Genomic DNA, 111,483 nt, shown 5'->3' on the forward strand with positions numbered 1-111,483 from the left:
CGGGGAAAGCATCGGCAGCGTCACGTGCCAGAAGGCGCGCCAGGCGCTGGCGCCATGGACGCGGGCGACCACCGCCAGCCGGGTTCCGCTCGCCAGCAGGCTGCGGGAGACGGCAAAGTACACCACCGGGAAAATATTAAAGGTCATCACCAGCACGATCCCGCTGCGGCTGAACAGCAGATCGTTCAATTGCCAGCCGGTCAGCTGCTGCAGATAGCCCTGGCTTTGCAGGGCCAGCATCCAGGAGAGCGCCGAGATATAGGGCGGCGTCAGAAAGGGGATCAAAAACAGGAGATCCCACAGCCGGGGCAGCGGCAGCGAAAACATACCGCGCAGGATGCCGAGCGGCAGGCCAATCATTACGCTGACCAGCGCCACGCCGGCGGCGATCCACAGCGTACCGCCGAGCATCGCTGGCAACTGGGGATCGGCCAGCAGCGCCGAGACGCCGCCAAAGGCGTCCCCGAGCGAACCGGCGCTAAAATGGGGAAAAATCGCCTGCAGCAGAATAAACACTAACGGTAACGCGACCAGCATCACCAGGGCGCCGAGGGTCGCGCCGGAAAGGAATGTTTGTTTCACAACCGGTTCCTGAAGCTGAGGGGTCCCCCGGCGGCCAGCGCCGGAGGAACAGGAGCAATTACTGCGCGTATAGCTGACTGAAGCGGGCGAGCACGGCGCCCCGTTCGCTGCTGCCTTCGCTGGTGGTGGGCAGCACCTTCAGCGCGTCCAGTAACGGACGTTTGGCCGCCACGTCGCGGCGGGCGGGCATCAGCCAGGCATCGGCAACCCTCGCCTGACCTTCCGGCGACAGAACATAATCGATAAAGGCTTTGGCATCGTCGGCATGCTGGCTGGTTTTGAGGATCATCATCGGGCGCGGGGCAATCACCGTTCCGCTGGCCGGGAAGATCACCTTCAGAGACTCGCCCTGCTGAATATTGCCGTAGGAGACATAATCCACCGCGCCAAACACCGCCGCTTTCGCCCCCTGCATCACCGGCGTCACCGCCTGGGCGTTGGGTCCGCTGACCACCATGCCGTTCTTTTTCAGATCGTCAAACAGTTGCCAGGCCTGGTCGCCCATGCTGTTTTGCAGCCCGATCAGCAAATCCAGCGACGCGCCGGAGAGCGCCGGGTCGGGGGTTGTCACCTTGTCTTTAAACGCCGGCTGGGTGAGATCCCGCCACTCTTTCGGTTCCGGGGTACCGCTTTTACTGTTCCAGACAATGCCCAGGGCGGAGACACCCTGGGCGATATAGTCCGCCGATTTCAGGTTCGCCGGTACCTGGTCGGCATTGGCGCTCGCAAAAGGCAGCAACCAGCCCCGCTGGTGCAGATCTTCGGCGGTATCCCACGAGGCGGAGATCAGCACGTCCGCCTGCGGGTTGGCCTGCTCGGCCTCCAGTCGGGCCATCACTTTGCCGGTGGTGGCCTGGAAAACCGTCACCTTCACCCCGGTCTGTTGTTCAAAACCGCTGGCCAGGCTTTTCGCCAGCGAGCCGGGTCCGGCGGTGTAAACGGTCAGCGCATGGGCGCTGGAGAGCATCATGGCGGAAAGAGCCATCGCGAGTACCACTCCTTTCTTAACGGTCATAACGGTGTTCATGCAACTTCCCCTGAGGTTGGCGTAACGGCGCGGACAGCGGCCACGCGGCCCGCGGATAAATAGACAATCTGATCGGCTAACAGCTCGGCTTCACGTCGGTCATGGGTGACATACACGGCGGTGATGCCGAGCTGTCGCAACAGGCGGCTCATTTCGCCGCACAGCGATTCGCGCAGTTCGCTGTCCAGGTTGGAGAGCGGTTCATCAAACAGCAGCACCCGCGGCGCAGCGACGATCGCCCGCGCCAGCGCCACCCGCTGCTGCTGACCGCCAGAAAGACCAGAGGGTTTACGTTCGGCGAAACCGTTGAGGCCTACCCGCGCCAGCGCCTCGCTGACCCGGCGCTCGCGTTCGCTACGGGAGACGCCGCGCATGCGCAGAGGAAAGGCGACGTTCTGCGCCACGCTCATATGCGGCCAGAGGGCGTAATCCTGAAAAACCATGCCGATATCGCGCTGCTCCGGGGGCAATCCCCATCCTGCGCGGGCGACCAGCCTGTCGCCAAAGCGGATTTCGCCGCTGGCCGGTACACTCAGCCCGGCCAGCAGACGCAGCAAAGTGCTTTTGCCGCAGCCGGACGGCCCCAGTAGCGCCACGATGCGGCCGGGTTCGATATGCAACGAGAAACGGTCAAGAACGGGAGTCTCTGCGAAGGCAAAAGAGACCTCCTGCAGGGTGATAGGGGTCAGCGTGCGCATCATCGCCCTCCCTTTCGGGACAGCGAGAACTGCCCGGCGGCCGACATCCGACGGGGCACGCTCACCTGGGATAACATCAGGGGAGCCAACATATTGTGATCCTCTTTGGGACTTAGTGCTGGCGACTATAGTCAGACGAGATGACATATTGATTACATTTTCATTGCGGCTTAACGTGTTACCTGCCAACCGACCCATTATTCAAGGAACGCCTATGAGCCGCTTTCGCCACGTTGAACTGCAGTACGCCAGCCGCCTGCTCAACCACGGCCCGACCATTTTGATCACCAGCTACGATGCCCCGTCTGACCGGCGCAACGTCATGGCCGCCGCCTGGTCAATGCCGGTGGAATTCGCCCCGCCGCGGGTGGCTATCGTGGTGGATAAAAGTACCTGGACGCGGGAGATCATCGAGCGCAACGGCACCTTCGGCATTGTGGTCCCCGGCGTCGCCGCCGCCAGCTGGACCTACGCCGTCGGCAGCGTCAGCGGCCGCGATGAGGACAAATTCAATGCCTGGGGGATCCCGGTAGTGACCGGCCCGGAGCTGGGGCTGCCGCTGATCGAGGAGAAGTGCCTGGCGTGGATGGAGTGCCGACTGCTGCCGGCGACGGCGGCCCAGACCCAGTACGATACCCTGTTCGGGGAGGTGGTGTCTGCCGCCGCCGATGAGCGCGCGTTCGTCACCGGACGCTGGCAGTTCGACGACGATAAGCTTAATACCCTGCATCATCTTGGCACCGGTAATTTTGTCGCCAGCGGTCGTCATGTGAGGGCAAACTCCCTCGACGAATAAGCGTGACTTGCCGCAGGCGGCAGGTTTTCCCCTGCCCGGCCTGCGGCCCCCCTTTCAACCCGGTGGGCGGCGGCGATCGGCGCTGGGGGTCAGGCCAAACACTTTTTTATACAGGGTGGTAAAGTGGTTGCTGTTGGCGAAGCCGCACAGATAAGCCACTTCGGTAATGGTCATCTCCGTTTCGCGTAATTTGACCCGCGCGGAGACCAGCCGCAGTCGTTTCAGATAATTATCCGGCGTTAAGCCGGTGGCCTCTTTAATATGGCGAAACGCCGTGCGGGTGGTGAGATGAAATTGCTCCGCCAGCTGCTGCCAGTTATGTTCTTCGAAACAGTGCTCCTGCAGCCAGGTGAGTAATTTATGGAGTTTATAGCGGGTGCTGCTATATTCTGCTTCCGACTCGGCTGTGAGAATGGTGGTCACCAGCTGGAAAAAGAGAGACTCCCGTAGCGGGGTATTATCCGCCGCCCTCAGCGCCGGGGAAAATATCTTTTCCACCAGTTCCCGACAATAGCTGCGGGTCTCCGGCGCCAGCCAGCCATAGCAGGCGGCGCGCTGCGCCGATAATTGCTGCAGCAATCCCTCCATCTGCTGTAAATAGCGAAAGGCCACCGCCGGATTAATTAAGACATTAATCAGCTTCAGCGTCCCCAGCTCATCATAATAGTGGACATCGCCCGGCTGGACGTAAAATACATCGCCCTGCTGGATATACAGCGGGCGGCCATTAATAACGTGTAATCCATGCCCCTCCTCGACGATCACCAGCTCGGCAAACTCGTGGCCATGTTCCTGGCTATTATCTTCCGGGTCGCTGGCGTACATGCCGAGCTTATCCTGGGGATGGGTGAAATAATACTCAACGGTCAGTGTCATCATTACAGCAAATCCTGAACAGCCTGGTGCGCAGGGGCACGATAATCTATTCCGGCCTTCGCCACGCGCCCGATGTGCGGATTTGTGATCGCCAGCGCCCCCACCTCATTATTCCTGCCATTTTCACTGACGGTTTGGCATTGCCAGAGTGGTGGCGCCGCCAGACGACGGCCTATGCTGCGCCTAACCTAATAGAGAGGACGCAGTATGTCACAGGCAATTCAATACAATTCCAGTGTGGCGATGACCCGCCATCCGCATTTATTACAGCGTGCGGCCGCCCTGACGCCCGCGCTGCATCGTCAGCGCCAGGCGCCACAGGCCATCGTCAGGGCTGAACCCGATCCCGAGGCGCTGAGCGGCTGGCGGGGGCATGCCGTCTGCACCCCGGAGCAGTTTTATCAGCAACCGCTCAGCGTCGGCGACAGCATCATTATTGACTTTGGCAGCCATTTTGTTGGCTACCTGCAGTTCAGCTGCCGCAGCGTCGGCAGCCCGCCGGATGCCCCGGCCCATCTGCACTTCACCTTCGGCGAAACGCTGAGCGAAGTCTGCGAGCCGTTCAGCGAGTACCAGGGGTGGCTGAGCAGCAGCTGGTTGCAGCAACAGGATCTGTGGCTCGACGTCCTGCCCGCCCGGGTTGACCTGCCGCGTCGCTACTGCCTGCGCTACCTGAAGGTGGAGATCAAAGCGCTGTCGCGCAAATTTCGTCTGCAGTTCGATGAGATAGCCCTGGAAACCGTTACCTCAGCCGGCAGTCTGCAGCCGGCGGTCATCGCCGATCCGCAACTGAAAGCCATTGATGACGTCGCGGTTCGCACCCTGCAAAACTGCATGCAGGAGGTGTTTGAGGATGGGCCGAAACGCGACCGTCGGCTGTGGCTGGGCGACCTGCGCCTGCAGGCGCTGGTCAATGACGTGACCTTCGGCCACCACGATCTGGTCCGCCGCTGCCTGTACCTGTTTGCCGGCCATACCCGGGAAGACGGCATGGTCTCCGCCAATGTCTTTGTCCAGCCTGACGTGCGCGCCGATGACACCTTTCTCTTTGATTATTCATTATTTTTTGTCGACGTACTCTATCACTACCTGCAAAGCACTGGCGACATGGAAACCGCCCGTGAACTGTGGCCCACGGCGCGACGGCAAATCGAGCTGGCGCTGACCCGTTGCGATACCCGCGGCCTGGTGCGCGACAGCGATGACTGGTGGGTGTTTATCGACTGGCAGGCGGATCTGAATAAACAGGCGGCGGCGCAGGGGGTGCTTATCTACTGCCTGCAGCGCGCCATCTGGCTGGCGCAGCGTATTGAGCCACAGCGGGTGCCCGACGACACCGCCACACTGGCGCAGCTGAAAGAGGCCGCTCAGCAGCACCTGTGGGACAGCGAGCGGCAGGTGTTTATCAGCGGCGCCGCGCGCCAGGTCTCATGGGCATCGCAGATCTGGCTGGTGCTGGCGGAGGTTGGCACCGCCGGGCAGCGGCAAGCGCTGATGCGCCGCCTGCAGCAACAGCCGCCCGCCATTGCCATGAATACCCCGTACCTGCGCCATCATCACATTGTCGCCCTGCTGCAGTGCGGCCTGCGCGAGGAGGCGGTAGCGGAGATCAAGGCCTACTGGGGGGCGATGGTTGACTACGGCGCCGACACCTTCTGGGAAATTTTCGACCCACAGCATCCTGACTTTTCCCCGTATGGCAGTAAGCTCATCAACAGTTACTGCCATGCGTGGAGCTGTACCCCGGCCTGGTTTATTCGCCAGTACGGACTTTAACAACAACGATAAGCGAGTGATTTATGGCAGAAACAACGTTTACCCTGTGGCGGCAGCGCCTTGGCTATGGCATTGCCGATCTCTCCTGCAACCTTGTGTGGCAGATGATCTCTCTGTATCTGATGTTCTTTTACACCGACGTGATGGGCCTCCCGGCCTATTACGTCGGGCTGATGTTCCTGGTCACCCGGCTGGTGGATGGCGTGGCCGACGTGCTGATGGGGCTGGTGATCGACAATACCGCCACCCGCTGGGGGCGCTGCCGTCCGTGGCTGCTGATGGGCGCCCTGCCTTTTGGTCTGCTGTGTATTCTGGCCTTCTATGTGCCGGATTTCGGCACCACTGGCAAACTGCTATACGCCTTTATCACCTATCTGTGTCTGTCGTTCCTCTACACCCTGGTGAACATTCCGTTCTGCGCCATGCTGCCGTTTTTAACCAGTGATTCCGCAGAGCGCACCACGCTGTCGGCGGTACGTATTCTGCTGGGATCTCTCGGGGCCACCATCGTCGCCGTGGCCACCCTGCCGCTGGTCGGCATGCTGGGCAAAGGCGACCAGCAGCAGGGGTTCCTCTATACCGCAGTGATTTTTGGCGTACTGGCGGCCTTTTTCCTGCTGGTGAGCTTTCGCAACGTCGAAGAAAAGATCACCCTCACCGGGGAGCGCATGACCCTAAAACGCGCCTGGATTAGCCTGCGCGCCAATCGTCCGTGGTGGATCTTCGCCAGCAATATCTTTCTGATGTGGGGTGCCTTTTTCTTTCAGACCGGAGCGCTGGTGTACTTCTTCCACTATTACGTCGGGAATACCGAGCTGACGGCGGTTATCGCCGGGATCTCCACCTTCGTTCCCCTGCTCGGCACCCTCACCGTCCCGCTGCTGGCCCGGCGCATGAAAAAACGTCATGTCTATCTGGTCGCCAGCGCGATCAATCTGCTCGGGATGGGGATGATGATGCTCTCTGGCACCTACGCGCTGGGGCTGATCGTCGGGGCGGTGATCCTCTCCCTTGGCGCCGGTCAGCGCACGGCTATCTATTTCTCGATGCAGGCCGACCCGGTGGATTACGGCGTGTGGAAAACCGGCATTAATACCGCTGGGATCCTGACCTCGATAAACGGCTTTCTCGGCAAGGTGGCGATGGCCGGCGCTGGGGCTATCACCGGGGCACTGCTCTCCTCCGGCGGCTATATCGCCAACCAGGCGCAAAGCGACAGCGCCCTGTTGGCCATCAAGGCCTGCTATCTGTACATTCCGGCGCTGTTGATCCTCGCCTCGATGCTGTGGATGGGCCGCTTCTACCGCCTCGACGATCACTATGAGCAGATCCGTGCCGACCTCGATGCCGGACGCGGCGCCTCGCCAGCCCCGACCCCGACCACCGGAGAATCCCCCGCCATGTAAGGCGCCCCGCTGATTTAACCTCTGGATAAATTAAGGACTTTTATGCGTATCTCTGTGATTAGCGCAGCGGTTTGCTGCGCCCTTTTTCCACTCACCAGCGCCGCCGGGTTGAGCGTCGAACAACGGCTGGCGCAACTTGAAGCGCGCCTCAATCTCGCCGAACAGCAGGCCAGCGAAGCCAGCCGCCGCGCGCAGCGGGCAGAACAGCAAACTGCCGCCGCCGAACAGCGCGCGGCGGCGGCGGAGCAGCAGGTGCAGGCGCTCAGCCAACAGACCACCGCTCGCGAACAAAAACAGCAGGCCACCAATCAGCAACTGAGCGAGCAGCTGGCGAAGCGCGCCCCGGACGACGGCTTTACCTTTAACGCCTACGCCCGTTCCGGAATGTTAGTCAACAGCCACGGCAAAGGCGCCCGCGGCGGGCCAGGCATCTCCCCGGCCAGTTCGCTCAACGGCGATGCCCACGTCGGTCGTCTCGGCAACGAAAAAGATAATTACGCTGAGCTGAGCTTTGGCAAAAAGCTTACCTTCAACGATGGCTCATGGGCGCGCTTTAAGACCATGCTCGCCGACGGGGCCACCAACCCGGATCCGTGGGTTCAGGACAACGACAGCCACCATCTGAACATTCGTCAGCTGTACGTCGAGATGGGCGACTTCGCCGAGTTCACCGGACCGTTAAAACGCGCCTCGATTTGGGCCGGCAAGCGCTTCGATCGGGATAACTTCGATATCCACTTTACCGATAGCGACATTATGTTCCTCGGCGGTACCGGCGGCGGGATCAACGATGTCGACTGGGGAGGCGGCCTGCGCGGCGATTATTCGGTGTATGCACGTAACTTCGGCGACCTTGGCAGCGATAATTACGCGGATAATGACATCCAGAATCTGCTGTTCACCGCCAACCATTTTTACGGCAACTGGCAGTTGATGACCACGGCGATGACCGCCCAGGGTAACGATGACCTGAAAGATAATACCTCGACCACCGGGAGCTATGCCCTGCGCAGCGACAACACCGCCAAAAACGGCTACTACGCGATGCTGGCCCTGCACGACAAACAGCAGTTCTACGGCCTGGCGCCGGGGATGTCGGAAAGCGCGCTGCAATACGGCGTCGGGCTGGGCGCCGAAGCGCGTCAGCCGGGGAGCGATGGCGATCTGACCGAGAACGCCGCCTCCCTGCGCTTTGCCTCGTACGGGATCCTGCCGCTGGGGAAAAACTGGCAGCTGGCGCCGTCGGTGATAGCCCAGCACAGCGAAGACCGCTATCGCGACGGCGACCGCTACGACTGGGCGACGTTTAACCTGCGGGTATCGCAAGGGATCTCCGCTCACTTCGCCCTGCTGTATGAGGCCTCGTGGCAGTATATGGATCTCAATCCGAACGGGCGCAGCTATCGCTATAATGACAACGTTTATCAGTATCAGGCGGTGCGCGGTGATTTCTACAAGCTGACCTTCGCCCCCACCTTTAAAGTGGGCGATGTGCTGGATATCAAAGCGCGGCCGGAGATACGTTTCTTTGTCACGTGGATGAACTGGGATAAAGACCTGGATCGTTATGCGATCAACGATGATTTCGGCAGTAAAGGCTTTACCGCAGGCGGGACATGGAACTTCGGCGTGCAGACGGAGATTTGGTTCTGACCGATCGTCACTGGCGGACATCATGCCCGCCAGTGGCAACTACATGCTATAACCCGGCTTCTTAATCAACTGCGCCATCTGCGGGGCGATCTCACTGTCCCACACCGCCTGCCACGCGTCCGGCTCAACCTGAGTCAGCGCGACGCTGACGGCGCTCTCTTTGCTGTTCAGATGGCGGATCAGCACCTCAGTGATGTCGGCGGCTAGCGCGGTTTTTTGTTCGTCAGTCAGTTCACGGGGAAAGCATTTAATATCAACATGCGGCATAGCAAAGACTCCTTGTGGTCAGAACCATAACGCTACCACAGAATGGCCGTTCTGGTTGGCATCTCGTGCGTTAAATCAGCTTGTTACGGCGTAGCGCCGCAGCCAGCTCCGGTCGCTGACAGACCGCCCGGGCGATGGCGGCGAATTTTGGCGCGTGGTCGTCAAACCACGCCTGTCGCGGCCCCCAGCTGTACATCGCCGCGATATAGCAATCCAGCAACGTTACCGACGCGCCCAGCGCCCACGGCCCGGCGGCCAGCTGTTGCTCAAACCAGAGATAGAGATTTTTCCGGTACTGGCGACAATTCTCCACCAGTTGCTCCGCGGCGGCGGGCGCCCAGCGTTCCGGGTAATCGGCATAAGTAAAGGTAGGATAGACGTTGGCCACCAGCCAGACCAGCAGACGCTGGAACTGCTGACGCTGCGGTGTCCCTGGCGCGGGGGCCAGATCGGGACGCTGGTCGAGGATCATCAGCGCGATGGCGGCGGTTTCGGTCATGATGCTCCCGTCGGCCAGCTGCAGGGTAGGCACCTGGCACAGCGGGTTAATCTGCCGCAGACGCTCGCGCGCCGGACCGGGCTGGTCAAAGCCCTCCACGTCAACCACCTCGTAGGGAATATCGGCCAGGGAGAGCATCAGCTCGCTAATCGTCGAGCCCCACCCCGGCACGCCATAAACGGTTATCATGGTCTGCCTCCAGGGTAAAGCCTAAGTGTAGGCAGAAATTCGCCGCTCACCCACCCGGCACACCACGCCCTGAAAAGGCAGGCCTACGCCGATTCTCGTGCCACCAGCTGAAAGCCGATATCTATAATCACCCCGCTGTCTTCCCCGCCTTCGATGCGGTCAGCCAGCAGCGTAGCGGCCCGTTCACCGATGGCATGACGGTCGACGCTGACGGTAGTGATGGCCGGACGATTGCTGGCAGCGAAATCCAGATCGCCAAAACCGATCACCGCCAAATCCTGCGGTACGCGTAGCCCCCGGCTTTCGGCTTCCATAATCGCCCCCTGGGCGAGGGTGTCTGAGCTGCAGATGATCACATCAAACTCGCCGGCGGCGAGCAGCTCCGCCAGACCGCGCCGCCCCAGCGCCAGCGACGCCGGGAGCGGCGCTTCAACCTGAGGCGCATCGTCCAGCCCTTTTTTAGCCAGTCGGGCACAGAGCCCCTGCTTACGCAACATCGCGCGCGCATCACCCGCCCACAGCAGGCCTGGTCGCTGGTAGCCTTTCTCCAGCACGTACTCGCCAATGGTTTCGCCCACTTTTTCATGGGAAAAACCGACCAGCATATCCAGCGGCGTCGGGGTGAGATCCCAGATTTCCACCACCGGCGTGGCGGCGTTAAGAATCGTTTTCTTTAACAGCGGTGCATGCTGGATGCCGGTTAACACCACGCCATCAGGGCGCCGCGAAAGCAAGGTGGAGACCAGCTCGGCTTCGGTCTGCCGATCATAGCCCGCCACGCACAGCAGCATATGGTAGCCGCGCGCCGCCAGGGTATCGCTCAGCGCCTGGATGGTATCGACAAACATATTGTTATTGATTTGCGGTACCACGACCGCCACCAGTTTGCTGCGCCTGGAGGCGAGGCCGCCGGCCAGCGCATTGGGGATATAGCCCGTCGCCTGCACCGCCTGCATCACTTTCTCTACCGTTTTTGGCCTGACCAGCTGGGGTGTATTCAGCGCCCGACTGACCGTCATCGGCGACAACCCGGCGCTGCGAGCCACATCCTCCAGCGTCGGCGCCCGCGTCGGTTTTTTGCTTTTCACGGCTAAGCCCCTGTGTTAAGTCGTTTCCTGTGGGCATTATTGATGATGCCCCACGCAATTGCCAGCGCCCGCCGCTTCTCCCCTAACAGAATCAACGACCTGCAACACAAAATGTTATCGCTATCATTATAACTTGTCACTTTTCACAAACTGTTTTGGATTGTGACCTGCACGGCAAATTTTTCGCCTTTATAACGGCCAATTGTGATCGTTTGTACAAATTAAAAGCACTACCGTAGCGTCAAAAGCATTTCACCATTACAAATGATAGCGCAATCATTTTATTATCGAAAAGGACACCACTATGACCTCAAGCGCCAATTCCGAGTCCGTAACCTACGCCAAAACCACCGGCGTCAAAACCGCCGCTGAAACCGGTGACCGCATTGACCACGTCAGGCTGTCGCTGGCTTTTCTGCCGCTGGCCACTCCCGTCAGCGATGCCAAAGTGCTGACCGGTCGCCAAAAACCGCTGACCGAAGTGGCGATTATCATCGCGGAAATTCACTCCCGGGATGGATTCACCGGCGTCGGCTTTAGTTATTCGAAACGTGCGGGCGGCCAGGGCATTTACGCTCACGCCAAAGAGATAGCCGATAATCTGCTTGGCGAAGATCCAAACGACATCGACAAGATCTACACCAAACTGTTGTGGGCCGGGGCTTCCGTCGGCCGTAGCGGCATGGCGGTACAAGCTATCTCCCCTATCGATATTGCCCTGTGGGATATGAAAGCCAAACGCGCCGGTCTACCGCTGGCCAAACTGCTGGGTTCACATCGTGATTCCGTGCAGTGCTACAACACTTCCGGCGGCTTCCTGCATACCCCCCTGGATCAGGTGTTGAAAAACGTGGCTATCTCCCGTGAAAACGGCATCGGCGGGATTAAACTGAAAGTCGGTCAGCCTAATACTGCCGAGGATATCCGTCGTCTGACGGCGGTGCGCGAAGTGCTGGGTGATGACTTCCCGCTGATGGTGGATGCCAACCAGCAGTGGGATCGCGAAACCGCCATCCGCATGGGGCGCAAAATGGAGCCGTTCAATCTGATCTGGATTGAGGAGCCACTGGATGCCTATGACGTCGAAGGCCACGCGCATCTGGCCGCCGCGCTGGATACGCCGATTGCCACCGGCGAGATGCTGACCAGCTTCCGCGAACATGAGCAGTTGATCCTCGGCAACGCCAGCGACTTCGTGCAACCGGACGCCCCGCGCGTCGGTGGGATCTCCCCGTTCCTGAAAATAATGGATCTGGCCGCGAAGCACGGTCGCAAGCTGGCCCCGCACTTTGCCATGGAGGTGCACCTGCATCTCGCCGCCGCCTACCCGCTGGAACCGTGGCTGGAGCACTTCGAGTGGCTGAATCCGCTGTTTAACGAGCAGTTAGAACTGCGCGATGGGCGGATGTGGGTTTCCGAACGCCATGGTCTGGGCTTCACCCTCAGCGAGCAGGCCCGCCGCTGGACCCAGCAAAGCTGCGAGTTTGGAACTCGCCCGTAATGACTTTTCCCGGATGACGGCGTCCACGCCTTATCCGGGCTACCGGTCCACAGACCACTGAGAACCCGTAGCCCCGGTAAGCGCAGCGCCACCGGGGATAAACCTCTGACCCGCTGTACTCGCAATACACGAAATCCGTCAGCAAGCATCAAAGCGGCATGAAAGATGACGTGTCTTCACAACCCTGCAAAGGAGTTGAATAACATGCAACAGCAAATAAAACGCAGCAACGTGCGTTACGGTATATTGGTTTTTTTATTTCTCGCGACCGTATTTAATTACGCTGACCGGGCCACCCTGTCCGTTGTCGCGCCGATGATGAGTAAAGAGTTAGGTTTTGACCCTGAAGCAATGGGCCTGGCCTTTTCGGTGTTTGGTATTTCCTACGTCATTATGCAAATCCCCGGTGGCTGGCTGCTGGATAAATATGGTTCGCGGTTGGTCTACGGCTGCGCGCTGATTGGCTGGTCGGTCGTCACTATGTTTCAGGGCACTATTTATTTGTTTGCCAGTCCGCTGGTGGTGCTGGTGATCCTGCGTCTGATGATGGGGGCCATTGAAGCGCCCGCTTTTCCGGCCAACAGTCGCCTGAGCGTCCAGTGGTTCCCCAATAAAGAGCGTGGATTTGTCACCTCGGTCTATCAGGCCGCGCAGTATATTTCGCTGGGCATTATTACGCCGCTGATGACCATCATTCTGCATAATTTAAGCTGGCACTATGTCTTTTATTATATTGGCGCTATCGGGGTGGTGCTGGGAATATTCTGGCTGGTAAAAGTGAAGGATCCTTCACATCACCCTAAAATTAACCCGCAGGAGCTCGATTATATTCGTGAAGGCGGCGGCGTACCGGAATTAGGTAGCCAAAAAACAAAGCAAAAATTAACTCTCGCACAGATTAAAAGCGTCTGCGTCAATCGCATGATGATCGGGGTTTATATCGGCCAGTTCTGCGTCACATCGATTACCTGGTTCTTCCTCACCTGGTTTCCGACTTACCTCTACCAGGCTAAAGGCATGTCAATCCTCAAGGTCGGCTTTGTCGCCAGTATCCCGGCCATTGCCGGATTTATCGGCGGCCTGCTGGGCGGCGTGTTTTCGGACTGGCTGCTGAAACGCGGTTACAGTCTGACCACCGCCCGTAAGCTCCCGGTGATCTGCGGCATGCTGCTCTCCTGCGTCATTGTCGTCGCCAACTACACCTCCTCAGAAGTGGTGGTGATCGCCGCCATGAGTCTGGCGTTCTTTGCCAAAGGTTTCGGGAACCTCGGCTGGTGCGTGCTGAGCGACACCTCGCCGAAAGAGATGCTCGGTATTGCCGGTGGCGTGTTCAATATGTGCGGCAACCTGGCGAGCATCATTACCCCTCTGGTCATCGGGGTGATCCTCGCCAACACCCACTCGTTTGATTACGCCATCCTCTACGTCGGTTCCATGGGCGTGCTGGGCCTGTTCTCCTATCTGTTTATCGTTGGGCCGCTGGATCGCTTGACGCTCACTCCGCGCACCGTTTGATTGAAGACCCTGGCGAGCATTCGCCTCCGCTGTTTCGTGTCGTACTCCGGCGAAACAGCGGTTTTTTAGTAGGTAATCCCCGGCGGGTTGACCACCGACTGCGCCACCGCCTCGCCCTGCTCTCCCCAGCGCGCCAGCACCTGCTGATATTCACCGCGGGCAATCGCCCCGTCGAGGGCTGCCTGCAGGGCAAAGACCAGGCCGTTGCCTTTTTTGGTGGTCGTCGCCACCCACGCCTTTTTCGGCCCCAGGCCCACCACTCGGGTCTGTCCGTTGAGGGCGGCCTTATAGGCTGCCACCGACTGCGGGCCGAAAAAGATATCCGCTCGCCCGGACTGGATATAGAGATTGCCGGAGGCATCATCGGTCAGGTAGACCGGCTGGGCCAGCGGCCGCCCGGCTGCCCGGTTGTCGTCGTTCCAGCCCAGCAGGATCCGTTCCTGATTGGTGCCGGACCCGACGATCACTTTGCGCCCGGCGAGGTCAGCTGGTCCGTTTACCGCGGCGATGTCGCTGGTGGATTTCACCGAGAAGGCCAGGGAGTCCACCCGGTAAGTCGCAAAATCGAACTTCTCTTTGCGCTTCTCGGTCACCGCGATATTGATCAGCGCCACGTCGTAGCGGCCGGAGGCGATGCCCAGCGGCCAGTCCTCCCACGCGGTGGGCACCAGCCTGAGTTTCAGGCCAAGACTTCCGGCCAGCAGGCGGGCAACATCCGGGTCGCTGCCGATCCGCGTGCGGTTGTCGCTGGCCAGCAGCGCCAGCGGCGGCGAATTGAGCGCCGAGATCGCCACCGTTAGCGTCCCCGGCTCGACGAAGCGATAGCCCGGCGGGATTTTCGCTATCGCCTGCGGGTCGCGGGTGACCGGCAATGGCTGCTCATTGGCGCGCAGATCCAGCGCCGCCTGAGCGTCAATGGCGAGGGCGCTGAGCACAAGGGTCACTATCGCTCTGTTCATGACGGCAGCACCCTGGATAAAAACTGCCGGGTACGCGGATGCTGCGGATGGTTGAGCACCTCGTCGCTGCTGCCCTGCTCGACGATCCTGCCGTCGACCATAAACACCACCTGGTCGGCCACCTCGCGGGCAAAGCCTACCTCGTGGGTCACCACCACCAGGGTGGTACCGGAGCGCGCCAGCTTTTTGATGACATCCAGCACCTCGCCCACCAGCTCGGGATCCAGCGCCGAGGTGGGCTCATCAAACAGGATCACCCGCGGGTCCAGCGCCAGCGCCCGGGCAATCGCGATACGCTGCTGCTGGCCGCCGGAGAGATGCCGCGACCAGGCGTCGGCTTTATTGCGCAGTCCGACGACGTCCAGCAGCTCCCAGGCGCGGGCAATGGCCTCTTTGCGCGTGACCTGCTTGTGGGCGATCGGCGCTTCTATCAGGTTCTCCAGCACCGTCAGGTGCGGAAACAGGTTAAAGTTCTGGAACACGTAGCCGACATTGATCCGCTGGCGAAGAATTTCCTTTTCTTTCATCTCATACAGCTTGTCGCCTTTGCGGCGATAACCAATATAGTCGCCATCAATCTGAATAAATCCCTCATCGACACGTTCGAGGTGATTGATGGTGCGCAGCAGCGTGGACTTACCCGAGCCGGAAGGGCCGAGGATCACCGTCACCGTGCCCGGGGGGATCTCCAGCGACACATCGTCCAGCGCCTTGTGGCGGCCATAGTATTTGCTGACCCCAGTGATAGAGATATGGCCATTATGAGAGCTGGGCATGAACGGCCTCCTGGGGCTGTGGTTGACGTGCGGGTTGATTCAGACGGCTGCTGCGGGCGCTGTTTACCGCCGAGCGGCGCTCGCTGCGCGCCAGGGCGCGTTCCACCAGATACTGAATGGCGGAGAGGACGCTGGTGATCGCCAGATACCAGGCGGCGCCAACCATCAACAGCGGGATCACCTCCTGGGTACGGTTGTAGATCATCTGGATGGTGTAGAACAGTTCCGGCATCGCCAGGACGTACACCATCGCCGTTCCCTTGGCCAGACTGATGATCTCATTGAAGCCGGAGGGCAGGATGGTGCGCAGCGCCTGCGGCAAAATAATGCGCAGCGTACGTCGCCAGGCGGGAAGTCCCAGCGCGGCGGCGGCTTCATACTGCCCATGGTCGACCCCCAAAAAGCCGCCGCGAATGATCTCCGCGGTATAGGCGCTCTGCACCAGCGTCAGGCCCACCACCGCCGTGGAGAATTGCCCCAGCACGTTAATGGTCTGATAGCTGGCCCAGGTGACGCCGGTAAACGGGATCCCCAGCGACAGGGTGTCGTAGAGATAGGAAAAGTTGTACAGAATAATCAGCACCACAATCAGCGGCAGCGAGCGAAACAGCCAGATATAGCCCCAGGCGAGGCTGCTGAGCAGCCACGATGAGGACAAGCGGGCCAGCGCCAGCAGGCCGCCGAAGATCACGCTCAGCACCGTGCCGAGCAGGGTCAGCAGCAGGGTTTGTCCCAGCCCCTCGAGGATCACCGGGTCGAAGAACCAGCGGGCGAAGACGCCCCACTCCCAGCGCGGGTTAAAGGCCACCGACTGGATCACCACCGCCAGCACCAGCAGGGCGACCAGCGCCCCGACCACCCGCAGCGGATAGCGCGCCGGCACCACTTTTATTGTTTCAGATGAATGCATCATGCCTCCTCAGGCGCTGTGGCTGAAGGCGCTCACCGCCAGCGCTTTAGTGAACCGCAGTCGGCCGTCATAGGGCGGCTGGCTGTACTCTTCCGGGTCTCGCGTGAGGTCAAACTGCGCCTCATACCCCTGGCTGAGATAGAGCTTTACCGCCTCTGGTTGACGGAAGCCGGTGGTCAGGTAGATATGGCTGTATCCGGCCAGCACCGCCCGCCGCTCCAGCTCCTGGACCACCTTCGCCGCCAGCCCCTGCTGGCGCAGACGGCGGTGCGTCCAGATACGTTTGATCTCCGCGGTGTGGCGATCTTTCGGTTTATAAGCGCCGGTGGCGATAATTTCGCCCTCACGCTCAAGGACGATAAACAGCCCCTGCGGCGGCAAATACCACTCAGTCAACTCCACTTCCGCATCGCGGGAAAAATAGTCGCCGTAGCGGGCGGCATATTCGGCAAACAGCCCGCTAATAATCGGCTGCAGCTCCGGTGCGTCCGGAGAAATATCGCGGAATGCTTCGCTCATCGCGCCTCCTGTCAGTCGCCCAGTCCGGGTGGGTTGATTTCTGATTGCGGAATACTCTCCACCCCTTCGCCCCAGCGGTTAAGCACTTTGGCGTAATCGCCGCTGGCGATAGCGCCGTTCAGCGCCGCCTGGACGGCATTCACCAGCCCGCTGTCTTTTTTCAGCGTCACCGCGATATGCGCCGCTTTCGGCCAGCCGCCGTCGACGCTGCCCACCAGTTTGGTTTTGCCGGTCAGCGCCGCCTTCCATGCGCCAATCACGTTAGGGCCGAAAAAGGCGTCGGCTCGCCCGGTCTGCAGGGCCAGCGTCTGAGCGGCGTCATCCTTGGTGTAGACCGGGGTAAACGGCTTCAGCCCCTTCTTGACGTTCTCCGCGTTCCACGCCAGCAGGATCGCCTCCTGGTTAGTACCGGAGCCGACGATAATCTTCAGCCCGGCGATGTCTTCCGCCTTGTCAATTTTGCTCAGTGGACTGGTGCTTTTGACGTAGAAGCCCAGCGAATCTTTGCGGTAGGTGGCGAAATCGAACTTCTCTTTGCGCTCTTTGGTAACGGTAATATTGCTGATCGCGGCATCATATTTGCCGGAGGTGACCCCCAGCGGCCAGTCTTCCCATGAAGTGGGAACCACGTTCACTTCCAGTCCGAGGCTCTCCGCCACCAGTCGGGCGATATCCGTCTCGCTGCCGAGCAGGGTTTTGTTGTCATCGGCGAAGACCGTCAGCGGTGGTGAGTTCAGGGCTGCCACCGCGACGGTGAATTTCCCCGGCACCGCCAGATGCAGATCTTTCGGCAACAGCGCAATGGCCTGTGGATTTTTCGCGGTGTGAATCGGCGTTTTGTTGGCCTCCAGGCTCACCCCGGTGCCATTGATCTTGACGTCCTGTGCCCACGACGAGGCGCTAAATGCCAACGCGACGGCCAGCAAGAGTGTTGTTTTCTGCATAGCGTGATTCTCTTTTATTATTTTTGGAATTGATTAGCAGGTAGCGCCAGACCCAGACTTTCCCGCAGGGTGGTGCCCGGATAGTCGCGACGGAACAGGCCGCGCGCCTGTAACAGCGGAACCACCTCATCCACAAAGCGCGGGAAGGTTTCCGGCGTGCCGCCCTGAATAATGAAGCCGTCCGCCGCGTGCTGTTCGAACCACAATTGCAGGCCATCGGCGACATCGCTGGCGGTGCCGGTAAAGCGCGGACGCGGGCTCGCTGCCTCCAGGGCCACCTGGCGCAGGGTTAATCCCCGCTCGCGCGCATGACGTTTAATCTCGTCGGTGGTACTGCGGAAGCTGTTTTGTCCGAGGTCGCCAATATCCGGGAACGGCTCATCAAGCGGATACTGCGAAAAATCATGATGTTCGAAATACCGCCCCAGATAATTCAGCGCATCCTCGATGGAGACCAGCGCCGCGGTAGTCTGGTACTGACGTTCCGCATCCTCAGCGTCATCCCCGACGATGACGCTGACGCCCTGGAAGATATGCAGTTGGTCCGGGGTGCGCTGATATGCGCTGAGTTGGCTTTTGACATCCTGATAAAATGCCTGCGCCTCGGCCAGCGATTCCTGATGGGTAAAAATGGCATCGGCGTGGCGTGCGGCTAATTTCTTGCCGTCGTCCGACGCGCCGGCCTGGAAAATAATCGGCCGTCCCTGTGGCGTACGGGCAATGTTCAGCGGGCCGGCAACTTTAAAGAAATCGCCGTGGTGATCGAGCGTATGCAGTTTATTTTTGTCAAAGAACTGGCCGCTCTCTTTATTGCGCACGAAGGCGTCCTCTTCCCACGAATCCCATAATCCTTTCACCACCTGCAGATATTCATCGGCAATGCGATAGCGCAGCGCATGATCCGGATGCTGGGCCCGGGAGAAGTTTTTCGCCGACCCTTCCAGTGGCGAAGTGACCACGTTCCACCCCGCCCGTCCCTGGCTTAAATGGTCGAGGCTGGCGAACTGACGGGCGGTAGTAAACGGCTCGCTGTACGACGTCGATAAGGTCCCCACCAGTCCCAGATGCCGGGTGACCGCGGCCAGCGCGGAAAGTACCGTTAAGGGTTCGAAGCGATTTAAAAAATGGGGAATCGATTTTTCATTGATATATAACCCGTCGGCGACAAAAATAAAATCCAGCTTCCCCTCTTCCGCTTTTAACGCCGTCTGCGTGACAAAGTTAAAATTAATACTGGCGTCCGCCTGCGCCGCCGGATGACGCCAGGCGGACATATTTCCCGATGCGCCATGTAATATCGTTCCCAGACGCAATTGTCGATTTTCAGACATAGTTCCCCCTTCCCCTGTCATCCATTAAATATGTTGTAATGCCTGTTCCGCCAGCTGGGCGAAATAGTGCGCTGCGGGCGCAATAAGCCGTTCGTCCGGATTAAATGCCGGATGGTGCAGACCATATTCGCTGGCGCTGCCGATGCTGACGAACGCCCCGGGAATATGCTGAAGATAGACCGCAAAATCTTCGCCACCGAGATGCAGATCGGCGTGATGGGTGCGGTACCCGGCCTGGGCCGCCACGTCGCTGGCGAAGTCGGCCCAGCGGGCGTCATTGACCAGCGCCGTCGGGCCGGCATACCAGAAGACGTCAATCTGTGCGCCAAAGGCGCTGGCGAAACCGGCCGCGATCTCGCTGACCCGGGCCTTGACCCGCTGCTGCACTTCACTGCTGTGAGTGCGCAGCGTCCCTTCCAGCTCGACGCTCTCCGGCAGCACGTTCCAGGTATTGCCTCCCTGGATCCGCGTCACGCTGAGCACCACCGAGTCGAGGGTGTTCACTTCCCGGCTGGCCACGCTCTGCAGCACCGTCACCAGCTGGCTGGCCAGCAGGATCGCATCCTTTCCTTCATGTGGGCGGGCGGCATGCGCCCCCTTCCCGGTCACTTTGAAGACGAAGCGATCGACGTTGGCGTAGAACGCGCCGCCGCGGGTGGCAAATTCGCCCACCGGCAGGCCGGGCTCATTGTGCATGCCAAAGATCGCCGACACGTCCTCCAGCGCCCCGGCACGGATCAGGGTTTTCGCCCCGCCAAAATTTTCCTCCGCCGGCTGAAACAGGATCCGCACCCGCCCCGGGAGTTCCGCTTCCCGCTCCTTCAGCAGCAGCGCCGCCCCCAGCATCACGCTGGTGTGAATATCATGGCCGCAGGCATGCATCACCCCGGGGTTCTGCGAGCGATAGGACAGACTGGTCGCCTCCTCGATGGGCAACGCGTCGATGTCCGCCCGCAGGGCAACCACCTTGTCGCCGCTGCCGACTTCGGTGACCAGCCCGGTTTTCAGATCGTAGGGCAGCAGAGTCAGCCCGCCGCTCTGCAGCCAGTCGCGGATCCGCGCGGTGGTGGCCACCTCCTGCAGGGAGAGCTCCGGGTTCTGGTGCAGCTCGCGCCGCCAGCTAATCAGTTGTTGTTCAAAGGACATTCAGCACCTCCTTGCCGTAGTGAGCCTGCGCCAGCAGGCGCAGGGAGTGCAGGCGCGCTGGCCCGTCGCTAATAGGGGTATCAATGATTAATTCATCCAGCTGATCTTCCGCCTGCAGCGCGTCAAGCCGGGCTTTAACCTGTTCGGGGGTGCCCGAAATCAGCGAAGATTCACGGCGGGCAATGCGCGTCGGCCGGCTGCCGGCCTGGCGGGCAAAGGCGACGGCCTGAGCCTCACTGCCGACGGTCACCCGCTGGCCGTTCTCCAGCTCGACGCCCCACACCTCGACCTGCTGCGCCAGCGCGGCGGCGGTGGCCGGATCGTCAGCCACCACCACCTGCACGGCGACAATCGCCTCACGCGGGCTGAGCTCGCGCCAGCGGTTGATCACCGTGCGGCGCAGGGCGCTGTCACCATTGAGATGAGCGGCAAACACAAAGTTCCAGTCAAGACGAGCCGCCAGTTCCGCACTCTCCAGGCTGGCGCCGAGCAGGAAACCCTCGGCCCGACGCGGCGGGATCGGCGTGGCGCGCAGGCTCTCCTCTCCACCGGGCTCAGTCAGCGACAGCCAGTTATCCAGTTGCGCCAGCTGATCGGCAAAGGTTCCTTTCTCCTCCTGATGCAGGCCCTGCTGCAGGGCGCGGGTGGAGAGCGGCAGCCCGCCAGGCGCTTTGCCGACGCCGAGATCGATGCGACCCGGCGCGAGGGCGGCCAGCAGGTTAAAGTTTTCCGCGACCTTATAGGGGCTATAGTGCTGGAGCATGACGCCGCCGGACCCGAGGCGAATGCGCCGGGTGTGGCCCAGCAGCCAGGCGATAACCAGCTCCGGCGAGGGGCTCGCCAGCTGATCGGTATTGTGGTGTTCGGCGACCCAGAAGCGGTGATAGCCCCAGGCTTCGGCGTGTTGCGCCAGCGTTAATGTACGCGCCAGCGCCTGCGCGGCGGTTTCCCCGGCGGCAAGCGGACTTTTATCCAGGATACTGATTCGATAAGACATTTCGCAGGCTCATATGAAAGTACGTGCCTGCATTATTAAAATCTCAGCTAACTATTGAGAAACAATTAATTCACATGTGTACTGCTGAAAATTAGATATGCCCGCCTGACCGCTGCGCTTCCAGCTCGCGGAGCAGCGCCTCAGCCTGCCGCGGACTGCGCACCCGGACGAAGCGAATATGACGATATTGCGGATCCTGCATATCGGCCAGATAGCGTCGGCGATTCTGCCGCCAGGTTTTCAGCGTCCAGAGGATAATGGATTCCCGGCTGCAGAACGAACGGCGAAAGCTCTCGCGGTTGCCCGTGCCCGGCCACAGCTCCTGATGCCGCCACGCGCGGCTCGCCGCCCGCCACACCGCCTGGCGCAGCGTGCGCCAGAGGCTATAATCGACCCAGATCACCAAATCCACCTCGCGCCATTTGACGCTGCGGCTGCGATTGTAATTGCCATCCAGCACCCAGCCCGGCGTGGCTGTGGCGGCGGCAATGGCGGCGAAAAACGCCTCATCTGGTGTGCCCTGCCAGTTCGGCCGCCAGTACAGGCGATCGAGCTCGATCCAGGATAGTCCCAGCCGGTGCGCCAGGCGCCGGGCCAGAGTGGATTTGCCTGAGCCGCTGGTGCCGACCACGTTGATGTTCATCTCTGTTTCTCCCTGGTAGCCAAACGAATACTTATTTCAATGTTAAATGGCGTATATAGTAGTGATGTTTATCAATGATAAAAGGTGTTTTCAGGATGAACCCCTATGAAGCCCGCTACAGACAACTGTTAGCCAACGGAGCCAGCGCCTGGGCGGGTGATGGTTTTGCCAGGGCAAAGATACAACAGGAAAAAACATTTCATTGGCTGGATTCCCATGGCTATTTACCGGCTCCCGGCGCGCCGGTACTTGAACTGGGATGTGGCAATGGTGCCATGGCCGCCCAGTATCTGGCGGAAAGAGGCTATGCCGTGTGGGGTGTTGATGTCTCCGAAACGGCGATCCGCTGGGCGGAAGACCGTTTTCAGCAAGCGGGTCTGGACGCCACATTTTTCGTCGGTAACGTCTGTCATCTTTCTCAATGTGAGGATGCCCAGTTTGCCTTAATCATTGAAGGCAGCTGTCTACATTGTCTGCTGGAAGATGAGCGTCGCCGTTTTTTCGCCGAGGCGAGAAGATTGCTGAAACCCGCAGGCCGGCTGGTGATCGGCTCGATGTGCGGGCTTCCTCGTTATGCTGAAGACCTCGCCACTTACGATCCTGTCAAGCATCATCTCCTGAAAGAGGGGCAGCCCTGGCGTACGCTTAAACCCCTCCCGTCTTTACTGAATGAGATACAGCAGGCGCAGTTTAGCGTCCTTGCCACCGATGTTAAGCACAATGCCTGGTGGGATCATGCCACCATCGTTTGTTCGGCAAACGGGCCCTCGGCTGATCCTCAGGAGAGTTAATTTCAGGCTGACCGCGCCACCTGTCATGCAACGCCAGTGAAGATGGCGCTGCCGCCAACAAAGCAGTCTTTATCCAGCGTCAGGCTGGCGATTTTATGCACCGGGCCACGCATACGGACCTGAAAATCCGCGTCGAAGGTGATGTGCAACTGACCACCAGGCATGTTGACATCCACCCGATCGTCCACCTTCCCTAACCGACGCATCGCGCTGGCAGCCGCACAGCTGCTGCTCCCGGAGGCCATCGTAAACCCGGCGCCCCGCTCCCAGATACCAATCTTCAGCGTATGGCGATCGATAACTTCCACGAACTGGACATTGGTGCGTTTGGGGAACAAGGAATGGTTTTCGATTTGCGGCCCTAAACGATGAACCTGCGCCAGGTCGAGCTTATCGACGAGGACAACGCAGTGGGGATTGCCCATCGAGACCAGCACGACGGACAGGGTTTCATCCGCCAGCGGCAAAGGATAATTCACCGCCTCAGGCTGATTCACTAAGGCGGGCAGCGCCGCCGGATTGAAATTCGCCCGCCCCATGTCGACGCTAATCTGATGAACATCGCCATGGACAGTGCAATAGACGTCACCGCCCGCCGTATGTACCAGAAAGGCCTCATGGCCGACGCGACCGATATCAAAAAGATAACGCGCATAGATCCGTAGCCCGTTACCGCTTTTCTCCGCCTCGGAGCCGTCCGGATTGATAATACGCAGTGTGGGATTAATTTGGTCGCCGCTGTCGATCAGCAGGCCATCCGATCCCACGCCATAGTGGCGATGGCACAGAATTTGAATATGCTCGTTGCTCAACTGATCGGCAACGTCGCGATGGCACACCAGGTAATCATTACCCAGCCCGTGATATTTATGAAAGTGTAAGGGTGTCATTGTGTGGGTTCGCCTGGCGCCGCAGTTTTTTGGACATCTTACATTACATTCACCGTCTGGATGAATTAAACCCTACGCTGTTAACCGTCGTGGTCATTCTGCTCCACTGCGTCCGGCCAACAGGCTGGCGCCTCCCCTCCGTCGGGCTTACACTCTGCGTACCTGTGAGCGGTATTCATCAATCCGGAAAGATTATGCTAAAAGAGAACGTAAACGATCTGCTCTCCTTTATGGTGGTGGCGCGTGAGCGCAGCTTTACCCGCGCGGCGGCCCAGCTTGGGGTGTCGCAGTCGGCGCTCAGCCATGCCATGCGCCATCTCGAAGCGCGTCTCGATGTGCGGCTGCTGACCCGCACCACCCGCAGCGTGGTACCGACCGAGGCGGGCGAGCGACTGATTCAGCGCCTCGGTCCGCATCTGGAGGAGATGGAGCGGGCGCTGACCGCGCTGCGCGATACACGCGAACGCCCGGCGGGCAACCTGCGCATCACCGCCGGGGAGCATGCCACCAGCACCGTACTCTGGCCGGCGCTAAAGCCATTTATGCTGCAATATCCGGATATTAACATCGAAATCACTGTTGATAATGGCCTCACGGATATCGTGGACGGCCGGTTTGACGCCGGGGTGCGACTCGGCGAACAGGTGGCGAAAGAGATGATTGCCGTGCGCATTGCTCCGGATATGCGGATGGTGGTGGTGGGTTCGCCAGCCTATCTGCAGCAGGCCGGTACGCCGCAGACACCCTGGGATCTTGCGCAGCATCGCTGCATCAATCTGCGGCTGCCGACACGGGGTGGGCTTTACGCCTGGGAGTTTGCCCGAGATGGCCGGGAGATTCAGGTGCGGGTGGAGGGGCAAGTGATCCTCAACAGCCTGCCGCAGCGCATCGACGCGGCGGAGGCGGGCCTGGGTCTGGCCTACGTTCCGGACGACTGCGTAGCGGAGGCCTTAGCCAGTGGCCGGCTGGTGCAAGTGCTGGCGGACTGGACCCCCACCTTCCCCGGCTACCATCTCTACTACCCCAGTCGACGCCAGCATACCAGCGCTTTCACTCTGTTGCTGGAAACTCTGCGACATTGATCTCATTGATAAATCTGTCAAATGCTATCGGTAAATGTTTTAGGTGCGTAACTATTACGTTACGTGTAGGATTCAGCGCCATGTCTGAGCTTATCTCCTACGTCAGAATGATGAGAAAGCCAGCATAATGTGCCAGCCGTCATCCACTCCGGCTGCAAACATGGGCATTGACAGGAAACTGATACATCAATGAATACGAAACACGACACTGCAGCGGAGCACCATGCTGCGAAACGCCACTGGCTCAACTCACATGAAGCGGGTTATCACAAAGCGATGGGCAACCGTCAGGTACAGATGATCGCCATCGGCGGCGCTATCGGTACCGGTTTGTTCCTCGGCGCCGGGGCACGTTTACAAATGGCAGGGCCAGCGCTCGCACTGGTCTATCTGGTCTGCGGCATCTTCTCCTTCTTTATTCTTCGCGCCCTCGGCGAACTGGTTCTCCACCGCCCCTCGAGCGGCAGCTTCGTCTCCTATGCCAGGGAATTCCTCGGTGAAAAGGCCGCTTACGTGGCCGGCTGGATGTACTTCGTTAACTGGGCCATGACCGGGATCGTCGATATCACCGCCGTGGCGCTGTATATGCACTACTGGGGCGCGTTTGGCGATGTGCCACAGTGGGTCTTCGCCCTTGGCGCGCTGGCAATCGTCGGTACCATGAACATGATCGGCGTAAAATGGTTCGCCGAGATGGAATTCTGGTTCGCGCTGGTCAAAGTGCTGGCGATCGTTGCGTTCCTTGTGGTCGGCACCATTTTTCTCGGATCCGGTAAGCCGCTGGACGGTAATACCACCGGCTTCCACCTGATCACTGATAACGGCGGCTTCTTCCCTCACGGCCTTCTGCCGGCGCTGGTGCTGGTGCAGGGCGTGGTCTTTGCCTTCGCCTCCATTGAACTGGTGGGCACCGCGGCCGGCGAGTGTAAAGATCCGGAGTCGATGGTACCTAAGGCCATTAACAGCGTGATCTGGCGTATCGGCCTGTTCTACGTCGGTTCAGTGGTGCTGCTGGTGCTGCTCCTGCCGTGGACCGCCTACCAGGCAGGACAGAGCCCGTTCGTCACCTTCTTCTCCAAACTGGGCGTGCCTTATATCGGCAGCGTGATGAACATCGTGGTGTTAACCGCCGCCCTCTCCAGCCTCAACTCCGGCCTCTACAGCACCGGACGTATCCTGCGTTCCATGTCGATGGGGGGCTCCGCGCCGAAGTTTATGTCGAAAATGAGCCGTCACCACGTCCCTTACGCCGGGATCCTGGCGACGCTGGCGGTGTATGTGGTGGGGGTGTTCCTCAACTATCTGGTGCCGTCGCAGGTGTTTGAGATCGTGCTGAACGTCGCGTCGCTGGGGATCATTGCTTCGTGGGGCTTTATCGTGGTGTGTCAGATGCGTCTGCGCAAAGCGATCAAGGAAGGAAAAGCGGCGAAGGTGAGCTTCAGAATGCCGGGGGCGCCATTCACCTCCTGGCTGACGCTGCTGTTCCTGTTCAGCGTGCTGGTGCTGATGGCCTTCGATTATCCGAACGGCACTTACACCATTGGCTCAATTCCATTACTGGCGGTGCTGCTGGTAGCTGGCTGGTTTGGCGTGCGTAAACGCGTGCATGCGATCCACAGTACGGCGCCGACGCTCAGGAAGTAACTGGCAGGACTCCCGGTTTGTCCGTCGCGGGCAAACCGGGAGGTCAGGATTTAGTTATCCTCAACCAGCTGCGACACGTCGCTGCTGTTAATTTCCCGCTTATTACCAGACTCATCGATATAGCTGGTCATCCCCGTTTCTTTATCCAGCTGCGGCTTGCCGTGGGTGACGATCGTCTGACCGCTTTTGGTGGTCATAACGTAGTTGGACGAACAGCCTGCCAGCAGCGCCAGCATCGCACCGGCGCAAATCACCATAAATGGCTTTTTCATTTTATCTCCACTGATTACCACTGCCCGCGCGAGGCGGGAAAGGGTTAAGTGTATAACCATCTGGTTTATCAGGCCAATACGCGTTTGTAACAGAGGGTGAGGTGCCGGACGGCATACGGGGCGCGTCGTCGCGCCCGGGCAGCTGGCTTACAGCGCGATACGGATCACATCATCCGGCGCAGTGGCCTCTTTCTCACGGCTGGAAGCCTGTTTCACGCTGACGTACAGCGTTTTGCCGTCATCAGAGAGTGCCAGGCTGTTGGGGTGAGTCGGCGTTTTAAAGGTCTTCACGATCTTGTAGCGCTTGCCGTCGATGACGCTGACTTCCCCGGCCTTACGGTGCGTCACATAGGCTTCATTACGCGTCGGGTTAAACAGCACCGCCAGCGATTCCGGCGCGGCGATTTTCTCCAGCACCTTACCGTCGCGGGTATCAACCACCAGCACTTCCGGCTGCTTGCTGTCGGTGATAAAGGCGCGGTGACCGGCGGTATCAAGGCTCAGGTTTAAGTAGAAGTGCGCTTTGCCATCGTCCTGCAATTTTTTGCGCGACACAATGGTGTTGCTCTCGCTGTCGATGGTCAGCAGTTCGCCATCGGCATTGGTGGTATAGAGACGTTTCGCCTGCGGATCGAGCGCCAGGCCCGTCGCCATCGCCCCGGTGCCGGTAATAGTGGTTTTCAGCTTCAGGGTCGCGCCATCCACCACCCAAATCACGCTCTCTTTGCCCAGACCGGTAATGTAGACCGTGTTGGTCTGCTCATTGACCGCCAGCTCGCGCGGCTGCAGCGGGCGCACGGTTTCACTGCGCTGACGCTCGTCCAGCACCAGACGCCCTTTCACCGCGCCGGTTTTGGCGTCAATGGCGGTGACGGTGCTGTCGACGGTATTGCCAAACCACAGCGTGCCGGTGGCATGGTTGATAGCGGCGCCGAACGGTTTCAGATCGTTGTGAATAATCTGCGTCACGTCCAGGGTGGTGGGGTCAAGACGATAAACAATACCGCCTTTGTCCAGTGAGCGACTCTGCGACGTGGCGACCCATAACGCGTTCTCCTGCTGGCTGTAGGCCATTTCGTAGGCCCCTTTCCCGACGGCCTTACGCAGCATCTCATCCGCGGCGTGGGCGCTAAAGCTGCCCGCCAGCAGCAGAGAGGTGAATAACAGTGAATGGCGCAGACGCGGCGCGACAAAATGACGTAGTGACATGACGACTCCCTTTGATAAACCAGTATGTGCTGACCCGACATCGCTTCCGGCGGTAAAGTCCTCGCTTTACCTTTATTTTTGAATGCGAATAGTAATCATTATTTATCTCAAAGTGGAGCGCTAATTGTTGTAGTTCGGTAAATTCATCAGCAAGAAGCACTATCCGTTAACCAACGGCGGTTAATAATTTTCAAATATTTTACAAACGGGGTAACATATCTACATATGTTCCATTTGGTTCGTCTCCCGAGTACTATCGATGAAAATCCTATCCGTGCGTCACGCGGCCCTGCCGGCTCTGCTGCTGCCGCTCATCGCCGCCGCCCAGGCCGCTGATGAACAAACCATGGTGGTGACCGCCGCGCCAACCACTGTTTCTGAACTGGATACCCCCGCCGCCGTCAGCGTGGTCAATGGGGATGAAATGCGCCAGGCCGCCCCGCGCGTCAACCTCTCTGAATCACTGGGCGCCGTGCCGGGCCTGCAGGTGCAGAACCGGCAAAACTATGCCCAGGATCTGCAACTGTCGATTCGTGGCTTTGGCTCCCGCTCAACCTATGGCGTACGCGGACTGCGCATCTATGTCGATGGCATTCCGGCGACCATGCCCGACGGCCAGGGGCAGACCTCGAATATCGATATTGGCAGCGTTGACACTATTGAGGTGCTGCGCGGTCCCTTCTCTGCCCTGTACGGTAACTCGTCCGGCGGAGTGATCAACGTCACCAGCCAGACCGGTACCCAGCCGCCCACCGTGGAAGCCAGTAGCTACTATGGCAGCTTCGGTACCTGGCACTACGGGATGAAGGCCACTGGCGCGGTTGGCGACGGCAGCCACGCAGGCGATGTGGATTACACGGTCTCGACCAACCGCTTCACCACCCATGGCTATCGTGACCACAGCGGCGCCCGCAAAAATCTGGCGAACGCCCGACTGGGGGTGCGCATCAACGATGTCAGTAAGCTGACTCTGCTGCTGAACAGCGTCGATATCAAAGCCAATGACGCCGGCGGCTTAACCGCCGACGAATGGCGCGATAACCCGCGCCAGTCGCCGCGCGGCGACCAGTATGATACCCGCAAGAATACCCGGCAGACCCAGGCCGGTCTGCGCTATGAGCGCCAGCTCAGCGCCCAGGACGATCTCAGCGTCATGATGTACGCCGGTGAACGCGAAACCACGCAGTACCAGTCGATCCCCCGCGCACCGCAGCTGAAACCGAGCCATGCGGGCGGGGTGATCGATCTCACCCGTCACTACCAGGGGATCGATACCCGCCTGACCCATCGCGGAGAGTTGCTGGTGCCCGTCACCCTGACCGCCGGTCTCGATTACGAGAACATGAGCGAGCGCCGCAAAGGGTATGAAAACTTTGTGATGGTCAACGGCGCGCCACAGTATGGCGAACAGGGCGCGCTGCGCCGTAACGAACGCAACCTGATGTGGAACGTCGACCCCTACCTGCAGACCCAGTGGCAGTTAACGGAAAAACTCTCGCTCGATGCCGGGGTTCGCTACAGCTCAGTATGGTTCGACTCGAATGACTACTACATCACCCCAGGCAATGGCGATGACAGCGGTGATGCCAGCTATCACAAGTGGCTGCCCGCAGGCTCGCTGAAGTATGCTCTGACCGACGCGTGGAACGTCTACCTCTCCGCTGGCCGCGGCTTCGAGACGCCGACTATCAACGAGCTGTCATACCGCTCCGATAACCAGAGCGGCCTCAATTTCGGCCTGAAGCCCTCCACCAACGACACGGTGGAGATCGGCAGTAAGACGCGGATTGGCAATGGGCTGCTCACCGCCGCCCTGTTCCAGACCAATACTGATAATGAGATCGTGGTCGACAGCAGCAGCGGCGGGCGCACCAGCTATAAAAACGCCGGCAAAACCCGTCGTCAGGGGATGGAGCTGGGACTGGATCAGCAGTTTGGCGAGAGCTGGCGTCTGAAGGCGGCATGGACCTGGCTGGACGCGACCTATCGCACCAACGTCTGCGACGACGCCAGCTGCAACGGCAACCGCATTCCGGGGATCGCACGCAATATGGGCTACGCCTCCTTTGGCTATCAGCCGGAGCAGGGCTGGTACGCCGGCAGCGATATTCGCTACATGAGCGACATCATGGCCAATGACGAAAACACCGCTAAAGCACCTTCCTGGACGGTGGTTGGCCTGACGACCGGCTATAAGTGGAGTTATGGCAGGATGGATATGGATCTGTTCGGCCGCGTCGACAACCTGTTCGACCGGGAGTACGTCGGGTCCGTTATCGTTAATGAGTCCAACGGGCGCTACTACGAGCCTGCTCCCGGACGTAACTTCGGCATCGGCCTGAACCTCGCCTGGCGCTTCGAATAACACGCCCCTTCCCCGCCGGCGGTGATTGGCGGGGAAGGCTTAACGATGTGGCGTTTTCCCCACGGACGCGGGTTAAAGCAGATTTCGCAGGGATAACTCGAAAATGATCTTTTCCGCCTGGCAGGAGAAAGCGATGGAGAGATCGAGTTTAACCTCGTCGCCAACGGCGGCGATGGTGTAATCGACCTGCGGCGGTTCACTGGCCGGTGCCGCGGCGGCAGCACGTTCGCGCACGGCGGCTACGGTGGATTCCGCTTCTTCGCGGCTCGGGAACATTTTCTCAGCCCGGTAGACGCAGTCCTCGTTATCAATGATGGTACCGACATCAATGGCGCAGCCTTTGGTGCTGCATTTATCTACTACATCTTTCATCGTAATAACCTCTTGAGTTTTCTTAAGGATAAGAATCCGCTCGCTGAAAAGCAAACCATTAATATCCGTAAGTATTAGCGATTTTTTAATTATATCGCGCCGCGCCGGGCGCCAGCTTGCGCCACCGCAAAACGAGGCAACATGATTGCGGACGGTCACGTGACGATACGCGATGCCATCGCAGCAATCGTGGTCTCCATCACACAATTCTGCACACCTTCTCGTCTGCCTCGCCTCACAGCGTTAGTCTGGTCACAGAACAACGCCAACAAGGAGCTGCTATGGCACTGCCGATGATGATTGATTGCGATCCGGGACATGATGACGCGATCGCCCTGGTCCTCGCCCTCGCCTCGCCGGAGCTGGAGGTAAAAGCCGTCACTGCTTCCGCGGGCAATCAGACGCCGGAGAAGACCCTGCACAACGTGCTGCGTATGCTGACGCTGCTGAACCGGCCGGATATCCCGGTTGCCGGCGGCGCTCGGAAACCGTTAATGCGCGATCTGATCATCGCCGATAACGTGCATGGCGAGAGCGGACTGGATGGCCCAAGCCTGCCGGAACCAACCTTTGCCCCGCAGAACTGCACCGCCGTCGAGCTGATGGCCAGGGTGCTGCGGGAAAGCCAGGAGCCGGTAACCCTGGTGGCCACCGGGCCACAAACTAACGTGGCCCTGCTGCTCGCCTGCCACCCGGAGCTGCACGCGAAAATCGCCCGCATCGTGATCATGGGGGGCGCAATGGGGCTGGGCAACTGGCAGCCAGCGGCGGAGTTTAATATTTTCGTCGATCCGCAGGCCGCGGAAATGGTCTTTCAGTCGGGGATCCCGGTGGTGATGGCAGGCCTTGATGTCACCCATAAGGCGCAAATCCACCCAGCGGATATCGAACGATTCCGCCAGATTGGCAACCCGGTGTCGACCATTGTCGCCGAGCTGCTCGACGTCTTTATGGCCTACCACAAGGATGAAAAGTGGGGGTTCGACGGCGCGCCGCTGCACGATCCCTGCACCATCGCCTGGCTCCTCAAACCAGAGATCTTCACCACTATCGAACGCTGGGTCGGTGTGGAAACGGAAGGAAAATACACCCAGGGGATGACGGTGGTCGATTACTACCATCTGACCGGCAACCCGCCCAATACCACCCTGATGCTGGATGTGGACCGCGAAGCCTTTGTCGATCTGCTCGCCCAGCGGTTAGCCTTTTACGCCTGAGACGCCTGACACGCCCCTTTTCCGTCGCGGGAAAAGGGGCAGAGTAAGTCGGATCCGCCGGACTAGTCGTCCGCCGCGACGCGGATCACCACCTTACCAAAGTTCTCACCTTTTAACAGGCCGATCAGCGCCTGCGGCGCCTGCTCCAGACCGTCGATCAGCTGTTCGCGATATTTGATTTTCCCCTCCTGCACCCAGCGCCCCATCTGCTGCTGGAATTCCGCGATCCGATGCCCGTAATCCTGGCCGATAATAAAGCCCTGCATCCGAATGCGCTTCTTGAGGATGGTCGCCATCAGCAGCGGCAGACGGTCTGGTCCGTCCGGCAGACCGGTGGCGTTATAGCCGCTCACCAGCCCGCAGACCGGGACCCGCGCCGCGGTATTCAGCAGCGGCAGCACCGTGTCAAAGACCTTGCCGCCGACGTTTTCGTAGTAAACGTCAATACCCTGCGGGCAGGCCTGGGCCAGCTGTTCGGCGAAATCCGCGGCGCGATGGTCAAGGCAGACATCAAAGCCTAACGTCTCAACCGCATAGCGACACTTCTCCGCGCCGCCGGCAATCCCGACGGTACGGCCGCCCTTAATTTTGCCGATCTGTCCAACCGTGGCGCCCACCGGCCCGGTCGCCGCGGCGACCACCAGCGTTTCGCCCGCTTTCGGCTGGCCGATGTCCAGCAATCCCATGTAGGCGGTGAAGCCCGGCATCCCCAGGACTCCCAGCGACCAGGACGGGTGTTGCGGGTCGTCACCCAGCTTCACCAGTCCGTTGCCATCGGAGAGTTCATAATCCTGCCAGCCGCTGTAGCCCAGCACCCAGTCGCCAGGTTGAAAATCAGCATGATTTGAGGTGACCACGCGGCTCACGGTCCCTCCCACCATCACCGCGCCAATGGCCACCGGTGGCGAATAAGAAGGCGCGTCGCTCATGCGCCCGCGCATATAGGGGTCGAGCGATAAATAAACGGTACGCAGCAGAACCTGCCCCGGTCCCGGCGTCGGCACCTCGCTCTCTTCCAGGCGGAAATTCTCTGCCGTCGGTTCACCATGGGGGCGGGAAGCCAGTACCCAGCGGTGTTGGCGTTGCGGTTGAACTGTCATAGCAAACTCCTCTTGTTAGCAGACTGTACTGAGGCTAGCTGCTTTATGCGCAACGTGCTTTACCATTAAGAGCCGGATGGCGATTGATTAAGGCGAACCACCAGATAGACGCAGGTCTCCGCAGATTCATTGATAAAGCGACAATCGTTGGGCGGGCCAAGCTCCAGACAATCCCCCTTCTGCATCTGATGACGGGTAGTCCCTTCGACAAACACCAGCTCGCCCTGCTGCAGCCAGATAAGCTGGCGGGCGAGCGCATAGGAAGAGGCCGGCATGGGCACATCGCTGCCAGGCGGCAGCTCAATCTGCACCAGATCGATCGGCAGATCGCTGCGCGGCGAGACATGGCGGCGGAGATAGTGGCTTTGCGGGTCGTGCCACACCGGCTGGCTGGCGAAGCGTAGCAGCTTACCCTCCTGCATTTCCGCCCGGGCGATCAGCGTTGACATACTGATGCCGAAGGCGCCGGAAAGACGGCCCAGCATCGAGGCCGTCGGGCTGCTTTCGCCGCGCTCGATTTTATGGATCATCGCCCGCGAGGCGCCGGCCCGTTCGGCGAGGTCGTTCAGCGACCAACCGCGGGACTCGCGCTCGATGCGGATGCGTGCACTGATGCGCTGATTGAGGTTGTCTTCTATAGTATTCATAACGTAATACTATAGTGTGCATCCACCCATTACACAACTGCCCGTCTGGCCGCGTTATTACCGGGTCATCAGTAAAAATTATGCGGAAAACGGATGACAGCGCGATGTTCATTATTGTAATAATATCGTACTACTATAGTGTACAAAAAACTGAGGTTTGCTATGTCCATCCGCCCTGCCATTAAAGACGACTGTGCGGCGATCGCCGAGATCTATAACCACGCCGTCGTGCATACCGCCGCCATCTGGAATGATAAAACCGTGGATACCGACAACCGCATCGCGTGGTTTGAAGCCCGCCAACTGGCAGGCTTTCCGGTGCTGGTGAACGAGGAAAACGGTGTCATCACCGGCTATTCCTCTTTTGGCGACTGGCGCGCGTTTGACGGTTTCCGCCACACCGTAGAGCATTCGGTGTACGTTCACCCCGATCATCAGGGGAAAGGGCTGGGCCGCAAACTGCTGGTTGCGCTGATCGCCGAAGCGCGTCGGCTGAATAAACATGTGATGGTCGCCGGTATCGAATCGCAGAACCACGCTTCGCTGCATCTGCACGAAACGCTGGGCTTTATCACCACCGGGCAGATGCCGCAGGTAGGAACCAAATTTGGTCGCTGGCTGGATCTCACCTTTATGCAGCTGCAGCTGGATGAGCGTCAGGATCCGGACGGCAAGGCATGAATGCGTCGCTTACCCTCGCCTGCCTGGTCGCCGCCGGCGTTGGTCTGGTGGTGCAAAATACCCTGATGGTGCGCATCACCCAGTCGGCGTCGACGATCCTTATCGCCATGCTGCTCAATTCGCTGGTGGGAATTGTTATTTTCGTGACGATGTTACTGCTGCGCCAGGGCGTCGCCGGCTTTCAGGAGCTGGCCCTGAGCGTGAAGTGGTGGACGCTGATCCCCGGCCTGCTGGGGTCCTTTTTCGTCTTCGCCAGCATCAGCGGCTATCAGAGCGTGGGCGCGGCCACCACCATTGCGGTACTGGTCGCCAGCCAACTGGTTGGCGGGTTGATCATGGATTTAGTACGCGCCCACGGCGTGCCGGTGCGGGGGCTGATTGGGCCGTTATGCGGCGCGGTGATGCTGGTGGTGGGCGCCTGGCTGGTGGCCAGGCGCCAGTTCTGAGCGCATCTTCAGAGGATCGCGCCGCCTTTCGTCAGTTGCTCGCGGCGTGCGTCCAGCTCTTCCTGATGCTGTCGCCCATGGTGGGCGATGGCAGTGCGCAGGCGCTGCTGCTGGGTATAGCGTTCCTCACGGCTGAGTTGTGGATCATCGCTCAGGGCGATCAGCAGCTCATTCATATGAGTGATAACGCCCTCGGCAAGGGTGTTATCGACTTTGACGATAACCTCATCCAGATGTGCCATCCTGTTCTCCTTTCGCTTAATTCAGCTTCGCTTTGGAAAAATCGCTCCCCATCATGCTCACGCGGTAGCCGCTGACGTTGCTACGGGTGGCATAGAAGGTCTTGCCGGTCGCCAGGGTGATCCACGGCGCCTGCTGGTAGAAGATCTCTTGCGCCTGTTCATAGAGTTTGGCGCGCGCCTGCGGATCGCTCACCAGCAGCGCTTTCTTCACCAGCGCGTCATAGGACTTATCGCACCAGTGGGCGACATTGGAGCCGGTCTGGATATTATCACAGCTGAGCAGCGTGCCGGCAAAGTTGTCCGGGTCGCCGTTGTCCGACATCCAGCCAAACAATGCGCTGTCATCTTCTCCCTTGCGCATACCAGCAAGGTATTCGCCCCATTCATAGCTGACAATCTTCGCTTTCACGCCCACTTTAGCCCAGTCGTTTTGGATCATTTCGGCGATCCGCTTCGAGTTCGGGTTGTAGGGGCGCTGGACCGGCATCGACCACAGGGTCACTTCCGTCCCTTGCTCCAGACCCGCCTGCTTGAGCAGCGCTTTGGCTTTCTGCGGATCATAGTCGTAGTCCGGGAGATCTTTCTTATACCCGAGCATCGCGGATGGGATCGGTGATTTCGCCACGCTGCCGGAATCGAGGAATACCGCCTTGACGATCGCCTGCTTGTCGGTGGCATAGTTTAACGCCTGGCGCACCAGCACATTATCAAACGGTTTTTTCTCCGTGTTGAACGCCAGATAGCCGACATTCAGCGCTTCAACCGCATGCAGCGCCAGATCTTTATTGCCCTTAATCACCGGGAACTGAACCGGCGAAGGCGCAGGAATAATCTGGCACTCGTTGGTCTGCAGTTTCGCCAGACGGGTCTCGACGTTCGGCGTAATGGAGAAGATCAGGTGCTTAGTCGGTACCTCGCCTTCCCAGTAGTGGGGATTGGCGATATAGCGGATTTGGGAATCCACTTTATACTGCTGCAGGGCATACGGCCCGGTACCGACAGGCCAGTTATCAACATTCTCTGGCGTCCCTTTCTTCAGCATCGCCTCGCCATACTCCGCCGACAGAATAGAGGCGAAGTCCATACCCCAGTCGGCAAGAAACGCCGCGTTCGGCTCGTTAAGCACGAACTGGACGTGATAGTCATCGACCTTTTTCACCGACTTAATCAACTTATCGAGGCCCACGTCGTGGAAGTACTCATAGTTCCCCTGCGACACCTTGTGATAGGGATGCTGAGGATCCATCTGGCGCAGCACGGAAAACAGGACGTCGTCGGCGTTAAAATCGCGGGTTGGTTTGAAGAATTTGTTGCTGTTGAACTTCACCCCCTGACGCAGAGTAAAGGTCCAGGTTTTGCCATCCTCAGAGACGTGCCACTCGGTGGCCAGCGACGGGATCGGCGTGTTCTTCACCGGGTCAAAAGTGACCAGGCGGTTATACAGCACCTGCGAGCTGGCGACAAACGACGGGCCGGAGCTGGCGATTTGCGGGTTAAAGGACTCCGGGGAGGCCTCTGAGCAGTAGACCAGTGTGTCATTGCCAGCGGCCCAGGCGGCGCCGGCCGGCAGCAGTGCGCTCAGCAGCAGCGCCAGCGTGGTTTTCCCTGTAGACATGGTTATAAGTCCTGATTATTGATTATAAGAACCGTAATATCAGCACAGGCGCCCGCCTCCGGCAAATAATCAATGGCTATCACCTTATGCAAATCACACTGAAATCGCTGATTTAATCGGCGTAGCGCTGTTTTTTACGCCAGCGGGTGTCGGGATGTTGTGAGCCACACATAATTCCTGCAAAAAAATGTGCGATAACCGCCCTGCTCACGCTCACCATCAGTAGTGCCCGGTACACTGGGGGAACCGCAGAACAAGAGGTTTCCACCATGACAATCACCTGCAATCTGTACATTGACGGCCAGTGGCACGATGCCGAAGGCCGCCGCACCTTTACCCGCCGCCACCCGGCCCACGACGACGTCGCCTCGGTGGCCGCCGCCGCCAGTCTCGCCGACGGCAAACGCTGCATCGAGGCCGCGGCGAAAGCCTTCCCACTGTGGCGTGATACCCCTCCGGCGGAACGGCGTCGCTTACTGCTCGACGCCGCGGAACATATGCTGTTGCGGGAGGCTAAATTTATCGCCGCCATGGCGGCGGAGACCGGCGCGACCGCGCACTGGGCCGGCTTTAACGTTCATCTGGCGGCCGATATCCTGCGCGAAGCGGCGGCGCTGACCACCCAAATTGAAGGGCAAATTATTCCTTCCAACGTGCCGGGCAACCTGGCGATGGGCGTCCGCCAGGGAGCGGGGGTGGTACTGGGCATGGCGCCGTGGAACGCACCGCTGATTCTGGCTACCCGGGCGCTGGCAACGCCGCTAGCCTGCGGCAACGCAGTGATCCTCAAGGGCGCGGAGCTGTCGCCGGCCACTCAGGGACTGATTATCGACGCCCTTGACGCGGCGGGCTTCCCGCCGGGGGTGGTGAACTATCTTACCTGTGCGCCTGAAGATGCGCCGGCGCTGGTGGAGTCGCTCATCGCCCACCCGGCGGTGCGGCGCGTTAACTTTACCGGCTCCACGCCGGTGGGGCGGATTATCGCCCGCACCTGCGGGCAATATCTTAAACCGGCGGTGCTGGAGCTCGGCGGTAAAGCGCCGCTGCTGGTGCTGGACGATGCTGATATCGAGCAAGCGGCGGCGGGCGCGGTTTTTGGCGCCTTCGCCAATGCCGGCCAGATCTGCATGTCCACCGAGCGCATTATTGTCGACAACGCCGTAGCGGAGGTGTTTATCCCGCTGCTGGCCAGGCGCGCCGCCGCCCTGCCCGCCAGCCTGACGGGGCCGGTGGTTGATATGAACACCATCACCCGCTGCAACGCGTTAATCGACGATGCGTTAGCCAAAGGCGCTCGCCTGCTAACCGGTGGTAAAGCAAGCGATACCCACATGGCGCCGACCTTGCTGGACGGCGTGACCCGCGAGATGCGGCTGTGGAACGAAGAGTCCTTCGGCCCGGTAAAAGCGATTATTCGGGTTAAGAATGAAGAAGAGGCGCTGACGGTAGCCAACGACAGTGAATACGGTCTTTCCGCTGCGGTCTACAGCCGCGACAGCGCCAGAGCGTGGAACGTGGCGCAACGTCTGCAAACGGGCATTTGCCATATCAATGGCCCAACGGTGCATGATGAAGCGCAAATGCCGTTTGGCGGCTGCAAAGCCTCGGGCTATGGCCGCTTTGGGGGCCGGGCCGGCATCGCGGAATTCACCGAGCTGCGCTGGATAACACTCCAGACCCAGCCCCGCGAACTCCCTTTCTGAGCCGGTATTCTTTTAACCCTGGCTGGCGATGATCTGCGCCAGCCCTTGCGGATTCTCCCACGCCATCGAGTGCCCCCCGCGGGGCACAATCCCGACCGGGATCCCTTGCGCCTCAGTCAGGTCAATATCGGCATAAGGCAGCGAGAGCTCGCCGACGATCAGCCTTTTTTGACAGCGCAGCTGGCAGAGCTGAGTAAACCAGGGGGTATCGCTGCCGCGCATCAGGCTGCTGGCGGCCCGCCAGACGGCCCAGGGCGCGCTGTTTTGCAAACAGCCAGCCCATGGCGAGCGCTCCTCAGCCAGCATTCTGGCATAGCCTTCGGCAATAAAGGCCGCCTCTGTCTGCGCCGCAATGCGCCTGCTGTACTCACCGCCGCCGGCAAACAGATTGGGTTCTGAGACCAGCAGCGTGGTCACGCGCTCGCCCAACAGCCCCGCCGCTTCGATGGCGATGCTTCCTCCCATGCTATGACCGAACAGCGCGAAGCGCTGCAGGCACAGATGGTTAAGTAGCTGCTCCACGACTTGCGCTTGAATATGTATGTTGTAACTAAAGTCATGCGGTTTATCGCTGTAGCCGAAGCCTGGCAGATCGATGAGTATTTTACGCCGTCCGTTCAGCGCAGGATCGCTGGCGACGCGGGGATAATCGTAGGATGACGCGCAGCCGAGACCGTGGATAAACACCACCGGGAGGCCATCTCCCGGAAGATCGAGCCAACGCAGCGTGGCGCCTGCGACGGAGGAAAAGAAACCGTTCACCTGTATGCCTCCATGATAAGATTACTGTTTTTTTATACAGTAACCTTACCCTTTCCGCCACCCTTTTCTGCCGTCCGGCATCTGAGGGTTAAAACAGCGAGACGAGCAGCGCCATCGGAAAGCTGAACGGCCAGGTGGCGCCGATCAACAGGGCCGCCAGCAGGCGGATCACCCGGCTCTCTTTGGTCAAAAACCAGCTAATCACGGCGCATATCACGCCCATAATGGCGTAAAACACCAGCATTTTTTGATATAACGTCATTCTTACTCTTCCTTCCCTGAGGGGCGTTCCATGGTGGGATGATCATCTGCCATGACGTCGTGATTCAGAGATACCTGTATAACAAATTCAGAAACGGGCTGAATATTGAGAATAAAGCCTGATTCGTCTTAATCCGATAGCGCAACCGAAGGCGCCGTACTATACCTTTAGGGACTTACTCATTAAGGTGGCGTTATGGATGTCTCCAGCAAAACCGTCATTCTGATTAATGTCTGCGCCGCGTGCGTACTTATCAGCCTGCTGTCCGTGAGATTTGGCTGGTTTTAATGATTTTACTCAGCAACGAAACCTAAAAAAGCAGCCCCCTGGGGCTGCTTTTTTACGCGCGAACACGGGCGATATTATAAAGGTTATAAGCGACAGGTGCTGACTGGCCTGCCGCAATAACCTTATTAAGCTCCGGGTTATAGTGCGGCAGAAAATTCATCTGTTCACTATCCCATTCGGCGGCAGCGCAGACGGCCTGCCCCACTCCCGCGTTCTCACAGCCCTGAATGCGTTTTGCCGGGGCGTTACCATAGCTCAGCGTCACAGCGCCGATAGCCAGCAGAATAAAAGCCAAAATTTTCACAGCGACATCAACGTTAAAACCTAATATGCGCTAAATGATCGCATGAGCAGCGACGGAAAGTCAAACCCGGGAGCGCCCACGCGCCCCTGCAGCCTGCATTTTGCCCGCCTCACGGAATATTTAATATTCAGAACAAATATCATGCAATAACAGCAAATATTAAATCCTTATTTATAGTCGTGAAATAATTTCGGTTCAGGGCAATTCGATTGGCCTGATAAAGATAATATATCCCCGTTCTCAGGGGGAAAAGATTGTCGCCGCGTTCACCAAAAATGCGATATTCCGTGCTGGGCCTCCATCTTAATACGATAAAAGGCCGCTACAAGCCGTTGTTACATAAACCCTTCATTGTGGATCTCGCGGTTAATCGCCAAAAATAGCGCTAAATGACAACAAATATCATTTGCCTTCCCTTCAGATAATACTTACATTCATAACTATTGGTAATGTTTTGGCGCCAGGGCGCTTTTTATATTTCGAGGTGGATATGTCCGGAATCATCACGCTGGTCATCGCGCTGATCCTGTTGGTCGCGGCGGTGTATAATCTTATTTCCTATATTCGTGACCGTCGTAGCGCCAGTTTGCCGAGCAAAAAAACCAAGCGCTGAATGGCGGGCAGACGATGCGCTTCCTGATGGCCATTCGGTCTTCATCCCGCGACGCGGCGGGCATAAAAAAGCCCCTGCCAACAGGCAGAGGCCGGTATACGCTCGCGAACCGCGACGCTGTCGCCTCACCCGCCGGGCGCAACGCGCCCAGGGTGACTGGCGGACCCCATCCGGCGCTTATCTCCGGCACTCACATTGGCTTAGCTCTTGAAGGGGCATCAGAATAATCTCATATCCCCCTCGCTGAGTTTTGACAATTTTTGCCATTGTGACTATTAGCGAACTAACACAACCGTCGCGCAATCATCGCCAGCCACTAAAGGGTCAATGCTTTAGCCATGCTTAACCATGACATGGCGGACCACGGTGTAATCCTCAAGGCCATACATCGACATGTCCTTTCCGTAGCCCGACAGTTTCTGGCCGCCGTGCGGCATTTCGCTCACCAGCATAAAGTGGGTGTTGACCCAGGTGCAGCCATACTGCAGCCTGGCGCTAAGCCGGTGGGCGCGGCCTACATCTTTCGTCCATACTGAGGACGCCAGACCATACTGGGAATCATTCGCCCAGCTCAGGGCCTGCGCTTCATCGCTGAAAGGCGTCACACTGACCACCGGGCCAAACACTTCGCGCTGCACAATGGCGTCTTCCTGCCGGGCGCCGGCAAGCAGCGTCGGCTGGAAGTAGTAGCCCGCGCCGTCAGCCCGGCGACCGCCGGTGACCACTTTAATATGCGGCAGTGCCTTAGCGGCTTCCACTGCGGCACTAACCCTTTCAAGATGCGCCAGCGAGCTCAGCGGTCCCAGCTCGGTAGAGGCATCCTCTGGCGCGCCCATTTTCAGACTGGCCACCGCCGCCCCGAGTTTCTCCACCAGTTGGTCGTAAATACCCTGCTGAGCGTAGATCCGGCAGGCAGCCGTGCAGTCCTGGCCGGCGTTATAAAAGCCGAAGGTTCGTACCCCGTCGACTACCGCATCGATATCCGCGTCGTCAAAAACAATGACCGGCGCCTTGCCGCCCAGCTCCATGTGGGTGCGTTTGATCGACGAGGCGGTATGGCTGATGATATGGGCCCCGGTGGCAATCGACCCGGTCAGCGAAACCATTCGCACTTTGGCGTGCGAGGTCAGCGGGTCGCCTACCGTTTTGCCGCGGCCAAACAGCACGTTGATCACCCCTTCGGGGAAGATATCTTTTGCCAGCTCCGCCAGCTTCAGCGCCGTCAGGGGAGTGATCTCCGAGGGTTTTATCACCACGCAGTTGCCTGCCGCCAGCGCCGGGGCCAGCTTCCAGGCCGCCATCATCAGGGGATAGTTCCACGGAGCAATGGAGGCCACCACGCCCACCGGGTCGCGGCGGATCATTGAGGTATGCCCTTCGAGATACTCTCCGGCGGCCATTCCCGGCAGGCAGCGGGCGGCGCCGGCGAAGAAGCGGAAGACGTCAGCAATGGCCGGCATCTCATCGTTAATCACGCAGTGCAACGGCTTGCCGCAGTTCAGCGACTCCAGCTGCGCCAGGGTCTCCGCCTGCGCCGCGATGGCGTCCGCCAGCTTCAGCAAACATTCCGAGCGCGTTTTCGGCGTTGTCTGGCTCCAGGCATCGAACGCCCGATCCGCCGCCTCAACGGCGGCATCGACCTGGGCCGCTGTCGCTTCGGCAATCTCCAGGATCACATCGCCGGTCGCAGGGTTGTATACCGGCACCTTTTCGCCTTCACCTGCCACTAACTTACCGTTTATCAAAAGGTTGTGTTGCATAGCATTATCCTGTTTCATGGTTTTATTTCCCGTTTCCGGCGTCGTTATCGCCGTCGCGGGTGAGCCACCAGGCCCCTAAGATTGGTATCGTCGTTACCAGCATCACCAACAGCGCGACAACGTTGGTGACGGGCACATCGCGCGGCCGCCCCAGCTGATTCAGTAACCACAGCGGCAATGTACGCTCATGCCCCGCAGTAAAAGTAGTGACGATAATTTCATCAAACGACAGCGCGAAGGCCAGCATTCCCCCCGCCAGCAGCGCCGATCCCAGATTGGGCAACACCACGTAGCGAAAGGTCTGCCAGCCGGTCGCGCCCAGATCCATCGAGGCTTCCACCAGGCTCCACGAGGTCCGACGAAAGCGGGCGATGACGTTGTTAAACACCACCACCACACAAAAGGTCGCGTGCCCCACCACAATGGTCAGTAGCCCTGGCTCGAGACCGACGGCTTTAAACGCCGTCAGCAGCGCCAGGCCGGTAATGATCCCCGGCAGGGCGATCGGTAACAGCAGCAGTAGCGATACCGCATTCTTACCAAAAAAAGTGCTGCGCCACAGGGCACCTGCAGCCAGCGTGCCAAGTACTAAGGCAATGGCCGTCGACAGGGCGGCAATTTTAAGTGACAACGTCACGGATTCGAGAATATCGCTACGCCCTGCAGCCTCGCTAAACCAGCGTAGCGTCAGCCCCTGCGGCGGAAAGCTGAAGGCCGCATCCTCCGTATTAAAAGCATAGATGGCAATGATCAGCAGCGGGAAGTGGAGGAACACCACGCCGCCCCAGGTCGCCAGTTGCAGATACCAGGGTGCGCGTTCAGAGTGCATCGAAGGCTCCCAGACGTTTGACGAACGCCAGATAAAGGGCAATCAGCACGATCGGCACGAGGGTGAACGCCGCCGCCATCGGCATATTGCCTATCGCCCCCTGCTGCGAGTAGACCATGTTGCCGATAAAGTACCCCGGCGGCCCGACCAGCTGCGGCACGATAAAGTCGCCCAGCGTCAACGAGAAGGTGAAAATCGATCCGGCGGCAATGCCGGGGATAGCCAGCGGCAGAACCACATAGCGGAAGGTCTGTCGTGGCCCGGCGCCAAGATCGGCCGACGCCTGCAGCAAGGAGCCCGGAATGCGCTCCAGCGCCGCCTGCACCGGCAGGATCATAAACGGCAGCCAGATGTAGACGAACACCAGAAAGCGTCCCAGCCCGGAGGTGGACAAGGTGTTGCCGCCGACCGCCGGGACGGTCAGAAGCGCATTCAGCGCCCCTTCGAGTCCAAGATGGCCCAGAAACCACTGCGCCACACCATCTTTGGCCAGCAGCAGTACCCACGCGTAGGCTTTGACGATATAGCTGGCCCACATCGGCAACATCACCGCGATATAAAAGAAAGCCTTCATTTTGCCGCTGGTATAGCGAGCCATGTACCAGGCCATCGCCAGCGCCAGAATGGCGCTGGCGAGCGTCACACTCAGGGCCATCACCAGGGTACGGACAATAATGTCGTAATTGGCGGGGTTGAACAGCGCCCGCAGGTTGGCCAGCGTAAAGTCGCTGGTCACCGACATGGTGAAGTCGTCAAAGGTATAAATACTCTGCCATAGCAGGGTCAGGAGTGATCCCAGATAGACGATGCCAAACCACATCAGCGGCCCGAGCAGCAGTAAAAACAGGCCCAATGCTGGCCGACGCCAGAAGATCCCGGATACGCGCCCGGCCTGCGCAGGAATCATCGTCATGGTCATCTCAGCCTCCGCTTTCCAGCGGGGTCATCGCTGACCGCGACCATGACGCCAGCACTGTTTGCCCCATCCGCGGGGCGCTGGCTGCCGCCGCGCCATCGATATTCGCCTGGCTGACCAGCAGCTTGTCCCCCTCCGCCAGCCTGAGCTCAATCCGTGTCGCCGCCCCCTGATACTGTACCGCCTGCACCACGCCCTGTACCTGAACCTCGCCGCCGCCCTGCAGGCGAACATGCTCCGGACGCAGCGACCAGCTGCCCGGCATGCCGCACAATCGCCGGGCCGCCTCGGCTTCAAAAACGTTGGCGGTACCGACAAAGCCAGCGACAAACGCGGTCTTCGGATGCAGATAGAGATCCTGCGGCGCATCCACCTGTTCGATGCGCCCATTGTTAAACACCGCCACGCGGTCTGACATCGACAACGCTTCGCTCTGGTCGTGGGTCACGAAGATGAAGGTGATCCCCAGCGACTGCTGCAGCTTTTTCAGCTCCACCTGCATCTGCTCGCGCAGTTTCAAATCCAGCGCGCCCAGCGGCTCATCGAGCAGCAGCACCCGCGGCTGGTTCACCAGCGCCCGGGCAATCGCGACCCGCTGCCGCTGGCCGCCGGAGAGCTGAGAAGGCTTGCGATGATGAGCAAAACCAAGGGCCACCTTTTCCAGCGCTTCCTGGGCGCGGGCATGGCGCGCTTTCTTCGCCATGCCTTTGACCATCAGGCCGTAGGCGACGTTGTCGAGGATCGACATATGGGGAAACAGCGCATAGTCCTGGAACACCGTATTCACATCCCGCTGCCAGGGCGGCAGTTCGCTGGCCGGCTGACCGAAAATACGGATGGTGCCGCCGGAGAGCTGCTCGAAACCGGCAATCAGCCGCAGGCAGGTGGTTTTGCCCGAACCGGAGGGCCCCAGCATCGAGAAAAATTCACCATCCCTAATACCTATGCTAACCCCATCTACGGCACGCACATCGCCGTACAGGCGCGAAACATTCTGAAACTCGACCGCGTACGTCATTGTCTGCCTCCCGTCCTTAGCGGCCGCCCATTATCGCAATATAGTCCTGAGTCCAGCGGCTGTAGGGTACGAATTTCCCGCCTTCGGCAACCGGCGTTTTCCAGAAGTGGATCCGGGTAAACTGGTCATAGCCGTTGGTTTCACAGCCTTTATCACCGAGCAGCGCGCTGGCTTTACACCCCTCTGGCACCACCGGGAGCGAGCCGAACCAGGCCGCCACATCGCCCTGCACCTTCGGCGTGAGCGACCAGTTCATCCATTTGTAGGCGCAGACCGGATGCTTCGCTTCGCTGTGCAACATGGTCGTATCCGCCCAGCCGGTCACTCCCTCCTTCGGAAACACGGTGGCGATGGGCTGGCCTTCAGCCTTCAGGCCGTTGGCCTGATAGGGCCACGAGCTCGAGGCGGCCACCCCTTCGTTTTTGAAGTCGTTCATCTGCACGGTGGCGTCATGCCAGTAGCGATGGATCAGCGGTTGCTGGTCGCGCAGCACTTTCAGCACCGCGTTATACTGGGTTTCGGTCAGTTGATAAGGATCTTCGATCCCCAGCTGCGGCTGGGTGGCTTTGACAAACAGCGCGGCGTCAGCGATATAGATCGGGCCATCATAGGCCTGCACGCGTCCCTGATTGGTTTTGCCGTCCGGCAGGTTCTGTTTAACGAAGACCACGCTCCAGCTGTCCGGCGGCGTCGGGAATACGCGGGTGTTGTACATCAGCAGGTTCGGCCCCCACTGATACGGCGTGCCGTAGGCTTTACCGCCGACGTTAAACCATGCCCCTTGCGCAATACGTGGGTCGAGGGTGTGCCAGCCGGCAATCAGCGCGGTGTTAATCGGCTGAACGCGTTTGCCCATGATCAGACGCAGCGAGGCATCGCCCGACGCGGTCACCAGATCGTAGCCCCCCTTGGCCATCAGGCTGACCATCTCGTCAGAGGTAGCGGCGGTTTTGACATTAACCTGACACCCGGTCTCTTTTTCAAACTGGGTGACCCAGTCGTACTGCTTGTCAGTCTGGCCGCGTTCGATATACCCCGGCCAGGCAATAATATCGAGCCGCCCTTCCGGTTTATCCAGCGAGGTGAGTGGCTCCGCCGCCTGCACGGTCAAACAGGCCATACTCAGCACATAAAGGCTGCAACGGGCAAATTTTTTGCTCATCAGGTGTTACTCCTGTCACAAGGTAATTAGCGGCAGCCGTGCCGTAAAAATATCTCCTGAAATAAGGGTAGTCAGCGGATTAACGCCCCCTGGGGAATTTATTCAGGTTGTGACCCGGGACGCATTACGCAAAAATCGCCAACACAAGCAGGACTTTATGGATTATAGACAACGAGTTAGAGAAAAAGGAGGGGTATGCATATTTCCTATGGTGAGCGCCGGTAAAATAATGACCGGCCTTGATAAAAACTCACCCGCATTTATTTTTTCCGAGAGTTGATGGCGACGAAAAATAGCCTGAGTCGTCAGGTAAGCTGCTCACGAATAAGTTCACCCAGCCGCCTCACCCCCTGCTCTTCGCGTTCTCCCCAGCCCCAGGCGGTATTAAAACGGAAAAACGAGGTCCAGCTGGCGGAGGTGGAGAACATTTTTCCCGGGGCAATGCTGATGTGCGACGCCAGCGCCCGGGCGCTTAGCGCGCTGGCGTCGGCCCCTTCCGGCAGTTCAATCCACAGAAAGTAGCCGCTGTCGCTGTGGTGGATGATAACCTCCGGCGGCAGATGGCGCAGCAGCGCCTGCCAGGCCAGCTGTTTACGCTCCGCCAGCTGGCGGCGCAAACGGCGCAGGTGGGCGTCATAGCGCTTGGTGGACAGATAATCCACCAGGGCTAACTGCATCGGCGAGCTGGTGGAGAGCGTACTCATCAGTTGCAGTTGCTGGATCCGCCGCGCCTGTTTGCCGGCCGCCACCCAGCCGATACGAAACCCGGGCACCAGACATTTTGAAAACGAGCTGCAGTGCAGCGTCATATCCTGATGGTCCCAGTATTTCGCCGGTAGCGGTTTCTCGCGACCAAAGTAAAGCTCGCTGTAGACATCATCTTCTATCAGCATCACGTTATAGCGCGCCAGCAGCGCCACCAGCGCCGCTTTTTTTTCGGCGCTAAGGGTGAAGCCGAGCGGGTTTTGCCCGTTAGTCATCAGCCAGCAGGCCTTGACCGGGTAATTTTGCAGGGCCGCTTCCAGCGCCGTCAGGTCAATGCCCTCTTTGACGTCGGTCGCCACCGACAGCGCCTTCAGGCGCAGCCTCTCCAGCGCCTGCAGGGCGCCGTAGAAACAGGGGTTTTCCACCACCACCCAGTCGCCCGGCTCGGTCACCGCCTGCAGGCTGAGGTTAAGCGCCTCCAGCGCCCCGGCGGTAATGACGATCTCGTCCGGCGAGATGTTCATCCCCTGCAGGGCATAGCGTCGGGCAATGGCGTGCCGCAGCTCCGCATTGCCCGGCGGCAGGTTCTCAATGACGCTCATGGCGGTGGCGGTTTTACTCACCTGCGCCAGCGAGCGGTTAAGCTGCTGCAGCGGGAAGAGACGCGGGTCCGGAAAGGCCGAGGCAAAGGGCAGCATCGACGCCTGGCGGCTGGCCTGGAGCACCTCAAAGATATAGGTATTGATATCGACAGCTTCATCGCGGGTCACCAGGGCAGGTGGCGACGGCTGCCGGAGCTTCACCGGCTGGGGGGCGACATAATAACCCGACTGTGGACGGGCGACGATGCGCCCCTGGCTTTCCAGCAGCTGATAGGCATGGCTGACGGTCATAAAGCTCATGCCGCTGCTGATCACCTGCTCGCGCAGCGACGGCAGCCGATCGCCAGGCAACCAGACGCCAAGCGCGATCTGTTCGGTCAGCTGCTGCGCCAGCTGTTGATACTTTTTCATTGCGGCCGTCCCCGTACGTTAACCTCCCTTTATCATATATCAGTTACAAAAAAATCATAGTTTCCTGTAACTGTTATACCTGAAGCGGCAGTCGCGTCTCCGTCATAGCACGGGATGGGTTTAAAATATCGCCACCCAGAATAGCGAGATTAACGCAAACCAAAAGATAAACATCACGCCGAGCGTAATGCACAGACTCTGTAATCCTTTTTCAGACATGGGCATTCCTTTTTATTTATTCCCGAACTCATACAGTACAAATTACCCGCAGAGCCGACAATTTATTATTATTTAATTTACGATTAACCCGCTCAGCACTTTTACTTATTCTCATACTAATGAGTGAGAATAAATTGTGCTAAAGCTCGTTATACAATATCGCGAGAATTAATACAGTAACGTGTGACATCCGGGATATATTATGCCGGCCAGAAACAGTGCCGTGCCGGCGGCCGAGTCCGCCGAACAACCGACCCCGGGATAACAGCAAATCTCCGCTGGTCTGTTGGTTAAGCGACCCACCCCATCGGTATTTATTCGTGCCGGCCGATGATCTGGACGAGAGGTGAAAAATCATAACAGCGGCCAACTGTTATGATAAAAAATGGCCGGACTGCTTCTGCCCCCTAGCCTCCTCCCTTCCTAAAATTGCGCTGAATCAATTTTGTTGTGGAGTACTGCATGTTCGGTCTTGATGCATTCCATCTTGCGCGAATTCAATTCGCCTTTACGGTCTCATTTCATATTATCTTTCCCGCCATCACCATTGGGCTGGCCAGCTACCTGGCGGTACTCGAAGGCCTGTGGCTGAAAAGCAAAAATCCCACCTGGCGCTCGCTGTACCACTTCTGGTCAAAAATCTTCGCCGTCAACTTCGGCATGGGGGTGGTTTCCGGGCTGGTGATGGCCTATCAGTTCGGCACCAACTGGAGCGGTTTCTCTCAGTTCGCGGGCAGCATTACCGGCCCCCTGCTGACCTATGAAGTCCTGACAGCGTTCTTTCTGGAAGCAGGCTTTCTCGGAGTGATGCTCTTCGGCTGGAACCGCGTGGGGCCAGGGCTGCACTTTTTCGCCACCTGTATGGTGGCGCTGGGCACCATCATCTCGACCTTCTGGATCCTCGCCTCTAACAGCTGGATGCAGACCCCGCAAGGGTTTGAGATCGTCGATGGCCAGGTGGTGCCCGTCGACTGGCTGGCGGTGATCTTTAACCCGTCATTCCCCTACCGCTTACTGCATATGACAGTGGCGGCGTTTCTCAGCAGCGCGCTGTTTGTCGGCGCCTCGGCGGCCTGGCATCTGCTGCGCGGCAATCAGTCGCCGGCGATCCGTAAGATGTTCTCTATGGCGCTCTGGATGACGCTGCTGGTTGCCCCCGTCCAGGCGCTGATCGGCGATATGCATGGTCTGAATACCCTGAAGCACCAGCCGGCGAAAATAGCCGCCATTGAGGGCCACTGGGAAAACCCGCCGGGCGAGCCAACGCCGTTGCTGCTGTTTGGCTGGCCTGATATGGAGCAGGAGCGCACCCGCTACGGGCTTGAGATCCCGGCCCTGGGCAGCCTGATCCTCACCCACAGCCTTGATAAACAGGTGCCGGCGTTGAAAGAGTTCGCTCCTGAGGATCGCCCCAACGCTACCGTGGTGTTCTGGTCGTTTCGCCTGATGGCCGGTCTTGGCATGCTGATGCTCCTGCTCGGCGTACTGGCCCTGTGGCTGCGTCGCGGCGGCCGACTGTACCATTCACGGCCATTTCTGCGCTTTGCGCTGTGGATGGGCCCTTCAGGACTGATTGCTATTCTCGCTGGCTGGGTGACCACCGAAGTGGGCCGTCAGCCATGGGTGGTGTATGGCGTTCAGCGCACTGCAGACGCCGTTTCCGCTCACGGTGACCTGCATATGTCGGTCAGTTTATTGACCTTTATCGTGGTCTACAGCGCCGTCTTCGGCGTCGGCTACAGCTATATGCTGCGTCTGATCCGCAAGGGGCCGCAGGAGGTGCAATCCGCGACAACCGGTACGCCAGCCCGCCCGCTGTCCGCCGCCACTGAAGGTTATCTGCAGAAGGAGTCCCGCTAATGGGTATCGAATTATCGGTGATCTGGTTCGTGATTATCGTCTTTGCCACGCTGATGTACATTGTCATGGATGGCTTTGATCTGGGCATCGGCATGCTGTTCGGCACAGTACGGGGCAGCACCGAGCGCGACGTAATGGTCAACAGCGTCGCCCCGGTGTGGGATGGCAATGAGACCTGGCTGGTACTGGGCGGCGCTGGTCTGTTTGGCGCTTTTCCCCTCGCCTACGCGGTGATAATCGACGCCCTGTCGATCCCCCTGACCCTGATGCTGATCGGCCTGATTTTTCGCGGCGTCGCCTTTGAGTTTCGCTTCCAGGCCACCCCGTCGCACCGACCCTTCTGGGACCGTGCCTTTTTTGGCGGTTCCCTGCTGGCGACCTTCAGCCAGGGCGTGGTGGTCGGGGCGGTGATCAACGGTTTCCCGGTCAGCGGCCGTAGCTTCAGCGGCGGCATGTTTGACTGGCTGACCCCGTTCAGCCTGTTTTGCGGACTCGGGCTGTGCGTGGCCTATGCGCTGCTCGGCGCCACCTGGCTGGTGATGAAAAGTGAAGGCGCGCTGCAGCAGCGGATGCGCAGCGCATCGCGGCAGCTGCTGGTTGCCCTGCTGGCGGTGTTTGCCGTCATCAGCCTGTGGACTCCGCTGGCGCACCCGGCAATTGCCGCCCGCTGGTTCAGCCTGCCGAATCTCTATTTCCTGCTGCCGGTGCCGCTGCTGGTGCTCCTCATCAGCGGCTGGCTGTGGCGCACGCTGCATCAGCGCGACCGCCATGTTTCGCCCTTCACGCTGACGCTGGGGCTGGTCTTTCTCGGCTTTAGCGGACTGGGGATCAGCATCTGGCCGCATATTATCCCGCCGGCCATCACGCTGTGGCAGGCTGCCGCTCCCCCGCAAAGCCAGGGCTTTATGCTGGTGGGCGCACTGCTGATTATTCCGGTCATTCTTGGCTACACCTGCTGGAGCTATTACGTGTTCCGCGGCAAAGTTCAGCCCGGGGAGGGATATCACTGATGCATACTGCCTGGCCTAAACGTCTGCTGTGGCTGATCGCGATCTGGGGAGGCAGCGTACTGACGCTGGCCGCCATCAGCCTGCTGTTTCGCCTGCTGATGACCGCCGCAGGGCTAAAAGTCTGAGTGGGATGCAGAGAAGTCCGAAAAGGGACTTCTCCATCTTATCTTCACTTTTGCCTGATGAAATACGGCGATACATCAGAAGAAAGGATATTGCTATGAAGAAGTTAGCTTTACTGTCCGCCGTGATGACGCTGGGAATATCGTCATGGGCTTTCGCTGCCGACACCCCGCCGCCGCCGCCAGAAAAAGGCGCGCAGCATCAGGGTAAACCGCCGGCGAAAAAAGGCCAACACGATGGTAAGCAAGCGCAACACAACGGCAAACAGCCGCAGCATGACGGCAAACAGCCGCAGCGTGACGGCAAACAGCCGCAGCATGATGGCAAACAGCCGCAGCGTGACGGCAAGCAGCCGCAGCGTGACGGCAAGCAGCCGCAGCATGACGGCAAGCAGCCGCCAAAAGGCGGCGAGCACAGCGGGAAACCACTGCCGCCAAAAGCATAACCCCTCAGGCCTGGCCTTCTGCGCCAGGCTTTTTTTCACCTTCTTTCAGCTGACATTGACAAACTCTTGCCCTTCTTTGAGAAGCCGAGAAAAAAACCTGCACAGCGCCTGGCATAGTAAGCCCACGCCATTGATTCGCAGAGAAAAGGTATGTTGAGGAGAAGCATGAGCGCGCTGCTGTTGCTGTGCGCGCTTTTTTCAGGACATCTGCTGGCCCACCGTCAGGGGCACGATTACTTTCCGGTGCAAAGCCTCGAACAGCAACTGCTGCACGAGGCGGATAGCGATGAGCTTCGCAGTCAGTGCGAGGAGGCTGCCGCCGACCTGCGCGAGCATCACCGCTGGCAGGATGCCCGCAAACCGCGGGCGCCTCACTGCCAGTAGCGTCGTGCTGGATCAGGCCCCTTTGCGTTTCGGCAGGGTCTTCATCAGCTCATCCGGGCTGACGGAGGCGACGATGCTCCCTGGAAGCGGCATTTTGAGGATGTGATTTTTAATCTTCCCGACGACATGCATTTCGCACGGGCGACAGTCAAATTTCAGGGTCAGCACTTCATCGCCGTGGATCAACTGCATCGGCGTGGCTTTCCAGCTCTTGATGGAGCCTTTCGCCTGTTTCGGGCAGAGGTTGAAGGCAAACCGCAGACAATGTTTGGTGATCATCACCGGCACATCGCCCTTCTCTTCGTGCGCTTCATAGGCGGCGTCAATCAGTTGTACGCCATAGCGCTGGTAAAAGGCCCGCGCCTTATGGTTATAGACGTTGGCGAGGAAGGAGAGATGGGTCTCCGGATAGACCGGCGGCGGTACGGAGACCGGCTTGCGGGTGCCGCGTTGCCAGGCGTTGAGGCGCGCTTCATCCAGCATTTCAGCCGTTTCACGACGCAGCTGGTTGAGCAGGCTGTTGGGGACAAACAGCGGCGGCAGGTTGACCTGCACCTCGCGCGGGTAGTAAATGGTCTGCCCCAGTTTTGTGACACCGTCACGCAAATTGGCCAGCGCTTTTTCTGCCTGGTTGGCTTCGGCGAACTCTCCGTCGAGTGTATGGGTCACGCTGACGCCATCTTCACAGGTCATGGTCAGAACCAGCTGTTCCTGCCAGCCGCTCAGCGTAACGTCCACGGCGATGCGGCGTTCGCTGGAGGTCTTCAGCAGCGCCTGCTGCCAGTTGTGATCGAGGTTACGGTTAAGCGCCTGGTGCGGACGCGCTTTGTGCAGATCCGCCGGCATCTCGTTCGGCCACACCCGATAGCGATTTTCGCCGGTTTTCTCCACCGTATTGGCACGGAAGCCCACCACTTCACGCTTGATCATCACGTTAAGGCCATCGCCGTTGGTTAACGGTTCGCTCACTTCGACATCAAGATGGTCTTTCCCCACCTTCAAGACTTCGCCCACCGGCAGCCCGATAAATTTCGGCGAATCAAAGGCGCCGATGTCGCCTTTACGGGCATTGACGAAGTAATCGGTGCTGCCGCGGTGGAAGGTTTTATCGGTAGACGGAATAAAAAAGTGCTCGGTGCGCCCTGCCGAGGCGCGCGCCAGGTCGCCGCGGTCTTCGATAATGGCATCCAGCATTTGACGGTAGTGCGCAGTGATGTTTTTCACATAACTCATGTCTTTGTAACGGCCTTCAATTTTGAAGGAACGTACCCCGGCGTCGATCAGCGCCGCCAGGTTGGCGGTCTGATCGTTGTCCTTCATCGACAGGAGATGTTTTTCATAGGCCACCACCCGTCCCTGATCGTCTTTCAGGGTATACGGCAGGCGGCAAGCCTGCGAGCAGTCGCCCCGGTTGGCGCTACGTCCGGTCTGGGCGTGCGAAATGTTGCACTGACCGGAATAGGCCACGCACAGCGCGCCATGAATAAAGAATTCAATGGTCGCGTCGGTATGGTCGTAAATGGCTTTGATCTGACTGAGATTCAGTTCACGCGCCAGCACGATCTGGCTGAAGCCGGCGTCGGAGAGAAATTTCGCTTTTTCCACGCTGCGGATATCGCACTGGGTGCTGGCGTGCAGCTCAATCGGCGGCAGATCCAGCTCCATGATCCCCATATCCTGCACAATCAGCGCGTCAACGCCCGCCTCATAAAGATCGGTAATCAGCCGCTGCGCCGGCTCCAGCTCATCATCATGCAGAATGGTGTTCAGTGTGACAAAGATTTTGGCGCCATAGCGATGGGCAAAAGGCACCAGACTGGTGATGTCGCTCAGGCTGTTGCTGGCATTGTGACGAGCGCCAAAGTCAGGCCCACCGATATAAACGGCGTCGGCGCCGTGGAGGATCGCTTCGCGAGCGATACCGGCGTCGCGGGCAGGACTAAGAAGTTCAAGACGATGATTGTGCAGGCGCATACGCGTGTTGTTATCCAGTATAAGGGGGTCGAAATGGCGGCTATTGTAGTCAGAACCGGGCACAGACGAAAACCTTTTCCACCGCCGCGCGACGACGAATTTTCATTTTTCAGCAAAGTATTGATGGAAAAGATAGTTCCTTCACATCCTCGCGCAGCGTACTGTCATCACGTATTCCGGATTTTCCTCGTCACGTTGTGAGTGGTTATCATCAGTCATCTTGTCTGGCCGCGGGTTCGCCCGCGGTTTTTTCTTTTGGATAATGGATAAGAGAATGGAAATGGGCCGCCTGAACGCCGCGGTTACGATACGCATGCGCCTCATCGCCGGCGAAGCGCCGTCCCTCACCTGGCTGCAGTAAATGCCACTCTCCCTGTAAACAGAGATCCAGGGCGCCGCTAATCACCACCACATGTTCAATCACCCCTCTCTCATGCGGCGTCGATTCGCTCAACGCGCCGGGGGCAAGGGTTATCGAAAAATGGTCAAAGCGCAGCTCCGGATCCCACGGGAAGACCGGGGTCACCACCATCGCCTGCTGCTGCGGATCAAAAGCGGAAGGCGCCGCGCTGGCGTCCGGAACGATAAACGCCGAAAACGGCACGTTCAGTCCGGTAGCAATCTTCCACAGCGTCGCCACCGTCGGGCTCGATTCATTACGCTCAATCTGCCCCAGCATGGCTTTCGACACCCCCGTCTCTTCTGCCAGACGCGACAAGCTCCAGCCACGCTGCTGGCGCAGGGTTTTGAGCGTTGCCGCCAGATGTTGCGCAATATTCATCCTACCTCCTGACTTGTACAGGCAAGAGTATATCCCCATTTGCCTGATTCTACAGGGCGTTTCTCGGCATATCACCGATGCGAACAGCTGTCTTACGCTCTCCACATCCGCACCTTGTGCGCTATAACGCACAGTGATAGAGTATTCGTATGTTATAACGCACAAGAGAACCCTATGCGCTCGTTTACCCTTCCTCTTCCCACGCTGTTGGCGGGTTTCGTCGCTGTACTGGTGGGCTACGCCAGTTCAGCCGCCATTATCTGGCAAGCTGCTGCATCTGCTGGCGCTACCCCCGGGCAGATCGCCGGCTGGATGACGGCCCTTGGCCTCGCCATGGGTATCAGCACCCTTGCGCTGAGCGGCTGGCGTAAAGTTCCTGTGCTCACCGCCTGGTCAACGCCGGGTGCCGCGCTGCTGGTCAGCGGTCTACAGGGGGTCACCCTCGCCGAGGCCGTGGGGGTGTTTATCTTCGCCAACGCGCTGATCGTCCTTTGCGGCGTGACGGGCCTGTTTGCCCGGCTGATGAAGATCATTCCCCATTCGCTGGCCGCCGCGATGCTGGCCGGGATCCTGCTGCGTTTCGGTTTGCAGGCCTTCGCCGGCTTGCAGGACCATCTGCTGCTGTGCGGCGGCATGCTCGCCGCCTGGCTTCTCTGTAAAGCGCTGTGGCCCCGCTTCGCGGTAGTCGCCGCGCTGGTGGTGGGGGCGCTGATCGCGGCGGCCTCCGGGGACGTCGCCAGGACGGCCGTACCGCTGGCCTTCGCGGCACCGGAGTGGATCGCGCCGCAGTTTACCCCGGCGCTGCTGCTCAGCGTCGGCCTGCCGTTTTTCCTCGTCACCATGGCCTCGCAGAACGCACCCGGGTTCGCCACCCTGCAGGCATCCGGCTACACCGTACCGGTGTCGGCACTGCTCGTCGTCTGTGGAGGACTGGCGCTATTGCTGGCGCCGTTTGGGGTGTACTCCCTCTGCATCGCGGCGATCACCGCCGCGATTTGCCAGAGTCCGGAAGCGCATCCGGATCCGCAACAGCGCTGGCTGGCGGCCATGGCGGCAGGCGGTTTTTATCTGCTGGCCGGTCTGTTTGGCGGGTCGATCACCGCTCTGATGTCGGCCTTACCGACGGCGTGGATCCAGATGTTGGCCGGCCTGGCGCTGCTCGGCACCATCGGCGGCAGCCTGTTTCAGGCGGTACATCAGGCCAGTGAACGCGATGCGGCGGTGCTGACCTTCCTGGTCACCGCCAGCGGCGTGACGCTGGCGGGAATTGGGTCGGCCTTCTGGGGCGTGGTGCTCGGTGGGGTGAGCTACGGCGTCTTATCCGCGCTGCGCCGCCCGTAGCTGGGACGGCGTCAGGCCGGTGGCGGCTTTGACCCGATGGCTGAAATGGCTGGCGGAGCTGAAGCCGCAGGCCAGCGCAATCTCGGTTAGCGCCAGCGCGCTGTGGCAGAGCAGATTTTGCGCTTTCGCCATTCGCCGTTGCATGACGTATTGATGCGGGGCCATATTCAGCGACTGGCGGAACATGCGAGCAAAATGGAATTCACTCAGTCCCGCCTGCTGCGCCAGGTCGGCCAGGGTCAGCGGCTGATCGAGGTGGGCGTCGATCCAGGCCAGCACGTGACGCTTTACGCCCGGCGCCAGCCCTCCGGTGACCGTCGGCAAACGCCACTGTACGGTGGAATAGTGCTGGATAAGATGGGTGAGCAATAAGCTGCTGGCGGCGCTGAGGGTCAACTGGTTCGCCGGCTGTCGCCAGTCATTGGCCAGCAAAAACTGGCGGTACACCGCGGTGATTTTGTCATCGCTGGCGAAGGTTTTTTCCTGCAGAGTGAAGTTTGCCGGGCTACGATCCCACACCTCTTCGCCGACGCGGCGCAGATGCTCATCGGTACAGTAGAGATGCACAAACGACAGATCGCCGCGGATATCCCAGACGCTCTCATCGCCTTTCGGCATCAGACAAAAGCGATCCGGGCCGCCGCCATTTTTCCAGCCGTGCGGCGTCTTTTGATAGCTTTCATAGCCATCGGCGACGTACAGGCTTAACGTATGGTGATCGCTGCGCACCGTCACGGTATCGCAATTGTTGTACCAGGCGGCCAGTTGAATACCGGAATTCAGCTCCACCGTGCCCCGCAGCACCGCGTTCTGTCGCCGTAATGTTTCAAACGTCCCGTAACCCATCGCCTTCACGCATCTGCCCGTAAAAGCTCTAGTCTAGGGAGACTCCGGTGCGGTTTCCAGTCCTCACCGCAGGCGAATGACAAATAAGCGCAAGAATTTGCAAGCCGACAACAAGCGGGTGAAAGCTGCCGGTTGTGACAGGCGGCATACTCCTCCCTTCAACAGGCAGAGGAGAGTCAGGGTGAACGCATTACTTTATGCACTCGTTGTCGTTATCTGGGGAACGACGTGGATTGCGATTTTTTTACAGCAGGGGCCGGTGGCGGCGCCGGTATCCATTTTCTGGCGTTTCGCCGTGGCCAGCGTCACGATGCTGGCGGTTCTGCTTGTCACGCGACGGCTGCGGCCGCTGCGCGCGAAAGATCACCTCTGCTGCCTGCTGCAGGGTTGCTGCGTTTTCTGCTTTAATTTCTGGTGTTTTTACACGGCCGCGGCCTGGATCAATACCGGGCTGGAATCGGTTATCTTTTCCATGGCGGTGCTGTTTAACGCCATTAACAGCTTCCTTTTTTTCCGCCAGCAGCCGCCGGGCCGCTTCTGGGCCGCCGCCGCGCTGGGTTTGGCCGGTATTGTCACGCTGTTCTGGGATGACCTGCTGGCCAACGGGTTGAACGCCTCGCTGCTGTGGGGGATCGGTCTGAGCGCCCTGGGCACCTACGGCTTTTCACTGGGCAATATGTTCAGCATTCGCCACCAGCGGCGAGGGCTGGAAACCCTGACCACCAACAGTTGGGCGATGCTCTACGGCACGCTGGTGATGGGCGCTATCGCCCTGCTACGTGGCGATAACTTTACGCCGGAGTGGACCGTCAGCTACCTTGGCGCCCTGCTTTACCTGGCGCTGTTCGGCTCAGTGATCGCCTTCGGGGCCTATTTCACTCTCGTGGGACGCATCGGCGCCAGCAAAGCCGCCTACAGTACGCTGCTGTTTCCGCTGGTGGCGTTATCCATTTCCACCGTCTATGAAGGGTATATCTGGCACAGCAACGCCGTTATCGGGCTGGCGCTGATCCTGCTGGGTAACCTGGTGATGTTTGCCAAACCGGAACAGCTGCTGCTGCGTCGCAAGCTGGCCTGAGAAGGCGATGGCAGGGAGAACAGCGCCGGCGGTCAGACGGCGCTGGTGCGATTAACGCTGAGAAGGGTCAAATTTGACGGCGTCCACTGCCATATCATCGATCACCTGCTTCAGGGTATCGACGGTCAGCGGCGTGTTTTCATTGGCCAGGGTTTTGCCTTCCCCTTTACGAACAACCTTGATCACCGGCTTGTTCGTGCTGGCGTCGATCAGTTCGGCTTCAAAATAGAGGTCGGTGTCCATAGTACGATGGCCAGTGGCGGCCTGGGTACCCGCAACAATCATGGCGACCGGGATCACTTCATAGAACTGCAGTCCCTCTTTGCTGGAGTCCACACCGGTGATCGCGCCACGGAAGATGAGGCTGCGTTTGTCGGCGGTAGTGGCCAGCGGTTTACGCTCCGAAATAGCCTGTTTCAGTTCTTTGTTCGTGTAATTCAGAATATCCTGCAGCGCCTTTTCTCCTACCTGGGTGGTCGGTTTCGGGACGGGATAATAGGTTACCGGATGGTACACGACGTTATCGTAGTTGGCCGGATTGTAGTTTGGATCGATCCAGCGCAGCTCAGGCTTGCCGGAGGCGGAGGTCGTTTCTTTCAGGTTGGAATAATCTTTTAAGAAGCCCGAATACTGATTCGGTTGCGCCACTTTCGACGCACAGCCGGTCAACGCTAACATCCCCGCCAGAGCGGCGACTTTCAATAACACGCGAGTACGCATAGAGAGATCCCTGTAAATGCAGTTTTTTTTCGGCAGACGTTATAGCAAATAAGACCCACTAGTTTTGTGACAAAAAATGGGCTTCGTCAAGGAAGATTTACAAATATTGATAGGATGAACATTACGTTATTAAATAATCACTTAAAACAGGCAGAAGCCTGCTTTTTATCCCTCTTTTTTACGGGGACTTCGTCGCTTATATTTCCTGCTCTTCACCTTACTACGCGGCGCGGGCCACGTCCTGATTCCCCACGCCGCCGCATATCAGGCAGGCTTGCGCGCCAACAGGGTGGCGAAGCGCAGTTTGATGCGATTGCCGTTGACGTCGGTGCGATGCAGCTCGCCGACGTCCTCATTGTATTTCAGCAGCTCCCAGCCCTGGTAATATTCACGAAGCTCATCGGGTTTAAAGGCAAACGGAAAGCCGACGGTGCAGGGATAGTCTTCGGTATCCATCGCCGCCACAATCAGGTTATAGCCGCCTGCGGCGGTGCAGCGTTGCATATTGGCGATCAGGCCCGGGATGGTGTCAGGCTCCAGGAACATCATCACCACGGTGGAGAGGATCAGGTCATATTCCCCATCAAAGGTCAGGTTATTGAGGTCTGTTACCGCGGTGCGGAGATTTTCCAGCGCCTCGGCAGCGCGAATACTTTCCAGATTATTGATGCTCATCGGATTTTTATCCCACGCCGTCACCGTGAATCCGTTCGCCGCCAGATAAAGGCTGTTACGCCCGTTGCCACAGCCCAGATCCAGCGCCCGCCCCGGCGGCACCACCGTCGCAGCATGCAGCACCTCGGAATGGGTGCGTGTCAGGCCATATTTTTCACTAAAATAATCCGCGTCACGCGTTGTCATGATCTTTCCTTCTTATTCAGGAGTGTTTCCCGGTCGACCTGTACCAGCAGTTTCCCGCTCACTAACAGCAAAATTGTGCGCAGTAACAGCAGGCCGACAACCAGATTGCTAAAAATAAACAGCGGCATTGCCAGATGGTGAAAAAAGCCGTCCGCCCTGGCCTGGCCGAGATGCAGGCCGGTGGTGGCCAGTGCGGAAATACCGAACGAGAAGCTCCAGAAGGAAGCATTGAACGGCTGGCGAAGATACCAGGGCATCAGGCGCAGCATAAACAGCAACTGCAGCAGGCCGTAACCAAACAACAACTTCGCGAAGGTATCCGCTTCCCCGCCGTTGACGCTGAGCCAGGCGCTGCAGGCCACCAGCGCAGGCGCCAGTTGGATCCCCAGCGAGGTGCGCAGCGGCGTCGGCAGCTCGCCCGCGCTGCGCAGACGCTGGAGGATCGCCGGCTCGAGGCTCAACCAGGAGAAGACCCCGGCGCCGAGGAACACCAGCCCGGCGTCGGTAAATCCCAGCGCGCCGCAGGCCATCGCGCTAATGAAATTATTGGCCACCGTCGGCAGATAGAGCCCCGGCGTGGTGGCCTCGTGAGGATGCGTCCCCCGCCACAAGCCGCCACTTTGCCAGGCGGCATAGGCAAGCTGCAGCGCCACCCCCGGCACAAACAATCCCAGCGCCAGCGGTCGCCACCAGGGCACCAGCCCGATCGCCACCAGCAGCGTAGTGGCCGGAAACAGGCTGACAAAGCTGCTGCTGACCGGATGACGCATCTCCCGTAGCACGCTCGCCGGAAAGCGAATCGCCCGGCTGATAAACGCCATGCTGAGCAGCGCCCACATCGCGATCGCCAGCATCACCAGACCATCGCCGATGCTGCGGCTAACCGGCCAGAGCGTGCTGGCGTAGCGCCAGGCGAAGCCCATTCCGATGGTGCCGAGCACCATGCCAAAATAGCCTGCCGGCAGGTTCAGCGCCTGCCGCGGCGTTTGCTTGTTCTTCATTTTGTTGATGATATCAATTTAATTTGAAGTTGCATTTTAAAGGAACCTTATCCCGCGCGCTACGGCGATCTTTGCTATGTTTATGTTAACCATAAGTAATGAGGATCGGGAATGCGTAAATACCGTCTCAGCGAACAGACCCGGCAGTATTGTTACCAGGAAGAGGCTGGCAAACAGAGCGTCACCCTGCGCCAGATAGTGGCGCTTATCGATTTCGCTGACGTCAAAGCAGGCAGCGAAGGCGGTTGGGTGGACGCGGAAAGCGCTCTCAGCCAACAGGGAGAGTGCTGGATCTACGATGCCAACAGCGTGGTTTTCGCCGGGGCAAGTATCCGCGACGACGCTCGCTTAACCGGGCCCTGCGTGGTCAGCCACGAGGCCGCCATCGGCGGACGGGCATGCATTCATGCCTCGCACATTAGCCATCACGCGCAGATAAGTGACAACGTCACGATTAATCATAGTCTGGTGCGCGGTTACTGTCGCCTCGCCGACGAGGCGCGTCTCCTGCCCCACTGCCAGGTGATTGCCGCCCGCGGGCTGACCGCCGATCGCGACAAAGTCCTGCAGATTTATCAGCGAGCCACCGTTAGCGCCTCGCGTATTCTTCATCAGGCGCAAATCTACGGCGATGCCTTTGTCGAGCACGCTTTTGTCGAACATCGGGCAGAAGTGTTCGACCAGGCAAGACTGGAGGGGAACGAAGAAAACGACGTCTGGGTGTGCGATAACGCCCGGGTTTATGGTCATGCGCGACTGATCGCCGGTCGCGGAGAGGATGCCATCCCCACCGTGCGCTACAGTTCGCAGGTGGCGGAGAATGCGGTGATTGAAGGCAACTGCCTGTTAAAGCACCGGGCGATGGTCGGTGGCGAGGCGCAGCTGCGCGGTGGTCCGATTCTGCTCGACGACGACGTGCTGATCCAGGGGCGGACCGTTATCCTCGGCGATGTGATCATTGAGCACCAGGTCACCATCAATGACGAGGTGCAGATCGCCGCGCAGGAGGGAGAGGCCATTCATTTGCGCGGCCCGAAAACGCTTGACGGCCAGCAGCACATCACCCGCACGCCGCTGTTAGGCGCCCTCTAGCGCCTCGTCGCGGTCAATAATGCGCGCATAGATATTCTGATCGTCATAGCTGCCGTTCAGATACTCGGCCTGCCTGAGGCAACCTTCAAGAACGAACCCATTGCGCAACGCCACCTGGTTACTGCGGGTATTGGCCACCCGGCATTTGATCACAAACCGGCGCACCAGCCCGCTGCGGGCATAATGGTGGATAAAGACCTGCAGGGAGCGCGAAAGCAGCCCCTGCCCCTGGTGATCTTCATCGATCCAGTAGCCGATATAGGCCGTTTTGTTCTGCGGCTCGATCTGGTTGAACGACAGGACGCCAACGAGTCGATGGTCAAGAAACAGCAAAAACATTTTGGCGTAATCCCGCTGATGCAGAATCACGTTACCCTGCACATGGCGGCGGGTCTCCTCTTCGCTGTTCACTTCGGCGGGCCAGTTAAGCGATTGCTGCAGCCAGTGGCGGTTTTTGACCACCAGTTGGTGCAGATCGCTGACGTAGCGCTCATCAATCGCGATAAGCGTCAGCGCGTCGGTCACCGGGATCGACTCAGGTACTGCGGGAATGTCTGTAGTCATGGGGTTCTCTACTGGCCCACAGGCGTTGCCTGCGGGCCGCGGCTGTCACGGGACTATTTCATGATCCGGTCGTCAACGTAGTTACGTTTATCCGGCGCCGGCGGGAAGTACTGATAGAGCCAGGTTTCGCTGATAGCTTCGCCCTGACAGCGCAGGAACAGGCGCATCTCCACCGGGTCGGTCGAGTCGGAGGTCGGATACCAGTCGAAGAGGATCCGGTAGCCATCGAACGGCTCAACATAGAGGATCTCAATCTGCTTCGCTTCGCCGCTGGAGAGGGTGATCACCGGTTCAATACCGCGCGGCGCGGCGGCCTTCAGATCGCCGCCGACAAAGTCGATGGCAAAACGGCGCGCCCACTTATCCGGATAGTGCTCGCCCGGCGCCCAGCCTTCCGGGAAGCCCCCCATCCCGGTGCGGGTGGCGAGCACACGCGCCAGCGGAGTGCTCACCGGCGGCTGCGCGCTCCAGTAGAGACGGTAGCGGAAGTCCAGTTCGTCGCCCGCCTTCACCGCTTTTTCCGGCTGCCAGAAGCAGACGATATTATCCAGCGTTTCGCCGGTGGTCGGGATCTCCATCAGGCTGACCGCCCCTTTCCCCCACTGGTTACGCGGCTCAACCCACAGGCTGGGACGCTTGTTATACCAGCCCATCACGTCCTGGTAATGGGAGAAATCGCGGTCCAGCTGCAGCAGACCGAAGCCGCGCGGGTTCTTGTCCTGGAAGGCGTTGAACTGCAGCTTCTGCGGGTTATTCAGCGGCCGGCAGACCCATTCGCCGTTCCCCAACCACATCGACAGCCGATCGGAGTCGTGGATCTGCGGGTGGATGGTATCGCACATCCGGCGCTCGTTGTTGCCGCAGCTGAACATACTGGTCATCGGCGCGATACCCAGCTGTTTGATGTCCTTGCGGGCATAAAGGTGGTTTTCCACATCCATGATGACCTGGGTATCCTGGCAATGGATGGTGAATTTGTAGGCCCCGGTGATGCTCGGGCTATCCAGCAGCGCGTAAACGGTAAAGACCGTGGCGTCCCCTTTAACCGTTTCGAACCAGAAGGAGGTGAAATCAGGGAACTCTTCCGGGGTATCGGTAAAGGTGTCCACCGCCAACCCGCGAGCCGACAGGCCGTACTGGTAAGTGCTGTCTACCGCGCGGAAGTAGCTGGCGCCGAGGAACGCCACGATATCGCGGCGCGCCAGCTCCGGCGCTTTAAACACCCGGAATCCGGCGAAGCCAAGGTCGGACTGGCCTTCCAGCTGGCGGGTGTCGACCCCGGCGTCATTGTACTTAAACAGCTCAGGGCGGAAATGGATCTCGCGCGCCTGCTGGGTGGCGGCGTCAAGAGAGAACATCCGCACGCGGCGACGGAACCCCATCCCGACGTGGAAAAACTGGATGTCCAGTTTGCGTTCTTCAATGTTGTTCCACAGCGAGTGGTTGGCGTCATACTGGATGCTGTTATAAGCCTGCGGAGTCAGATTGGCCAGCGTTGGCGGCAGATCGCGCGGGGCGCCGCCCCATGGCTGGCGCGCCAGATCGTGGGCCATCGCCTGCAGCACGGTGTAATCGAAACGACGCGTCTGCCCGTCGGCAATGCCCGCGTCTTCGGCAAAAGCGGCCTGACTGAATAAGGATGCGACTCCTGACGTTCCGCATACGGCGGCAACAGCCATGGAAGATTTAAGAAAACGTCTGCGGTTCATGCCTGAGAAAGCGTCCTTCTGCACGGGTGAATTGATTCGCAACGCGTCATCACGCTGCGTGATAAATTCCGCCCACTCTAGACAAAAACGATTAATAATCCAATTGTTGCCCGCAGAAAAAAGGTAAAAAAGCCCTGTCTACCAGAACAGCCCGTTTTTTTACTTTTCCTTCGGCGTTTGGCCGGGAGGCGAACACACTGTCTGCCGCTTTTTTCGCCTGACTATTGAGCGGATAGCTTTTCCCCGCTGCGTTATATTCATCACACCTATGCCCCAGCGCCATGCTTTTTTTTAGGCACAATTGGCGCAAATTTCCGCCACATCCGGTGCTAACTTTTCACCGGTAACCGCTATATTTCGTCATGTTAGCGGCCAACACGGGAGAGCCGTTCGGGCTGTCCCGCCACGCTCTCCAGGGAATTCATTCAGGAGTCATGCCATGCAAGTGAAAGCAGCCGTCACGCTGGGCTACCAGCAACCTTTCGTCCTCAAGGATGTTGACGTCTCCCCACCGGGAAAGGATGAGATATTAGTGAAAATTGTCGCCACCGGGGTCTGTCATACCGACGCGGTGATGCGTGATAACCCGGGAGTGGTGCCTATGCCAGCCATCCTCGGCCATGAAGGCGCCGGGATCGTCGCCAGCGTCGGGGAGGCGGTCAGCGGTATCAGGGTGGGAGACCACGTGGTGCTCAGCTATGCCGCCTGCCACCATTGCGAAAATTGTTTAAGCAACCACCCTTCGGCTTGCGAAGATTTTAATACGCTTAATTTTGGCGGCCGACGCGAGGATGGCACCACCCCCTATCGGCTGGGCGATCAGGATCTGTCCCTGTTCTTTGGCCAGTCGTCCTTCAGCCAGTATGTGGTCACCCGCGCCAGCAACGCCGTGGTGGTCGACCCGGAGGTCGATCTCACCCTGCTCGGCCCGCTGGGCTGCGGCATCCAGACCGGCAGCGGGACGGTGCTCAACCGCCTGAAACCGGTGATTGGGGAATCGATTGTGGTGTTTGGCTGCGGCGCCGTGGGGCTCAGCGCCATCATGGCGGCGAAATTAACCGGCTGTTCGCAGATCATCGCTGTCGATATTCATGCCAGTCGCCTCGCCCTCGCGGGCGAACTGGGCGCCACCCATCAGATCAATGGCAAGGAACAGGATGCCGTCGCCCTGATTAAACAGATCACCGGCAAAGGCGCTCACTACGCGGTGGAAACCACCGGCGTATCGGCCATCGTGCTGCAGGCCGTGCACGCGGTGAAACCATTAGGTACGGTGGCCATCGTCGGCTTTACCGGGGATATCACTTTTAACGTGCAGAACGATCTGATGGCGGAGGGCAAGTCGCTGGTCGGGGTGATTGAGGGTGATGCCGTCCCGGCGCTGTTTATTCCACTGCTGGTGCAGCAGTATAAGCAGGGGAAATTCCCTATCGATAAGCTTATCGTTCGCTACCCGCTGGCCGATATCAACCAGGCTTTCGCCGATTCGGCGTCTGGTAAGGTGATAAAGCCCGTGGTCGTCATGTGAGTGAACGCCGCCACCAACCGGTGGCGGCAGTGACTCAGCCGCCCTCAGCGCATTCACTCCAGCGTCACGTGATGCTTCATCACCCGGCGAAACAGCGCCAGCCGGGCGCGCATAAAGCGATTTTCCACTTTAAAGCCGGCACGCTTATGCAGGCCAATGCGCAACAGACGATCCCGTCCGCGCAGGCACGCTGGCCAGCGCACCGCGCCGGCAAGCGCCTGGTCGCCGCTGGCGACGCGAGCAAACTGGGCCCAGTAATCAGCGACCTGAGCGGCGAAGGCCAGATCCGCTTCGCTGGCGTACTGACACACCGGGTCGGTCAACCGCAGGTTATCAAACACGTAGGGCACCTCGTTGCCATGCCAGGCGCCGTGCGGATAGGTGTCATGCTCCGCTTCCGCAACATAATCAAACCAGTAGCGCCAGCACGGCTGCCCCACACGCTGCTGCGCCTGCATCACCACATAACCGAGGGTAGTGAAGGCCATATCGCGGCACACTTCCCGCCCCAGCGCTTCATCGCCCTTCACGCCGGGATAAAGGAGTTTGATCAGACCCAGTCCCAGGCGACGCTCACGGCGCAGCTTCTGGATCTGCCCGGCGATATCGACGCCAAACACGGCCATCACGCTGGCTTCATCGCTGTTGGAGCCGATCATCACCGGCATTGGGTGCTGACGTCCGGCAAAAAAGGTCTCCAGCATCGGCTGCGGCAGCACCGCGTCGCCGACGATGGGGGCCGGCCCTGTGTTCAGCGGCGCGGTGAGTGACCAGAAGGCCTCCGCGGGGATCGCCCGTAATTCCTCAGCGCTGGCTTGCGGTAAGGCAAAGTGTTCCGCCAGCAGGCGGCCTTTCTCCAGCGCCTTCTCTCGCGGCAGGTCGGGTAACGTATACCCGCTCTGAATAATCGCTTTATGGAACAACCCTTTCGCTTTCGGCGAGGCCATCAGCGACAGCACGCTGCGCGCCCCGGCGGATTCGCCAAACAGCGTGACGTTAGCGGCATCCCCGCCAAAGGCATGGATATTCTCCTGAACCCACTGCAGAGCGGCAATCTGATCGAGCAGCGCGAAATTATAGAGACGTTCGCCCGCCTCTTCCTCCAGCGCCGGATGGGCGAAAAAGCCGAGATGGCCCAGTCGGTAGTTGACCGTCACCACCACCACATCGCGGCTGGCTAAGGCTTTGCCATCGTAAGGCGGCAGGCTGCCGGCGCCGATGGTAAACCCGCCGCCGTGCAGCCAGACCATCACCGGCAGCGACTGCGCCGCTGCAGCAGGTGTCCAGATATTGAGATATAAGCAGTCTTCGCTAAAAGCGCCGGGATCGCCGCCGCCGAGCTCACGGCAGTAGTCAATGTCCTGCCAGCTGGCGGCGGAAAAGGCGTCGGCCTGGCGGACGCCCTGCCAGCGGGCAGGAGGTTGCGGCGCGCGCCAGCGCAGCGGGCCCACAGGCGGCGCGGCATACGGAATGCCGCGCCAGATATGGATCCCCTGCTCTGCGCTCCCGGATACGGTTCCCTGGCGGGTTTTTGCCAACGGTTTCGACGGATGTTGCATAACCTGCTCCCTGTAAGGCTGATGCCAGCAGGGTACTGATTTTACAGCAGACCGCAACGTCGTTTGCTGCGCTCCTCCGCCTGTCGGTACAGGGCAAACTCATCCTCCACCGGGCAGCCCAGCGCCGCCTCAAAGGCTTCGCGGCTGGCATTCCCGTGGCTGCGCGCCTGCGTTTCGTTGCCCAGATTGGACTGAAAAATACCCGCCGCGCTGACCGGTAAAAAATCTTCATAAATAATCGGCTGGGCGACCACCCACCCGCGCTCAATCAACGGCTGCGGATCGTCGCCCGGACGAAACGCCTGACGATGCGCCTCGCCGGCGGGCGTCAGGCGGTAACGAAACCAGGCCAGCCCCTGCTGTCGGAGCAAAAATTCGCTGTCGGGGAATTCGCGGAATACCTCCTGCAGATGCAGCTGATGGCTGAGATTGTCCTTTCCGGTCCCCGCTGCCTGCAGCAGGCGGTCGTACAGCGCGCGTCCTTTTGGCGTGAGCGCAATGCCGCGTTGCTCAATTTCACCAAAGCGGGCGCTGTGGGTGCCTTTATGCTCACCGGCAAACATCACCGGCTCCTCAAGCGCCTTAAAGCTGGTCTGCCGCAGGAGGATCGGGACCTCCCGGCGCGGTGGCCCTTCAATCAGCGCTTTGGGTTCAATACCACACTCTGGCATCAGGGCCTGGGCGCGATCAATATCCAGCGTCCGCGGCGTGAGGTGATTGATATGGCATCCCGGAAAGCAGACCACATCGGCAATCAGGCGGTGCTCGCGATGCAGAGCATGGTAGGTCTCCTCATCGACGGTGGCATGCCGGTGCCAGCGGAAGGTCTCCAGCGCCTCCTGCACAAACTCGCGCGCGTCGGCAGAGGTGAATTCGCCCTCAGCTTCATACTGCGCAATCAGCGCCAGACAGCGGGGGGTAAAGATTTTGCGCCGGGCAAGGATGGCCTCGGCCCGCTCGCGCAGGGCGCGATTTTCAATCAGCTCCAGGCGCAGCAGCGAGGTGAAAACCCGAAACGGATTGCGCGCCAGCGCGGCATCGTCGATGGGACGAAAGGCCGTGGAATGGACCGGCACGCCGGCCTGTGAGAGATCGTAATAGCTGACGGGATACATCCCCATGATGGCAAACATGCGACGCAGCGTCGCCAGTTCCTCCGCTGTGCCCACGCGGATTGCGCCGTGGCGCTCCACGTTTAAGCGCGCCAGCTCGTCGGCATTGGCCAGTTGTTCATGCAGCTGCGGATTATTTTCCAGTACCGCCAGATTGACGTCTGCCACCAGCTCCAGCAGCGTCCCGTACTGCGGAACTTCCTGCTGGTACATGGCCGACATGGCCTGCGAAAAGTGCTCCCGAATCTCATCAGCCGTGATGGTGTTCGCCATGATGTGTTACCTCCAGTGAATACTTCCTGGAGTGTAGGAAAGCTGCCTCCTGGCGGGGGGAAGAATTTACAAACTGTGATGGCGATAACCTGCTTCCGCTAGCAGTCATTGCACAAAACATAACCCACGGTTATGAAAAACACCCGGTAATTTCACTTTAAATTAACAATACATTTACACACACTGTTTCTGGCGACATTACAACAACATGCCCCTCTACCGTCTACACGGAGTACCCGATGAACGACAAATGGTCCCCGCGCGAGGTCATCCATCGCGATTACAGTAGTCACCCGCCCGCTTACGCGCCGGGCTATAAAACCAGCGTCCTGCGCTCACCGAAGAATGCCCTGATCTCCCTGCAGAACTCGCTGTCAGAGATCACCGGGCCGGTCTTTAGCCACGACGATCTAGGCCCTCTGGATAATGACCTTATCCTTAACTATGCCAAAGAAGGCCTGCCGATTGGCGAGCGGATCATTGTCCACGGTTATGTGCGCGATGGTTTTGGCCGACCGATGAAAAACACCCTGGTGGAAGTCTGGCAGGCCAATGCCGGCGGCCGCTACCGACATAAAAAAGATCAGTATCTGGCCCCGATTGACCCGAACTTCGGCGGCTGCGGCCGGGTGCTGACCGATGAAAACGGTTATTACTGTTTTCGCACTATCAAGCCCGGCCCCTACCCGTGGCGTAACCAGGCCAGCGACTGGCGTCCGGCGCATATTCATTTCTCGCTCTCGGGTGACGCCTGGGCGCAGCGCCTGATCACCCAGATGTATTTCGAAGGCGACCCGCTGATCAAACAGTGCCCGATCGTCCGGACCATTAATAATGACGACGCCGTACGCACGCTGATCGCCGAGCTGGACATGCACGCCGCCGTACCGCTGGATTGCCTGGCCTACCGCTTCGACCTTGTTCTGCGCGGCCATCGCGCCACGCTGTTTGAAAATCGCACTCAGGGGGCCGCCCGATGAAACAGTATCTGCCTGAAACCGCCTCGCAGACGGCGGGACCCTATGTTCATATCGGTCTGGCGCCTGACGCCGCGGGCTTTCATATTTTTGAGAAAAACTTTGGCCCGGTCCTCACCACCGCCGATACCACCGGGGAGCGGATCACCATTGAAGGCCGGGTTATCGACGGCTCCGGAACACCGGTCCGTGATGTGCTGCTGGAGATCTGGCAGGCCAACGCCGCGGGACGCTATAACCATCCTGACGACCGTCAGCAGCAGAAAGCCGTCGACCCGGGCTTCCGCGGCTGGGGGCGTACCTGCTCTGATTTCACCTCCGGCGTCTGGCGCTTTGACACCATTAAGCCGGGCCCGGTTGTCGGCCGCGATGGCCGCCTGATGGCGCCGCACGTCAACCTGTGGGTGGTCGCGCGGGGGATCAACATCGGCCTGAACACGCGGATGTATTTCGCCGATGAACACGAGGCCAACGCCAACGACCCGGTGCTGAATCTGATCGAGTGGGAAGTAAGACGCAAAACCTTAATCGCCGAACGCGAGGTTCGTGGTTCGGAAGTGGTCTATCGCTTCGATATTTATCTGCAGGGCGTAAACGAAACCGTCTTTTTCGATATCTAGCGGCCACGCCGATAAACGCCTTCCCCTAGTCCTGCGGGGGGAAGGCGTTTTAAACCGTGGGGAAAGATCTTGTAATGTAATCAGGTCAAATGTTAATAATATTTTGCTATCTGGTTATCAAATTTAAACAAGGCCGCTTGTCTCTTTCACCGCTGTGTTTTTAACATCATCTACTATGGAAAAAAATGGTCTCTTCAGTCAGCGCATTCGCTTGCGCCATCTACACACCTTCGTGGCCGTCGCTCAACAGGGAACGCTGGGGCGCGCGGCTGAAACTTTAAATCTGAGTCAACCTGCACTCTCGAAAACGCTTAACGAGCTTGAACAGCTAACCGGTACCCGGCTGTTCGAGCGGGGCCGCCTGGGGGCGCAACTCACCCTGGTCGGCGAACAGTTTCTGACTCATGCCGTTAAGGTACTTGATGCCCTTAACTCAGCGGGTCAGGCGCTGAACCGTAAAGAGGGCCTGAATAACGACATTGTGCGTATCGGCGCGCTGCCTACCGCCGCGCTGGGGATCCTGCCTACGGTGATCGGCCAGTTCCATAAGCAGCAAAAAGACATCACGCTGCAGGTCGCCACCATGAACAACACCATGCTGCTGGCGGGGTTAAAATCCGGGGAGATCGATATCGGTATCGGACGCATGTCCGACCCGGATCTGATGAGTGGACTCAACTATGAGCTACTGTTCCTCGAATCCCTGAAACTGGTGGTTCGCCCGGGACACCCCCTGCTTCAGGAGACCGTGACCCTGAGCCGGGTGATGGAGTGGCCCGTCGTCGTTTCGCCGAAGGGCACCGTACCGCGGCAAAACGCCGAAACGTTGCTCCAGAGCCAGGGCTGTAAAATGCCCGCGGGATGCATCGAGACGCTGTCTGCTTCGCTGTCACGCCAGCTGACGGTCGATTTCGACTATGTGTGGTTCGTGCCATCCGGGGCGGTGAAAGACGATCTTCGCCGGGGCGTGCTGAGCGCCCTGCCGATTGCCACCCAGGGCGCCGGAGAGCCCATCGGCATTCTGACCCGCGTCGATGCGACGCTGACGCCGGGTACGCAAACCCTGCTCAGCGCCATCCGCAAATCAATGCCTGCCTGACCCCGCTTTCTCCCCGGCGACACCTGCCGGGGAGCCTACGTTCGCCGATGTGATGCGCCTGGCGGCACAACACATTTAGCAAAATAATCATTTAGTGCGAAATCATTCATTAACAATTGCGTAAATTTCTTTAACAGATCTATCATATCGCGATTTCACCAAATGGTTCATTCGAAATCACATCAAGCAATAAACCTGCGTTTATGAAGGTACAAACCTCTTCATTCAAAAATAAAACAGAAAGCACCTGTTTCATTTGGTTCATGATGAAGTGGCGGGAGTGGTTAAGGAGATTACATGGCAACTGGCAACGCGCCGCGCGGATTCCCCCGGATCCTGCAGTGGCTTCTCGCCGGACTGATGCTCATCATCGGTCTGGCTATCGGTATTCTTGGGGCAAAACTGGCCCTCGTCGGCGGTACACTGTACTTCGCGCTGATGGGCGTGGTGATGGTCATCGCGGCGGTGTTGATTTTCCGCAACCGCCGCGGTGGTATTTTGTTATACGCCGTGGCGTTTATCGCCTCGGTGATCTGGGCGATAAGTGACGCTGGCTGGAACTACTGGCCGCTCTTCTCACGCCTGTTTGCGCTTGGTGTGCTGGCCTTCCTTGCCGCCCTGGTCTGGCCTTTCCTCGCCAGCCCACCGGCAAAAAAAGGCCCGGCATATGGCGTTGCCGCCGTTCTCGCCGTGGTACTGGCGGTGAGCTTTGGCTGGATGTTCAAATCCGAACCGCTGGTTAGCGCCACTGAAGCGGTGCCAGTGAAGCCCGTCGCACCGGGCGAACAGCAGAAAAACTGGGCGCACTGGGGTAATACCACCCACGGCGACCGTTTCGCCGCGCTGGACCAAATCAACAAACAGAACGTCAACCAGCTGCAGGTGGCCTGGGTGGCGCATACCGGCGATATCCCGCAGAGCAATGGCTCCGGGGCGGAAGATCAAAACACCCCGCTGCAGATTGGCGATACTCTCTACGTCTGTACCCCTTACAGCAAAGTGCTGGCGCTGGATGTGGACAGCGGGAAAGAGAAATGGCGCTATGACTCCAAATCCTCTTCGCCCAACTGGCAGCGCTGCCGCGGCTTAGGCTATTACGAAGAGAGCCAGGCGCAAACCGCGCCAGCGTCAGGCACGCAACCTGCCGCCTGTTCCCGTCGTCTGTTCCTGCCGACGATCGACGCCCGCCTGATCGCCATTGATGCCGATACCGGCAAACTGTGTGAAAGCTTCGGCGATCGCGGTATTGTCGACCTTAGCGTCGGCATGGGTGAAGTGAAAGCAGGCTATTATCAGCAGACCTCCACCCCGCTGGTGGCGGGCAATGTGGTGGTGGTGGGCGGCCGCGTCGCGGATAACTACTCCACCGGCGAACCGCCGGGCGTGGTCCGCGCGTTTGACGTCCACACCGGCAAACTGGCGTGGGCGTGGGATCCAGGCAATCCAGCGCTGACCGGTGTTCCGCCGGAAGGCCAGACCTATACGCGCGGTACGCCAAACGTCTGGTCGGCGATGTCCTACGACGCGAAGCTGAATCTGATCTATCTGCCAACCGGCAACGCCACGCCAGATTTCTTTGGCGGCGAACGTACCGCGCTGGACGATAAATACAGCTCCTCTATCGTGGCTGTGGATGCCACCACCGGCCAGGTGCGCTGGCACTTCCAGACCACGCACCACGACCTGTGGGACTTTGACCTGCCGTCTCAGCCGCTGCTGTACGACCTGCCTGACGGCAAGGGCGGTACCACCCCGGTGCTGGTGCAGACCAGCAAGCAGGGCATGATCTTTATGCTCAACCGCGAGACCGGCGAGCCGGTGGCCAAAGTGGAAGAACGTCCGGTGCCGGTGGGCAACGTCAAAGGTGAACGCTACTCTCCGACGCAGCCTTACTCGGTGGGAATGCCGATGATCGGCAACCAGACGCTGACCGAATCCGATATGTGGGGGGCGACACCGATCGACCTGCTGCTGTGCCGTATTCAGTTCAAAGAGATGCGCCATCAGGGCGTCTTTACCCCGCCAGGTGAAGACCGTTCCCTGCAGTTCCCGGGCTCGCTCGGCGGCATGAACTGGGGCAGCGTTTCGGTGGATCCGAACAACAGCCTGATGTTCGTCAACGATATGCGTCTGGGCCTCGCCAACTATATGGTGCCGCGCGCGAAGGTGGCGAAAGACGCCAGCGGGATCGAGATGGGCATCGTGCCGATGGAAGGCACGCCGTTTGGCGCCATGCGCGAACGTTTCCTGTCGCCGCTGGGCATTCCATGCCAGAAACCGCCGTTCGGCACCATGTCCGCGGTGGATCTGAAAACCGGGAAACTGGTGTGGCAGGTACCGGTTGGCACCGTAGAAGATACCGGGCCGCTGGGGATCCGTATGCACATGCCAATTCCGATCGGCATGCCAACCCTTGGTGCGTCGCTGTCCACACAGTCCGGACTGCTGTTCTTCGCCGGTACCCAGGATTTCTACCTGCGCGCCTTTGATACCGCGAACGGCAAAGAGATCTGGAAATCGCGTCTGCCGGTCGGTAGCCAGTCCGGCCCGATGACCTACGTCTCACCGAAAACCGGTAAGCAGTACATTATTATCAATGCTGGCGGCGCCCGTCAGTCACCGGATCGCGGCGATTACATCATCGCCTACGCGCTCCCAGACCATCACTGATCGACCTAAGCAAAAGGGCCCATCCGGGCCCTTTTTTTATGGGTGACGATACGCCATCAGCGTTAGCGATTACTGGTCGCCAAAGTGGATCACGGTGCGAATCGATTTGCCTTCATGCATCAGATCAAAGGCCTCGTTAATCTGCTCCAGCGGCAGGCGATGGGTAATAAACGGGTCGAGGCGAATTTTACCGGCCATGGCGTCTTCCACCATTCCCGGCAGCTGACTGCGCCCTTTCACGCCGCCGAAGGCGGAACCGCGCCACACGCGGCCGGTCACCAGCTGGAAAGGACGGGTCTTGATCTCCTGGCCCGCACCGGCTACACCGATGATCACGCTCTCACCCCAGCCTTTATGGCAGCACTCCAGCGCGGCGCGCATCACGTTGACATTGCCGATGCACTCGAAGCTGAAATCCACCCCGCCGTCGGTCAACTCGACAATCACATCCTGAATCGGCTTATCGTAGTCGTTCGGGTTGATAAAGTCGGTTGCGCCCATCTCTTTTGCCAGGGTGAACTTATCCGGGTTGGTATCGACCGCCAGAATGCGTCCGGCCTGCGCCTGCACCGCGCCCTGGATCACCGCCAGGCCAATGCCGCCCAGACCAAAGACCGCGACGCTATCCCCGGGCTTGACCTTCGCCGTGTTGTGCACCGCGCCGATACCGGTGGTGACGCCGCAGCCCAGCAGGCACACTTTATCCAGCGGCGCCTGCGGATTGACTTTAGCCAGCGAGATCTCGGCGCAAACCGTATATTCGCTGAAGGTGCTGGTGCCCATATAGTGATAAATCGGTTCGCCGTTATAGGAGAAACGGGTGGTGCCGTCCGGCATCAGCCCTTTACCCTGGGTGGCACGCACCGCCTGACAGAGATTGGTTTTACCCGACTTACAAAACTTGCACTCGCCGCATTCCGCGGTATACAGCGGGATCACGTGATCGCCAGGCTTAAGGCTGGTGACGCCCTCGCCCACTTCCACGACAACCCCGCCGCCTTCATGGCCCAGTACCGCCGGGAAAACACCTTCCGGATCGTCGCCGGAGAGGGTGAAGGCATCGGTGTGGCACACGCCAGTGTGGGTGATTTTCACCAGAACTTCGCCTTTCTTCGGCGGCGCGACGTCAATCTCAACGATTTTTAACGGCTGGCCAGGGCCAAAGGCAACTGCTGCGCGTGATTTCATAACTGTCTCTTCCTCGTCGTGATGTTATTTTAAATAGGATCGTAGCAGATGACCGACCTCTGCCATTCTCGCGGCCCGCTGGTCCGGGGTGGTCTCGCCGCTAACCAGCTCGTCCTGCAGGTGGATCTCCACCATTTCGCCCATCAGGCCATTTGCCGCACCGCGAATCGAGGCAATCTGCTGCAGGATTGTCATGCAGGGTTCTCCGGACTCCAGCGCGCGCTCGAGGGCTTCGACCTGGCCGCGGATGCGTCGTACGCGACTGAGCGCCCGTTTTTTATCTTCAGGTGAATGTGGCACGATTACGCCTCCGTATCATATAGGGGGGTATACTATATTTTATTGCCCATAAAGGCAAAAAAAACCCCGTCGCGGGACGGGGTCAGGCAAAACGGTAACGACTATTTAGCGCTTACGGGGCATCATCCGCAGCAGGGTATTATCTTTCCACCAGTAATGATGGACCAGCGCGGCAAGGGCATGCAGGCCAATCACGAAGTAGCCCGCGTTGGCTAACCATTCATGGATCGCCTTCAGGGTGTCCACCCGCTCAAAATCGCTCTGCGGGGCATACGGCATGGTCAGGCCAAAGGCGTACCAGGGATTTCCGCGCCAGTACATCATCACCATGCCAATCAGCGGTAAGGCAATAAACAGCAGATAGATAACCAGATGGCCAAGATGAGCAAAACCGGTCATCATCGGCGACGGTTTCGGCACGATCGGCGGCGCTGGCGACTTCAGCCGTACCAGCAGACGCGTCACCATCAGCACGCAGATGGTGATCCCGCAGGAGACATGAATCATATTAATCAGCGGCCGGTCGCTACTGGGAAAAAATCCACGTAGCTCCATTGCCGCATAAGCCACCACCACCAGCAAAAAGACCAGCCAGTGAATACCGATCTGCAGGCCCGAATATTTATCGCGCATGGAATTTCCTTCATGGAAAGAGTGATGTCGCCAACATAGCGGCCTTCTCTTAAATTTTCATTAACCTTTACGTTGAATTAACAATTGATTAGCGTATTGCGCCGCTCCGGGAAGGCGCAGCCTGCCTCGACCTGCTGAAGCGAACGGGCAACCGGACGTCAGTCCGCTATTACAAAATTAAACAGTTTTGTCACCTTCCACCGCCCTGTCCTTCTCTATAGTAGAGAGCATCTGTCGAGCCACGTTGCGCATGGAGATGAGAATGAAGAAAATCGGCTTACCGCTATTGTTGCTGGCCTCGCTGGCCGGCCCGGCTTTTGCCGCGGACTGCCAGCCTAATGGCATTGGCGGATCATTTTGCATAAACGATGATGGCACCACCACCGACACGGTACCGAATGAAGTGAATGGTATGGATACTTACTCGGACAATGGCGGGTATACCAGCTCCCTGCCCGATCAGTCGGGGGCAGATGAAGCACTGGCGGGCTCGACGATGTCGACGCAGGAGGATACCGTCGCCAGCAGCGGCCAGGGCGATAGCGCGCTGGCTGGCCGCGACTGGCATGCACCGTCCAATCTCAATGATGGCGCCGCCACCTCCAGCATGAGCCTGCTGGATAAACCCTGAGAACAGACGCTAAGCGAAGCTCCAGCCTGCGGCGCCGATGGCGACGGCGAACAGCAGGCAGGCCAGCGCCGTTTTGCGTAACAGCATGGTATAGAAAGAAATCGCGACGCCAATAAAGACCACAATCAGAATCGGCCACATGCTTAATAGCAGCAGCAGAAAACCCTCAATATTGTTATGGATTACGCTCTCCACATCCGCATCCTTGCCTCATCGTCGATAAAGTAAGCAGAATTTAATATGTAACATGAATACATTCAAATAAAATATAAATGTAAATGATTATTCTGCTGGCAGTGAGTCGCCTGTCGCGACGTGCAGAGGGTCATCAGAAGCCACCAGGAAAAAGATATGTCAATATTCTGGGGGGCAAGGGGCTGAGGAGAAAGGGTTAGCCGCTTCTTCGACTTGTTTTTCCATATTTGTTATAGGACGGCAGAGCATTTCTATGACATAAGTGCCTAAAACGAACATCAAAGGGAATGACGTTATGTCGCTTTATGACCTTAGCGCCGAAGCACAGGTGTTACCGGAAGCCTGGCACTCACAAGTATTAGGCCGCATTGGCACAGCGAATCTCAAAGTTTTACGAATGGATGAACGCTCATTAAGCGAAGAAGTACATGAGTATGACGAGGGGTTACTGGTCATTGACGGACGTCTGGAGCTGAATGTGAAAGGAGAAAAAATCTCTGTCACGCCTGGCCAGCTTTATGTCGCCAAAGCTGGCATTCCTCATATTGTGGAAACAGGCAGCTTTGGCACACTGGTTATCATAGATTTACCTGAAACGAAGGTTGCCGAACGCTAGTATGTTCGCTTTTCGCTGTACGGCCGTGGCGCGATGTCATCGAACCGATTCCCACCGCACCGCGCCCCTCTTCAGGCCTTCATTCACCGCTGATATCCGACACAACGCGCCGGCGATGGCAGTCGCCAGGTTGCAGTTTCTCCCCCTGAGCGGAACGCACATCCAGATACTGAAGCGGCTGACCGTGTTCGTTATCCAGCAGGACAGAATAGGTTTCCCCGTGATCAAACATATAACGCTCTCCCCATTGCCGCATCGCCACAACAATGGGAAACACAGATCGCCCCTTTTCAGTCAGGACATATTCCTTGTAGGCGCTGCCATCCGATGCCGGTAAAATCACGAAAATACCGATATCGACCAGGTGCTTCAGCCGCGAGGCAAGGATATTTTTGGCCAGCCCTAGATTCTTTTGAAACTCGCTGAATCGCCGCACATCGTCAAATGCCTCGCGAATAATCATCAGGCACCAGCGTTCACCAATTGATTCCAGCGTCCTTGCCACCGGACATTCACTGGTTCTGAGTGATTCCTGTTTCGCCATCTGCGTGCTCTCCGTCAATCAGTCTACTGATGCCAGCTTAATCTTCACACGAAACAGTTGCAAAAGAAAACCACTATGGCTAATTTTATAGGCACACTAGTTTTAAAAAGCAACCAGAGTGCAGGCCTCTTATGAAATGCAAGGCAAGTTTGTGTACCGAGCACGAGATCCCGACCGCCTCCGCCCCTGTCACGATGCTGACCGCGGGGATAACGACGCTGTTTTCACTGACCTGCGCGCTGGCGGTAGCCAACGTTTATTCAGCTCAGCCTTTACTCGACTCGATGGCGGTCAGCCTGAAGGTGTCGCCCGGCATGATGGGCAGCGTCATCTCCGCGACACAGGTGGGCTATGCCATCGGCTTGCTGTTCCTGGTTCCGCTCGGCGATGGGTTGAACCGTAAACACGTGATGATGACTCAGCTGTTGCTGTCAGTGGCGGCGTTAGTCGTGGCAGGGTTATCCCCTAATATCGCGATCCTGCTGGGTGCCATGCTGATCGTCGGCCTGATGGCGGTGGTGGTGCAGTTGATGGTGGCATGGGTGGCGATACTGGCGACACCGCAGAAACGGGGCCAGGCGGTAGGTACCCTGACCAGCGGAATTGTTTCAGGCATTCTGTTGTCTCGTTTTATATCAGGCGCGATCGCTGATATCGCCGGCTGGCGAGCCGTTTATCTCACGGCTGCCTGTCTGATGTTGTTGATTGCCGGCGTCGTCTGGAAAGTCATGCCTTCGCCCACGCCGCAGTCGCAAAAGCCCACTTACCTTTCCTTACTGAAGTCAGTTTTTCAGCTGTATACCACTGAACCGCAATTGAGAAAGCGCGGGATCCTGGCGCTACTGATCTTCGCCGCTTTCAGTATGCTGTGGACGACCATGGTCATGCCGCTCACCGCCCTTTCCCTGTCGCACACCCAGACAGGGATGTTTGGCCTGGCCGGCATCGCTGGCGTGCTGGCCGCCTCAAGGGCGGGCAAGTGGGCTGACCAGGGATGGGCGCAGCGCACGACCGGCCTGGCACTGGCGCTGCTGGCGCTCTCATGGCTGCCTATCGCCTTTGCCGAAACCTCTCTGCTCTGGCTAATAGTGGGTGTTATCGCACTGGACTTTGCGGTGCAGGCCGTTCATGTCACCAACCAGAGTCTGATTATTGCCGCCAGGCCTGCAGCGGCAAGCCGCCTGGTTGGGGCTTACATGTGTTTTTATTCGCTGGGCAGTGCGGCAGGCGCTATCGTCGCCACGCAACTTTATTCCCATTGGGGATGGCAGGCGGTCTGCCTTGCCGGCGCCGCGGTCAGCGCGTGCGCTTTTCTGATCTGGTCAGGATCGCGTCAATCATGAACGTCGTTCGCTGTTTTAAATGGAGCAGCGAAAAAGAGCGGAAAAGTGACCAGAGAAGCCCCAGCTGTTTGTATCGAATGGATTTTTTCAATGCTTTTAAACAGTTATGTACATGTTGTATAATGACGTGCACTTTAACTAAAAAAAGAGTGCGACCATGATTGATTCTTCATTGCCATTAACCGACATTCACCGCCACCTTGACGGTAACATCCGGGCCCAAACCATCCTCGATCTTGGCCGCGAGTTTAATATCGCCCTCCCCGCTTCCACCCTCGACACGCTGCGTCCCCACGTCCAGGTCACCAGCCTTGAGCCCGATCTGGTCAGTTTTCTCGCCAAGCTCGACTGGGGGGTTAAAGTCCTTGCTTCACTGGAAGCCTGCCGTCGCGTGGCATACGAGAACGTCGAAGACGCCGCGCGCAATGGCCTGCACTACGTTGAGCTGCGCTTCTCTCCTCGCTATATGGCGATGACCCACCAGCTTCCCGTCGACGGCGTGGTAGAAGCGGTGATCGCGGGCGTACGTGAAGGCAGCCGCGATTTTCAGGTCGACGCCCGCCTGATCGGCATTATGAGCCGCACCTTCGGCGAAGCGGCCTGTCAGGAAGAGCTGGCGGCGCTGCTCGCCCACCGCGAGGGCATCACCGCGCTGGATCTGGCCGGTGATGAGCTGGGCTTCCCGGGCGCGCTGTTCCTCAACCATTTTAATCAGGCCCGCGACGCTGGCTGGCATATTACCGTCCACGCTGGCGAAGCGGCCGGACCGGAAAGTATCTGGCAGGCCATCCGCGAGTTGGGCGCGGAGCGCATCGGTCATGGGGTCAAAGCGGTAGAGGATCCGGCCCTGATGGACTACCTGGCCGAACATCAGATCGGCATTGAATCGTGCCTGACCTCGAATGTGCAAACCAGCACCGTGGCTTCGCTGGCCCAACATCCGCTGAAGCAGTTCCTTGAGCACGGCGTGCTGGCGAGCCTCAACACTGACGATCCGGCGGTGCAGGGCGTCGATATCATTCACGAGTACACCGTGGCGGCGCCGGCGGCGGGCCTGAGCCGGGAGCAGATCCGTCAGGCGCAGATCAACGGTCTGACCCAGGCGTTTCTGAGCGAACAGGAAAAAGCTGCTCTCATTCAGCGGGTGGCGAAAGGTTGATCACCGGCCCGGCGGCCGCGCTGCCGGGCTCCCCCTCACACCAGGCTGAGCGTGGCGCGATGTCTGGCCGACTCGATACCCAGCTCAATCAACGTCATGATCTGAATCGCCTCGCTGGCCGGGACCGGGTTTTCTCCCTCCCCGTTAAGCGCATCGCGAATGGCGGCATAGTAGGCGGGATAGTTGCCCGGCAGCGTCAGCCATGTCTCCTCGCTTCGTTCGTCGCCTTCGGCGCGGGTCAGAGTACCGTCGCGCATATCATACCCCCAGTCCTCCTGCGGCAGTCGTTCACCGTTTTTTAGCCGTTCCTCCTGAGGATCAAGGCCGAACTTAATATAGCTGGCCCGCGAGCCGTGGACGATAAAGCGCGCGCTCTCTGCGGCGGCGAGTAGCGTACCGTGCAACACCACCCGCCGCTGGGGATAGGCCAGCACGGCGTGAAAATAGTCGGTGGATTGCGCGCCGGGGCGAAGTTGAGCGAGATCGACCGTGATACTCACCGGCAGACCAAACAGCACCACCGCCTGATCGAGCAGATGCGGCCCCAGATCGTACCAAATGCCACTTCCGGGGCCTCCCTGTTCCCGCCAGCGCTGGCGCACCTGGGGGCGGAAGCGATCGAAATGCGACTCGAAGTAACACACCTCCCCCAGTTGACCTTCGTTAATCAGTGCCCTGACGGTTAAGAAATCACTGTCCCAGCGGCGGTTATGAAACACCGACAGCACCCGGCCACAATGCTTCGCCAGCCCCTCCAGCTCGCGCGCCTGTGACAGTGTCACGGTAAAAGGTTTATCCACTACCACATGCTTGCCCGCTTCCAGCGCCGCTTTCGCCAGCGGAAAGTGGGTGTCGTTCGGGGTGGCGATGACCACCAGATCAATATCAGGATCGTTGAGCAAGTCCTTTGCCGCACTCACCACCCTGACCCCTGGCCAGTCGGCATGAACTTTGCTGGCCTCGCTGCTGGAGACCGTCGTCAACGCCATGCCCGGCGTGCCGCCGATCAGCGGCGCGTGAAACGTTTTGCTGGCGTAACCGTAACCTAATAGCCCTACCCGGATCGCGTCACTCATGTTACCGCCTCACTTATTCAGCTGATGTCAATATCATGTTGATGAGAATAATCTTACAAATAGTGAGCAAAATTTATCATTTAACACCCTGATTTTTTCCCGCACATGTGCAAAATCAGACAGATACCCCTTGTGATCTGCTGACCATGGAGTAACATTTCACGCTGTGTTCAAAGGATATTGACGTGTTATGACGACTGTTTTTACCCGTATTGTAGAACTTATTGGCTGGATTGTTTTTGGTATTTCCGCACTGCTTTTGGTTATCGCGCACCATATTGATAACTATCAGGCCCCACCGCCAGCGGATGTGGTGCAGACAAAGTAGCGCCGCCGTAAAACAGTGACCCGCTTCGCAACTGTGCAACCGGTTTCAGAAACCGGTTGCACAGTTATCATCGCTTTTATTACACTCCCTTTATCATCAGACAGGGAGCTTATTCATGGCCGCTTTTCCGCACAATTTTTTATGGGGTGCCGCTACCGCAGCGTATCAGGTTGAAGGTGGGCACGACGCAGACGGCAAAGGACCGTCAATCTGGGATATCTACTCTCACCTGCCGGGTACCACCTTTGAAGGCACCACCGGCGATGTCGCGGTCGACCACTATCACCGTTTTCGCGAAGACGTTGCGTTAATGGCCGAAATGGGCCTGCAAAGTTATCGATTCTCTATCTCCTGGCCACGACTGCTGCCCAACGGGCGCGGTGAAGTGAATGAAGCGGGAGTACAGTTTTACAGCGATCTGATCGACGAACTGCTGGCGCACAATATTGAGCCGATGATCACCCTCTATCACTGGGACCTGCCGCAGGCCCTGCAGGATGAGGGCGGCTGGGAAGCACGGAGTACCGCCGAGGCCTTCGCCGAGTACGCCCGCCTGTGCTATGCGCGCTTTGGTTCACGGGTGAAGCTGTGGGCGACCTTTAACGAAACCATCGTGTTCATTGGCCACGGCTACATCAACGGTCTGCATCCCCCGGCGGTCCGCGATCCAGCGCGTGCCATTCAGGCCTGCCACCACGTGTTTATCGCCCATGCGCTGGCGGTGAAGGCGTTCCGCGAGAGTGGCGTGGCGGGCGAGATTGGCTTCGTCAATGTGCTACAGCCGCATACTCCGCTCACCGACAGTGAGGCGGACAAAAAGGCCACCGAACTGGCTGACGCCATCCATACTCACTGGCTTTACGACCCGGTACTGAAAGGCACCTATCCTGCGGCTCTGCTGGCGCAGACCCAGGCTCTGTGGGGGGTACCGCGCTTTTCACCGGACGATGACGCACTGCTGCGCGAGAACCGCTGTGACTTTATTGGGCTGAATTACTATCGCCGGGAAACGGTGTCCGCCCAGCCGCCCGAGATCCCCACCGGTGGCGAACCTGGCGTGGAGGGGTTGTTCTATTTCGTGCGTAATCCGCAGAGCACCTATACCGAATGGGGATGGGAAATCTGGCCGCAGGGGCTGACGGACGGCATGATGATGATCAAGGAACGCTATGGCGATATCCCGATCTATATCACCGAAAATGGCCTGGGGGCGAAAGACCCGATTATTGCCGGTGAAGTGGTCGACGACCCGCGAATCGACTACCTGAGCAGCCATATTGGCGCCGTGGAAAAGGCGCTGGCGCTAGGGGCGGATGTGCGCGGCTATTATCCCTGGTCGTTTATCGATCTGCTGAGCTGGCTTAACGGGTATCAAAAGCAGTACGGCTTTGTCTATGTCGATCACCAGCAAAATCTGGCACGCAAACGAAAGAAGAGTTTTTATTGGTACAAATCTGTTATTGCCAGTCACGGCGAACAGCGTTAATCTTCTCTTGCGGGCGCCATTCGGCGCCCGGTCTGGTTTTAGAATATTCTTAAACTTCTCCCTGCTCTTCAAGGTCGGCTCTCGCCCCTTGTCATGGGTTTATATAACCTGAATCATTCCACCCGGCCCCATTCAGAAGGCGCCGTTGGTTGAGAGTAGGTTTAGTGAATGCTGATAATATTCAACATAATTATTCCGATTATAAAATGGATACGAAAATGACCGTTCTGGACTATTTATTAAAATTCCGCAAAATCAGTTCGCTCGAAAGTCTTGAAAAACTATTTGATCACCTTAACTACTCCCTGACCGACACCGAAGAGATCGTGAATATGTATCGTGCGGCCGACCACCGCCGGGCAGAGCTGGTCTCCGGCGGTAAATTGTTCGATGTAGGCCAGGTGCCTAAATCCGTTTGGCGATTCGTGCAGTAAGGCTGTCATCCTTCACGCCAGTTGCTTATACTTCCCGGCCTGATTTTCATTACTGGCGTTGAATAGGGGAGTAACATGACGTCTCAATCTGCAGAACGCATCGGCGGATGGCTGCTGGCACCGCTGGCCTGGTTGCTGGTGGCGCTGCTGAGCGCCTCCTTATCGCTGCTGTTTTTTGCCAATGCCCTCATGTCGACGCAGACGTATGCCCTGCTGCGCGCTATGAGCACCGGACATATGGTACTGTGGCTCGCTTCGCTGCTGTTTGCTGTCGCCATGTGGTATTACACGCTTTGGCTGACTATCGCGTTCTTCAAGCGGCGCTCGCTGGTCCCTAAGCACTATATTATCTGGTTGCTCATCACTCTGCTGCTGGCGATAAAGGCTTTTGCCTTCTCTCCCGTCTCGGATGTTCTTGCTTTGCGTCAGCTGCTGTTTCCACTGTTGGCTGCCGCGCTCCTGGCGCCCTATTTTCGCCGTTCACAGCGGGTAAAACGGACCTTTGTTCATCCGTAATAACCCCACATTTAACCTGTTGTCGCCGGTATCGTTTTATTCGATAATAAGCGGCTTTTTTTCGTTTCAGGTCGCATGATGGCTGATTATTTACTGCTCTTTATTGGTACTGTCCTTGTCAATAACTTCGTTCTGGTGAAGTTTCTTGGCCTGTGCCCGTTTATGGGGGTTTCCAAAAAGCTGGAAACCGCAATGGGGATGGGGCTTGCCACCACCTTCGTGATGACGCTGGCCTCTATTTGTGCCTGGCTGATCGATACCTGGATCCTTATCCCGTTAAATCTGGTTTATTTACGCACGCTGGCCTTTATTCTGGTCATCGCCGTGGTGGTCCAGTTCACTGAAATGGTGGTGCGTAAAACCAGCCCGGCGCTCTATCGCCTGCTGGGTATCTTTCTGCCGCTGATCACCACCAACTGTGCCGTACTCGGGGTGGCGCTGCTGAATATTAATCTGGGGCACAATTTCCTGCAGTCCGCGCTGTACGGCTTTGCCGCCGCCGTCGGTTTCTCGCTGGTGATGGTGCTGTTCGCGGCGATCCGCGAGCGCCTGGTGGTGGCCGATGTGCCCGCGCCGTTTCGCGGTAATGCCATCGCATTGATTACCGCCGGTTTAATGTCTCTGGCCTTTATGGGCTTTAGTGGTTTGGTGAAGTTGTAATGAGCGCAGTCTGGATAGCCGTCATCGCCATCAGCCTCTTAGGGCTGATTTTCGGCTTAATACTGGGGTATGCCTCCCGCCGTTTCGCGGTGCAGGACGACCCGGTGGTGGAAAAAATTGATGAACTGTTACCGCAGAGCCAGTGTGGGCAGTGCGGATACCCCGGCTGCCGCCCCTATGCGGAAGCTGTCGGTGCCCAGGGTGAAAAAATTAACCGCTGCGCGCCAGGTGGCGAAGCCGTGATGTTAAAAATCGCTGCCTTACTGAACGTCGACCCGCAGCCGGTCGATGGCGATGAACAGGAGGCGGAGCCAGTTCGCATGCTCGCGGTAATCGACGAGCCGAACTGCATTGGCTGCACCAAATGCATCCAGGCGTGTCCGGTGGATGCGATTGTCGGGGCAACCCGCGCCATGCATACCGTGATGAACGACCTGTGCACCGGTTGTAATCTGTGCGTAGCCCCTTGCCCGACCCAGTGCATTTCGCTCGTTCCGGTGGCGACCACCCCGGAAACCTGGAAATGGGATCTCCATACGATCCCGGTGCGCAATATTCCTGTGGAACAACATGTTTAAGTTATTTTCCGCTTTCCGAAAAGATAAAGTCTGGGATTTTAACGGCGGTATTCATCCGCCAGAAATGAAAACCCAGTCTAACGGTACCCCACTGCGCCAGGTGTCCCTGCCGCAGCGCCTTATCATTCCGCTGAAGCAGCATATTGGCGCCGAAGGCGAACTGTGCGTCAAGGTGGGCGATCGGGTGCTGCGCGGGCAGCCGCTGACCCGCGGATGGGGAAGAATGCTGCCCGTACACGCCCCGACCTCCGGTACCGTTGCCGCCATCGCCCCGCACACCACCGCTCATCCGTCGGCGCTGGCGGAGATGAGCGTGATCATTGACGCCGACGGCGAAGACCGCTGGATTGAGCGCGATGGCTGGAGTGATTATCAGGTCCGCACGCGCGAAGCGCTTATCGAACGCATTCATCAGTTTGGCGTCGCGGGCCTCGGCGGGGCCGGTTTCCCCACCGGCAGCAAACTGCGCGGCGGCGGCGATAAAATTAAGACGCTGATTATTAACGCCGCCGAATGCGAACCCTATATCACGGCGGACGACCGCCTGATGCAGGATTGCGCGGCGCAGATTGTCGACGGGATCCGCATCCTCGCGCATATTCTGCAGCCTGACGAAGTGCTGATCGGCATTGAAGACAATAAACCGCAGGCCATTTCGATGCTGCGGGCGGTGCTCTGCGACGCCCATGGCATCTCGCTGCGGGTGATCCCCACTAAATACCCCTCCGGCGGGGCCAAGCAGCTTACCCAAATTCTCACTGGCAAGCAGGTGCCCCACGGCGGTCGTTCGTCGGATATTGGCGTGCTGATGCAGAACGTGGGGACGGCCTATGCGATAAAACGCGCGGTGATTGACGGCGAGCCGTTAACGGAGCGCGTAGTCACCCTGACCGGCGAGGCGGTCTCGCGGCCAGGCAACGTCTGGGCGCGCCTTGGTACCCCGGTACGCCATCTGCTAAACGACGCCGGCTTCTGCGCCAGCGCCGAGCCGATGGTGATCATGGGTGGCCCGCTGATGGGCTTTACCCTGCCGGGTCTGGACGTCCCGGTGGTGAAGATCACCAACTGTCTGCTGGCGCCTTCCGCCAGCGAGATGGGCGAGCCGCAGGAAGAAAAAGGCTGCATTCGCTGCAGCGCCTGCGCCGACGCTTGTCCGGCCGATCTGCTGCCGCAGCAGCTGTACTGGTTCAGCAAAGGCCAGCAGCACGATAAAGCTACCGCGCACAATCTGGCGGACTGCATCGAATGCGGCGCCTGCGCGTGGGTTTGCCCAAGCAATATTCCGCTGGTGCAGTACTTCCGTCAGGAGAAAGCGGAGATCAGCGCGATTCGCCAGGAAGAGCAGCGCGCCGCAGAAGCTAAAGCGCGATTCGAAGCCCGACAGGCGCGCCTGGAGCGTGAAAAAGCCGCCCGCGCCGAACGGCATAAAAAAGCTGTCGTTCAGCCTGCCGCCAAAGATCAGGATGCGATTAACGCCGCTCTGGCTCGAGTACGCGACAAACAGCGTGATGCGGCGCAACCGATCGTGATTCAGTCTGGTGCCAAACCGGATAACAGCGAGGCAATTGCCGCCCGCGAAGCGCGGAAGGCCGAAGCCCGGGCACGCAAAGCACAGCAGCAGGCTACGCCTGCGGAACCCCCGGCAACTGACGCTGTCGACCCACGCAAGGCCGCGGTGGAAGCCGCCATCGCCCGCGCCAAAGCGCGCAAAGCCGAACCGCAGGCTACACCGGTAGACACGCCGGCAACCGACACCGTCGACCCACGCAAGGCCGCGGTGGAAGCCGCTATCGCCCGCGCCAAGGCGCGTAAAGCCGAACAGCAGGCCGCGCCGGTGGAAACCCCGGCAACGGACGCCGTCGATCCGCGCAAGGCCGCGGTGGAAGCCGCTATCGCCCGCGCCAAAGCGCGCAAAGCCGAACAGCAGGCCGCACAACCGGATATCGCGTCAGCCGCAGCCAATGACGACCCACGCAAAGCGGCCGTCGCCGCGGCGATCGCTCGCGTTCAGGCGCGTAAAGCAACACAGCAGGCAGTTAACGAGGAATAAATGGTTTTCAGAATCGCAAGCTCCCCCTATACCCATAACCAGCGGCAGACCTCGCGCATTATGCTGCTGGTGCTGCTCGCCGCCGTGCCTGGCATTGTGGTCCAGACCTGGTTTTTCGGCTGGGGTACCGTACTGCAGATTGTCCTCGCCGCATTGACGGCCTGGGCAACGGAAGCCGCAATTCTCAAACTGCGTAAACAGCATATTGTGGCGACCCTGAAGGACAATTCCGCCCTGCTCACTGGCCTGCTTCTGGCGGTGAGTATTCCGCCGCTGGCCCCCTGGTGGATGGTGGTGCTCGGCACTGCCTTTGCCGTGGTGATCGCCAAGCAGCTGTACGGTGGATTAGGCCATAACCCGTTCAACCCGGCGATGATCGGCTACGTCGTGCTGCTGATTTCGTTCCCGGTACAGATGACCTCCTGGTTGCCTTCATATGAAATTGCCGCCCAGATTCCGGCGTTCAGCGATGTGCTGCAGATGATCTTCACCGGGCATACCGCCGCCGGGGGCGACATGGCCAGCCTGCGACTGGGTATTGACGGCATCAGCCAGGCAACGCCGCTGGATACCTTTAAAACCTCTCTGCATGCCGGGCATAGCGTCCAGCAGGTGCTGCAATTGCCGGTTTACGGTGGCGTACTGGCGGGCCTTGGCTGGCAGTGGGTGAATATCGCCTGGCTGGCGGGCGGTCTGTTCCTGCTGTGGCAGAAAGCGATCCGCTGGCATATTCCGGTCAGCTTTCTCGTCAGCCTTGGCCTGTGTGCCACCCTCGGCTGGTTATTCTCGCCGCAGAGCCTGGCGTCGCCGCAGATGCATTTGTTCTCTGGCGCCACCATGCTCGGCGCTTTCTTTATTCTGACCGACCCGGTGACGGCTTCAACAACCAACCGCGGCCGTCTGATCTTTGGCGCCCTCGCCGGCCTGCTGGTGTGGCTTATTCGCAGCTTCGGCGGTTACCCGGATGGCGTGGCATTTGCCGTTCTGCTGGCGAATATTACCGTGCCGCTGATCGATTACTACACGCGTCCGCGCGTGTATGGCCACCGTTGAGAGAGCGATGATGTTAAAAACGATGCGAAAACACGGCGTCACGCTGGCGCTGTTTGCCGCCGGTTCCACCGGGCTGACGGCGGCGATCAATGAACTGACGAAAAGCACTATTGATCAGCAGGCGGCCCTGCAGCAGAAAGCGTTATTTGATCAGGTCTTACCTGCCGACCGCTATAATAACGATCTGCTCAAGAGCTGCTATCTGGTCAGCGCCCCGGCGCTGGGCAAAGGCCAGCATAAAGTATGGATCGCTAAGAATAACGACCAGCCGATCGGCGCGGTCATGGAAGCCACCGCGCCGGATGGCTACTCCGGGGCAATACAGTTGCTGGTTGCCGCCGATTTTAGCGGCACCGTCCTCGGCACCCGCGTGACCGAGCACCATGAAACGCCGGGTCTGGGCGATAAAATTGAGCTTCGTCTGTCGGACTGGATCACCCATTTTGCCGGGAAAGTCATCCACGGCCAGGGCGACAGCCACTGGGCGGTCAAAAAAGATGGCGGCGATTTTGACCAGTTCACCGGCGCCACCATCACCCCCCGGGCGGTGGTCAATGCCGTTAAGCGCGCAGGCCTGTATGCACAAACGCTGCCTGCGCAACTTCCTGAATTCACCGCCTGTGGAGAATAACCATGAGCGAAGTTAAAGACGTCATCGTCCAGGGTCTGTGGAAAAATAACTCCGCCCTGGTACAGCTGCTAGGTATGTGCCCTCTGCTGGCAGTCACCTCGACCGCCACCAACGCCCTTGGGTTGGGCCTGGCGACCACCCTGGTGCTGACCTTAACCAACCTGACCATCTCCAGCCTGCGCCGCTGGACGCCGGCGGAGATCCGTATTCCCATCTACGTGATGATCATCGCCTCGGTGGTGAGCGTCGTACAGATGCTGATCAACGCCTATGCCTTCGGCCTGTACCAGTCGCTGGGGATTTTCATCCCGCTTATCGTAACCAACTGCATCGTGGTGGGCCGCGCCGAAGCCTTTGCCGCCAAAAAAGGGCCGGCGCTGTCGGCGCTGGATGGCTTTTCTATCGGCATGGGCGCCACCTGCGCGATGTTTGTGCTGGGCTCCCTGCGCGAGATCCTTGGCAACGGCACGCTATTTGACGGCGCCGATAGTCTGCTTGGCAGCTGGGCGAAGGTGCTGCGCATCGAAGTTTTCCATACGGATACCCCCTTCCTGCTGGCTATGCTGCCGCCAGGCGCCTTTATTGGCCTCGGCATGATGCTGGCGGTAAAATACCTCATCGATGAACGTAGCAAGCAGCGGAAGGCGCAAGCGGCCCGGGCCGTTTCTGTCGCCCCGTCTGACGTGACAGGGAAAGCATAATATGAACAAAGCCAAACGCCTGGCGATCCTCACCAGGCTGCGGAAAAACGATCCCCACCCCACTACCGAACTGCATTTCAGTTCGCCGTTCGAGCTGCTGATTGCCGTTCTGCTTTCGGCGCAGGCCACCGACGTCAGCGTCAACAAAGCGACAGCCAAACTCTATCCGGTGGCCAATACGCCCGCAGCGATGCTGGCGCTGGGGGTGGATGGGGTGAAATCGTATATCAAGACTATCGGCCTGTTTAACAGCAAAGCGGAAAATGTCATCAAGACCTGCCGCATCCTGCTGGAGCAGCACAACGGCGAGGTGCCGGAAGACAGAGCAGCGCTGGAAGCACTGCCCGGCGTGGGCCGTAAAACCGCCAACGTGGTGCTGAATACCGCCTTTGGCTGGCCAACCATCGCCGTGGACACGCACATCTTCCGCGTTTGTAATCGGACGCAGTTCGCCCCGGGCAAGAATGTTGAGCAGGTGGAAGAGAAGCTTCTGAAGGTGGTCCCCGCCGAGTTTAAGGTCGACTGTCATCACTGGTTGATCCTGCACGGACGTTATACCTGCATTGCCCGCAAGCCGCGCTGCGGCTCCTGCCTGATTGAAGACCTCTGCGAATTCAAAGAGAAAGTCTACGCCTGATACCTTCGCCTGAGCCATAACCTCACTTTCAGTTATGGCTCGAATTTATGCATTTAACCCGTCGTTAACACCAGAAAATGTGCTTTATGGTGGGTAATAATCCGGTCATATAACGAACAGTCAGTTCATTCATTTTTTCTCGCCGCAAAATTTCTATACATTTGTGATCAAGATCATGCTCGCAACTTTATGTTGATTACATGTTGTGAAAATGAAAATAAATGTCAGGCATTACAACGATTGAGCAAAGATTGCCAGGATAATAGCCCATTAATTTTTAGGATAATGGACCATATCACTGCCTATAAGGTCATTCAGCAGAATATATCGCCTGTTTGGCAAAATCACGCTGATTAAAAAGATAAAAATAGCAACGATAACGAAACGGTGAAATTTAACTCTGGATAACATTCATATGTCCGGATCATTATGCCGCACATATTATGTGTAACAGATTATTACAAAGGCCTTGCCTGATGCGCCAGGATAGTGAACATTACCTGCCGTTTTCCCTCCCAAAATAACTATAAAGGCGGCGGTCCAACGAGATTGCGCCCCGAACACCCCCCAGTAAATATGGGATGTAAAAAAAGAGGTATATGTGTCTACTGCAAACAATAAACCAGCAGAAAGTGTGAGTCTGAACGCTTTCAAACAACCACGCGCGTTCTATCTCATTTTCTCGATCGAGTTATGGGAGCGTTTTGGTTATTACGGCCTGCAAGGGATCATGGCCGTTTACCTGGTAAAACAGCTGGGTATGTCGGAAGCGGATTCCATTACTCTGTTCTCCTCCTTTAGCGCGCTGGTCTATGGCCTGGTTGCCATTGGCGGCTGGCTGGGCGACAAAGTGCTCGGCACCAAACGTGTCATCATGCTGGGCGCTGTCGTGCTGGCCATCGGCTATGCACTGGTGGCCTGGTCCGGCCATGATGCTGCCATCGTCTATATGGGTATGGCGACCATCGCCGTCGGTAACGGCCTGTTTAAAGCCAACCCGTCTTCCCTGCTTTCGACCTGCTATGACAAAAACGACCCACGTCTGGACGGTGCATTTACCATGTACTATATGTCCATCAACATCGGTTCGTTCTTCTCTATGCTGGCAACCCCGTGGCTGGCCGCTCGCTTCGGCTGGAGCGTGGCGTTTGCCCTTAGCGTGGTGGGGATGGTGATCACGATTATTAACTTTGCCTTCTGCCAGAAATGGGTTAAACAGTACGGCTCCAAACCGGACTTTGCCCCGGTACACATGGGTAAACTGCTGGCGACCATCGCTGGCGTGGTGGTGCTGGTCGCCATCGCCACCTGGCTGCTGCACAACCAGGGTATCGCACGTATGGTGCTGGGCGTCGTCGCGCTGGGTATCGTCGTGATTTTCGCCAAAGAAACCATGGGTCTGAAAGGTGCCGCACGTCGTAAAATGATCGTCGCCTTCCTGCTGATGGTAGAAGCGATTGTCTTCTTCGTACTCTACAGCCAGATGCCGACCTCCCTGAACTTCTTCGCTATCCGTAACGTTGAGCACTCGATCCTCGGTATCGCCTTCGAACCGGAACAGTATCAGGCGTTGAACCCGTTCTGGATCATGATTGGTAGCCCTATTCTGGCAGCCATTTATAACAAGATGGGCGACCGCATGCCGATGCCGCATAAATTCGCTTTCGGTATGGTGCTGTGCTCTGGCGCGTTCCTCGTCCTGCCTTTAGGGGCGAAGTTCGCCAGCGACGCAGGTATCGTCTCGGTTAACTGGCTCATCCTGAGCTACGCGCTGCAGTCTATCGGTGAGCTGATGATTTCCGGCCTCGGTCTGGCGATGGTCGCTCAGCTGGTTCCTCAGCGTCTGATGGGCTTCATTATGGGCAGCTGGTTCCTCACCACCGCCGGCGCGGCGATCATCGCCGGGAAAATCGCCAACCTGATGGCGGTGCCGGAAAACGTGACTGACCCGCTGGTGTCGCTGGAAGTCTACGGCCACGTGTTCCTGCAGATTGGTATCGTCACCGCGGTTATTGCCGCCCTGATGCTGCTGACCGCGCCGAAGTTGAATCGTATGACTCAGGACGACAGCGCAGACCTGAAAGCACGCGAAACCGCGGCAGCCTGACGCCGCAGGGAAAACCAATTATTTTTAAGCCGCTAACGTTAGGTTAGCGGCTTTTTTTTTACCCCTGGCGGGACTAACATACAGAAAACTGCAGCCACGAGGAGTTACGCATGAAACTGTTCTACAAACCCGGCGCCTGTTCCCTTGCCTCGCACATCGCCCTGCGCGAAAGCGGCCTGGATTTCACTTTGCAGAGCGTGGACCTGGCCAAAAAACGGCTGGAAAACGGGGATGACTATCTGCTGATCAACCCGAAAGGTCAGGTGCCGGCGTTACTGCTGGATGATGACATCCTGCTGACTGAGGGCGTGGCTATTATGCAGTACATCGCAGATCAGGTGCCGGACCGCCATCTGCTGGCGCCAGTGGGCTCCATCGCCCGCTACCAGACCCTGGAGTGGCTGAACTACGTGGCCACCGAGCTGCATAAAGGCTTTACCCCACTGTTCCGCCAGGATACCCCGGAGGACTATAAGCCTGTCGCGCGGGCGTTGCTCGAGAAGAAACTGCAGTATGTTGATGCGTCGCTGGAAGATAAACAGTGGCTGACCGGCCATCGCTTCACTATCGCCGATGGCTATCTGTTCACCGTGCTGCGCTGGGGCTATGGCATAAAACTGGATATGGCTGCCTATGGTCATATCGGCAGCTGGATGGCGCAGGTGGCAGCGCGTCCAGCGGTGGCTGACGCACTGGCGGCAGAAGGCTTAAAATAAGGCCTGAACCTGCCCGGCGGACCGTCGGGCAGGCCCGGGAAGTTACAGCCGGGTGGCGCTGAAGCAGTGCTCCGGTACGGCAATGCGATCCTGCGCCGCCACCACCTGCAGTTCATACTCTTGCATGTTTTTAGTGGTGAGCATGATCTCGTACACCGCGGCGGTGACGTGCTCAAGCGCATCGCGCAGGCTGGCACCCTGCAGCAGTTTCACCAGCAGCAGTCCACTGGTCACATCACCGACGCCGACCGGCTGACGCAGGCCAAAATCCACCAGCGGCCGGCTGATATGCCAGGCTTCATCTGCCGTCACCAGCAGCATCTCAAAACGATCCATGCTCAGACCGGCGCGGGAGAGATGTTTAACCAACACCACCCCCGGCCCCTGGACAATCAGCTCCCGCGCGGCAGCTACCGCCTCGCTGACGCTGGCGACCGGATGACCGCACAGGATCTCCAGTTCAACCAGATTCGGCGCAATAATATCGCTGGCCGGCAGCGCATAGCGCACGTGGAATTCCGCCACGCCGGGCGCGACGATGCACCCTTTCTCCGGATGGCCCATCACCGGGTCACAAAAGTACTTCGCCGCCGGATTGGCCGCTTTCACCTGACGCACGATACCGAGGATATGCTCGCCCTGTTCAGCGGAACCGAGATAGCCGCTCAGTACCGCATCGCAGGTCTGCAGCTTATCGATGTCGGCGATGCCCTGGACGATTTCCGTCAGGTGTGAAGGTGGCATCACGCAACCTGTCCATTTACCGTACTGCGTATGGTTGGAGAACTGAACGGTATTCAGGGGCCAGACATTGGCGCCCAGACGGCGCATCGGAAACTCGGCGGCACTGTTGCCGGCGTGGCCAAACACAACGTGAGACTGAATGGCGAGGATGTTCTTCATTTTCTTACCACAACCCTAAAAAGAAAAAGGGCGTGGTTTCCCACGCCCTGGTTTTATTTTTTATTTCCAGCAGACCAGGCAGTAATTCTTTTTACCGCGACGCAGTAAGGTGTAGCGGCCGAACAGACGGTCGCTGTCGCTGAATACATATTCCGGGTCGGCCTGTTTTTCACCGTTGATAGTCACCGCGTTCGAGGCAACGGTTTTACGCGCCTGACCGCGGGACGGCTGCAGCTCGGAATCCACCAGCGCCTGCAGGAGATCCGCGCCTTTTTCCATTTCGATCATCGGCACGCCATCCTGCGCCAGCTGTTCGAAATCTGCTTCGCTCAGGTCGCTCAGATTACCGTTGAACAGGCTTTCGGTAATGCGCTTCGCCGCTTCCAGGCCTTCTTCGCCGTGGACCAGGCGCGTCACCTGCTCTGCCAGCACGTACTGGGCGCGCGGCGCTTTACCGCTGTTTTTGTCTTCTTCTTCCAGGGCATTGATCTCAGCCATGTCCATAAAGGTGAAGAACTTGAGGAAGCGATAGACATCAGCGTCCGCGGTGTTGATCCAGAACTGGTAGAATTTGTACGGACTGGTTTTCTTCGGATCCAGCCACACGGCGCCGCCTTCGGTTTTACCGAATTTGGTGCCGTCTGCCTTGGTGATCAGCGGAACCGTCAGGCCAAACACCTGGTTCTGGTGCAGGCGACGGGTCAAATCGATACCGGAGGTGATGTTGCCCCACTGGTCGGAACCGCCGATCTGCAGCGCCACGCCGTGCAGCTTGTTCAGGCAGGCGAAGTCGTACCCTTGCAGCAGGTTGTAGGAGAACTCGGTAAAGGAGATACCCTGATCGTCACGATTCAGGCGCTGCTTCACTGCTTCTTTGTTAATCATCTGGTTAACAGAGAAGTGTTTGCCGATATCGCGCAGGAAGGTCAGCACGTTCATGCTGCCAAACCAGTCATAGTTGTTCGCCGCAATCGCCGAATTGTCGCCGCAGTCAAAATCAAGGAACGGGGCCACCTGTTTGCGGATTTTATCCACCCACTCCTGCACGGTATCCTCGGTATTTAGCTTACGCTCAGCGGCTTTAAAGCTTGGGTCGCCAATCAGACCGGTTGCGCCGCCCACCAGCGCCACAGGTTTATGACCTGCCTGCTGGAAGCGTTTCAGGCATAACAATGGAACAAGATGCCCCAAATGCAAGCTGTCAGCGGTAGGATCGAAGCCGCAATAGAGCGCGATCGGGCCTTGCGCCAGTCGCTCTGCTAACGCTTCCTCGTCCGTCACCTGGGCTACCAGCCCCCGCTCTTGCAATTGTTTAATCAAGTTACTGCTTGCCATCAAATTCTCCATGTATAAACGACTGCACCTCTGCCGGTACACGACTTTTCGCCAGATGCGAAAAGTACATAGAATAAAGCGCCGGCCCTTTCAGCGCCAGCGCTTCGATAACTAATTTCGGCGTTTACGGTGCCAGGCGGTCTATTTTCCAGGCGCCATTATCACGCTGGTATAAAAAGCGGTCATGCAGCCGATGTTCGCCCCCCTGCCAGAACTCCATCTGCTCGACACTGACGCGGAATCCGCCCCAGAAACTCGGCAGCGGCACTTCACCCTGCTGGAATTTCTGCTTCAGCTCGAGGAATTTGCTCTCCAGAATCCCGCGGGCGGAAATGCGACTGGACTGTTGGGAGACCCAGGCGCCGATTTGGCTATCGCGCGGGCGGCTGTGGAAATATTTGACCACTTCCAGCGTCGACAGGCGCTCCGCTTTGCCGATCACCATCACCTGGCGCTCCAGCATATGCCACGGAAACAGCAGGCTCACCTGGGGATTTTTTTCAATCTGATGGGCTTTGCGGCTGCCAAGGTTGGTATAAAACACCAGCCCTTTTTCATCGTAATGCTTCAGCAGCACAATACGCTGGTAAGGTTGGCCGCGCTCATCAACAGTAGCAACCACCATCGCCGTCGGGTCTGCGAGTTTGGCGTCACAGGCCTGACGCAGCCAGCGTTCAAACAGCGGCAGGGGTTCAGCAGGAAGATCGTGGCGACGCAAACCGCCACGGGTGTATTCACGGCGCAAGTGCGCGATTTGCTGGAGTTCGTCGTTATCAGACATGGCCATTGAGGATGTAGTCATAAGGTGGCGTTATTGTGCGCCCCCCCGACAGAAATCTCAACGTTTGGCCGTCTGCAGCTGACAGTTATCGAGGATGATGCGATCGCGTTTATAAACGGTGGCGGTATCGCCTTTCGACCAGAAGACATAGACGCCGTCGGTGTAGCGCGCCCCCGAAGCCGACAGCCCCTCAGTCAGGTTCAGCTGCTGATTATCATAGATAAAACTCACCTGCTGGCGGGTGTTATTGCGATGGACCGTTAACGGTTTCTGGTCGCATTGATACTCCAGCGTGTCCGTCTGCATCCGCTCGACAAACTGGTTGTAGTAGCTACAGCCCGCCAGCATAAAAGGTACAACTGCGATAAGAATTTTTTTCATTCGTTTGCCTTCGACTTTCCCGGTCACGGAGGGCACTCCGCCCTCCGCTTAACTTATTCAGTTTACCGGTCGCGCCGTGTTTAAGATTTCAGTTAACTCCGATTCTGCGGCGGGTTAGCCGGGAAAATGGCGCCCAGCACCGTGGCTTCGCTGGCGCCGGTCACTGAGGGCAGATTACCCGGCAGACCCGCGAGCGTGCGCCAGGCCAGCCAGGCAAAGGCCAGCGCTTCCATATCGTCGCCGCTGATCCCCGCCTCATCGGTGGTGGAGACTTCAGTTCCCGGCAGCAGTGCCGCCAGGCGCGCCATTAACAAGGGGTTACGCGCGCCGCCGCCGCACACTAACAAACGCTCGCAGCCGCCGCTTAACAATACCTGCTCACTGATGGTCACAGCGGTTAATTCCGCCAGCGTGGCCTGCACATCCTGCCCACGCAGCCCCGGATAGCGGGCCAGATGTTTTTCCAGCCAACCGTAATTGAAATATTCACGACCGGTGCTTTTCGGCGCCGGTAAAGCAAACCACGGATCGCTTAGCATATCCTGCAGCAGCGGCAGCAGCACTCTGCCTTCGCTGGCCCACTGGGCGTCCTTATCATACGGTTTACCCTGCTGACGCCAGACCCAGGCATCCAGCAACATATTTCCCGGCCCGGTATCATAGCCGCGCACCGGCTGTCCTGGCACCAGCAGCGATACGTTGGCGATCCCGCCGATATTCAGCACCATCCGCCGCTCAACGGGGTGCGCCAGCAGCGCGTGATGAAATGCCGGAACCAGCGGCGCCCCCTGCCCGCCAAGCGCCATATCACGCCGGCGAAAATCCCCCACCACCGTGACTCCGGTATGCGCGGCGATCTGGTTGTTGTCGCCAATTTGCAGTGTGTGCGGCGCGTCGCCCTGCGGTTCATGCCATACGGTCTGTCCATGGCAGCCGATAGCGATGACATCGGTGGGCTTGAGATTCTCCTGGCGCATCAGCGCCAGTACGGCATCGGCAAACAGCCGCCCCAGACGAGTATCCAGACGCCCCAGTTGTGAGAGGGTCAACGACTGGCCCTGACAAATCGCGAGGATCTCTTCTTTTATTGCGTGTGGGATGGGCCAGGTGAGACTGGCCTGCTGCGCCACGATATTTTCGTCGATGGCGGCCAACACGACATCGATACCATCAAGGCTGGTACCGGACATAACGCCAATAAAACGACCCGATCTCATACGTTTTTCCTTCATTCCATGACCCTCGTATAGGCCTCACTCCACCATAAAGCGTCCGCTAATGCTATGTTGTTATAATACTTTTTAACAATAGAGCGACATTTCAGAGAACACCGTAAAGAACCGGCGTTTAGTTTAGGTTGAAGCAATATTTATTATTATTTTTTGTATAGTCAGGGCGGAAGCTATGCCCGCCGACGACTAAATGCCATATAATTAACCGTATGGACGTTCAATTGAACACCTTCGGTGAACAGGAGATTCATAAATGATTTTACGTGTTTTGGCTGTATCGATGATTGGTTTTACGCTCGCAGGCTGCGTGAGCAGCAGCGGCCTGTCCGGCGACGTTTATTCCGCATCTGAAGCCAAACAGGTGCAGAGCGTAACTTACGGTACGATTGTGCATACGCGCGCCGTGCAGATCCAGAGCGGCGACGACAGCAATGCCATCGGCGCCATTGGCGGTGCGGTGCTCGGCGGGTTCCTCGGCAACACCATCGGCGGCGGTACCGGACGCTCTCTTGCCACCGCGGCTGGTGCGGTCGCGGGCGGCGTCGCGGGCCAGGGCGTTCAGGGTGCAATGAATAAAACCCAGGGCGTAGAGCTGGAAATCCGTAAGGATGATGGCAACACCATTCTGGTGGTGCAGAAACAGGGCAGCACGCCGTTCTCTGTGGGTCAGCGCGTCGCCATTGCCGGCAGCGGCAGCCAGGTCACCGTCTCTCCTCGATAAACCCCTTACGATGCGGCCCGTGGCGCCGCATCGTATTTTTCAGCCACGGTTATTCCACCGTAATAGATTCGCATTAGCAATCAGATATATTAATTTAAGTATTTCATCAATCATTGCGCCTGCGCAATATCTTATCTTACCGCCCCCACTACTCTCAGATTGTCATAATATTCTGTCGACTGAAGGTCGCGGTTGCTTTTCTCTCTGGGATCTTGCCTATGCTCAAACATGTCAATCATGTTGCTAAACGTCTTATCATTTATATTTTTATTTGCTTGCTGGCCGGATTCGGCATAGCCGGACTGACCGGTTTATTTCACACCAGTTTCAGCACTACCTCATCAATATTATTTCCTCTGCTGACCAGTTTTCTGATGGTCTTTCATATCACTATTGCCTGCTTTATGGGCATGAAATACTGGAGCAGTAAGCGCCGCCTGTACCTTACACCTGTTGCTTTCGGCTTTGCCTGTTCAGCGCTGCTGATGCTGGGCACCCTCAGCAGCTATCCGGACTGGCTTAGCTGCAATCCGACCCCGGTCATTAATCAAAATGACGCCGTTATCTATTATTTCTTCCGCAATATAATGATGGCTGTATTATTCACGTCATCTATTGTTTTATATTACTTCCGCCAGCGCATCATGCACTCGCTGAAAGCTCACATAATTACATTCGCAGCGTGTATCGTTTTTACATTTACAATTATTTGTTTATCGTGGATGTACTCCAGCCACTCGCCGTGGCTGAGCATCAATTTTATCGACGATCTTAGTCATACCTTCACGCCGCTGTGGCAAAGTATTATCGGCTGGCTGCTGATGGCTATTTGGTTTATCACGCTTATTTTATTAATTAGCCTGAGTAAATTACGCAATATTTTCTGGTTTAGCGGCGCTTTTTTTGCAGCGCTTATCTTTTCACCCTCTTCCAGCTGATCTCCACCGTCGGGGAACTCGATCAGACCTGGTACGAGGCGCGTTTTTTCGAGACACTTTGCACCTTGTTCCTGATTCTGGTGCTGCTGGTCGATGTATTTGTCCTCTATCGGGAGTCTAACCATAAGTATGTCAACTCGTACCAGAACTCGATTCGCGACCCGTTGACCCGGCTTTACAACCGCAGCTTCTTCTACGATACCCTGAACCAGCAGCTGGCGAAGGTAAGCAGCCAGCATCCGCTGTCGGTGATCATCAGCGACCTCGACCATTTCAAACGCATCAATGATAACTACGGTCACGTCGCCGGCGACAAAGTGATCCAGTTTGCCGCCTCGGTGCTGGAGAGCCATTCGCGCGTGGATGACGCTGCCGCCCGCATTGGCGGTGAGGAGTTTGCCCTGCTGCTGGTCAACACCGCCGAGAAAGACGCCCTGGCGATCGCCGAGCGCATCCGCCTGGCAGTCAACGCTGAGCAAAACCATCTGCCGGAGCGAATGACCATCAGTATGGGGTTGTATACGACGCGCGATGGAAGTGTGAGCGCAGAAGCCTGCGTGGAGCGTGCGGATGCGGCCATGTATGAAGCGAAAAACAGCGGGCGTAATCGGGTGGTGGTCTGGCGTCACCCTGGCGACTAAAAAAAACGGCCCGGGGCAACCCGGGCCGCTAAAAAATTAATCTTTTGCCTGGAGATCGAGGATATTTTGTTCAAGTTTACGAATTAAGTGGAGCAACGTTTCCACTTCCTGCTTTGACACCCCCGACAGGATTTCATCGCGGGTCTTGCCTATCACCTCTTCCATCTCATTGATCAGCGGTTCAGCTTTTTCAGTCAGCTTGATGCGCTTGGCCCGCCGGTCGCTTGAACAGGTCTGGCGAGAAATAAGCCCTTTCTCCTCCAGCTGATCGAGCGTGCGCACCAGCGACGGCTGTTCAATACCGATGGCTTTCGCCAGCTGGATCTGCGACTGCTCAGGCGGCAGCTGGTGGATGTTATGCAGCGTGACCCAGTGGGTCTGCGTTAACTCCAGAGGTTTCAGGCGATGGTCGATTAGCGCGCGCCAAACGCGGACTAAACGTGCCAGATCAGAACCAAGTGGCGATTCCAATTTCATCTCCTTATAATTAGCTTGCTAAGTTATTATACTGATTTTAGAATAGTGTGCAGCATTTGAATTATCAAAACAAATGAATTACTTGATTCAACAAAAACCAAAACAATGATTTACACTGTTATAGCGTAGCACGCCCTGAGGTTACCCCTGTAATGGCAAAGGATTTTTGCTTGTGAAACTGAGTCTTAACACATCCGGATTGCCGCTGCAGGACCTGGTGTTCGGCGCGTCCGTCTATTTCCCTCCGCTGTTCAAAGCCGTCTTATTGGGTTTTTTTATCTGGTTGTTTTTACATCGTCAGCTGCGAGACTGGATGTATGCCGGCGACATCTGGCATCCCCTGCTGATGGATCTCTCCCTGTTCGCGCTCTCGGTCTGTCTGGCCCTGGTGTTACTGATTGCCTGGTGATCTCCCTGCTATGAAAAAACTAAAATATTTGTCAACGCTGTTGGTTGCGGCCATCGCCCTGATTGCCGCATGGCTGTTATGGAATTACTACACCCAGTCACCCTGGACCCGCGACGGCAAAGTGCGTGCAGAGCAGGTCGGGATCACCCCTCAGGTCTCAGGTAGCATTCTGCAGTTGAACGTGACGGATAACCAACGGGTCAACGCCGGAGATGTTCTGTTCACTATCGACGACACGCCTTACCGTATTGCCGTGCTGAACGCCCAGGCGCAGCTGGCGAAAGCGCAAGCCGAAGTGGCGAAAGCGCAGGCTGAGCAAACGAAGGCCGCCAGCGATGCGCGCCGTCGCCGCAACCTGTCGCAGAATGCGATCTCGGCTGAAGATCTTGAAAACGTTAATACCGCACTGAACACGGCCACCACCAACCTGGCGGCCGCCAGAGCGGGACTGGGCGTCACCGAGGCGATGCTGAAACATGCGCAATGGCAGTTAAGCCAAACGACGGTCAAAGCGCCAGTGGACGGCTGGGTGACCAACCTCTCCACTCGCGTCGGCGATTACGCCACTACCGGCCATCCGGTCTTTGCCCTGGTAGACAGCCACTCGTTTTACGTGTTGGGCTACTTTGAAGAAACCAAACTGCGCCATATCCGTATCGGCGATCCGGCGCAGATTATTCTCTATAGTAACCAGCAGACGCTGCACGGGCATGTCGCCAGCATCGGCCGGGCGATTGTCGATCAAAGCGTTGAGCAGGGGAATGGACTGGTGGCCAATATCAAACCGAATATCCCATGGGTACGTCTCGCCCAGCGCGTTCCAGTGCGGATTGCCTTTGACGAGCTGCCGGCGGACGTCACACTGGTCTCCGGCACCACCTGCACTGTCTCGGTCGGCAGACAATAATGAATCTGCAAGCCCTGTCGTGGCGCGCACTGCCATGGGTTAAAGCCACCCGCCCGCAGTGGCGATACGCGTTGCGTAACGGCATCGCTATGTGTCTCGCGTTAAGCATCGCCTACGCGCTGGATCTCGATGAGCCGTACTGGGCGATGACCTCCGCGGCAGTGGTCAGCTTTCCCACCGTCGGCGGCGTGATCAGTAAAAGCTTTGGCCGCATCGCCGGCAGCCTGCTCGGCGCCTGCGCTGCTTTGCTGCTGGCGGGCCATACGTTGAACGATCCCTGGCTGTTCCTGTTCAGCATCTCCGGCTGGCTGGCGCTGTGCACCTGGGCCTGTGCCCTGTTCACCAACAACGTGGCCTACGCCTTTCAGCTTGCGGGCTATACCTGCGCTATCATCGCGTTTCCGGTCATTAACATCAGCGACAGCTACGAACTTTGGGTGATCGCCCAGTCGCGCGTCTGCGAAGTCATCGTCGGGATCCTCTGCGGCGGGCTGATGATGATGATCCTGCCAAGCACCTCTGACGGCAGCAACCTGTTGACGGCCCTGAAAACCATGCACGCCCGGTTGCTGGAACACGCCAGCCTGCTGTGGGTGCCGGAGACGACGGATGCCATTCGCACCGCCCACGAAAGTGTGATTGGCCAGATCCTCACCATGAACCTGCTGCGGATCCAGGCCTTCTGGAGCCACTACCGCTTCCGCCGGCAGAACCCCCTGCTGAATTACCTGCTGCATCAGCAGCTCCGAATGACCAGCGTCATTTCCAGTCTGCGACGCATGCTGCTGAACTGGCCGGACGCGCCAGCGAACACTCGTCAGGTGCTGGAATCGTTGCTCGCTGAACTCGCCACTCCCCATGCCGACAGCTATCACGTCGCCCGCATTCTGGCACCTCTGGCGCCGCCGCCGGATGCCGATTATCGCCATATCGCCTTCTGGGCACGGCTGCGCTATTTCTGTCGCATTTATCTGGAAAGCAGTCGCTGGATCCGCCGCGTGGAGAATGCGTCGGCGATCGCTGAGTTCAACGTACCTTCGGCACCAGCCCTGGCCCGCCACACCGACCAGACGGAGGCGCTGCTCAACGGCATCCGTACTTTTTGTGCGCTGGTGGCAATTGGCGCATGGGGGATCAGCACCCAGTGGACCAGCTGCGCGGCCGCCCTGACCCTGGCCTCCATCTGCTGTGTGCTCTATTCGGTCTCGGCCTCGCCGTTTCGCTCGCTGACGTTGCTGATGCAGACCCTGGTGTTGCTTTCTCTGTTCAGCTTTGTGGTGAAGTTTGGCCTGATGGTGCAGATAACTGACCTGTGGCAGTTTCTGCTATTTCTGTTCCCGCTCCTGACCACCATGCAGTTGCTGAAACTACAGTGGCCCAAATATGCCGGCCTGTGGGGGCAGCTTATCGTGTTTATGGGCTCGTTTATCTCCGTCACCAATCCGCCGGTGTACGACTATGCGGCTTTTTTTAACGATAACTTAAGCAAGATTGTCGGCGTGGGTTTTGCCTGGCTGGCTTTTGCGGTGCTCAGTCCGGGCTCGGATGCCCGTAAAGGACGGCGCCATATCAGAGCGTTACGGCGTCACTTTGTCGATCAGCTCAGCCGTCATCCCCAGCACAGCGAACATGAATTTGAATCGCTGGTGTACCACCATGTCAGCCAGCTCAGTCAGAGTAAAGATGCCCTGGCACGGCGCTGGCTACTACGTTGGGGGGTGGTGTTGCTCAACTGTTCGCACGTTGTCTGGCAGCTTCGGGAATGGGAAACCCGCTCCGATCCCCTCGCTCAGGTGCGCGACCTGTGCATCAATTTGCTGCGCGATGTGATGAGCGAACGCGGCGTGCAGCAGCGCCCGCTGGCCTCCACCCTGCAGGAGCTACTGCGGATCTGCGACGTCCTGAACCATCATCATCAGCCGGCGGCCCGGGAGCTGGCCGCCGCAATCTGGCGACTGTATTGCGCCCTGTCACAGCTGGAACAGGCCCCGATCGCCGGCACGATTGGCGAAAAGACTACTTAATCACCCCGCAGGCAAACCGCTCGCCGCCGCCGCCCAGCGGCTGTGGGTTGTCGGCCATATTATCACCGCCCACGTGGACCATCAGCGCTTTCCCCTTCACCTCCGCCAGCGTTTTCAGACGCGGGGCAATAATTGGCTGGTTGGCCACACCCGCGTCGTTGACCACCAGCAGAGGCAGATCGCCAAGATGTCCGGTGCCCAGCGGCCCTTCGTGTTTGCCGGTATGTTGCGGATCATAATGTCCGCCCGCCGCCCCAGCGGCCACCGCTTTGCCCTCTTTCATCGCGGGCTGGCAGCTGCCTTCGGCATGGATATGAAAACCGTGCTTGCCCGGCGGTAATGCCCGCAGATCGGGGGCGAATTCGAGGCCGCGATCGGTTTCGGTGATTTTTACACTGCCGATGGACTGCCCGACGCCCTGGGCGGTCACGAGATTAAGTTGAACATCTTCACTGACGGCCTGTGCGCCAGCGCAAAATGCGAGGGATAAGATCGCGAGAATACATCGTTGCATAACACCTCCGGATGGCTGTCTCCCTGTTAAGTGTAAACCAGGAACGCCTTTCCGGAGGCGAAATGCCCGTTACGGTACGTCGTAACCGAGCGCAGCTTTGCGGATACGGAACCACTGCTGACGAGCCATGCTGAGTTTTTCGGCCACAATCGCGGAACGCACGCGCTCGATTTTGCCCGAGCCGATAATCGGCAGCGGCTGCGACGGCAGACGCAGTATCCAGGCATAGACCACCTGCTCGATGCTATCGGCATTGAGCTCATGCGCTACCTGCGCCAGCTCATCGCGCAGCGGCTGGAAGCCCTCTTCATTGAACAGGCGCCCGCCACCAAGGCAGGACCACGCCATCGGACGAATACGCAGTTGCTGCAGCTGATCGAGCGTGCCGTCGAGCAACAGCGGCTGATGCACCGGCGAGATTTCGACCTGATTGGTGGCCAGGGTAAACGGCAGGCGCGACTGCAGAAGAGTGAACTGGGCTGGGGTAAAGTTAGATACGCCAAAGTGGCGCACTTTTCCGCTGTGATGCAGCGCGAGGAACGCCTCAGCCACTTCATCGGCATTCATTAGCGGATCCGGCCGATGGATCAGTAGCAGATCGAGATGGTCCGTCGCCAGATTACGCAGCGATTGCTCAGCGCTCAGCACGATGTGGTCGCGGTCGGTGATATAGTGGCCGATGGTGTTTTCAGCCCGCGCCCGGGTGGCGATGCCGCATTTGCTGACAATTTCCATCCGACTACGCAGATGCGGCGCCAGCTTCAGCGCTTCGCCAAAGGCAGCCTCACACTGATAATCGCCATAGATATCGGCATGGTCGACAGTGGTTACGCCTAAATCGAGATGCTGTTCAATAAAGCTGACCAGCTCGCCTGGCGACATTCTCCAGTCCATCAAACGCCAGTAGCCCATCACAAAACGCGAAAATTCCGGCCCCTGGGGAGCCATAGCAATACGCTGAACCATAACCGCTTCCTCAATAAAAAAGTGTACTGAGTATACGTACTTTTTGGTTTAAAACAGTGAGGGTTGCTGCGGTTCTTCCGCCGGATCTGGCCTGTTCGCGCGTAATTTGCGCAGCAGGCGTTGACGGCAAAGACGCAAAACCTCTTGTTTCTGCGCATCGCTCATTTTTTGCCAGTCGAAGCGTTCCTCACGGCTGCGGAAACAGCCGCGACAATAGCCGCGCTCGTCGGTCTGACATATTCCCCGGCACGGGCTCTGCACCGGGAAAAACTCTAACTGCTCTGCCACCACACGCCTCCTGTCCCCTCGTCTCCTTTCATTGAAGACGTTTCCCCGCACGGACGCAAATATTGTTCACGGTGTGCTGCGCCAGCTAACATTTTTCCGCTGAGACTTGCAATAGACCAATCGGTCTATTACAGTGTGCTGCATGAACAGACACAGCGAATGCGATACCCGAGAACATATCCTGGTCACCGGCGAGCAGCTCTGCATGCATCGCGGTTTTACCGGAATGGGCTTGAGCGAACTTCTGAAGACGGCGGAAGTGCCCAAGGGCTCTTTTTACCATTACTTCCGCTCTAAAGAAGCCTTCGGCGTCGCGCTGCTTGAACATCACTACACCGGATATCTGCAGCGCCTGGTCGACCACTTCGATCATGGCGACGGCAACTATCGCGACCGCCTGCTGGCTTATTATCAGCACACGCTGAATCAGTTCTGCCAGCAGGGGATTATTAGCGGATGTCTTACCGTCAAGTTGTCAGCAGAGGTCTGCGACCTGTCGGAAGATATGCGTACCGCCATGGACCATGGTGCCAGTCAGATTATCGCCCTGCTGGGCGACGCGCTGGAGAAAGGACGTCAGGAAGGCAGTCTGGCGTTTGACGGCGAGGCCATGACCCTGTCGCAGGTGCTGTATTCCCTGTGGCTCGGGGCCAACCTGCAGGCCAAAATTACGCGTAGCGCAAGGCCGCTGGAAAGCGCCCTTGCCCACGCCAAACAGATTATTGCGGCGCCTGCGGTATAACAGGCGTTTTTATTTCATCAGTTACTAGACGACCGGTCTACTCAGGAGTCACTATGTCGGAAGCAAAATTATTCAGCCCGCTGAAAGTCGGTGCGGTCACCGTCCCTAATCGCGTATTTATGGCGCCGTTGACGCGTCTGCGCAGCATCGAGCCGGGCGATATCCCTACCCCGCTGATGGGCGAATACTACCGCCAGCGCGCCAGCTCCGGCCTGATCATCACCGAAGCGACGCAGATTTCTGCCCAGGCCAAAGGCTATGCCGGCGCGCCGGGCCTGCACAGCCCGGAGCAGATTGCCGCCTGGCAGAAAATCACCGCCGGTGTTCATGCGGAAAATGGCCGTATCGCCGTCCAGCTGTGGCACACCGGGCGTATTTCCCATAGCAGCCTGCAACCTGGCGGCGCCGCGCCGGTAGCGCCTTCCGCGCTGAGCGCCGGTACTCGCACCTCCCTGCGCGATGAAAACGGCCACGCTATTCGCGCCGACACCTCGATGCCGCGTGCCCTGGAAACCGAAGAGATCCCGGGGATCGTCGACGATTTCCGTCAGGCGGTCGGCAATGCCCGTGACGCTGGCTTCGATCTGGTCGAGCTGCACTCGGCCCACGGCTATCTGCTGCACCAGTTCCTCTCGCCGTCGGCGAACCAGCGTACCGACCAGTACGGCGGCAGCGTGGAGAACCGCGCCCGTCTGGTACTGGAAGTGGTCGACGCCGTGAGCAAAGAGTGGAGCGCTGACCGGATCGGCATCCGCGTGTCGCCGATTGGCAGCTTCCAGAATGTGGATAACGGCCCGAACGAAGAAGAAGACGCGCTGTATCTGATTAGCGAGCTGGCAAAACGCGGTATCGCCTATCTGCACATGTCCGAGCCGGACTGGGCGGGCGGCAAGCCGTACAGTGAAGCCTTCCGTCAGAAAGTTCGCGACCGCTTCCCGGGCGTGATCATTGGCGCGGGCGCCTACACGGTAGAAAAAGCCAACGATCTTATCAATAAAGGGCTGATTGATGCCGTGGCCTTTGGCCGCGATTATATCGCCAACCCGGATCTGGTGGCCCGCCTGCAGAAAAAAGCAGCGCTCAACCCGCAGCGCCCGGAAACCTATTACGGCGGCGGCGCGGAAGGTTATACCGATTACCCTACTCTGTAATCCCTCCATTGATAGCGGCGACATATCGCCGCTATACTCAACGCTCTGATGTATCAAACAAACTGCATAGGGGACATTATGCGCTTACTCCACACCATGCTGCGCGTTGGCGACCTGCAACGTTCTATCGACTTCTATACCAACGTGTTGGGCATGAAGCTGCTGCGCACCAGCGAAAACCCGGAGTACAAGTACTCCCTCGCCTTTGTCGGCTACGGCGAAGAAAGCGAAACCGCGGTGATCGAACTGACCTACAACTGGGGCGTGGACAGCTATGAGCTGGGTACGGCCTACGGTCATATCGCGCTGAGCGTCGACAACGCCGCCGAAGCCTGCGAGCGGATCCGCCAGAACGGGGGCAACGTCACCCGTGAAGCCGGCCCGGTAAAAGGCGGCACTACCGTCATCGCCTTCGTGGAAGATCCGGACGGTTACAAAATCGAGCTGATTGAAGAGAAAGATGCCGGCAAAGGTCTGGGCAACTAACGCTTCACCACCCTGGCATCTTTAATGCCATGGCTCGCCCGGGCGCTGAGGCGCCCGTTGTTTTCACCCCTGCCTGCTGCAAGCCGCGGCAAAATTTGCCATAATGCGCGCTACTTTTTTCCAGCTAAGAGAATCTGATGTCCGAGAATGCTCAACTGAATGGTCTGTGCGACCGTTTCCGCGGTTTTTATCCGGTGGTGATTGATGTTGAAACCGCAGGATTTAATGCCAAAACCGATGCCCTGCTGGAGATCGCCGCCATTACGTTGAAGATGGATGAGCAGGGCTGGCTGATGCCCGATGAAACGCTGCATTTCCATGTTGAACCTTTCGAGGGCGCCAATCTGCAGCCCGAAGCGCTGGCCTTTAACGGAATTAACCCGCACGACCCGGAGCGCGGCGCCGTCAGCGAATACGATGCCCTGCATGCCATCTTCAAAATGGTACGCAAAGGGATGAAAGAGAGCGACTGCAGCCGGGCCATCATGGTGGCGCACAATGCCACCTTTGATCACAGCTTCACCATGACCGCCGCCGAACGCGCGGGGCTAAAACGCAACCCGTTCCATCCGTTTGTTACCTTCGACACCGCCGCGCTGAGCGGGCTGGCGCTGGGCCAGACGGTGCTGTCCAAAGCCTGTATCGCCGCCGGCATGGCGTTCGACGGCGCGCAGGCCCACTCCGCACTGTACGATACCGAGCAGACGGCGCAGCTGTTTTGTGAGATTGTGAACCGCTGGAAGCGTCTGGGCGGCTGGCCGCTGCCCGTGGCGACGCCGGAGTGATAAAAAAAGCGACTTCCAGGAAGTCGCTTTTTTACTGATGGCGGGAATTACTCCGCTTTCGGCTCGTCGGTGTGGTACTTCGCCGCCGTCTCTTTGATCAGCTGCTGCAGTTCACCGCGCTGGTACATTTCGATAACGATATCGCAGCCGCCCACCAGTTCACCGTCTACCCACAGCTGCGGGAAAGTCGGCCAGTTGGCGTATTTAGGCAGCTCGGCGCGGATATCCGGGTTCTGCAGGATATCAACATAAGCAAAACGTTCGCCGCAGGCGGACAGCGCCTGAACGGCCTGGGCAGAGAAACCGCAGCTTGGCAGCTTCGGCGACCCTTTCATGTACAACAGGATCGGGTTTTCAGCGATTTGGTGTTGGATCTTTTCTAAAGTCGAGCTCATTGTCGTGCTTCCTTAAACTTCTTTCTACGGCAGTAACTTGTCATTGTAGCGTCCTGTAGGCAGGACGGATAATAACATTTTTTTCACTATTCATATTTTATCTTCTGTTGCGCGAAGTTGCCTTAAAAATATCATTTTGCCGTCGCAGGCGGGCGCTCATTGCGCATTTTCTGTGCGAGGCGGTCAATGTCTGACGCGTTTTCTTGCAATCGTTAACCAATCGACATTTTTGATACAAAAGAATATTAACTTTCCGGGTTTTTATGCTTTAGAATCATTCCGGTTTGTCATTCATCGTCAGGCATTTGTACATGTCTGTAATTAATCAGGGGATTGCTCAGTGGCGCGGCTAAACAAAATCGCGATATCGCTCTGTGCATTACTGTTCACGTCTATCTCATTCACGCCACTGGCTCAGGCGTCAGGGCATACGCACGCCTCCGCTTCGCCAAAGGCGTTGCCCGCGAAAAGTGGCTCAGAGCGCAAGAAAAAAGCAACCAGTCAAAAAAGTAAAACCACCGCTAAAACCACCAGTAAAAAGTCCTCGAGCACCCGGCTCCCTTCCCGCACTACCGCAGCAAGCCAAACCGCACTTCATCGTCAGGCCGCCGGCGCGACGAAAAAATGCGTGCTGCGTAAAGGTTATAAAAAGCAGTGCGCGAAAACGGTCGCCGCCAGTGCCGAGCCGACCCTGGCGCTGAACAGCGTCAAAAGCAAATGCGTGGTGCGTAAGGGCTATAAAAAACGCTGTAAACCTGAGGCCAGCGATGCCAATTTAACGATCGCCGACGCCCATAAAGTCCGGGTGCAGAAAGCGCAAAGTACCGCCATGAACAAATTGATGGGCCAGTTGGGTAAACCCTATCGCTGGGGCGGCACCTCGCCGCGTACCGGCTTTGACTGCAGCGGACTGGTTTATTACGCCTATAAGGACCTGGTCAAGATTCACATCCCGCGAACGGCTAACGAAATGTACCACCTGCGCGATGCGCGTCCGGTGGATCGTGATGAACTGCAGAGCGGCGATTTGGTCTTCTTCCGCACCCGTGGACGCGGCACCGCCGACCACGTTGGCGTCTACGTCGGCAACGGGAAATTTATTCAGTCACCACGCACAGGTCGTGATATACAAATCACCTCCCTGAGCGAGGATTACTGGGTTCGCCATTATGTTGGCGCTCGTCGCGTCATGACGCCGAAAACCATTCGCTGATCCTGGTCTGCCGCTACGGCGGCAGACCGCCTCACCTGCGCGTCTTTCCCCCCTACCGTCAGGGGATACTGCATATTCATCTCCTCGCCCGGCGCTTCCCGACGATAGCGGGTGGGCGACATGCCAAAGTGGCGGTGAAAGGTCCGGCAGAAAGCGGCCTGTCCGTCGTATCCCAGACACTGAGAAATACTCTGCATCGATGCTTGCGTCTGCGTTAAATAGATTGCCGCAATGGTCATTTTTCGCCGACTGACGTAGCTCGCCAACGTGCAGCCGGTCACCATGGCGAACTGCCGCTGGAAATACCAGTGCGAATAACCGGACTTTTTCGCAATCGTACTTACCGGCAGGGTGTCTAAAATATGGGCTTCGATCCAGTCAACGATCCCCTGCACAACCGGGATCATCTTCGGACTCACCACCTCACCTGTTTTTGCCATCGTAGCCATCCTGTGGGAAATTCATGTCGGTGGTCATATTTGTCATACAAATAGCAAAATAGACAATGAATTATTGGCATAGCGGCGATTGCCTGGGTGCATATTTTTATTAATAATCTGATTTTAAAGGCATATTTATCCTCAACGAGGATGCATGGCAGCGATCGTCAGAGGAAAAGCAGACGCAGTTAACCCTTCCCCGCGAGATTCAGAAAAGCGCGGACAGCGTCTCCTTATACATTTTTGCAACATCGGCGAGCGGTTTGACGCCTCGTCCCGCAGAAAACGGTTAAGCCTTCATCAGTTGCGCCTGCAGTAAT

Annotated in this window: 115 protein-coding genes and 3 pseudogenes (1 of these 118 only partly in view); 57 read left to right on the forward strand and 61 right to left on the reverse strand. The window is 58.3% G+C overall.

Annotated elements, in window-relative coordinates:
• The 3 genes in view from CWM58_RS04480 to CWM58_RS04490 are tightly spaced (at most 58 nt apart) and all read right to left on the reverse strand, a layout consistent with a single transcriptional unit that may run on beyond the window.
• Positions 1-582: the start of an ABC transporter permease gene (locus tag CWM58_RS04480; protein WP_100680347.1), read on the reverse strand. It extends 1,074 nt beyond the left edge of the window; only the first 582 of its 1,656 coding nucleotides appear in the window; it begins with the start codon at positions 580-582; the stop codon falls past the left edge of the window.
• 58 nt (positions 583-640) lie between these two features.
• Positions 641-1,609 carry an ABC transporter substrate-binding protein gene (locus CWM58_RS04485; protein WP_008804721.1) on the reverse strand — a complete coding sequence of 323 codons (969 nt, stop codon included), beginning with the start codon at positions 1,607-1,609 and terminating at the stop codon, positions 641-643.
• Entirely contained in the window at positions 1,606-2,310 is a 705-nt protein-coding gene (locus CWM58_RS04490; protein WP_012541582.1) for an ABC transporter ATP-binding protein, read from the reverse strand. The genes CWM58_RS04485 and CWM58_RS04490 overlap by 4 nt, the downstream gene beginning before the upstream one ends.
• Positions 2,311-2,521: 211 nt before the next feature.
• On the opposite strand from CWM58_RS04490, the gene CWM58_RS04495 reads away from it, so the two are divergent.
• Entirely contained in the window at positions 2,522-3,103 is a 582-nt protein-coding gene (locus tag CWM58_RS04495) for a flavin reductase family protein (protein ID WP_004151228.1), read from the forward strand.
• A gap of 54 nt (positions 3,104-3,157) precedes the next feature.
• Here CWM58_RS04495 and CWM58_RS04500 read toward each other — a convergent pair whose 3' ends face one another.
• Positions 3,158-3,982 (reverse strand): helix-turn-helix domain-containing protein, encoded by an 825-nt coding sequence (locus CWM58_RS04500; RefSeq protein WP_100680348.1) that lies wholly within the window; start codon positions 3,980-3,982, stop codon positions 3,158-3,160.
• Between the two features lie 204 nt (positions 3,983-4,186).
• On the opposite strand from CWM58_RS04500, the gene CWM58_RS04505 reads away from it, so the two are divergent.
• From CWM58_RS04505 to CWM58_RS04515, 3 genes are read left to right on the forward strand one after another with little or no spacing between them, the layout of a single operon-like run.
• Entirely contained in the window at positions 4,187-5,755 is a 1,569-nt protein-coding gene (locus CWM58_RS04505) for a family 78 glycoside hydrolase catalytic domain (protein ID WP_100680349.1), read from the forward strand.
• A 23-nt stretch (positions 5,756-5,778) separates the two neighbouring features.
• The gene (locus CWM58_RS04510) at positions 5,779-7,161 is read left to right on the forward strand and encodes an MFS transporter (RefSeq protein ID WP_100680350.1); all 1,383 of its coding nucleotides are present in this window, start codon (positions 5,779-5,781) and stop codon (positions 7,159-7,161) included.
• 42 nt (positions 7,162-7,203) lie between these two features.
• Entirely contained in the window at positions 7,204-8,814 is a 1,611-nt protein-coding gene (locus CWM58_RS04515; RefSeq protein ID WP_100680351.1) for a carbohydrate porin, read from the forward strand.
• A 39-nt stretch (positions 8,815-8,853) separates the two neighbouring features.
• Here CWM58_RS04515 and pptA read toward each other — a convergent pair whose 3' ends face one another.
• The 3 genes from pptA to CWM58_RS04530 all read right to left on the reverse strand — a co-directional run bounded on the left by pptA (position 8,854) and on the right by CWM58_RS04530 (position 10,857).
• Positions 8,854-9,081, reverse strand: a complete 228-nt coding sequence (gene pptA / locus CWM58_RS04520) for a tautomerase PptA (protein WP_002906690.1) — start codon at positions 9,079-9,081, stop codon at positions 8,854-8,856.
• 70 nt (positions 9,082-9,151) lie between these two features.
• Positions 9,152-9,769, reverse strand: coding sequence for a glutathione S-transferase family protein (locus CWM58_RS04525; protein ID WP_100630559.1), 618 nt, complete (start codon positions 9,767-9,769; stop codon positions 9,152-9,154).
• 83 nt (positions 9,770-9,852) lie between these two features.
• Complete coding sequence (locus CWM58_RS04530; protein WP_100680352.1) at positions 9,853-10,857, reverse strand: LacI family DNA-binding transcriptional regulator; 1,005 nt, start codon at positions 10,855-10,857, stop codon at positions 9,853-9,855.
• Positions 10,858-11,161: 304 nt separating this feature from the next.
• Between CWM58_RS04530 and CWM58_RS04535 the strand changes: the two genes are divergently transcribed.
• Positions 11,162-12,358, forward strand: a complete 1,197-nt coding sequence (locus CWM58_RS04535; RefSeq protein ID WP_100680353.1) for an L-talarate/galactarate dehydratase — start codon at positions 11,162-11,164, stop codon at positions 12,356-12,358.
• A 204-nt stretch (positions 12,359-12,562) separates the two neighbouring features.
• Positions 12,563-13,873, forward strand: coding sequence for an MFS transporter (locus tag CWM58_RS04540; protein WP_074385713.1), 1,311 nt, complete (start codon positions 12,563-12,565; stop codon positions 13,871-13,873).
• A 65-nt stretch (positions 13,874-13,938) separates the two neighbouring features.
• Here the strand turns inward: CWM58_RS04540 and CWM58_RS04545 are convergent, their stop codons facing one another.
• The 8 genes and pseudogenes from CWM58_RS04545 to CWM58_RS04585 all read right to left on the reverse strand — a co-directional run bounded on the left by CWM58_RS04545 (position 13,939) and on the right by CWM58_RS04585 (position 22,098).
• Positions 13,939-14,790, reverse strand: a complete 852-nt coding sequence (locus tag CWM58_RS04545) for a transporter substrate-binding domain-containing protein (protein ID WP_162678287.1) — start codon at positions 14,788-14,790, stop codon at positions 13,939-13,941.
• Between the two features lie 38 nt (positions 14,791-14,828).
• On the reverse strand, positions 14,829-15,608 hold the full coding sequence (locus CWM58_RS04550; protein ID WP_012541573.1) for an amino acid ABC transporter ATP-binding protein: 780 nt from the start codon (positions 15,606-15,608) through the stop codon (positions 14,829-14,831).
• Positions 15,592-16,518 carry an amino acid ABC transporter permease gene (locus CWM58_RS04555; protein ID WP_008804709.1) on the reverse strand — a complete coding sequence of 309 codons (927 nt, stop codon included), beginning with the start codon at positions 16,516-16,518 and terminating at the stop codon, positions 15,592-15,594. The genes CWM58_RS04550 and CWM58_RS04555 overlap by 17 nt, the downstream gene beginning before the upstream one ends.
• Positions 16,519-16,527: 9 nt before the next feature.
• Positions 16,528-17,037, reverse strand: a complete 510-nt coding sequence (locus CWM58_RS04560; protein ID WP_008804708.1) for a GNAT family N-acetyltransferase — start codon at positions 17,035-17,037, stop codon at positions 16,528-16,530.
• Positions 17,038-17,048: 11 nt separating this feature from the next.
• Positions 17,049-19,312, reverse strand: a pseudogene (locus CWM58_RS29190) (NtaA/DmoA family FMN-dependent monooxygenase).
• Between the two features lie 24 nt (positions 19,313-19,336).
• The gene (locus CWM58_RS04575) at positions 19,337-20,458 is read right to left on the reverse strand and encodes a M20 peptidase aminoacylase family protein (RefSeq protein WP_061154439.1); all 1,122 of its coding nucleotides are present in this window, start codon (positions 20,456-20,458) and stop codon (positions 19,337-19,339) included.
• Complete coding sequence (locus tag CWM58_RS04580) at positions 20,448-21,455, reverse strand: LLM class flavin-dependent oxidoreductase (protein WP_100680356.1); 1,008 nt, start codon at positions 21,453-21,455, stop codon at positions 20,448-20,450. Before CWM58_RS04580 ends, CWM58_RS04575 begins: the two co-directional genes overlap by 11 nt.
• A gap of 91 nt (positions 21,456-21,546) precedes the next feature.
• Positions 21,547-22,098, reverse strand: a complete 552-nt coding sequence (locus CWM58_RS04585; RefSeq protein WP_100680357.1) for an adenylate kinase — start codon at positions 22,096-22,098, stop codon at positions 21,547-21,549.
• Positions 22,099-22,193: 95 nt separating this feature from the next.
• Between CWM58_RS04585 and CWM58_RS04590 the strand changes: the two genes are divergently transcribed.
• Complete coding sequence (locus CWM58_RS04590; RefSeq protein ID WP_100680358.1) at positions 22,194-22,889, forward strand: class I SAM-dependent methyltransferase; 696 nt, start codon at positions 22,194-22,196, stop codon at positions 22,887-22,889.
• A gap of 23 nt (positions 22,890-22,912) precedes the next feature.
• Here CWM58_RS04590 and dapF read toward each other — a convergent pair whose 3' ends face one another.
• Positions 22,913-23,779 (reverse strand): diaminopimelate epimerase, encoded by an 867-nt coding sequence (gene dapF / locus CWM58_RS04595; RefSeq protein ID WP_100680360.1) that lies wholly within the window; start codon positions 23,777-23,779, stop codon positions 22,913-22,915.
• A 194-nt stretch (positions 23,780-23,973) separates the two neighbouring features.
• On the opposite strand from dapF, the gene CWM58_RS04600 reads away from it, so the two are divergent.
• A complete protein-coding gene (locus tag CWM58_RS04600; RefSeq protein ID WP_100680361.1) occupies positions 23,974-24,861 on the forward strand; it encodes a LysR family transcriptional regulator in 888 nt (295 codons plus the stop codon).
• A 189-nt stretch (positions 24,862-25,050) separates the two neighbouring features.
• Complete coding sequence (gene ansP / locus CWM58_RS04605; RefSeq protein WP_074385705.1) at positions 25,051-26,505, forward strand: L-asparagine permease; 1,455 nt, start codon at positions 25,051-25,053, stop codon at positions 26,503-26,505.
• 50 nt (positions 26,506-26,555) lie between these two features.
• Here ansP and CWM58_RS04610 read toward each other — a convergent pair whose 3' ends face one another.
• Complete coding sequence (locus tag CWM58_RS04610; RefSeq protein ID WP_002906779.1) at positions 26,556-26,777, reverse strand: YgdI/YgdR family lipoprotein; 222 nt, start codon at positions 26,775-26,777, stop codon at positions 26,556-26,558.
• A 147-nt stretch (positions 26,778-26,924) separates the two neighbouring features.
• Complete coding sequence (locus CWM58_RS04615; RefSeq protein WP_100680362.1) at positions 26,925-27,986, reverse strand: YncE family protein; 1,062 nt, start codon at positions 27,984-27,986, stop codon at positions 26,925-26,927.
• A 259-nt stretch (positions 27,987-28,245) separates the two neighbouring features.
• On the opposite strand from CWM58_RS04615, the gene pqqU reads away from it, so the two are divergent.
• Positions 28,246-30,351 (forward strand): TonB-dependent receptor PqqU, encoded by a 2,106-nt coding sequence (gene pqqU / locus CWM58_RS04620; RefSeq protein ID WP_165785682.1) that lies wholly within the window; start codon positions 28,246-28,248, stop codon positions 30,349-30,351.
• 72 nt (positions 30,352-30,423) lie between these two features.
• On the opposite strand, the gene CWM58_RS04625 is transcribed toward pqqU, so the two are convergent.
• Entirely contained in the window at positions 30,424-30,723 is a 300-nt protein-coding gene (locus CWM58_RS04625) for a DUF406 domain-containing protein (protein WP_048330321.1), read from the reverse strand.
• A gap of 89 nt (positions 30,724-30,812) precedes the next feature.
• Positions 30,813-31,043, reverse strand: a pseudogene (locus CWM58_RS04630) (hypothetical protein).
• Here CWM58_RS04630 and rihA point away from each other — a divergent pair.
• Positions 31,005-31,940: a pyrimidine-specific ribonucleoside hydrolase RihA gene (gene rihA, locus CWM58_RS04635; RefSeq protein WP_100680363.1), complete on the forward strand. Its 936-nt coding sequence runs from the start codon at positions 31,005-31,007 to the stop codon at positions 31,938-31,940. The pseudogene CWM58_RS04630 and the gene rihA sit on opposite strands and share 39 nt — an antisense overlap.
• A gap of 62 nt (positions 31,941-32,002) precedes the next feature.
• Here the strand turns inward: rihA and CWM58_RS04640 are convergent, their stop codons facing one another.
• Complete coding sequence (locus CWM58_RS04640) at positions 32,003-33,040, reverse strand: NADP-dependent oxidoreductase (RefSeq protein ID WP_100680364.1); 1,038 nt, start codon at positions 33,038-33,040, stop codon at positions 32,003-32,005.
• A gap of 65 nt (positions 33,041-33,105) precedes the next feature.
• Entirely contained in the window at positions 33,106-33,687 is a 582-nt protein-coding gene (locus tag CWM58_RS04645) for a helix-turn-helix domain-containing protein (protein WP_100680365.1), read from the reverse strand.
• Positions 33,688-33,849: 162 nt separating this feature from the next.
• Here CWM58_RS04645 and CWM58_RS04650 point away from each other — a divergent pair, with 162 nt between their 5' ends.
• Together CWM58_RS04650 and CWM58_RS04655 are read left to right on the forward strand one after the other, a co-directional pair.
• On the forward strand, positions 33,850-34,368 hold the full coding sequence (locus CWM58_RS04650) for a GNAT family N-acetyltransferase (protein WP_012541564.1): 519 nt from the start codon (positions 33,850-33,852) through the stop codon (positions 34,366-34,368).
• Positions 34,365-34,814, forward strand: a complete 450-nt coding sequence (locus CWM58_RS04655; protein ID WP_061154429.1) for a DMT family transporter — start codon at positions 34,365-34,367, stop codon at positions 34,812-34,814. The genes CWM58_RS04650 and CWM58_RS04655 overlap by 4 nt, the downstream gene beginning before the upstream one ends.
• 8 nt (positions 34,815-34,822) lie before the next feature.
• Here CWM58_RS04655 and CWM58_RS04660 read toward each other — a convergent pair whose 3' ends face one another.
• On the reverse strand, positions 34,823-35,056 hold the full coding sequence (locus CWM58_RS04660; RefSeq protein WP_100680366.1) for a YdcY family protein: 234 nt from the start codon (positions 35,054-35,056) through the stop codon (positions 34,823-34,825).
• Positions 35,057-35,072: 16 nt separating this feature from the next.
• Positions 35,073-36,671 (reverse strand): ABC transporter substrate-binding protein, encoded by a 1,599-nt coding sequence (locus CWM58_RS04665; protein ID WP_100680367.1) that lies wholly within the window; start codon positions 36,669-36,671, stop codon positions 35,073-35,075.
• 269 nt (positions 36,672-36,940) lie between these two features.
• Between CWM58_RS04665 and CWM58_RS04670 the strand changes: the two genes are divergently transcribed.
• A complete protein-coding gene (locus CWM58_RS04670; protein WP_100680368.1) occupies positions 36,941-38,374 on the forward strand; it encodes an aldehyde dehydrogenase in 1,434 nt (477 codons plus the stop codon).
• A gap of 12 nt (positions 38,375-38,386) precedes the next feature.
• Here CWM58_RS04670 and CWM58_RS04675 read toward each other — a convergent pair whose 3' ends face one another.
• Together CWM58_RS04675 and CWM58_RS04680 are read right to left on the reverse strand one after the other, a co-directional pair.
• Positions 38,387-39,136, reverse strand: a complete 750-nt coding sequence (locus tag CWM58_RS04675; RefSeq protein ID WP_100680370.1) for an alpha/beta fold hydrolase — start codon at positions 39,134-39,136, stop codon at positions 38,387-38,389.
• An 88-nt stretch (positions 39,137-39,224) separates the two neighbouring features.
• Complete coding sequence (locus CWM58_RS04680) at positions 39,225-39,398, reverse strand: GhoT/OrtT family toxin (RefSeq protein WP_008804686.1); 174 nt, start codon at positions 39,396-39,398, stop codon at positions 39,225-39,227.
• A gap of 195 nt (positions 39,399-39,593) precedes the next feature.
• On the opposite strand from CWM58_RS04680, the gene yncL reads away from it, so the two are divergent.
• Entirely contained in the window at positions 39,594-39,686 is a 93-nt protein-coding gene (gene yncL, locus CWM58_RS04685; RefSeq protein ID WP_012968073.1) for a stress response membrane protein YncL, read from the forward strand.
• 52 nt (positions 39,687-39,738) lie between these two features.
• On the opposite strand, the gene CWM58_RS04690 is transcribed toward yncL, so the two are convergent.
• Positions 39,739-39,990: a hypothetical protein gene (locus tag CWM58_RS04690; RefSeq protein WP_100680371.1), complete on the reverse strand. Its 252-nt coding sequence runs from the start codon at positions 39,988-39,990 to the stop codon at positions 39,739-39,741.
• Between the two features lie 490 nt (positions 39,991-40,480).
• On the opposite strand from CWM58_RS04690, the gene CWM58_RS28365 reads away from it, so the two are divergent.
• Entirely contained in the window at positions 40,481-40,603 is a 123-nt protein-coding gene (locus CWM58_RS28365; protein WP_004175940.1) for a small membrane protein, read from the forward strand.
• Between the two features lie 332 nt (positions 40,604-40,935).
• Here the strand turns inward: CWM58_RS28365 and patD are convergent, their stop codons facing one another.
• The 6 genes from patD to CWM58_RS04720 all read right to left on the reverse strand — a co-directional run bounded on the left by patD (position 40,936) and on the right by CWM58_RS04720 (position 48,006).
• Entirely contained in the window at positions 40,936-42,363 is a 1,428-nt protein-coding gene (patD, locus tag CWM58_RS04695; RefSeq protein WP_012541560.1) for an aminobutyraldehyde dehydrogenase, read from the reverse strand.
• Positions 42,364-42,385: 22 nt separating this feature from the next.
• The gene (locus CWM58_RS04700) at positions 42,386-43,192 is read right to left on the reverse strand and encodes an ABC transporter permease (RefSeq protein ID WP_008804683.1); all 807 of its coding nucleotides are present in this window, start codon (positions 43,190-43,192) and stop codon (positions 42,386-42,388) included.
• Positions 43,182-44,111: an ABC transporter permease gene (locus CWM58_RS04705; RefSeq protein WP_100680372.1), complete on the reverse strand. Its 930-nt coding sequence runs from the start codon at positions 44,109-44,111 to the stop codon at positions 43,182-43,184. The genes CWM58_RS04700 and CWM58_RS04705 overlap by 11 nt, the downstream gene beginning before the upstream one ends.
• A 1-nt stretch (position 44,112) precedes the next feature.
• Positions 44,113-45,126, reverse strand: a complete 1,014-nt coding sequence (locus CWM58_RS04710) for an ABC transporter ATP-binding protein (RefSeq protein ID WP_008804681.1) — start codon at positions 45,124-45,126, stop codon at positions 44,113-44,115.
• 16 nt (positions 45,127-45,142) lie between these two features.
• On the reverse strand, positions 45,143-46,288 hold the full coding sequence (gene ydcS / locus CWM58_RS04715; protein ID WP_100680374.1) for a putative ABC transporter substrate-binding protein YdcS: 1,146 nt from the start codon (positions 46,286-46,288) through the stop codon (positions 45,143-45,145).
• Positions 46,289-46,593: 305 nt separating this feature from the next.
• Entirely contained in the window at positions 46,594-48,006 is a 1,413-nt protein-coding gene (locus tag CWM58_RS04720) for a PLP-dependent aminotransferase family protein (protein ID WP_100680375.1), read from the reverse strand.
• A 681-nt stretch (positions 48,007-48,687) separates the two neighbouring features.
• Between CWM58_RS04720 and CWM58_RS04725 the strand changes: the two genes are divergently transcribed.
• From CWM58_RS04725 to CWM58_RS04745, 5 genes are all read left to right on the forward strand, one after another.
• Positions 48,688-50,085, forward strand: coding sequence for a cytochrome ubiquinol oxidase subunit I (locus CWM58_RS04725; RefSeq protein ID WP_100680377.1), 1,398 nt, complete (start codon positions 48,688-48,690; stop codon positions 50,083-50,085).
• Entirely contained in the window at positions 50,085-51,095 is a 1,011-nt protein-coding gene (gene cydB, locus CWM58_RS04730) for a cytochrome d ubiquinol oxidase subunit II (protein ID WP_100680378.1), read from the forward strand. Before CWM58_RS04725 ends, cydB begins: the two co-directional genes overlap by 1 nt.
• Complete coding sequence (locus CWM58_RS04735; protein WP_048271748.1) at positions 51,095-51,220, forward strand: DUF2474 domain-containing protein; 126 nt, start codon at positions 51,095-51,097, stop codon at positions 51,218-51,220. Before cydB ends, CWM58_RS04735 begins: the two co-directional genes overlap by 1 nt.
• A 95-nt stretch (positions 51,221-51,315) precedes the next feature.
• On the forward strand, positions 51,316-51,663 hold the full coding sequence (locus tag CWM58_RS04740) for a hypothetical protein (RefSeq protein ID WP_100680379.1): 348 nt from the start codon (positions 51,316-51,318) through the stop codon (positions 51,661-51,663).
• A gap of 150 nt (positions 51,664-51,813) precedes the next feature.
• The gene (locus tag CWM58_RS04745) at positions 51,814-52,047 is read left to right on the forward strand and encodes a DUF2554 family protein (RefSeq protein ID WP_061154416.1); all 234 of its coding nucleotides are present in this window, start codon (positions 51,814-51,816) and stop codon (positions 52,045-52,047) included.
• Between the two features lie 12 nt (positions 52,048-52,059).
• On the opposite strand, the gene CWM58_RS04750 is transcribed toward CWM58_RS04745, so the two are convergent.
• Positions 52,060-54,021: a peptidase U32 family protein gene (locus CWM58_RS04750; protein WP_100680381.1), complete on the reverse strand. Its 1,962-nt coding sequence runs from the start codon at positions 54,019-54,021 to the stop codon at positions 52,060-52,062.
• Between the two features lie 33 nt (positions 54,022-54,054).
• Here CWM58_RS04750 and CWM58_RS04755 point away from each other — a divergent pair, with 33 nt between their 5' ends.
• Positions 54,055-54,222, forward strand: a complete 168-nt coding sequence (locus CWM58_RS04755; protein ID WP_165785099.1) for a hypothetical protein — start codon at positions 54,055-54,057, stop codon at positions 54,220-54,222.
• A gap of 10 nt (positions 54,223-54,232) precedes the next feature.
• On the opposite strand, the gene CWM58_RS04760 is transcribed toward CWM58_RS04755, so the two are convergent.
• Positions 54,233-54,802 (reverse strand): helix-turn-helix domain-containing protein, encoded by a 570-nt coding sequence (locus tag CWM58_RS04760; protein WP_061154414.1) that lies wholly within the window; start codon positions 54,800-54,802, stop codon positions 54,233-54,235.
• Positions 54,803-54,976: 174 nt separating this feature from the next.
• Here CWM58_RS04760 and CWM58_RS04765 point away from each other — a divergent pair, with 174 nt between their 5' ends.
• Entirely contained in the window at positions 54,977-56,143 is a 1,167-nt protein-coding gene (locus tag CWM58_RS04765; RefSeq protein WP_074385687.1) for a benzoate/H(+) symporter BenE family transporter, read from the forward strand.
• On the opposite strand, the gene CWM58_RS04770 is transcribed toward CWM58_RS04765, so the two are convergent.
• Positions 56,120-56,989, reverse strand: coding sequence for an AraC family transcriptional regulator (locus CWM58_RS04770; RefSeq protein WP_061154412.1), 870 nt, complete (start codon positions 56,987-56,989; stop codon positions 56,120-56,122). The genes CWM58_RS04765 and CWM58_RS04770 overlap by 24 nt on opposite strands.
• Positions 56,990-57,170: 181 nt before the next feature.
• Between CWM58_RS04770 and CWM58_RS04775 the strand changes: the two genes are divergently transcribed.
• A complete protein-coding gene (locus CWM58_RS04775) occupies positions 57,171-58,067 on the forward strand; it encodes a DMT family transporter (protein WP_074385686.1) in 897 nt (298 codons plus the stop codon).
• A gap of 51 nt (positions 58,068-58,118) precedes the next feature.
• Here the strand turns inward: CWM58_RS04775 and CWM58_RS04780 are convergent, their stop codons facing one another.
• The 3 genes from CWM58_RS04780 to tehA all read right to left on the reverse strand — a co-directional run bounded on the left by CWM58_RS04780 (position 58,119) and on the right by tehA (position 60,649).
• The gene (locus tag CWM58_RS04780; protein WP_061154410.1) at positions 58,119-58,787 is read right to left on the reverse strand and encodes a DUF3313 domain-containing protein; all 669 of its coding nucleotides are present in this window, start codon (positions 58,785-58,787) and stop codon (positions 58,119-58,121) included.
• Between the two features lie 264 nt (positions 58,788-59,051).
• Entirely contained in the window at positions 59,052-59,648 is a 597-nt protein-coding gene (tehB, locus tag CWM58_RS04785; RefSeq protein ID WP_100680384.1) for a tellurite resistance methyltransferase TehB, read from the reverse strand.
• Positions 59,645-60,649: a dicarboxylate transporter/tellurite-resistance protein TehA gene (gene tehA / locus CWM58_RS04790; RefSeq protein ID WP_100680385.1), complete on the reverse strand. Its 1,005-nt coding sequence runs from the start codon at positions 60,647-60,649 to the stop codon at positions 59,645-59,647. Before tehA ends, tehB begins: the two co-directional genes overlap by 4 nt.
• 111 nt (positions 60,650-60,760) lie before the next feature.
• Between tehA and ydcK the strand changes: the two genes are divergently transcribed.
• On the forward strand, positions 60,761-61,741 hold the full coding sequence (gene ydcK / locus CWM58_RS04795) for a YdcK family protein (RefSeq protein ID WP_100680387.1): 981 nt from the start codon (positions 60,761-60,763) through the stop codon (positions 61,739-61,741).
• On the opposite strand, the gene rimL is transcribed toward ydcK, so the two are convergent.
• From rimL to CWM58_RS28080, 3 genes are all read right to left on the reverse strand, one after another.
• Positions 61,727-62,305 (reverse strand): 50S ribosomal protein L7/L12-serine acetyltransferase, encoded by a 579-nt coding sequence (rimL, locus tag CWM58_RS04800; RefSeq protein WP_100680388.1) that lies wholly within the window; start codon positions 62,303-62,305, stop codon positions 61,727-61,729. The genes ydcK and rimL overlap by 15 nt on opposite strands.
• Positions 62,306-62,358: 53 nt before the next feature.
• On the reverse strand, positions 62,359-64,014 hold the full coding sequence (locus CWM58_RS04805; protein ID WP_012541545.1) for a glucan biosynthesis protein D: 1,656 nt from the start codon (positions 64,012-64,014) through the stop codon (positions 62,359-62,361).
• A 91-nt stretch (positions 64,015-64,105) separates the two neighbouring features.
• Complete coding sequence (locus CWM58_RS28080) at positions 64,106-64,297, reverse strand: hypothetical protein (protein WP_133122410.1); 192 nt, start codon at positions 64,295-64,297, stop codon at positions 64,106-64,108.
• Between the two features lie 156 nt (positions 64,298-64,453).
• Between CWM58_RS28080 and CWM58_RS04810 the strand changes: the two genes are divergently transcribed.
• A complete protein-coding gene (locus tag CWM58_RS04810) occupies positions 64,454-65,542 on the forward strand; it encodes an NAD(P)-dependent alcohol dehydrogenase (protein WP_100680389.1) in 1,089 nt (362 codons plus the stop codon).
• A gap of 53 nt (positions 65,543-65,595) precedes the next feature.
• On the opposite strand, the gene CWM58_RS04815 is transcribed toward CWM58_RS04810, so the two are convergent.
• Positions 65,596-67,101: a carboxylesterase/lipase family protein gene (locus CWM58_RS04815; RefSeq protein WP_100680391.1), complete on the reverse strand. Its 1,506-nt coding sequence runs from the start codon at positions 67,099-67,101 to the stop codon at positions 65,596-65,598.
• Between the two features lie 41 nt (positions 67,102-67,142).
• Positions 67,143-68,486, reverse strand: a complete 1,344-nt coding sequence (locus tag CWM58_RS04820; RefSeq protein WP_100680392.1) for a VOC family protein — start codon at positions 68,484-68,486, stop codon at positions 67,143-67,145.
• 239 nt (positions 68,487-68,725) lie between these two features.
• Between CWM58_RS04820 and pcaH the strand changes: the two genes are divergently transcribed.
• The 4 genes from pcaH (at position 68,726) to CWM58_RS04840 (ending at position 73,852) form a co-directional block, all read left to right on the forward strand.
• Positions 68,726-69,466: a protocatechuate 3,4-dioxygenase subunit beta gene (pcaH, locus tag CWM58_RS04825; RefSeq protein WP_094311979.1), complete on the forward strand. Its 741-nt coding sequence runs from the start codon at positions 68,726-68,728 to the stop codon at positions 69,464-69,466.
• Positions 69,463-70,083, forward strand: coding sequence for a protocatechuate 3,4-dioxygenase subunit alpha (gene pcaG, locus CWM58_RS04830; protein WP_100680394.1), 621 nt, complete (start codon positions 69,463-69,465; stop codon positions 70,081-70,083). The genes pcaH and pcaG overlap by 4 nt, the downstream gene beginning before the upstream one ends.
• 175 nt (positions 70,084-70,258) lie before the next feature.
• Positions 70,259-71,182 (forward strand): LysR substrate-binding domain-containing protein, encoded by a 924-nt coding sequence (locus CWM58_RS04835; protein ID WP_012541541.1) that lies wholly within the window; start codon positions 70,259-70,261, stop codon positions 71,180-71,182.
• 297 nt (positions 71,183-71,479) lie between these two features.
• Positions 71,480-73,852 carry a glucose/quinate/shikimate family membrane-bound PQQ-dependent dehydrogenase gene (locus CWM58_RS04840; RefSeq protein WP_100680395.1) on the forward strand — a complete coding sequence of 791 codons (2,373 nt, stop codon included), beginning with the start codon at positions 71,480-71,482 and terminating at the stop codon, positions 73,850-73,852.
• A 69-nt stretch (positions 73,853-73,921) separates the two neighbouring features.
• Here CWM58_RS04840 and CWM58_RS04845 read toward each other — a convergent pair whose 3' ends face one another.
• From CWM58_RS04845 to cybB, 3 genes are all read right to left on the reverse strand, one after another.
• Positions 73,922-75,040: an S-(hydroxymethyl)glutathione dehydrogenase/class III alcohol dehydrogenase gene (locus tag CWM58_RS04845; protein ID WP_012968056.1), complete on the reverse strand. Its 1,119-nt coding sequence runs from the start codon at positions 75,038-75,040 to the stop codon at positions 73,922-73,924.
• Positions 75,041-75,064: 24 nt separating this feature from the next.
• The gene (locus CWM58_RS04850; RefSeq protein ID WP_004101746.1) at positions 75,065-75,340 is read right to left on the reverse strand and encodes a metal/formaldehyde-sensitive transcriptional repressor; all 276 of its coding nucleotides are present in this window, start codon (positions 75,338-75,340) and stop codon (positions 75,065-75,067) included.
• 105 nt (positions 75,341-75,445) lie between these two features.
• Complete coding sequence (gene cybB / locus CWM58_RS04855; protein WP_100680397.1) at positions 75,446-75,973, reverse strand: cytochrome b561; 528 nt, start codon at positions 75,971-75,973, stop codon at positions 75,446-75,448.
• A gap of 262 nt (positions 75,974-76,235) precedes the next feature.
• Here cybB and CWM58_RS04860 point away from each other — a divergent pair, with 262 nt between their 5' ends.
• Positions 76,236-76,604 (forward strand): hypothetical protein, encoded by a 369-nt coding sequence (locus CWM58_RS04860; protein WP_061154398.1) that lies wholly within the window; start codon positions 76,236-76,238, stop codon positions 76,602-76,604.
• Between the two features lie 9 nt (positions 76,605-76,613).
• Here the strand turns inward: CWM58_RS04860 and CWM58_RS04865 are convergent, their stop codons facing one another.
• On the reverse strand, positions 76,614-76,799 hold the full coding sequence (locus CWM58_RS04865) for a hypothetical protein (protein WP_061154397.1): 186 nt from the start codon (positions 76,797-76,799) through the stop codon (positions 76,614-76,616).
• Positions 76,800-77,094: 295 nt separating this feature from the next.
• Here CWM58_RS04865 and CWM58_RS04870 point away from each other — a divergent pair, with 295 nt between their 5' ends.
• Positions 77,095-77,415, forward strand: coding sequence for a cupin domain-containing protein (locus CWM58_RS04870; RefSeq protein ID WP_061154396.1), 321 nt, complete (start codon positions 77,095-77,097; stop codon positions 77,413-77,415).
• A gap of 79 nt (positions 77,416-77,494) precedes the next feature.
• Here the strand turns inward: CWM58_RS04870 and CWM58_RS04875 are convergent, their stop codons facing one another.
• Positions 77,495-77,959 carry a winged helix-turn-helix transcriptional regulator gene (locus CWM58_RS04875; RefSeq protein ID WP_100680399.1) on the reverse strand — a complete coding sequence of 155 codons (465 nt, stop codon included), beginning with the start codon at positions 77,957-77,959 and terminating at the stop codon, positions 77,495-77,497.
• A gap of 194 nt (positions 77,960-78,153) precedes the next feature.
• Between CWM58_RS04875 and CWM58_RS04880 the strand changes: the two genes are divergently transcribed.
• Together CWM58_RS04880 and add are read left to right on the forward strand one after the other, a co-directional pair.
• Positions 78,154-79,302, forward strand: a complete 1,149-nt coding sequence (locus CWM58_RS04880) for an MFS transporter (RefSeq protein WP_165785717.1) — start codon at positions 78,154-78,156, stop codon at positions 79,300-79,302.
• 157 nt (positions 79,303-79,459) lie between these two features.
• Positions 79,460-80,461, forward strand: a complete 1,002-nt coding sequence (gene add, locus CWM58_RS04885; protein WP_100680401.1) for an adenosine deaminase — start codon at positions 79,460-79,462, stop codon at positions 80,459-80,461.
• Between the two features lie 35 nt (positions 80,462-80,496).
• On the opposite strand, the gene CWM58_RS04890 is transcribed toward add, so the two are convergent.
• The gene (locus CWM58_RS04890; RefSeq protein ID WP_100680402.1) at positions 80,497-81,537 is read right to left on the reverse strand and encodes an oxidoreductase; all 1,041 of its coding nucleotides are present in this window, start codon (positions 81,535-81,537) and stop codon (positions 80,497-80,499) included.
• Positions 81,538-81,727: 190 nt separating this feature from the next.
• Here CWM58_RS04890 and blr point away from each other — a divergent pair, with 190 nt between their 5' ends.
• The 13 genes from blr (at position 81,728) to gstA (ending at position 93,434) form a co-directional block, all read left to right on the forward strand.
• Positions 81,728-81,865, forward strand: a complete 138-nt coding sequence (gene blr / locus CWM58_RS04895) for a division septum protein Blr (RefSeq protein WP_061154391.1) — start codon at positions 81,728-81,730, stop codon at positions 81,863-81,865.
• Between the two features lie 115 nt (positions 81,866-81,980).
• Positions 81,981-83,351 (forward strand): GH1 family beta-glucosidase, encoded by a 1,371-nt coding sequence (locus tag CWM58_RS04900; protein ID WP_100680404.1) that lies wholly within the window; start codon positions 81,981-81,983, stop codon positions 83,349-83,351.
• 218 nt (positions 83,352-83,569) lie between these two features.
• A complete protein-coding gene (gene ydgT, locus CWM58_RS04905) occupies positions 83,570-83,785 on the forward strand; it encodes a transcription modulator YdgT (RefSeq protein WP_004202843.1) in 216 nt (71 codons plus the stop codon).
• 75 nt (positions 83,786-83,860) lie between these two features.
• Positions 83,861-84,301 (forward strand): DUF2569 domain-containing protein, encoded by a 441-nt coding sequence (locus tag CWM58_RS04910; protein ID WP_074385674.1) that lies wholly within the window; start codon positions 83,861-83,863, stop codon positions 84,299-84,301.
• A 78-nt stretch (positions 84,302-84,379) separates the two neighbouring features.
• Entirely contained in the window at positions 84,380-84,961 is a 582-nt protein-coding gene (gene rsxA, locus CWM58_RS04915; protein WP_002907658.1) for an electron transport complex subunit RsxA, read from the forward strand.
• Positions 84,961-85,539, forward strand: a complete 579-nt coding sequence (gene rsxB / locus CWM58_RS04920; RefSeq protein ID WP_074385673.1) for an electron transport complex subunit RsxB — start codon at positions 84,961-84,963, stop codon at positions 85,537-85,539. Before rsxA ends, rsxB begins: the two co-directional genes overlap by 1 nt.
• Positions 85,532-87,589, forward strand: a complete 2,058-nt coding sequence (rsxC, locus tag CWM58_RS04925; protein ID WP_100680405.1) for an electron transport complex subunit RsxC — start codon at positions 85,532-85,534, stop codon at positions 87,587-87,589. Before rsxB ends, rsxC begins: the two co-directional genes overlap by 8 nt.
• The gene (gene rsxD / locus CWM58_RS04930) at positions 87,590-88,642 is read left to right on the forward strand and encodes an electron transport complex subunit RsxD (protein WP_061154386.1); all 1,053 of its coding nucleotides are present in this window, start codon (positions 87,590-87,592) and stop codon (positions 88,640-88,642) included. It abuts the gene before it with no gap.
• Between the two features lie 10 nt (positions 88,643-88,652).
• Entirely contained in the window at positions 88,653-89,273 is a 621-nt protein-coding gene (gene rsxG, locus CWM58_RS04935; protein WP_032691405.1) for an electron transport complex subunit RsxG, read from the forward strand.
• A 2-nt stretch (positions 89,274-89,275) separates the two neighbouring features.
• The gene (locus CWM58_RS04940; RefSeq protein ID WP_008804642.1) at positions 89,276-89,974 is read left to right on the forward strand and encodes an electron transport complex subunit E; all 699 of its coding nucleotides are present in this window, start codon (positions 89,276-89,278) and stop codon (positions 89,972-89,974) included.
• A gap of 1 nt (position 89,975) precedes the next feature.
• On the forward strand, positions 89,976-90,611 hold the full coding sequence (gene nth, locus CWM58_RS04945; RefSeq protein WP_100680407.1) for an endonuclease III: 636 nt from the start codon (positions 89,976-89,978) through the stop codon (positions 90,609-90,611).
• Between the two features lie 601 nt (positions 90,612-91,212).
• Positions 91,213-92,718 carry a dipeptide/tripeptide permease DtpA gene (dtpA, locus tag CWM58_RS04950; protein ID WP_061154385.1) on the forward strand — a complete coding sequence of 502 codons (1,506 nt, stop codon included), beginning with the start codon at positions 91,213-91,215 and terminating at the stop codon, positions 92,716-92,718.
• 110 nt (positions 92,719-92,828) lie between these two features.
• Positions 92,829-93,434: a glutathione transferase GstA gene (gstA, locus tag CWM58_RS04955; protein WP_061154384.1), complete on the forward strand. Its 606-nt coding sequence runs from the start codon at positions 92,829-92,831 to the stop codon at positions 93,432-93,434.
• A 42-nt stretch (positions 93,435-93,476) separates the two neighbouring features.
• Here gstA and pdxY read toward each other — a convergent pair whose 3' ends face one another.
• From pdxY to anmK, 5 genes are all read right to left on the reverse strand, one after another.
• Positions 93,477-94,337, reverse strand: coding sequence for a pyridoxal kinase PdxY (pdxY, locus tag CWM58_RS04960; protein ID WP_061154383.1), 861 nt, complete (start codon positions 94,335-94,337; stop codon positions 93,477-93,479).
• Between the two features lie 60 nt (positions 94,338-94,397).
• Positions 94,398-95,672 carry a tyrosine--tRNA ligase gene (gene tyrS / locus CWM58_RS04965; RefSeq protein WP_012968045.1) on the reverse strand — a complete coding sequence of 425 codons (1,275 nt, stop codon included), beginning with the start codon at positions 95,670-95,672 and terminating at the stop codon, positions 94,398-94,400.
• A gap of 124 nt (positions 95,673-95,796) precedes the next feature.
• Entirely contained in the window at positions 95,797-96,453 is a 657-nt protein-coding gene (gene pdxH, locus CWM58_RS04970) for a pyridoxamine 5'-phosphate oxidase (RefSeq protein WP_032731006.1), read from the reverse strand.
• A gap of 57 nt (positions 96,454-96,510) precedes the next feature.
• Positions 96,511-96,834, reverse strand: a complete 324-nt coding sequence (gene mliC, locus CWM58_RS04975; RefSeq protein WP_061154382.1) for a C-type lysozyme inhibitor — start codon at positions 96,832-96,834, stop codon at positions 96,511-96,513.
• Positions 96,835-96,926: 92 nt separating this feature from the next.
• Positions 96,927-98,051: an anhydro-N-acetylmuramic acid kinase gene (anmK, locus tag CWM58_RS04980; RefSeq protein WP_100680409.1), complete on the reverse strand. Its 1,125-nt coding sequence runs from the start codon at positions 98,049-98,051 to the stop codon at positions 96,927-96,929.
• 268 nt (positions 98,052-98,319) lie between these two features.
• Here anmK and slyB point away from each other — a divergent pair, with 268 nt between their 5' ends.
• Entirely contained in the window at positions 98,320-98,787 is a 468-nt protein-coding gene (slyB, locus tag CWM58_RS04985; protein WP_008804633.1) for an outer membrane lipoprotein SlyB, read from the forward strand.
• A 218-nt stretch (positions 98,788-99,005) separates the two neighbouring features.
• A pseudogene (locus CWM58_RS04990) lies at positions 99,006-100,366 on the forward strand (GGDEF domain-containing protein).
• Positions 100,367-100,402: 36 nt separating this feature from the next.
• Here the strand turns inward: CWM58_RS04990 and slyA are convergent.
• The gene (slyA, locus tag CWM58_RS04995) at positions 100,403-100,843 is read right to left on the reverse strand and encodes a transcriptional regulator SlyA (protein WP_008804631.1); all 441 of its coding nucleotides are present in this window, start codon (positions 100,841-100,843) and stop codon (positions 100,403-100,405) included.
• Positions 100,844-101,015: 172 nt separating this feature from the next.
• Between slyA and CWM58_RS05000 the strand changes: the two genes are divergently transcribed.
• Genes CWM58_RS05000 through CWM58_RS05010 form a run of 3 tightly spaced genes read left to right on the forward strand, consistent with a single transcriptional unit; the run spans position 101,016 to position 104,183 of the window.
• Complete coding sequence (locus CWM58_RS05000) at positions 101,016-101,252, forward strand: DUF1656 domain-containing protein (RefSeq protein WP_004143834.1); 237 nt, start codon at positions 101,016-101,018, stop codon at positions 101,250-101,252.
• 10 nt (positions 101,253-101,262) lie between these two features.
• Positions 101,263-102,159, forward strand: coding sequence for an HlyD family secretion protein (locus tag CWM58_RS05005; protein WP_061154379.1), 897 nt, complete (start codon positions 101,263-101,265; stop codon positions 102,157-102,159).
• Complete coding sequence (locus CWM58_RS05010) at positions 102,159-104,183, forward strand: FUSC family protein (protein WP_100680411.1); 2,025 nt, start codon at positions 102,159-102,161, stop codon at positions 104,181-104,183. The genes CWM58_RS05005 and CWM58_RS05010 overlap by 1 nt, the downstream gene beginning before the upstream one ends.
• Here the strand turns inward: CWM58_RS05010 and sodC are convergent.
• From sodC to CWM58_RS05025, 3 genes are all read right to left on the reverse strand, one after another.
• Positions 104,176-104,697, reverse strand: coding sequence for a superoxide dismutase [Cu-Zn] SodC (sodC, locus tag CWM58_RS05015; RefSeq protein WP_061154377.1), 522 nt, complete (start codon positions 104,695-104,697; stop codon positions 104,176-104,178). The genes CWM58_RS05010 and sodC overlap by 8 nt on opposite strands.
• Positions 104,698-104,766: 69 nt before the next feature.
• A complete protein-coding gene (locus CWM58_RS05020; protein WP_100680412.1) occupies positions 104,767-105,663 on the reverse strand; it encodes an aldo/keto reductase in 897 nt (298 codons plus the stop codon).
• Between the two features lie 48 nt (positions 105,664-105,711).
• A complete protein-coding gene (locus CWM58_RS05025; RefSeq protein ID WP_162677415.1) occupies positions 105,712-105,954 on the reverse strand; it encodes a DUF1289 domain-containing protein in 243 nt (80 codons plus the stop codon).
• A gap of 139 nt (positions 105,955-106,093) precedes the next feature.
• On the opposite strand from CWM58_RS05025, the gene CWM58_RS05030 reads away from it, so the two are divergent.
• The 4 genes from CWM58_RS05030 to rnt all read left to right on the forward strand — a co-directional run bounded on the left by CWM58_RS05030 (position 106,094) and on the right by rnt (position 109,115).
• The gene (locus tag CWM58_RS05030; protein WP_008804625.1) at positions 106,094-106,693 is read left to right on the forward strand and encodes a TetR/AcrR family transcriptional regulator; all 600 of its coding nucleotides are present in this window, start codon (positions 106,094-106,096) and stop codon (positions 106,691-106,693) included.
• Between the two features lie 53 nt (positions 106,694-106,746).
• The gene (locus tag CWM58_RS05035; RefSeq protein ID WP_061154374.1) at positions 106,747-107,844 is read left to right on the forward strand and encodes an alkene reductase; all 1,098 of its coding nucleotides are present in this window, start codon (positions 106,747-106,749) and stop codon (positions 107,842-107,844) included.
• 78 nt (positions 107,845-107,922) lie between these two features.
• The gene (gene gloA, locus CWM58_RS05040) at positions 107,923-108,330 is read left to right on the forward strand and encodes a lactoylglutathione lyase (protein ID WP_002907764.1); all 408 of its coding nucleotides are present in this window, start codon (positions 107,923-107,925) and stop codon (positions 108,328-108,330) included.
• Between the two features lie 137 nt (positions 108,331-108,467).
• Positions 108,468-109,115 carry a ribonuclease T gene (gene rnt / locus CWM58_RS05045; protein ID WP_008804623.1) on the forward strand — a complete coding sequence of 216 codons (648 nt, stop codon included), beginning with the start codon at positions 108,468-108,470 and terminating at the stop codon, positions 109,113-109,115.
• A 47-nt stretch (positions 109,116-109,162) separates the two neighbouring features.
• On the opposite strand, the gene CWM58_RS05050 is transcribed toward rnt, so the two are convergent.
• Positions 109,163-109,510 carry a Grx4 family monothiol glutaredoxin gene (locus CWM58_RS05050; protein ID WP_061154373.1) on the reverse strand — a complete coding sequence of 116 codons (348 nt, stop codon included), beginning with the start codon at positions 109,508-109,510 and terminating at the stop codon, positions 109,163-109,165.
• A 340-nt stretch (positions 109,511-109,850) separates the two neighbouring features.
• Here CWM58_RS05050 and CWM58_RS05055 point away from each other — a divergent pair, with 340 nt between their 5' ends.
• Positions 109,851-110,723 carry a C40 family peptidase gene (locus CWM58_RS05055; protein ID WP_012968037.1) on the forward strand — a complete coding sequence of 291 codons (873 nt, stop codon included), beginning with the start codon at positions 109,851-109,853 and terminating at the stop codon, positions 110,721-110,723.
• On the opposite strand, the gene CWM58_RS05060 is transcribed toward CWM58_RS05055, so the two are convergent.
• Positions 110,678-111,163, reverse strand: coding sequence for a helix-turn-helix domain-containing protein (locus tag CWM58_RS05060; protein ID WP_061154372.1), 486 nt, complete (start codon positions 111,161-111,163; stop codon positions 110,678-110,680). The genes CWM58_RS05055 and CWM58_RS05060 overlap by 46 nt on opposite strands.
• Positions 111,164-111,483: the final 320 nt, after the last annotated feature.

Origin of the sequence: Klebsiella sp. H-Nf2 (genome assembly GCF_002806645.1) — a bacterium.
Lineage (GTDB): Bacteria > Pseudomonadota > Gammaproteobacteria > Enterobacterales > Enterobacteriaceae > Klebsiella > Klebsiella variicola.

Excerpts from the sequence above, each read along its gene's own strand:
- anmK (WP_100680409.1), bottom strand. The coding sequence starts at position 98,051 with ATGAGATCGGGTCGTTTTATTGGCGTTATGTCCGGTACCAGCCTTGAT.
- CWM58_RS05005 (WP_061154379.1), top strand. The coding sequence starts at position 101,263 with ATGAAAAAACTAAAATATTTGTCAACGCTGTTGGTTGCGGCCATCGCC.
- CWM58_RS04725 (WP_100680377.1), top strand. The coding sequence starts at position 48,688 with ATGTTCGGTCTTGATGCATTCCATCTTGCGCGAATTCAATTCGCCTTT.
- CWM58_RS05050 (WP_061154373.1), bottom strand. The coding sequence starts at position 109,510 with ATGAGCTCGACTTTAGAAAAGATCCAACACCAAATCGCTGAAAACCCG.
- CWM58_RS04490 (WP_012541582.1), bottom strand. The coding sequence starts at position 2,310 with ATGATGCGCACGCTGACCCCTATCACCCTGCAGGAGGTCTCTTTTGCC.
- CWM58_RS04575 (WP_061154439.1), bottom strand. The coding sequence starts at position 20,458 with ATGTCCTTTGAACAACAACTGATTAGCTGGCGGCGCGAGCTGCACCAG.
- rsxD (WP_061154386.1), top strand. The coding sequence starts at position 87,590 with ATGGTTTTCAGAATCGCAAGCTCCCCCTATACCCATAACCAGCGGCAG.
- add (WP_100680401.1), top strand. The coding sequence starts at position 79,460 with ATGATTGATTCTTCATTGCCATTAACCGACATTCACCGCCACCTTGAC.
- cybB (WP_100680397.1), bottom strand. The coding sequence starts at position 75,973 with ATGCGCGATAAATATTCGGGCCTGCAGATCGGTATTCACTGGCTGGTC.
- CWM58_RS04900 (WP_100680404.1), top strand. The coding sequence starts at position 81,981 with ATGGCCGCTTTTCCGCACAATTTTTTATGGGGTGCCGCTACCGCAGCG.
- CWM58_RS04910 (WP_074385674.1), top strand. The coding sequence starts at position 83,861 with ATGACGTCTCAATCTGCAGAACGCATCGGCGGATGGCTGCTGGCACCG.
- CWM58_RS04875 (WP_100680399.1), bottom strand. The coding sequence starts at position 77,959 with ATGGCGAAACAGGAATCACTCAGAACCAGTGAATGTCCGGTGGCAAGG.
- rsxC (WP_100680405.1), top strand. The coding sequence starts at position 85,532 with ATGTTTAAGTTATTTTCCGCTTTCCGAAAAGATAAAGTCTGGGATTTT.
- CWM58_RS04815 (WP_100680391.1), bottom strand. The coding sequence starts at position 67,101 with ATGCAACATCCGTCGAAACCGTTGGCAAAAACCCGCCAGGGAACCGTA.
- rsxB (WP_074385673.1), top strand. The coding sequence starts at position 84,961 with ATGAGCGCAGTCTGGATAGCCGTCATCGCCATCAGCCTCTTAGGGCTG.
- gloA (WP_002907764.1), top strand. The coding sequence starts at position 107,923 with ATGCGCTTACTCCACACCATGCTGCGCGTTGGCGACCTGCAACGTTCT.
- CWM58_RS04780 (WP_061154410.1), bottom strand. The coding sequence starts at position 58,787 with ATGCGTACTCGCGTGTTATTGAAAGTCGCCGCTCTGGCGGGGATGTTA.
- CWM58_RS04805 (WP_012541545.1), bottom strand. The coding sequence starts at position 64,014 with ATGAACCGCAGACGTTTTCTTAAATCTTCCATGGCTGTTGCCGCCGTA.
- CWM58_RS04510 (WP_100680350.1), top strand. The coding sequence starts at position 5,779 with ATGGCAGAAACAACGTTTACCCTGTGGCGGCAGCGCCTTGGCTATGGC.
- patD (WP_012541560.1), bottom strand. The coding sequence starts at position 42,363 with ATGCAACACAACCTTTTGATAAACGGTAAGTTAGTGGCAGGTGAAGGC.
- CWM58_RS05060 (WP_061154372.1), bottom strand. The coding sequence starts at position 111,163 with ATGGCAAAAACAGGTGAGGTGGTGAGTCCGAAGATGATCCCGGTTGTG.
- CWM58_RS04625 (WP_048330321.1), bottom strand. The coding sequence starts at position 30,723 with ATGAAAGATGTAGTAGATAAATGCAGCACCAAAGGCTGCGCCATTGAT.
- CWM58_RS04560 (WP_008804708.1), bottom strand. The coding sequence starts at position 17,037 with ATGAGCGAAGCATTCCGCGATATTTCTCCGGACGCACCGGAGCTGCAG.
- CWM58_RS04880 (WP_165785717.1), top strand. The coding sequence starts at position 78,154 with ATGCTGACCGCGGGGATAACGACGCTGTTTTCACTGACCTGCGCGCTG.
- CWM58_RS04820 (WP_100680392.1), bottom strand. The coding sequence starts at position 68,486 with ATGGCGAACACCATCACGGCTGATGAGATTCGGGAGCACTTTTCGCAG.
- tehB (WP_100680384.1), bottom strand. The coding sequence starts at position 59,648 with ATGACAACGCGTGACGCGGATTATTTTAGTGAAAAATATGGCCTGACA.
- CWM58_RS04670 (WP_100680368.1), top strand. The coding sequence starts at position 36,941 with ATGACAATCACCTGCAATCTGTACATTGACGGCCAGTGGCACGATGCC.
- CWM58_RS04655 (WP_061154429.1), top strand. The coding sequence starts at position 34,365 with ATGAATGCGTCGCTTACCCTCGCCTGCCTGGTCGCCGCCGGCGTTGGT.
- rsxA (WP_002907658.1), top strand. The coding sequence starts at position 84,380 with ATGGCTGATTATTTACTGCTCTTTATTGGTACTGTCCTTGTCAATAAC.
- rsxG (WP_032691405.1), top strand. The coding sequence starts at position 88,653 with ATGTTAAAAACGATGCGAAAACACGGCGTCACGCTGGCGCTGTTTGCC.
- CWM58_RS04645 (WP_100680365.1), bottom strand. The coding sequence starts at position 33,687 with ATGAATACTATAGAAGACAACCTCAATCAGCGCATCAGTGCACGCATC.
- CWM58_RS05010 (WP_100680411.1), top strand. The coding sequence starts at position 102,159 with ATGAATCTGCAAGCCCTGTCGTGGCGCGCACTGCCATGGGTTAAAGCC.
- CWM58_RS04940 (WP_008804642.1), top strand. The coding sequence starts at position 89,276 with ATGAGCGAAGTTAAAGACGTCATCGTCCAGGGTCTGTGGAAAAATAAC.
- CWM58_RS05035 (WP_061154374.1), top strand. The coding sequence starts at position 106,747 with ATGTCGGAAGCAAAATTATTCAGCCCGCTGAAAGTCGGTGCGGTCACC.
- CWM58_RS04745 (WP_061154416.1), top strand. The coding sequence starts at position 51,814 with ATGTTGAGGAGAAGCATGAGCGCGCTGCTGTTGCTGTGCGCGCTTTTT.
- ydcS (WP_100680374.1), bottom strand. The coding sequence starts at position 46,288 with ATGAGCAAAAAATTTGCCCGTTGCAGCCTTTATGTGCTGAGTATGGCC.
- CWM58_RS04835 (WP_012541541.1), top strand. The coding sequence starts at position 70,259 with ATGGAAAAAAATGGTCTCTTCAGTCAGCGCATTCGCTTGCGCCATCTA.
- pdxH (WP_032731006.1), bottom strand. The coding sequence starts at position 96,453 with ATGTCTGATAACGACGAACTCCAGCAAATCGCGCACTTGCGCCGTGAA.
- CWM58_RS04870 (WP_061154396.1), top strand. The coding sequence starts at position 77,095 with ATGTCGCTTTATGACCTTAGCGCCGAAGCACAGGTGTTACCGGAAGCC.
- CWM58_RS04500 (WP_100680348.1), bottom strand. The coding sequence starts at position 3,982 with ATGATGACACTGACCGTTGAGTATTATTTCACCCATCCCCAGGATAAG.
- pdxY (WP_061154383.1), bottom strand. The coding sequence starts at position 94,337 with ATGAAGAACATCCTCGCCATTCAGTCTCACGTTGTGTTTGGCCACGCC.
- CWM58_RS05020 (WP_100680412.1), bottom strand. The coding sequence starts at position 105,663 with ATGGTTCAGCGTATTGCTATGGCTCCCCAGGGGCCGGAATTTTCGCGT.
- tehA (WP_100680385.1), bottom strand. The coding sequence starts at position 60,649 with ATGAAGAACAAGCAAACGCCGCGGCAGGCGCTGAACCTGCCGGCAGGC.
- ydcK (WP_100680387.1), top strand. The coding sequence starts at position 60,761 with ATGCGTAAATACCGTCTCAGCGAACAGACCCGGCAGTATTGTTACCAG.
- CWM58_RS04535 (WP_100680353.1), top strand. The coding sequence starts at position 11,162 with ATGACCTCAAGCGCCAATTCCGAGTCCGTAACCTACGCCAAAACCACC.
- CWM58_RS04610 (WP_002906779.1), bottom strand. The coding sequence starts at position 26,777 with ATGAAAAAGCCATTTATGGTGATTTGCGCCGGTGCGATGCTGGCGCTG.
- CWM58_RS04810 (WP_100680389.1), top strand. The coding sequence starts at position 64,454 with ATGCAAGTGAAAGCAGCCGTCACGCTGGGCTACCAGCAACCTTTCGTC.
- slyB (WP_008804633.1), top strand. The coding sequence starts at position 98,320 with ATGATTTTACGTGTTTTGGCTGTATCGATGATTGGTTTTACGCTCGCA.
- CWM58_RS04735 (WP_048271748.1), top strand. The coding sequence starts at position 51,095 with ATGCATACTGCCTGGCCTAAACGTCTGCTGTGGCTGATCGCGATCTGG.
- CWM58_RS04890 (WP_100680402.1), bottom strand. The coding sequence starts at position 81,537 with ATGAGTGACGCGATCCGGGTAGGGCTATTAGGTTACGGTTACGCCAGC.
- CWM58_RS04600 (WP_100680361.1), top strand. The coding sequence starts at position 23,974 with ATGCTAAAAGAGAACGTAAACGATCTGCTCTCCTTTATGGTGGTGGCG.
- mliC (WP_061154382.1), bottom strand. The coding sequence starts at position 96,834 with ATGAAAAAAATTCTTATCGCAGTTGTACCTTTTATGCTGGCGGGCTGT.
- rnt (WP_008804623.1), top strand. The coding sequence starts at position 108,468 with ATGTCCGAGAATGCTCAACTGAATGGTCTGTGCGACCGTTTCCGCGGT.
- CWM58_RS04665 (WP_100680367.1), bottom strand. The coding sequence starts at position 36,671 with ATGTCTACAGGGAAAACCACGCTGGCGCTGCTGCTGAGCGCACTGCTG.
- CWM58_RS04485 (WP_008804721.1), bottom strand. The coding sequence starts at position 1,609 with ATGAACACCGTTATGACCGTTAAGAAAGGAGTGGTACTCGCGATGGCT.
- gstA (WP_061154384.1), top strand. The coding sequence starts at position 92,829 with ATGAAACTGTTCTACAAACCCGGCGCCTGTTCCCTTGCCTCGCACATC.
- CWM58_RS04495 (WP_004151228.1), top strand. The coding sequence starts at position 2,522 with ATGAGCCGCTTTCGCCACGTTGAACTGCAGTACGCCAGCCGCCTGCTC.
- blr (WP_061154391.1), top strand. The coding sequence starts at position 81,728 with ATGACGACTGTTTTTACCCGTATTGTAGAACTTATTGGCTGGATTGTT.
- CWM58_RS04840 (WP_100680395.1), top strand. The coding sequence starts at position 71,480 with ATGGCAACTGGCAACGCGCCGCGCGGATTCCCCCGGATCCTGCAGTGG.
- dapF (WP_100680360.1), bottom strand. The coding sequence starts at position 23,779 with ATGACACCCTTACACTTTCATAAATATCACGGGCTGGGTAATGATTAC.
- CWM58_RS04550 (WP_012541573.1), bottom strand. The coding sequence starts at position 15,608 with ATGCCCAGCTCTCATAATGGCCATATCTCTATCACTGGGGTCAGCAAA.
- CWM58_RS05030 (WP_008804625.1), top strand. The coding sequence starts at position 106,094 with ATGAACAGACACAGCGAATGCGATACCCGAGAACATATCCTGGTCACC.
- CWM58_RS04505 (WP_100680349.1), top strand. The coding sequence starts at position 4,187 with ATGTCACAGGCAATTCAATACAATTCCAGTGTGGCGATGACCCGCCAT.
- CWM58_RS04860 (WP_061154398.1), top strand. The coding sequence starts at position 76,236 with ATGAAGAAAATCGGCTTACCGCTATTGTTGCTGGCCTCGCTGGCCGGC.
- CWM58_RS04710 (WP_008804681.1), bottom strand. The coding sequence starts at position 45,126 with ATGACGTACGCGGTCGAGTTTCAGAATGTTTCGCGCCTGTACGGCGAT.
- pptA (WP_002906690.1), bottom strand. The coding sequence starts at position 9,081 with ATGCCGCATGTTGATATTAAATGCTTTCCCCGTGAACTGACTGACGAA.
- pcaH (WP_094311979.1), top strand. The coding sequence starts at position 68,726 with ATGAACGACAAATGGTCCCCGCGCGAGGTCATCCATCGCGATTACAGT.
- CWM58_RS04755 (WP_165785099.1), top strand. The coding sequence starts at position 54,055 with ATGGCGGCTATTGTAGTCAGAACCGGGCACAGACGAAAACCTTTTCCA.
- sodC (WP_061154377.1), bottom strand. The coding sequence starts at position 104,697 with ATGCAACGATGTATTCTCGCGATCTTATCCCTCGCATTTTGCGCTGGC.
- pqqU (WP_165785682.1), top strand. The coding sequence starts at position 28,246 with ATGAAAATCCTATCCGTGCGTCACGCGGCCCTGCCGGCTCTGCTGCTG.
- CWM58_RS04515 (WP_100680351.1), top strand. The coding sequence starts at position 7,204 with ATGCGTATCTCTGTGATTAGCGCAGCGGTTTGCTGCGCCCTTTTTCCA.
- CWM58_RS04770 (WP_061154412.1), bottom strand. The coding sequence starts at position 56,989 with ATGGGTTACGGGACGTTTGAAACATTACGGCGACAGAACGCGGTGCTG.
- CWM58_RS04525 (WP_100630559.1), bottom strand. The coding sequence starts at position 9,769 with ATGATAACCGTTTATGGCGTGCCGGGGTGGGGCTCGACGATTAGCGAG.
- CWM58_RS04585 (WP_100680357.1), bottom strand. The coding sequence starts at position 22,098 with ATGAACATCAACGTGGTCGGCACCAGCGGCTCAGGCAAATCCACTCTG.
- CWM58_RS04750 (WP_100680381.1), bottom strand. The coding sequence starts at position 54,021 with ATGCGCCTGCACAATCATCGTCTTGAACTTCTTAGTCCTGCCCGCGAC.
- tyrS (WP_012968045.1), bottom strand. The coding sequence starts at position 95,672 with ATGGCAAGCAGTAACTTGATTAAACAATTGCAAGAGCGGGGGCTGGTA.
- CWM58_RS04590 (WP_100680358.1), top strand. The coding sequence starts at position 22,194 with ATGAACCCCTATGAAGCCCGCTACAGACAACTGTTAGCCAACGGAGCC.
- CWM58_RS04720 (WP_100680375.1), bottom strand. The coding sequence starts at position 48,006 with ATGAAAAAGTATCAACAGCTGGCGCAGCAGCTGACCGAACAGATCGCG.
- CWM58_RS04680 (WP_008804686.1), bottom strand. The coding sequence starts at position 39,398 with ATGACGTTATATCAAAAAATGCTGGTGTTTTACGCCATTATGGGCGTG.
- CWM58_RS28365 (WP_004175940.1), top strand. The coding sequence starts at position 40,481 with ATGTCCGGAATCATCACGCTGGTCATCGCGCTGATCCTGTTGGTCGCG.
- ansP (WP_074385705.1), top strand. The coding sequence starts at position 25,051 with ATGAATACGAAACACGACACTGCAGCGGAGCACCATGCTGCGAAACGC.
- nth (WP_100680407.1), top strand. The coding sequence starts at position 89,976 with ATGAACAAAGCCAAACGCCTGGCGATCCTCACCAGGCTGCGGAAAAAC.
- rimL (WP_100680388.1), bottom strand. The coding sequence starts at position 62,305 with ATGACTACAGACATTCCCGCAGTACCTGAGTCGATCCCGGTGACCGAC.
- CWM58_RS04640 (WP_100680364.1), bottom strand. The coding sequence starts at position 33,040 with ATGACAGTTCAACCGCAACGCCAACACCGCTGGGTACTGGCTTCCCGC.
- CWM58_RS28080 (WP_133122410.1), bottom strand. The coding sequence starts at position 64,297 with ATGGCGCTGGGGCATAGGTGTGATGAATATAACGCAGCGGGGAAAAGC.
- CWM58_RS04740 (WP_100680379.1), top strand. The coding sequence starts at position 51,316 with ATGAAGAAGTTAGCTTTACTGTCCGCCGTGATGACGCTGGGAATATCG.
- CWM58_RS04765 (WP_074385687.1), top strand. The coding sequence starts at position 54,977 with ATGCGCTCGTTTACCCTTCCTCTTCCCACGCTGTTGGCGGGTTTCGTC.
- CWM58_RS04700 (WP_008804683.1), bottom strand. The coding sequence starts at position 43,192 with ATGCACTCTGAACGCGCACCCTGGTATCTGCAACTGGCGACCTGGGGC.
- CWM58_RS04580 (WP_100680356.1), bottom strand. The coding sequence starts at position 21,455 with ATGTCTTATCGAATCAGTATCCTGGATAAAAGTCCGCTTGCCGCCGGG.
- CWM58_RS04660 (WP_100680366.1), bottom strand. The coding sequence starts at position 35,056 with ATGGCACATCTGGATGAGGTTATCGTCAAAGTCGATAACACCCTTGCC.
- CWM58_RS04650 (WP_012541564.1), top strand. The coding sequence starts at position 33,850 with ATGTCCATCCGCCCTGCCATTAAAGACGACTGTGCGGCGATCGCCGAG.
- CWM58_RS04845 (WP_012968056.1), bottom strand. The coding sequence starts at position 75,040 with ATGAAATCACGCGCAGCAGTTGCCTTTGGCCCTGGCCAGCCGTTAAAA.
- CWM58_RS04760 (WP_061154414.1), bottom strand. The coding sequence starts at position 54,802 with ATGAATATTGCGCAACATCTGGCGGCAACGCTCAAAACCCTGCGCCAG.
- CWM58_RS04705 (WP_100680372.1), bottom strand. The coding sequence starts at position 44,111 with ATGACCATGACGATGATTCCTGCGCAGGCCGGGCGCGTATCCGGGATC.
- rihA (WP_100680363.1), top strand. The coding sequence starts at position 31,005 with ATGGCACTGCCGATGATGATTGATTGCGATCCGGGACATGATGACGCG.
- CWM58_RS04615 (WP_100680362.1), bottom strand. The coding sequence starts at position 27,986 with ATGTCACTACGTCATTTTGTCGCGCCGCGTCTGCGCCATTCACTGTTA.
- ydgT (WP_004202843.1), top strand. The coding sequence starts at position 83,570 with ATGACCGTTCTGGACTATTTATTAAAATTCCGCAAAATCAGTTCGCTC.
- pcaG (WP_100680394.1), top strand. The coding sequence starts at position 69,463 with ATGAAACAGTATCTGCCTGAAACCGCCTCGCAGACGGCGGGACCCTAT.
- CWM58_RS04540 (WP_074385713.1), top strand. The coding sequence starts at position 12,563 with ATGCAACAGCAAATAAAACGCAGCAACGTGCGTTACGGTATATTGGTT.
- cydB (WP_100680378.1), top strand. The coding sequence starts at position 50,085 with ATGGGTATCGAATTATCGGTGATCTGGTTCGTGATTATCGTCTTTGCC.
- yncL (WP_012968073.1), top strand. The coding sequence starts at position 39,594 with ATGGATGTCTCCAGCAAAACCGTCATTCTGATTAATGTCTGCGCCGCG.
- slyA (WP_008804631.1), bottom strand. The coding sequence starts at position 100,843 with ATGAAATTGGAATCGCCACTTGGTTCTGATCTGGCACGTTTAGTCCGC.
- CWM58_RS04555 (WP_008804709.1), bottom strand. The coding sequence starts at position 16,518 with ATGCATTCATCTGAAACAATAAAAGTGGTGCCGGCGCGCTATCCGCTG.